At 70.8% G+C, this 114993-nt stretch carries 98 protein-coding genes, 2 tRNA genes and 1 pseudogene (1 of these 101 only partly in view); 60 read left to right on the forward strand and 41 right to left on the reverse strand.

Translation table 11 applies throughout. The features are described from left to right. Window positions 1-159: 159 nt before the first annotated feature. From AB0L71_RS25690 to AB0L71_RS25710, 5 genes and pseudogenes are all read right to left on the reverse strand, one after another. Window positions 160-1245 (reverse strand): dipeptide ABC transporter ATP-binding protein, encoded by a 1086-nt coding sequence (locus AB0L71_RS25690; protein ID WP_365247214.1) that lies wholly within the window; start codon window positions 1243-1245, stop codon window positions 160-162. 26 nt (window positions 1246-1271) lie between these two features. After that, window positions 1272-2297 (reverse strand): ABC transporter ATP-binding protein, encoded by a 1026-nt coding sequence (locus tag AB0L71_RS25695; protein WP_365247216.1) that lies wholly within the window; start codon window positions 2295-2297, stop codon window positions 1272-1274. Between the two features lie 11 nt (window positions 2298-2308). Beyond that, the gene (locus AB0L71_RS25700) at window positions 2309-3289 is read right to left on the reverse strand and encodes an ABC transporter permease (protein WP_365247218.1); all 981 of its coding nucleotides are present in this window, start codon (window positions 3287-3289) and stop codon (window positions 2309-2311) included. A gap of 90 nt (window positions 3290-3379) precedes the next feature. Further along, complete coding sequence (locus tag AB0L71_RS25705) at window positions 3380-5167, reverse strand: ABC transporter substrate-binding protein (protein ID WP_365247220.1); 1788 nt, start codon at window positions 5165-5167, stop codon at window positions 3380-3382. 76 nt (window positions 5168-5243) lie between these two features. Next, a pseudogene (locus AB0L71_RS25710) lies at window positions 5244-6274 on the reverse strand (ABC transporter permease). A 365-nt stretch (window positions 6275-6639) separates the two neighbouring features. Between AB0L71_RS25710 and AB0L71_RS25715 the strand changes: the two are divergent. From AB0L71_RS25715 to AB0L71_RS25740, 6 genes are all read left to right on the forward strand, one after another. After that, the gene (locus AB0L71_RS25715) at window positions 6640-8274 is read left to right on the forward strand and encodes an ABC transporter substrate-binding protein (RefSeq protein WP_365247222.1); all 1635 of its coding nucleotides are present in this window, start codon (window positions 6640-6642) and stop codon (window positions 8272-8274) included. 110 nt (window positions 8275-8384) lie between these two features. Then, window positions 8385-9308 (forward strand): ABC transporter permease, encoded by a 924-nt coding sequence (locus AB0L71_RS25720; protein ID WP_365247224.1) that lies wholly within the window; start codon window positions 8385-8387, stop codon window positions 9306-9308. Next, window positions 9301-10275 carry an ABC transporter permease gene (locus tag AB0L71_RS25725; protein ID WP_365247226.1) on the forward strand — a complete coding sequence of 325 codons (975 nt, stop codon included), beginning with the start codon at window positions 9301-9303 and terminating at the stop codon, window positions 10273-10275. Before AB0L71_RS25720 ends, AB0L71_RS25725 begins: the two co-directional genes overlap by 8 nt. Before the next feature lie 13 nt (window positions 10276-10288). After that, the gene (locus tag AB0L71_RS25730) at window positions 10289-11266 is read left to right on the forward strand and encodes an ABC transporter ATP-binding protein (RefSeq protein WP_365247228.1); all 978 of its coding nucleotides are present in this window, start codon (window positions 10289-10291) and stop codon (window positions 11264-11266) included. After that, window positions 11256-12443: a dipeptide ABC transporter ATP-binding protein gene (locus AB0L71_RS25735; protein ID WP_365247230.1), complete on the forward strand. Its 1188-nt coding sequence runs from the start codon at window positions 11256-11258 to the stop codon at window positions 12441-12443. The genes AB0L71_RS25730 and AB0L71_RS25735 overlap by 11 nt, the downstream gene beginning before the upstream one ends. Window positions 12444-12639: 196 nt before the next feature. After that, entirely contained in the window at window positions 12640-13674 is a 1035-nt protein-coding gene (locus tag AB0L71_RS25740) for a hypothetical protein (RefSeq protein WP_365247232.1), read from the forward strand. Window positions 13675-13714: 40 nt separating this feature from the next. Here AB0L71_RS25740 and AB0L71_RS25745 read toward each other — a convergent pair whose 3' ends face one another. Beyond that, entirely contained in the window at window positions 13715-15847 is a 2133-nt protein-coding gene (locus tag AB0L71_RS25745; protein WP_365247234.1) for a prolyl oligopeptidase family serine peptidase, read from the reverse strand. 239 nt (window positions 15848-16086) lie between these two features. Between AB0L71_RS25745 and AB0L71_RS25750 the strand changes: the two genes are divergently transcribed. From AB0L71_RS25750 to AB0L71_RS25765, 4 genes are all read left to right on the forward strand, one after another. Beyond that, on the forward strand, window positions 16087-16281 hold the full coding sequence (locus AB0L71_RS25750) for a hypothetical protein (RefSeq protein ID WP_365247236.1): 195 nt from the start codon (window positions 16087-16089) through the stop codon (window positions 16279-16281). A gap of 225 nt (window positions 16282-16506) precedes the next feature. Continuing rightward, the gene (gene mshB, locus AB0L71_RS25755; protein ID WP_365247238.1) at window positions 16507-17406 is read left to right on the forward strand and encodes an N-acetyl-1-D-myo-inositol-2-amino-2-deoxy-alpha-D-glucopyranoside deacetylase; all 900 of its coding nucleotides are present in this window, start codon (window positions 16507-16509) and stop codon (window positions 17404-17406) included. After that, window positions 17403-17849, forward strand: a complete 447-nt coding sequence (locus AB0L71_RS25760; RefSeq protein ID WP_365247240.1) for a DUF6113 family protein — start codon at window positions 17403-17405, stop codon at window positions 17847-17849. Before mshB ends, AB0L71_RS25760 begins: the two co-directional genes overlap by 4 nt. A 175-nt stretch (window positions 17850-18024) precedes the next feature. Then, window positions 18025-20076 (forward strand): hypothetical protein, encoded by a 2052-nt coding sequence (locus AB0L71_RS25765; RefSeq protein ID WP_365247242.1) that lies wholly within the window; start codon window positions 18025-18027, stop codon window positions 20074-20076. A 221-nt stretch (window positions 20077-20297) separates the two neighbouring features. On the opposite strand, the gene AB0L71_RS25770 is transcribed toward AB0L71_RS25765, so the two are convergent. Then, on the reverse strand, window positions 20298-21068 hold the full coding sequence (locus AB0L71_RS25770; protein WP_365247244.1) for a class F sortase: 771 nt from the start codon (window positions 21066-21068) through the stop codon (window positions 20298-20300). A 180-nt stretch (window positions 21069-21248) separates the two neighbouring features. Further along, a complete protein-coding gene (locus AB0L71_RS25775; protein WP_365247246.1) occupies window positions 21249-22316 on the reverse strand; it encodes a hypothetical protein in 1068 nt (355 codons plus the stop codon). Window positions 22317-22821: 505 nt separating this feature from the next. On the opposite strand from AB0L71_RS25775, the gene AB0L71_RS25780 reads away from it, so the two are divergent. Beyond that, the gene (locus tag AB0L71_RS25780) at window positions 22822-24840 is read left to right on the forward strand and encodes a translation factor GTPase family protein (RefSeq protein ID WP_365247248.1); all 2019 of its coding nucleotides are present in this window, start codon (window positions 22822-22824) and stop codon (window positions 24838-24840) included. 137 nt (window positions 24841-24977) lie between these two features. Next, window positions 24978-27344 carry an ATP-binding domain-containing protein gene (locus AB0L71_RS25785; RefSeq protein ID WP_365247250.1) on the forward strand — a complete coding sequence of 789 codons (2367 nt, stop codon included), beginning with the start codon at window positions 24978-24980 and terminating at the stop codon, window positions 27342-27344. Between the two features lie 127 nt (window positions 27345-27471). Here AB0L71_RS25785 and AB0L71_RS25790 read toward each other — a convergent pair whose 3' ends face one another. Then, window positions 27472-28329: a transglutaminase-like domain-containing protein gene (locus AB0L71_RS25790; RefSeq protein WP_365247252.1), complete on the reverse strand. Its 858-nt coding sequence runs from the start codon at window positions 28327-28329 to the stop codon at window positions 27472-27474. A gap of 17 nt (window positions 28330-28346) precedes the next feature. Then, window positions 28347-29348 (reverse strand): GNAT family N-acetyltransferase, encoded by a 1002-nt coding sequence (locus AB0L71_RS25795; RefSeq protein WP_365247254.1) that lies wholly within the window; start codon window positions 29346-29348, stop codon window positions 28347-28349. A gap of 117 nt (window positions 29349-29465) precedes the next feature. On the opposite strand from AB0L71_RS25795, the gene fdxA reads away from it, so the two are divergent. Both fdxA and dapC read left to right on the forward strand, forming a co-directional pair. Beyond that, entirely contained in the window at window positions 29466-29786 is a 321-nt protein-coding gene (fdxA, locus tag AB0L71_RS25800) for a ferredoxin (RefSeq protein ID WP_018956287.1), read from the forward strand. Between the two features lie 137 nt (window positions 29787-29923). Further along, window positions 29924-31021 carry a succinyldiaminopimelate transaminase gene (gene dapC, locus AB0L71_RS25805; protein WP_365247256.1) on the forward strand — a complete coding sequence of 366 codons (1098 nt, stop codon included), beginning with the start codon at window positions 29924-29926 and terminating at the stop codon, window positions 31019-31021. A gap of 85 nt (window positions 31022-31106) precedes the next feature. On the opposite strand, the gene AB0L71_RS25810 is transcribed toward dapC, so the two are convergent. Next, window positions 31107-31508, reverse strand: coding sequence for an ATP-binding protein (locus tag AB0L71_RS25810; protein ID WP_365247258.1), 402 nt, complete (start codon window positions 31506-31508; stop codon window positions 31107-31109). A 350-nt stretch (window positions 31509-31858) separates the two neighbouring features. Continuing rightward, a complete protein-coding gene (locus AB0L71_RS25815) occupies window positions 31859-32773 on the reverse strand; it encodes a hypothetical protein (protein ID WP_365247425.1) in 915 nt (304 codons plus the stop codon). 94 nt (window positions 32774-32867) lie between these two features. Here AB0L71_RS25815 and dapE point away from each other — a divergent pair, with 94 nt between their 5' ends. Beyond that, on the forward strand, window positions 32868-33947 hold the full coding sequence (gene dapE / locus AB0L71_RS25820) for a succinyl-diaminopimelate desuccinylase (protein ID WP_365247260.1): 1080 nt from the start codon (window positions 32868-32870) through the stop codon (window positions 33945-33947). Window positions 33948-34033: 86 nt separating this feature from the next. Next, window positions 34034-34783: a TIGR00730 family Rossman fold protein gene (locus AB0L71_RS25825; RefSeq protein ID WP_365247262.1), complete on the forward strand. Its 750-nt coding sequence runs from the start codon at window positions 34034-34036 to the stop codon at window positions 34781-34783. A gap of 58 nt (window positions 34784-34841) precedes the next feature. On the opposite strand, the gene folP is transcribed toward AB0L71_RS25825, so the two are convergent. Next, window positions 34842-35714 carry a dihydropteroate synthase gene (gene folP / locus AB0L71_RS25830; RefSeq protein ID WP_365247264.1) on the reverse strand — a complete coding sequence of 291 codons (873 nt, stop codon included), beginning with the start codon at window positions 35712-35714 and terminating at the stop codon, window positions 34842-34844. 106 nt (window positions 35715-35820) lie between these two features. Between folP and AB0L71_RS25835 the strand changes: the two genes are divergently transcribed. Both AB0L71_RS25835 and AB0L71_RS25840 read left to right on the forward strand, forming a co-directional pair. After that, window positions 35821-36273 carry a DivIVA domain-containing protein gene (locus AB0L71_RS25835; RefSeq protein WP_365247266.1) on the forward strand — a complete coding sequence of 151 codons (453 nt, stop codon included), beginning with the start codon at window positions 35821-35823 and terminating at the stop codon, window positions 36271-36273. Beyond that, on the forward strand, window positions 36273-36878 hold the full coding sequence (locus AB0L71_RS25840) for a DNA-3-methyladenine glycosylase I (protein WP_365247268.1): 606 nt from the start codon (window positions 36273-36275) through the stop codon (window positions 36876-36878). The genes AB0L71_RS25835 and AB0L71_RS25840 overlap by 1 nt, the downstream gene beginning before the upstream one ends. On the opposite strand, the gene AB0L71_RS25845 is transcribed toward AB0L71_RS25840, so the two are convergent. Further along, window positions 36875-37687 carry an enoyl-CoA hydratase-related protein gene (locus AB0L71_RS25845; protein ID WP_365247270.1) on the reverse strand — a complete coding sequence of 271 codons (813 nt, stop codon included), beginning with the start codon at window positions 37685-37687 and terminating at the stop codon, window positions 36875-36877. The two genes, AB0L71_RS25840 and AB0L71_RS25845, sit on opposite strands and share 4 nt — an antisense overlap. Window positions 37688-38000: 313 nt before the next feature. Between AB0L71_RS25845 and AB0L71_RS25850 the strand changes: the two genes are divergently transcribed. Then, window positions 38001-38168 (forward strand): DUF3117 domain-containing protein, encoded by a 168-nt coding sequence (locus tag AB0L71_RS25850; protein ID WP_003966491.1) that lies wholly within the window; start codon window positions 38001-38003, stop codon window positions 38166-38168. 115 nt (window positions 38169-38283) lie between these two features. On the opposite strand, the gene AB0L71_RS25855 is transcribed toward AB0L71_RS25850, so the two are convergent. Next, complete coding sequence (locus AB0L71_RS25855; protein ID WP_365247272.1) at window positions 38284-38949, reverse strand: O-methyltransferase; 666 nt, start codon at window positions 38947-38949, stop codon at window positions 38284-38286. A gap of 179 nt (window positions 38950-39128) precedes the next feature. Here AB0L71_RS25855 and sigE point away from each other — a divergent pair, with 179 nt between their 5' ends. From sigE to AB0L71_RS25880, 5 genes are all read left to right on the forward strand, one after another. Beyond that, the gene (gene sigE, locus AB0L71_RS25860; protein ID WP_365247274.1) at window positions 39129-39887 is read left to right on the forward strand and encodes an RNA polymerase sigma factor SigE; all 759 of its coding nucleotides are present in this window, start codon (window positions 39129-39131) and stop codon (window positions 39885-39887) included. Then, a complete protein-coding gene (locus AB0L71_RS25865) occupies window positions 39884-40879 on the forward strand; it encodes an anti-sigma factor (RefSeq protein WP_365247276.1) in 996 nt (331 codons plus the stop codon). The genes sigE and AB0L71_RS25865 overlap by 4 nt, the downstream gene beginning before the upstream one ends. Window positions 40880-40989: 110 nt before the next feature. Further along, a complete protein-coding gene (locus AB0L71_RS25870; RefSeq protein WP_365247278.1) occupies window positions 40990-42666 on the forward strand; it encodes a trypsin-like peptidase domain-containing protein in 1677 nt (558 codons plus the stop codon). A 99-nt stretch (window positions 42667-42765) separates the two neighbouring features. Beyond that, on the forward strand, window positions 42766-43245 hold the full coding sequence (locus tag AB0L71_RS25875) for a sec-independent translocase (protein WP_365247280.1): 480 nt from the start codon (window positions 42766-42768) through the stop codon (window positions 43243-43245). A 118-nt stretch (window positions 43246-43363) separates the two neighbouring features. Beyond that, window positions 43364-44020, forward strand: coding sequence for a hypothetical protein (locus AB0L71_RS25880; protein ID WP_365247282.1), 657 nt, complete (start codon window positions 43364-43366; stop codon window positions 44018-44020). 101 nt (window positions 44021-44121) lie between these two features. Here AB0L71_RS25880 and AB0L71_RS25885 read toward each other — a convergent pair whose 3' ends face one another. Genes AB0L71_RS25885 through AB0L71_RS25895 form a run of 3 tightly spaced genes read right to left on the reverse strand, consistent with a single transcriptional unit; the run spans window position 44122 to window position 47121 of the window. Then, the gene (locus AB0L71_RS25885) at window positions 44122-45255 is read right to left on the reverse strand and encodes an Mrp/NBP35 family ATP-binding protein (protein ID WP_365247284.1); all 1134 of its coding nucleotides are present in this window, start codon (window positions 45253-45255) and stop codon (window positions 44122-44124) included. Window positions 45256-45299: 44 nt separating this feature from the next. After that, the gene (locus AB0L71_RS25890; RefSeq protein ID WP_365247286.1) at window positions 45300-45857 is read right to left on the reverse strand and encodes a DUF1003 domain-containing protein; all 558 of its coding nucleotides are present in this window, start codon (window positions 45855-45857) and stop codon (window positions 45300-45302) included. Further along, a complete protein-coding gene (locus tag AB0L71_RS25895) occupies window positions 45847-47121 on the reverse strand; it encodes a CBS domain-containing protein (RefSeq protein ID WP_365247288.1) in 1275 nt (424 codons plus the stop codon). Before AB0L71_RS25895 ends, AB0L71_RS25890 begins: the two co-directional genes overlap by 11 nt. A gap of 204 nt (window positions 47122-47325) precedes the next feature. Here AB0L71_RS25895 and AB0L71_RS25900 point away from each other — a divergent pair, with 204 nt between their 5' ends. After that, window positions 47326-48093 carry a hypothetical protein gene (locus AB0L71_RS25900; RefSeq protein ID WP_365247290.1) on the forward strand — a complete coding sequence of 256 codons (768 nt, stop codon included), beginning with the start codon at window positions 47326-47328 and terminating at the stop codon, window positions 48091-48093. Between the two features lie 65 nt (window positions 48094-48158). Here the strand turns inward: AB0L71_RS25900 and AB0L71_RS25905 are convergent, their stop codons facing one another. Beyond that, window positions 48159-48680 (reverse strand): hypothetical protein, encoded by a 522-nt coding sequence (locus tag AB0L71_RS25905; RefSeq protein ID WP_365247291.1) that lies wholly within the window; start codon window positions 48678-48680, stop codon window positions 48159-48161. Between the two features lie 13 nt (window positions 48681-48693). Then, window positions 48694-49809: a magnesium and cobalt transport protein CorA gene (locus AB0L71_RS25910; protein WP_365247293.1), complete on the reverse strand. Its 1116-nt coding sequence runs from the start codon at window positions 49807-49809 to the stop codon at window positions 48694-48696. Window positions 49810-50218: 409 nt separating this feature from the next. Here AB0L71_RS25910 and AB0L71_RS25915 point away from each other — a divergent pair, with 409 nt between their 5' ends. Further along, window positions 50219-50851 carry a suppressor of fused domain protein gene (locus tag AB0L71_RS25915; RefSeq protein ID WP_365247295.1) on the forward strand — a complete coding sequence of 211 codons (633 nt, stop codon included), beginning with the start codon at window positions 50219-50221 and terminating at the stop codon, window positions 50849-50851. A 7-nt stretch (window positions 50852-50858) separates the two neighbouring features. Here AB0L71_RS25915 and AB0L71_RS25920 read toward each other — a convergent pair whose 3' ends face one another. Then, window positions 50859-52094: an MFS transporter gene (locus AB0L71_RS25920; protein ID WP_365247297.1), complete on the reverse strand. Its 1236-nt coding sequence runs from the start codon at window positions 52092-52094 to the stop codon at window positions 50859-50861. Window positions 52095-52252: 158 nt separating this feature from the next. Between AB0L71_RS25920 and AB0L71_RS25925 the strand changes: the two genes are divergently transcribed. The 3 genes from AB0L71_RS25925 (at window position 52253) to AB0L71_RS25935 (ending at window position 54665) form a co-directional block, all read left to right on the forward strand. Beyond that, window positions 52253-52891, forward strand: coding sequence for a DUF6758 family protein (locus AB0L71_RS25925; RefSeq protein WP_365247299.1), 639 nt, complete (start codon window positions 52253-52255; stop codon window positions 52889-52891). A gap of 155 nt (window positions 52892-53046) precedes the next feature. Continuing rightward, entirely contained in the window at window positions 53047-53913 is an 867-nt protein-coding gene (locus tag AB0L71_RS25930; protein WP_365247301.1) for a PHP domain-containing protein, read from the forward strand. Between the two features lie 146 nt (window positions 53914-54059). Then, entirely contained in the window at window positions 54060-54665 is a 606-nt protein-coding gene (locus AB0L71_RS25935) for a MarC family protein (protein WP_365247303.1), read from the forward strand. 97 nt (window positions 54666-54762) lie between these two features. Here the strand turns inward: AB0L71_RS25935 and AB0L71_RS25940 are convergent, their stop codons facing one another. Next, on the reverse strand, window positions 54763-54915 hold the full coding sequence (locus AB0L71_RS25940) for a hypothetical protein (protein WP_015611185.1): 153 nt from the start codon (window positions 54913-54915) through the stop codon (window positions 54763-54765). Window positions 54916-55136: 221 nt separating this feature from the next. Between AB0L71_RS25940 and AB0L71_RS25945 the strand changes: the two genes are divergently transcribed. Next, complete coding sequence (locus AB0L71_RS25945; protein WP_365247305.1) at window positions 55137-56024, forward strand: NYN domain-containing protein; 888 nt, start codon at window positions 55137-55139, stop codon at window positions 56022-56024. A gap of 14 nt (window positions 56025-56038) precedes the next feature. On the opposite strand, the gene AB0L71_RS25950 is transcribed toward AB0L71_RS25945, so the two are convergent. Both AB0L71_RS25950 and AB0L71_RS25955 read right to left on the reverse strand, forming a co-directional pair. Further along, the gene (locus AB0L71_RS25950; protein ID WP_365247307.1) at window positions 56039-56881 is read right to left on the reverse strand and encodes an alpha/beta hydrolase; all 843 of its coding nucleotides are present in this window, start codon (window positions 56879-56881) and stop codon (window positions 56039-56041) included. Between the two features lie 120 nt (window positions 56882-57001). Beyond that, the gene (locus tag AB0L71_RS25955) at window positions 57002-58816 is read right to left on the reverse strand and encodes a DEAD/DEAH box helicase (RefSeq protein ID WP_365247427.1); all 1815 of its coding nucleotides are present in this window, start codon (window positions 58814-58816) and stop codon (window positions 57002-57004) included. Window positions 58817-59300: 484 nt separating this feature from the next. Between AB0L71_RS25955 and AB0L71_RS25960 the strand changes: the two genes are divergently transcribed. After that, a complete protein-coding gene (locus tag AB0L71_RS25960) occupies window positions 59301-60035 on the forward strand; it encodes a ferritin-like fold-containing protein (RefSeq protein ID WP_365247311.1) in 735 nt (244 codons plus the stop codon). Between the two features lie 48 nt (window positions 60036-60083). Here AB0L71_RS25960 and AB0L71_RS25965 read toward each other — a convergent pair whose 3' ends face one another. From AB0L71_RS25965 to AB0L71_RS25980, 4 genes are all read right to left on the reverse strand, one after another. Further along, complete coding sequence (locus tag AB0L71_RS25965; protein ID WP_365247313.1) at window positions 60084-60353, reverse strand: hypothetical protein; 270 nt, start codon at window positions 60351-60353, stop codon at window positions 60084-60086. A 207-nt stretch (window positions 60354-60560) separates the two neighbouring features. Further along, a complete protein-coding gene (locus AB0L71_RS25970; RefSeq protein WP_365247315.1) occupies window positions 60561-60788 on the reverse strand; it encodes a DUF3107 domain-containing protein in 228 nt (75 codons plus the stop codon). A gap of 141 nt (window positions 60789-60929) precedes the next feature. Beyond that, entirely contained in the window at window positions 60930-61571 is a 642-nt protein-coding gene (locus AB0L71_RS25975) for a TetR/AcrR family transcriptional regulator (RefSeq protein ID WP_365247317.1), read from the reverse strand. Window positions 61572-61739: 168 nt separating this feature from the next. After that, window positions 61740-61955, reverse strand: a complete 216-nt coding sequence (locus AB0L71_RS25980) for a hypothetical protein (protein WP_365247429.1) — start codon at window positions 61953-61955, stop codon at window positions 61740-61742. Between the two features lie 368 nt (window positions 61956-62323). On the opposite strand from AB0L71_RS25980, the gene AB0L71_RS25985 reads away from it, so the two are divergent. The 7 genes from AB0L71_RS25985 to moeZ all read left to right on the forward strand — a co-directional run bounded on the left by AB0L71_RS25985 (window position 62324) and on the right by moeZ (window position 71499). Then, window positions 62324-63286: an alpha/beta hydrolase gene (locus AB0L71_RS25985; protein ID WP_365247319.1), complete on the forward strand. Its 963-nt coding sequence runs from the start codon at window positions 62324-62326 to the stop codon at window positions 63284-63286. Beyond that, window positions 63271-64557 (forward strand): DUF3152 domain-containing protein, encoded by a 1287-nt coding sequence (locus AB0L71_RS25990; protein ID WP_365247321.1) that lies wholly within the window; start codon window positions 63271-63273, stop codon window positions 64555-64557. Before AB0L71_RS25985 ends, AB0L71_RS25990 begins: the two co-directional genes overlap by 16 nt. Window positions 64558-64910: 353 nt before the next feature. Next, a complete protein-coding gene (locus tag AB0L71_RS25995) occupies window positions 64911-66704 on the forward strand; it encodes a DUF3492 domain-containing protein (protein WP_365247431.1) in 1794 nt (597 codons plus the stop codon). A gap of 88 nt (window positions 66705-66792) precedes the next feature. Then, window positions 66793-68220, forward strand: coding sequence for a hypothetical protein (locus AB0L71_RS26000; protein ID WP_365247323.1), 1428 nt, complete (start codon window positions 66793-66795; stop codon window positions 68218-68220). Window positions 68221-68403: 183 nt separating this feature from the next. Next, window positions 68404-69369 (forward strand): NAD-dependent epimerase/dehydratase family protein, encoded by a 966-nt coding sequence (locus tag AB0L71_RS26005; protein WP_365247325.1) that lies wholly within the window; start codon window positions 68404-68406, stop codon window positions 69367-69369. After that, complete coding sequence (locus AB0L71_RS26010; RefSeq protein WP_365247327.1) at window positions 69357-70235, forward strand: spherulation-specific family 4 protein; 879 nt, start codon at window positions 69357-69359, stop codon at window positions 70233-70235. The genes AB0L71_RS26005 and AB0L71_RS26010 overlap by 13 nt, the downstream gene beginning before the upstream one ends. 85 nt (window positions 70236-70320) lie before the next feature. Continuing rightward, window positions 70321-71499, forward strand: coding sequence for an adenylyltransferase/sulfurtransferase MoeZ (gene moeZ, locus AB0L71_RS26015; protein WP_365247329.1), 1179 nt, complete (start codon window positions 70321-70323; stop codon window positions 71497-71499). 79 nt (window positions 71500-71578) lie between these two features. Here moeZ and AB0L71_RS26020 read toward each other — a convergent pair whose 3' ends face one another. Beyond that, window positions 71579-73177: an alpha/beta hydrolase gene (locus AB0L71_RS26020; RefSeq protein WP_365247331.1), complete on the reverse strand. Its 1599-nt coding sequence runs from the start codon at window positions 73175-73177 to the stop codon at window positions 71579-71581. Between the two features lie 207 nt (window positions 73178-73384). After that, window positions 73385-76159, reverse strand: a complete 2775-nt coding sequence (locus AB0L71_RS26025; RefSeq protein ID WP_365247333.1) for a lysylphosphatidylglycerol synthase domain-containing protein — start codon at window positions 76157-76159, stop codon at window positions 73385-73387. A 221-nt stretch (window positions 76160-76380) separates the two neighbouring features. On the opposite strand from AB0L71_RS26025, the gene AB0L71_RS26030 reads away from it, so the two are divergent. Then, complete coding sequence (locus AB0L71_RS26030; RefSeq protein WP_365247335.1) at window positions 76381-76794, forward strand: MGMT family protein; 414 nt, start codon at window positions 76381-76383, stop codon at window positions 76792-76794. A gap of 254 nt (window positions 76795-77048) precedes the next feature. Then, window positions 77049-80483, forward strand: a complete 3435-nt coding sequence (locus AB0L71_RS26035; RefSeq protein ID WP_365247337.1) for an ATP-dependent DNA helicase — start codon at window positions 77049-77051, stop codon at window positions 80481-80483. A 41-nt stretch (window positions 80484-80524) separates the two neighbouring features. On the opposite strand, the gene AB0L71_RS26040 is transcribed toward AB0L71_RS26035, so the two are convergent. Further along, window positions 80525-81430, reverse strand: coding sequence for an SAM-dependent methyltransferase (locus AB0L71_RS26040; RefSeq protein ID WP_365247339.1), 906 nt, complete (start codon window positions 81428-81430; stop codon window positions 80525-80527). A gap of 343 nt (window positions 81431-81773) precedes the next feature. Between AB0L71_RS26040 and AB0L71_RS26045 the strand changes: the two genes are divergently transcribed. The 3 genes from AB0L71_RS26045 to nudC are packed head-to-tail and all read left to right on the forward strand — an operon-like array spanning window position 81774 to window position 87679. Then, the gene (locus AB0L71_RS26045; RefSeq protein ID WP_365247341.1) at window positions 81774-85283 is read left to right on the forward strand and encodes a UvrD-helicase domain-containing protein; all 3510 of its coding nucleotides are present in this window, start codon (window positions 81774-81776) and stop codon (window positions 85281-85283) included. A gap of 10 nt (window positions 85284-85293) precedes the next feature. After that, complete coding sequence (locus AB0L71_RS26050; RefSeq protein WP_365247343.1) at window positions 85294-86688, forward strand: dipeptidase; 1395 nt, start codon at window positions 85294-85296, stop codon at window positions 86686-86688. A 43-nt stretch (window positions 86689-86731) separates the two neighbouring features. Continuing rightward, window positions 86732-87679: an NAD(+) diphosphatase gene (gene nudC / locus AB0L71_RS26055; RefSeq protein WP_365247345.1), complete on the forward strand. Its 948-nt coding sequence runs from the start codon at window positions 86732-86734 to the stop codon at window positions 87677-87679. A 207-nt stretch (window positions 87680-87886) separates the two neighbouring features. Here nudC and AB0L71_RS26060 read toward each other — a convergent pair whose 3' ends face one another. Next, window positions 87887-88141: a mycoredoxin gene (locus AB0L71_RS26060; RefSeq protein ID WP_365247347.1), complete on the reverse strand. Its 255-nt coding sequence runs from the start codon at window positions 88139-88141 to the stop codon at window positions 87887-87889. A 228-nt stretch (window positions 88142-88369) separates the two neighbouring features. On the opposite strand from AB0L71_RS26060, the gene AB0L71_RS26065 reads away from it, so the two are divergent. From AB0L71_RS26065 to AB0L71_RS26080, 4 genes are all read left to right on the forward strand, one after another. Next, complete coding sequence (locus AB0L71_RS26065; protein ID WP_365247349.1) at window positions 88370-90625, forward strand: ATP-dependent DNA helicase UvrD2; 2256 nt, start codon at window positions 88370-88372, stop codon at window positions 90623-90625. A gap of 165 nt (window positions 90626-90790) precedes the next feature. Next, complete coding sequence (locus tag AB0L71_RS26070; RefSeq protein WP_365247351.1) at window positions 90791-91123, forward strand: hypothetical protein; 333 nt, start codon at window positions 90791-90793, stop codon at window positions 91121-91123. A gap of 172 nt (window positions 91124-91295) precedes the next feature. Continuing rightward, window positions 91296-91664, forward strand: a complete 369-nt coding sequence (locus tag AB0L71_RS26075; RefSeq protein ID WP_365247353.1) for a WhiB family transcriptional regulator — start codon at window positions 91296-91298, stop codon at window positions 91662-91664. A gap of 32 nt (window positions 91665-91696) precedes the next feature. Continuing rightward, the gene (locus AB0L71_RS26080) at window positions 91697-92020 is read left to right on the forward strand and encodes a hypothetical protein (RefSeq protein WP_365247355.1); all 324 of its coding nucleotides are present in this window, start codon (window positions 91697-91699) and stop codon (window positions 92018-92020) included. A 312-nt stretch (window positions 92021-92332) separates the two neighbouring features. On the opposite strand, the gene AB0L71_RS26085 is transcribed toward AB0L71_RS26080, so the two are convergent. Continuing rightward, window positions 92333-93775 carry an AarF/ABC1/UbiB kinase family protein gene (locus AB0L71_RS26085; RefSeq protein WP_365247357.1) on the reverse strand — a complete coding sequence of 481 codons (1443 nt, stop codon included), beginning with the start codon at window positions 93773-93775 and terminating at the stop codon, window positions 92333-92335. Window positions 93776-93816: 41 nt separating this feature from the next. After that, a complete protein-coding gene (locus tag AB0L71_RS26090; protein WP_365247359.1) occupies window positions 93817-94962 on the reverse strand; it encodes a ThiF family adenylyltransferase in 1146 nt (381 codons plus the stop codon). A 221-nt stretch (window positions 94963-95183) separates the two neighbouring features. Here AB0L71_RS26090 and AB0L71_RS26095 point away from each other — a divergent pair, with 221 nt between their 5' ends. The 4 genes from AB0L71_RS26095 to AB0L71_RS26110 all read left to right on the forward strand — a co-directional run bounded on the left by AB0L71_RS26095 (window position 95184) and on the right by AB0L71_RS26110 (window position 98958). Further along, on the forward strand, window positions 95184-95807 hold the full coding sequence (locus AB0L71_RS26095) for a M48 family metallopeptidase (RefSeq protein WP_365247361.1): 624 nt from the start codon (window positions 95184-95186) through the stop codon (window positions 95805-95807). Between the two features lie 107 nt (window positions 95808-95914). After that, window positions 95915-97492, forward strand: a complete 1578-nt coding sequence (locus AB0L71_RS26100) for a TerD family protein (RefSeq protein ID WP_365247363.1) — start codon at window positions 95915-95917, stop codon at window positions 97490-97492. A gap of 11 nt (window positions 97493-97503) precedes the next feature. Further along, on the forward strand, window positions 97504-98184 hold the full coding sequence (locus tag AB0L71_RS26105; RefSeq protein WP_365247365.1) for an AIM24 family protein: 681 nt from the start codon (window positions 97504-97506) through the stop codon (window positions 98182-98184). Between the two features lie 18 nt (window positions 98185-98202). Further along, window positions 98203-98958 (forward strand): AIM24 family protein, encoded by a 756-nt coding sequence (locus AB0L71_RS26110; RefSeq protein WP_365247367.1) that lies wholly within the window; start codon window positions 98203-98205, stop codon window positions 98956-98958. Between the two features lie 82 nt (window positions 98959-99040). Here the strand turns inward: AB0L71_RS26110 and AB0L71_RS26115 are convergent, their stop codons facing one another. Both AB0L71_RS26115 and AB0L71_RS26120 read right to left on the reverse strand, forming a co-directional pair. After that, a complete protein-coding gene (locus tag AB0L71_RS26115) occupies window positions 99041-99589 on the reverse strand; it encodes an NUDIX hydrolase (protein WP_365247369.1) in 549 nt (182 codons plus the stop codon). After that, on the reverse strand, window positions 99586-101034 hold the full coding sequence (locus AB0L71_RS26120; RefSeq protein ID WP_365247371.1) for a zinc-dependent metalloprotease: 1449 nt from the start codon (window positions 101032-101034) through the stop codon (window positions 99586-99588). Before AB0L71_RS26120 ends, AB0L71_RS26115 begins: the two co-directional genes overlap by 4 nt. Before the next feature lie 191 nt (window positions 101035-101225). Here AB0L71_RS26120 and AB0L71_RS26125 point away from each other — a divergent pair, with 191 nt between their 5' ends. The 4 genes from AB0L71_RS26125 to AB0L71_RS26140 all read left to right on the forward strand — a co-directional run bounded on the left by AB0L71_RS26125 (window position 101226) and on the right by AB0L71_RS26140 (window position 104499). Further along, on the forward strand, window positions 101226-102368 hold the full coding sequence (locus AB0L71_RS26125; protein WP_365247373.1) for an SDR family oxidoreductase: 1143 nt from the start codon (window positions 101226-101228) through the stop codon (window positions 102366-102368). 138 nt (window positions 102369-102506) lie between these two features. Next, window positions 102507-102968, forward strand: coding sequence for a molybdenum cofactor biosynthesis protein MoaE (locus AB0L71_RS26130; RefSeq protein ID WP_365247375.1), 462 nt, complete (start codon window positions 102507-102509; stop codon window positions 102966-102968). Between the two features lie 128 nt (window positions 102969-103096). Next, complete coding sequence (locus AB0L71_RS26135; RefSeq protein WP_365247377.1) at window positions 103097-103267, forward strand: hypothetical protein; 171 nt, start codon at window positions 103097-103099, stop codon at window positions 103265-103267. Window positions 103268-103410: 143 nt separating this feature from the next. Next, complete coding sequence (locus AB0L71_RS26140; RefSeq protein ID WP_365247379.1) at window positions 103411-104499, forward strand: PDZ domain-containing protein; 1089 nt, start codon at window positions 103411-103413, stop codon at window positions 104497-104499. Between the two features lie 28 nt (window positions 104500-104527). On the opposite strand, the gene AB0L71_RS26145 is transcribed toward AB0L71_RS26140, so the two are convergent. Then, entirely contained in the window at window positions 104528-105085 is a 558-nt protein-coding gene (locus AB0L71_RS26145) for a PPA1309 family protein (RefSeq protein ID WP_365247381.1), read from the reverse strand. A gap of 139 nt (window positions 105086-105224) precedes the next feature. On the opposite strand from AB0L71_RS26145, the gene AB0L71_RS26150 reads away from it, so the two are divergent. From AB0L71_RS26150 to AB0L71_RS26165, 4 genes are all read left to right on the forward strand, one after another. After that, complete coding sequence (locus AB0L71_RS26150) at window positions 105225-108152, forward strand: UPF0182 family protein (RefSeq protein WP_365247433.1); 2928 nt, start codon at window positions 105225-105227, stop codon at window positions 108150-108152. A gap of 52 nt (window positions 108153-108204) precedes the next feature. Next, window positions 108205-108278 (forward strand) — tRNA-Met (locus tag AB0L71_RS26155). Window positions 108279-108489: 211 nt separating this feature from the next. Then, a complete protein-coding gene (locus tag AB0L71_RS26160; RefSeq protein ID WP_365247383.1) occupies window positions 108490-110619 on the forward strand; it encodes a sel1 repeat family protein in 2130 nt (709 codons plus the stop codon). A 186-nt stretch (window positions 110620-110805) separates the two neighbouring features. Continuing rightward, a tRNA-Met gene (locus AB0L71_RS26165) sits at window positions 110806-110879 on the forward strand. 55 nt (window positions 110880-110934) lie between these two features. On the opposite strand, the gene AB0L71_RS26170 is transcribed toward AB0L71_RS26165, so the two are convergent. The 4 genes from AB0L71_RS26170 to AB0L71_RS26185 all read right to left on the reverse strand — a co-directional run bounded on the left by AB0L71_RS26170 (window position 110935) and on the right by AB0L71_RS26185 (window position 114471). After that, a complete protein-coding gene (locus tag AB0L71_RS26170) occupies window positions 110935-112080 on the reverse strand; it encodes an ABC transporter substrate-binding protein (protein WP_365247385.1) in 1146 nt (381 codons plus the stop codon). Between the two features lie 89 nt (window positions 112081-112169). After that, entirely contained in the window at window positions 112170-113033 is an 864-nt protein-coding gene (locus AB0L71_RS26175; RefSeq protein WP_365247387.1) for an ABC transporter permease, read from the reverse strand. After that, a complete protein-coding gene (locus tag AB0L71_RS26180; protein WP_365247389.1) occupies window positions 113030-113851 on the reverse strand; it encodes an ABC transporter ATP-binding protein in 822 nt (273 codons plus the stop codon). Before AB0L71_RS26180 ends, AB0L71_RS26175 begins: the two co-directional genes overlap by 4 nt. A gap of 200 nt (window positions 113852-114051) precedes the next feature. Then, window positions 114052-114471: a Fur family transcriptional regulator gene (locus AB0L71_RS26185; RefSeq protein ID WP_365247391.1), complete on the reverse strand. Its 420-nt coding sequence runs from the start codon at window positions 114469-114471 to the stop codon at window positions 114052-114054. Window positions 114472-114637: 166 nt separating this feature from the next. Between AB0L71_RS26185 and AB0L71_RS26190 the strand changes: the two genes are divergently transcribed. Continuing rightward, window positions 114638-114993, forward strand: the 5' portion of a protein-coding gene (locus tag AB0L71_RS26190) for a catalase (RefSeq protein WP_365247393.1). The gene runs 1096 nt beyond the window's last position; only the first 356 of its 1452 coding nucleotides appear in the window; it begins with the start codon at window positions 114638-114640; its stop codon lies beyond the right edge, outside the window.

Consider the following 114993-nt stretch of genomic DNA (forward strand, 5'->3'; position numbering starts at 1 on the left):
GGCGGCCGTGCGGCAGGCGGTCCAGGAGCGGGCCGATCACCGGCGCGAGGAGGGTGAAGGGCGCCATGGTGATCGCGAGGTAGAGGGCGACCCGGGTTCCGGGCCGCCTGCGTCATGACCGGCGCCCGGGAAGACACCTCCGGGGGCCGGGTCAGAGGCTCAGGCCCCGGCCTCGATGTCCCCCGAACCCTGGTCGGACTTCGGCCCGTCCGAGGCCGTACGGACCTTCGGGACGGACGCCACGGACCGGGAGTCCTCGGGGTGGTGGCAGGCCGTCAGATGTCCGTCCCGGCTGCCCTCGACCCGGACCAGCGGCGGTGCCTCGCCGGCGCACAGGTCCGTCGCCTTCCAGCAACGGGTGCGGAAGCGGCAACCGGAGGGCGGATTGACCGGGGAGGGCACATCGCCGGTGAGCAGGATGCGCTCCCGGGGTGTCGCCTCGTCGGCCGTCGCGTCGGGCACGGCGGAGAGCAGCGCCCTGGTGTACGGGTGGCGCGGGTTGCCGTACAGGGCGTCCCGGTCGGCGATCTCCACGATCCGGCCGAGGTACATGACGGCCACGCGCTGCGAGAAGTGGCGGACGACGGCGAGATCGTGCGCGATGAAGAGGAACGCGATACCGAGCTCCTGCTGCAGCTTCTGCAGCAGGTTCACCACCTGGGCCTGGATCGACACGTCGAGCGCCGAGACCGGCTCGTCGGCCACGATCAGCTTCGGCTCCATGGAGAGCGCCCGGGCCACTCCGATACGTTGCCGCTGGCCACCGGAGAACTCGTGCGGGAAGCGGTTGTAGTGCTCCGGGTTGAGCCCGACGATCTCCAGCAGTTCCCGTACGCGTGCCTCGCGGCCCCCCGCCGGGGCGATGCCGTTGATCTCCATCGGAGCGGCGATGATCTTGCCGACGGTCTGCCGCGGGTTCAGCGAGGCGTACGGGTCCTGGAAGATCATCTGGATCTCGGAGCGGACCGGGGCCAACTGCTTGCGGGAGGCGTGGGTGATGTCCTGTCCGCGGTAGGTGATCGTGCCGGCCGTCGGCTCCAGCAGCCGGGTGATCAGCCGGCCGGTCGTCGACTTGCCGCAGCCGGACTCGCCGACCAGGCCCAGGCTCTCGCCCGCGCCCACGGTGAAGTCCAGTCCGTCGACGGCCCGGACCGCGCCGACCGTCCGCCGGATCGGGAAGCCCCCCTTGATCGGGAAGTACTTGGTGAGCCCGGAGACGTCCAGGAGCGGATCGGTGCTGCTCATAGTGGTGAAGTCCCGTCTCTTGTACGTCAGTTGCGCCGGGTGTCGACGAGGCCGGCGAAGAGCGCGGTGCGCTGCTCCGGCGTGAGATGGCAGGCGGCCCCGCGCCCGTCCACCAGCTCCAGCGGCGGCTGGTCGGTCGCACAGCGCCCGCCCCCGACCTGCTCGGTGAACGAACACCGGGGGTGGAAGCGGCAGCCGGTCGGCGGGTTGAGCAGACTCGGCGGGGAGCCGGGGATCGGTGACAGCGGTATGTCGACCGGTCCGTCGAGGCTCGGCATGGACCCCAGCAGACCCCAGGTGTACGGGTGTTGGGGTGCCCGCAGCACCTCCTTCTTGGTGCCGCGTTCCACACACTGGCCGCCGTACATCACGAGCACGTCGTCGGCGATGTCGGCGATGACACCGAGGTCGTGGGTGATGAAGATGATTGCGGTGCCGGTCTCCTGCTGGAGGTCCTTGAGCAGGTCCGTGATCTGGGCCTGCACGGTGACATCCAGCGCGGTCGTCGGCTCGTCCGCGATCAGCAGCTCCGGGTCGCAGACCAGCGCCATGGCGATCATCGCGCGCTGACGCATACCGCCGGAGAACTGGTGCGGATAGTCGTCCACCCGCAGATCGGGCTGCGGTATGCCCACCTTGGTGAGCATCTCGACGGTGCGGGCCCGTGCCTCCCGCTTGGAGGCGCCGGTGTGCTTGCGGTACGTCTCACCGATCTGTCTGCCGATGGTGTGGTACGGCGACAGCGAGGCCAGCGCGTCCTGGAAGATCATGGCCATCTTGTTGCCGCGCAGGCGTTCCAGCTCCCGCTCCGGTGCGGCGAGCAGATCCTGGCCGTCGAGCAGGATCTCGCCGTCGATCTCGGTGTGTTCGGGGTGGTGCAGGCCCAGGATCGTCAGATTGGTGACGGACTTTCCGGAGCCGGACTCGCCGACGATGCCGAGGGTCCTGCCCTTCTCCACGTCGAAGGAGAGGCCGTCGACGGCCCGGACGACGCCGTCCTCGGTGGAGAAGTGCACGCGCAGATCTCGTACGGAGAGGAAGGGGGTGCTCACTGGATCTCTCCCTAGGCGAGGCGGATGCGCGGGTCGATGAGGGCATAGACGGCGTCGACGACGATGTTGAGGATCACGATCGCGGCGGCGGCCACCATCATCACGCCGAGGAGGGTCGGCAGATCATTGGTCGAGACGGCCTTGACCGAGAGCGCGCCGATGCCCTGGAGGCTGAAGGTCTTCTCGGTGATGATCGCGCCGCCGAGAAGTACACCGAGGTCGAGACCGAAGATGGTGACGATCGGGCCCATGGCTCCGCGCCAGGCGAACCGGAAGAAGACGGTCCGGCGGGACAGGCCCTTGGCGCGTGCCGTCCGCACGTAGTCCTCGCTGAGTGACTCCACCAGTTGGGACCGGGCCATGCGGGTGTAGTTGGCGGTGAAGATGACGGAGAGGACCAGCCAGGGCAGCAGCAGCCCGGAGAACCAGGCGCCGGGATCCTCGGTGAACGGTGTGTAGCTGGGCCGGTCCAGCAGGTGCATCTGGTCGGTGAGGAAGTACATGGCGACCACGCCGACGATGTAGATCTGCATCGAGGAGCCGATCAGCGACGCGGAGGAAGCGACCTTGTCGAGAAGCTTGCCCTGCTTGACCGCGGCGAGCATGCCGGTGCCGACGCCGAAGACGACGAAGACGAACGCGCTGCCGATGGAGAGCGAAAGGGTGGTCGGGAAGCGGTCCACGATGGTGCCGAAGACCGGCTCGCGGTTGATGAACGAGTACCCCAGGCAGGGGGCGGGACAGTGTCCGTACGACTCGTATTCGCGGCCGACGAAGATTCCTTGCAGCCAGTGCCAGTACTGCACCGGAACCGGGTCGGCGATCCCCAGGTTGTGCCGTACCAGCGCGAGTGTCTCGGGGGTGCAGATCTTGCCGCAGGCGACTCGGGCGGGGTCGCGCGGGGCGGTGTAGAAGAGGACGAAGACGAGGGCGCTGATGATCAGCAGGATGACCGCGGCGCCGAGGACACGGCGAATGAGGAAGCGCAGCATGGCAGTGGGTATTCCTGACGGATGCCGAGGGGGAGGAGGGGGTGGGCGACCCTGCGGGAGAGTCGCCCGTACCCCCGCGGGGGCCGTTCGTCAGGCCTTGACGTATGTCTTGTAGAGCAGCGTCGCGGAGAGCAGCGGGTCCATCATGGCGCCGCCGACCTTGGACCCGTACAGGTAGAACCGCCGCTGGAAGGTCTCCGGGATGATCGGGACGACCTCGTCCATGATCCGCTTGTCCAGCGCGGCCCAGGCGGCACCGGCCTTCTTCTGGTCGGTGATGACGACGTTCTCCTTGATGGCCGCGTCGATCCAGTCGACCTTGACCTGGGAGACGTTGTTCTGGCCGTTGCCGATGGAGGCGCTGTCGAAGAGCGGCTGGATCATGGTGTACGCCGTCGGCCAGTCCGGAGCCCAGCCGAACCACATGACGTCGAAGCTGTTGTTGATCTGCTGGACCTGGTCGTAGTAGGAGGTCGAGTCCACGGCCTTGATGACGGGCTTGAAACCGGCCTTCTTGAGCGCGTTCTCGACCACTACGGCTGTCTTGTCGTAGGTCGGGCTCTGCGGGTAGGCGTAGACGACCTTCTGGCCGAGTTTGCCGGCCTTCTTGAGGATCGCCTTGGCAGCCTCGGCGTCTCCCTGGGGAGTCTTCAGCTTGCCGTAGAGGTCGAACTCCTCGCGGCCCAGGATGTCCGGGCTGAGGATGGTGGTCGCGTAGTCGCCCGCGGACGGTCCGCCGTAGATCTTTCGGATCTGTTCGAGTGGCCAGGCGGTGTTGAGTGCCTTGCGTACCTCGACGTCCGTGATGCGCTTGCAGTTGATCGCGTAGTAGTACGTGCCGGTGAGCAGGCCGTCGAACGTGCGCTTCTTCAACTCCGGGTCGGTGAGCACCTTCTGTATGCGCTCGGCCGGGATCGACTTGTAGATGGAGACCATCTGCTGGTCCTTGCCCTGGTCCGCGATGAAGCGGTCCGTGGACTCCAGAGAGGTGGGGCCGAACTCGAACTCGAAGCTGTCCGGGTAAGCGTTGCGAATCGGGTCCGTCGCGGGGTCCCAGTGCTTGTTGCGGGTCAGCGTCATCGACTTGTCGATGGCCCGGTGCTTGACGATGTACGGACCGCAGGAGACGGGCTGCTTGTCGTACTTCTCCTTGGTGTCCAGTTTCACCGGCGTGGCCGCGTACGAGCTCATGGCGAGCGTGAAGTTGAAGTCCGGACGGGCTTCCTGCAACGTGAAGGTGATCGTCTTCTTCGCCTTGTCGGTCACGATCGACGCAAGGTGCTTGCCGCCGTACGGGCCTTCGTAACCGTCGCGCCAGTTGCCCTTCCCCGTGAGCGCCTGCTGGACGTAGGCGGCGCCCTCGGTGACGAACGGAGCCCAGGAACGCTCGATGCCGTGGCGGACGTCCTCCACCGTCAGTTCGCTGCCGTCCTCCCACTTGAGCCCGTCCTTCAGCGTGAAGGTCCAGGTCTTGTTGTCGGCGGAGGCGGTGCCCACGTCGGTGGCGAGGTCGCCGACCAGGGTCAGCTTGCCCTTGAGGTCGATCTGGTAACCGGTGAGACCGCGCGCGAACATGAGCGCCGCAGTGGAGTTGAACGCGAAGTAGATGCGCTGTGGGTCGAGGTGGGAGAAGTCGTCCTCGGAGACGCCGTAGATCGTCCCGCCCTTCCGGGCACCGGGGACCTCCGGAGCGGGGCCGGTCGAGTCCTCCTTGGTGCCGATCTTGACGGTGGCGCCGGTGTACTCGGTGGCGCCCACGTGCGGGGTTCCCTTGCCGCCTCCTCCGCCCGCGTCACCGCTGCTGCACGCGGAGAGAACGAGAGAACCGCCCGCCGCGACGGATGTGGCGATGACGAAGTTTCTGCGGGAGAGAGACATGGCAACCTGCCCTGGTCGATGGTGAGGGTCGAAGTGGCCCGGCGGAGCCCGGTCGCTCCGGCCCGGGGCGGAACGGTCAGCGCTTGGTCTTCGGGTCGAGAGCGTCGCGTACCGAGTCGCCGAGGAGATTGAAGGCGAGGACGAAGACCACCATCGATACGCCCGGAAAGAGCATGAAGGTGATGTCGTCCTGGTAGACGTCGGCGCCGCGTTGGAGCATCACGCCCCAGTCGGGCGTCTTCTGGGTCAGTCCGACACCCAGGAAGGCGAGTCCGGCTTCGGCGGTCACGAACATGGGAAGAGCGAGGGTCGCCTGGATGAGGATCGGCGTCCACAGGTTGGGCAGCAGTTCCTTGAAGACGATCCGGGCGGGCGAGGCGCCGGTCACCTTCGCCGCCTCGACGAACTCCCGCTCGCGCAGGGCGAGTACCTCACCGCGCAGAAGCCGGGCGATGGATGCCCATCCGAACGCTGTCATCACCAGGATGAGGCTGGTGACGGTCAGCCAGATCGGAGTGGATTCCTCCGGCGAGACCAGGATCGATATGAGCACCGGCCAGAACGCGATGAAGAACAGCGTCGAGGGGAACGCCAGCAGGATGTCGATGACTCGGCCGATGATGTAGTCGGTCTTGCCGCCCACGTACCCGGCGGTGATGCCGATCACGATGCCGAGGACGGTCACCAGGAGTGTTGTCGCACCGGCGATGAAGAGCGAGTTACGGATGCCGTAGATGAGGAAGGTGAAGAGATCGCGGCCGAGTTGAGGTTCGATGCCGAACCAGAAGTCGCCGCTGATTCCACCGTTGGGCTGGATGGGGAATCCGAAGTCGTTGAGCAAGCCATCCTGGTCCTGACCGTAGGTCGTGTACGGATCCTTGCCGTAGACCTTGGAGATCAGTGGTGCGCAGGCAGCCACCAGAAAGAAGAAGACGACCACATAGGCGGACACGACGCCGGTGCGGTCGCGCCTGAATCGCCGCCAGGCGAGCTGGCCCGGACTCCGTGCGGCGGCGCCTTTGTCGGGGCCTGCGGCCGGGGCTCCTCAACGGCTCCGGTGACGGTGGTGTCCGCCGGGGCGATGGGGGCCGGGGATGGCGTGGTCATCGAGCTCCTGTCCCCGTACGGAGATTGGCCTTCTCCAGCAGGAGGAGCCAAGGGGTTGGAACGGACCCAATCAATCGAGTTGACAACGGTCAATCGGATCTGAAAGTCCGCACGCGATCTTTAGGTTGTTGACCTGAACTTGACAAAAGATGGATGTCCCGTGGATGGACGCCGAGTTCGGGGAGCGGGGCATTCGGGGCGACCCGGGCGGCAGCGTCCGGTCATGGGTGCGTCCACTTCGTTATGCGGGGCACTCGCACGGACCGGTGATACATCCACGCGTACGGGTGAAGACGTGCCGCATGGGTGCTGTTCCGAGGTGATATTTGGCCTTACGTGTGTCGAATACCCCAAGGAGGCGCTCCATGCGCGTAGCCACACAGGCCAGGTGGGCCGCAGCCGCGGTGACCGTCGCTCTTGCGGCGACGGCATGCAGTGGAGGCGGCAGCAGTGGTGCCGGTGGCGGGGGTGCCAACGGGATCGTGAGTTCCTCCTGGGGCGACCCGCAGAACCCGCTGGAGCCCTCGAACACCAACGAGGTGCAGGGCGGCAAGGTCCTCGACATGATCTTCCGGGGGCTCAAGAAGTACGACCCGAAGACCGGCGCGGCCACCGACATGCTCGCCGAGAGGATCGCCACCCAGGACAACCAGAACTTCACGATCACCGTGAAGGACGGCTGGACCTTCAGCAACGGCGAGAAGATCACGGCGAAGTCGTTCGTGGATGCCTGGAACTACGGCGCCCTGCTGAAGAACAACCAGAAGAACGCCTACTTCTTCGGTTACATCGACGGCTACGACAAGGTCCACCCCGAAAGCGGCAGCGCCACCGCCCAGACGCTCAGCGGCCTCAAGCTCGTCGACGACAGAACCTTCACCGTCAAGCTGTCGCAGAAGTTCTCCCTCTGGCCCGACACCCTCGGCTACCCCGCCTTCGCCCCGCTGCCCAGGGCCTTCTTCACCGACCACGCCGCCTGGTTGGCCAAGCCGATCGGCAACGGACCGTACGCCGTCAAGACGTACACCAAGGGCTCGTCGATGCAACTGCGCAAGTGGGACGCGTACCCCGGCGCGGACAAGGCGCAGAACGGGGGCATCGACCTCAATGTCTACACCGACAACAACACCGCCTACACCGACCTGACGGCCGGCAACCTCGACCTCGTGGACGACGTGCCCGCCTCGCAACTGCAGAACGTCCGGGCGGACCTCGGCAACCGGTACATCAACACCCCGGCCGGCATCATCCAGACCCTGGCCTTCCCCTTCTACGACAAGAAGTGGGACACCCCCGGCGGCATCAAGGTCCGTCAGGGCCTGTCGATGGCGATCAACCGTGACCAGATCACCGACCAGATCTTCCGGAAGACCCGCACCCCAGCCTCCGACTGGACCTCCCCGGTCCTCGGCGCGAGCGGCGGCTTCAAGAAGGGACTGTGCGGCGCGCCCTGCCAGTACGACGCGGCGAACGCCAAGAAGCTGATCCAGGAGGGCGGCGGCATCCCGGGCGGCCGGTTCACGATCTCGTACAACGCGGACTCGGGCTCCCACAAGGAGTGGGTCGACGCCGTCTGCAACAGCATCAACAGGGTGCTGGGGAACAACAACGCCTGCGTCGGCGCCCCCATCGGCACCTTCGCCGACTTCCGCAGTCAGGTCTCCCAGCAGAAGCTGACCGGGGCCTGGCGGGCCGGCTGGCAGATGGACTATCCGCTGATCCAGAACTTCCTGCAGCCGGTGTACTACACCGACGCCTCGTCCAACGACGGCAAGTGGAGCAACAGGAAGTTCGACGATCTCGTCAACAAGGCCAACGCCGAGCCCGTCAAGGCGAAGGCGGTCGCCACGTTCCAGGACTCGGAGAAGGTCCTGGTCGAGCAGATGCCCGTCATCCCGCTCTGGTACCAGAACGGCAGCGCCGGCTACTCGGAGCGGATCACCGACGTGGCGCTGAACCAGTTCAGCGTCCCGGTGTACGAGCGGATCAAGGTCAAGTGACCTGGCGGGGACGGGCGGCCGGTGCGTCCCCGGTACCAGGCCGCCGCATCCCGCCGCGCACCGCTCCCTCCGTCCCGCGCCTCTGACCCCCGCGACCCCCGGAGCCCTTCATGGGACGTTATGTGATCCGGCGGCTGCTGCAGATGATCCCGGTCTTCTTCGGCACCACGCTGCTGATCTTCCTCATGGTCAATGTGATGGGTGACCCCATCGCGGGCCTCTGCGGAGAACGCCGGTGCGATCCGGCGACCACGGCCCAGCTCCGCGCGGAGTTCGGCCTCGACAAGCCGCTGTGGCAGCAATACCTCACCTACATGGGCCATGTCTTCACCGGCGACTTCGGCACCGCGTTCAACGGACAGAGGGTCACCGAGCTGATGGCGACCGCCTTCCCCGTCACGATCCGGCTCACCGTCGTCGCGATCGTCTTCGAGATCGTCATCGGCATCAGCCTCGGAGTCGTCACCGGTCTGCGCCGCGGCCGCCCCGTCGACACCACCGTGCTCATCCTGACCCTGGTCGTCATCTCCATCCCGACCTTCGTCACCGGACTGCTGCTGCAACTCCTCCTCGGGGTGCAGTGGGGCGTCATCAGACCCTCCGTCTCGTCCGGGGCTCCGCTCGACGAACTCCTCGTCCCCGGGCTCGTCCTCGCCTCCGTCTCCCTGGCGTACGTCACCCGGCTCACCCGGACCTCGATCGCCGAGAACGCCCGCGCCGACTACGTCCGCACCGCGGTGGCCAAGGGGCTGCCCAGACGACGCGTCGTCGTCCGGCATCTGCTGCGGAACTCGCTGATCCCCGTCGTCACCTTCATCGGTACGGACGTGGGCGCCCTGATGGGCGGTGCCATCGTCACGGAGCGCATCTTCAACATCCACGGCGTCGGCTACCAGCTCTACCAGGGCATCCTGCGCCAGAACTCCCAGACCGTCGTCGGGTTCGTCACCGTTCTGGTCCTCGTCTTCCTGGCGGCGAACCTGATCGTCGACCTGCTGTACGCCGTACTCGACCCGAGGATCCGTTATGCCTGAGAAGACACCGGACGAGGTGATCGCACCGGCCGGGGCAGGAGGCGCGATGGACCTCGCCCTGGAGGAGGGCGCCACCCTCGAAAGGCTCCCGGGCGGCCCCGAAGGCACCGGCCCTGCCGAGAAACCACGCAGCCTGTGGTCCGACGCCTGGCGGGACCTGCGCCGCAACCCGGTCTTCGTCGTCTCGGCCCTGATCATCCTCTTCCTGGTGATCATCTCGCTCTGGCCGTCGCTGATCGCGGACCAGGACCCCCTCAACTGCAACCTGGGCAGGGCCCAGCAGGGCTCGCAGCCAGGCCACCCCTTCGGCTTCGACGGACAGGGCTGCGACGTCTACACCCGCACCGTCTACGGGGCCAGGAACTCGGTCACGGTCGGCATCTGCGCCACCCTGGGCGTCACCCTGCTCGGTGGCCTGCTCGGCGGTCTGGCCGGATTCTTCGGCGGCTGGTGGGACGCGGTCCTCTCCCGCATCACCGACGTCTTCTTCGGAATCCCGGTGGTCCTCGGCGGCCTGGTCTTCCTCTCCGTGGTCACCAGCTCCACCGTCTGGCCGGTGATCGGCTTCATCGTGCTGCTGGGCTGGCCCCAGGTCGCCCGTATCGCCCGGGGTTCCGTGATCACCGTCAAACAGAACGACTACGTACAGGCCGCACGCGCGCTCGGCGCGTCCGACGCGCGGATGCTGCTGCGGCACATCGCCCCGAACGCCGTCGCGCCGGTGATCGTGGTCGCGACCATCGCGCTCGGCACGTACATCTCCCTGGAGGCCACCCTCTCCTTCCTCGGCGTCGGCCTGAAACCCCCGGCCGTCTCCTGGGGCATCGACATCTCCGCCGCGTCCCCGTACATCCGCAACGCCCCGCACATGCTGCTCTGGCCCGCCGGGGCGCTGGCCGTCACGGTGCTCGCTTTCATCATGCTCGGCGACGCGGTGCGCGACGCCCTCGACCCCAAGCTGCGCTGAGGAGTCCGCCGCCATGTTGCTCGAAGTGCGCGATCTGCACGTGGAGTTCGACACCCGCGACGGGGTCGTCAGAGCCGTCAACGGTGTCGGCTACTCGGTGTCCGCGGGGGAGACGCTGGCCGTCCTCGGCGAGTCCGGCTCCGGCAAGTCGGTCACCGCACAGGCGATCATGGGCATTCTCGACATGCCCCCGGGAAGGATCAGCGGCGGCGAGATCCTCTTCAAGGGCCGCGATCTGCTCACGATGAAGAAGGACGAGCGCCGGAGGATCCGCGGCCAGGAGATGGCCATGATCTTCCAGGACGCGCTCTCCTCCCTCAACCCCGTGCTCAGCGTGGGGGAACAGCTCGGTGAGATGTTCGTCGTCCACCGCGGCATGTCCCGCAGGGACGCCCGGGCGAAGGCCGTCGAACTGATGGACCGGGTCCGTATCCCGGCCGCCAGGGAACGCGTCGGGAACTACCCGCACCAGTTCTCCGGCGGTATGCGCCAGCGCATCATGATCGCCATGGCGCTGGCGCTGGAGCCGGACCTGATCATCGCCGACGAACCCACCACCGCGCTCGACGTGACCGTCCAGGCCCAGGTGATGGACCTGCTGGCCGAGCTCCAGCGCGAGCTCGGCATGGGCCTGATCCTGATCACCCACGACCTCGGTGTCGTCGCGGACGTCGCCGACAGGATCGCGGTGATGTACGCGGGCCGGATCGTCGAGACCTCCCCGGTCCACGAGATCTACCAGCGCCCCGCGCACCCCTACACCCAGGGCCTGCTCCGGTCGATCCCGCGCCTGGACCAGAAGGGCCACGCGCTGTACGCGATCAAGGGCCTGCCGCCCAACCTGCTGCGCATCCCGGCCGGTTGCGCCTTCCATCCGCGCTGCCCGTTGGCGCAGGAGATCTGCCGGGGCGAGGTCCCGCCCCTCTTCGAGGTGACGGAGGACCGGGCGAGCGCCTGCTACTTCTGGAAGGAGACGCTCGATGCGCGCTGAACACGGGAGCACCCCCTCAGGCGGCGAACCCCTCCTGGAGGTGCGCGATCTGGTCAAGCACTATCCGCTGACCCGGGGCATCCTCATCAGGAAACAGATCGGTGCCGTCAAGGCGGTCGATGGCGTCTCCTTCGACCTCGCGGCGGGCGAGACGCTCGGCATCGTGGGGGAGTCGGGCTGCGGCAAATCGACCGTGGCCAGGATGCTGGTGCATCTGGAACGGCCGACCGCCGGCGCGATCCGGTACAAGGGCGAGGACATCACCACGCTGTCGGGGCGCGCGCTGAAGGCCGTGCGCCGCAACATCCAGATGGTGTTCCAGGACCCGTACACCTCCCTCAACCCCCGGATGACGGTCGGCGACATCATCGGGGAGCCGTACGAGATCCACCCCGAGGCGGCCCCGAAGGGCGAGCGGCGCAGAAGGGTCCAGGATCTGCTGGACGTGGTGGGACTCGACCCGACGTACGTCAACCGCTATCCGCACCAGTTCTCCGGCGGTCAGCGCCAGCGCATCGGCATCGCCCGCGGCCTCGCCCTGAACCCCGAGATCATCGTCGCCGACGAGCCCGTCTCCGCCCTCGACGTCTCCGTGCAGGCGCAGGTCGTCAACCTGCTGGACCGGCTCCAGGCGGAGTTCGCACTGAGCTACGTCTTCATCGCACACGACCTGTCGATCGTCCGGCACATCTCCGACCGGGTGGCCGTGATGTACCTGGGCCGGATCGTCGAGACGGGCACCGACGAACAGATCTACGAACACCCCACGCATCCGTACACACAGGCGCTGCTGTCCGCCGTCCCGGTGCCGGACCCGACGGCCCGTGAGCACCGGGAGCGGATCATCCTGCACGGTGACGTCCCCTCGCCCGCCAACCCGCCCTCCGGCTGCCGCTTCCGCACCCGCTGCTGGAAGGCGCGGGAGCGGTGCGAACGGGAGGTGCCGCTGCTGGCGGTCCCGGAGGTCTTCCGGCTGCTGGACACCCCGGCCGCCCACGATGCGGCCTGCCACTTCGCGGAGGAGAAGCAGGTGGTGCCGCCGGAGGGACGGCCGGCGACGCCGGGGGAGACGGCGGCGGATGCCGGAGGCGAGGAAGAGGCGCGGGAGCCGGACCGCGGGGACGCCGCGGGTGAGGAGGGCGGGCCGCCGTCCGCCGGAAGCGGTAGGACCGGCTGATCGCGTATTCGTTAACGTGCGGGCAACTCGGCCGTCTCACGTCCGATATACGGACGCGTCAGCATGGTGGGCGTACGGCCGTGCGGGTGCCGTGAACCGGCCGGGGGCCATCAGGTCTTCCCGGCCGGTTGCCCGTTCGCGCACCCCTGGGCCGATTCCCTTGCCCGGTGGGCGGCGGCGGTGGAGTATCGCTCGGGTGGTACTCACTCGGGGGGCAAGGATCACCGGCGCCGTACTCTGCGCCCTGCTCGCGGTGATCGTCGCAGGATGGATCGTCCGGGACCTCACGGTGGTCGGCGGCCCGGTGTATCTGGTGCGGTACTGGGTCGGTTACGACGCGCGGACCTCCAGCATGCCCGTCACCTCGGCCGAGGACGTGACGCTGCTCGTGGTGTACGTCGTCGCCGCCGTCGCGTCCCTGCGGTCCGCGGTGGCCGCCACCGCCCTGGTCGCCACCGGAGCGGTGACGATCGCTGTGCGGCTGCCTGGGATCTGGACCATCGGTGGCTCCGGAATGAGTGCCCGCTTCTCCGACGACCTCCGTACCCGCGCGCTGATCTGCGCCTTCGCGGCCCTGGCAGGAGGCATCGCGCTCTTCATCACCGCGGGGGCCGGACGCAGGCCGTCGCTGGACTTCGCCGAGTCCACCCCGACCCGGCCGGGCACGGGCGTGAGTGTGACCACCTTTCTGCTGCTGGGTGCCTCGGGTGCGGTCACGATCGGCTGGGAGATCCGCCAGTTGGTGAGATTCCCCCGGATCTTTCCGGAGTGGTACGTGGGCGGGACCCAGGTCTTCCAGAGGCTGATCGGCCCGCCGCCGGGCTGGAGCGACCTGCTCATCGTGCTGTTGTGTCTGTTCGTGGCCGTGAGCGCGCTCTTCCGTGCCGTGCACGCGCGGCCGTTCGGTCTGATCGCTGCCGGTCTGCTGGTGACCGGTGGGGTGACGGGAGTGGTCCACAGCGTGCACTACAGGTTGCTCGCCCACTTCGCCGACCTGTCGATCGAGGACCAACTCACGGTGGCGACCTGGTTCTTCCAGTTGGCCGCCAGTGCGACGGTGCTCGTCGTGCTGGCCCAGCGGGGCACCGTCCAATCACCCGGACCGCACCACCCGGGCTTCGGTCCGGGCTTCGGTCCGGGATACGGCCCGGGATACGGCCCTGGATACGGCTATCCGCCGCCCGGTGCCTTCGGTCCGCCGCCCCCGTCCCAGCCACCGCCCGGCTGGTGACGGGAGCCTCGGAACCGACCGCCCGACGGACCCGGCCGGATCACCCGATGAGACCCAACGACCGCTTCAGGAAGTCGACTTGGAGCAGCAGCAGATTCTCCGCCACCTGCTCCTGCGGCGTCATGTGCGTCACCCCGCTGAGCGGCAGCACCTCATGCGGGCGTCCGGCCGCCAGCAGCGCCGACGACAGCCGCAGTGCGTGGGCCACCACCACGTTGTCGTCCACCAGACCGTGAATGATCATCATCGGCCGGGCCTGGTGGGCGGCCTCGGAGAGTCCCTCGTCCGTCAGCACCGAGTTGTGTGCGTACACCTCCGGCTGCTGCGCCGGGTCGCCGAGATAGCGCTCCGTGTAGTGGGTGTCGTACAGCCGCTGGTCGGTGACCGGCGCGCCCACCACCGCCGCATGGAAGACGTCCGGCCGCCGCAGCACCGCCAGCGCCGCCAGATAGCCGCCGAACGACCAGCCCCGGATCGCCACCTTCCCGAGGTCCAGCGGGAACCGTCCGGCCAGTGCGTGCAGCGCCTCGATCTGGTCGTCCACGGTGAGGGCGAGGTCGTTCTTGACGGCCTTCTCCCAGGCCGGCGAACGTCCCGGTGTGCCCCGGCCGTCCGCGACGACCACGGCGAAGCCCTGGTCGGCGAACCACTGGGAGGTCAGATGCGGATTGTGCGCGGCGAGCACCCGTCGGCCGTGCGGGCCGCCGTACGGGTCCATGAGGACCGGAAGGGGGCCGTCCGACTCCTTGTACCCCTCGGGGAGCAGTACGGCGCACGGAATCCGCCGTGCGCCCCCCTCGGTCAGATGTGCCCGTGCCGACAGGACCGGCTCCTGCGCATGGCTCGCGACGGTGGCGATCCGCCGCCCGTCCCGGAGCACGTCGGCACGGGCCCCCGGCCGGTCCGGCACCTGGGAGACCAGCACTGTCACCCCGCCCGCGCGGACAGCCGAATGCACCCCCGCCTCCTCGGAGATCCGCTCGACACCCAGCTCGTTGACCCGGTACACATGGGTCTCGCCGATCTCCGGAAGGGCGGCCTCCTCGCCCGCCGACGCCGCGATCAGGACATCCGACCCACCGATGTCCAGCACCGCCCGGAGCTGCAACTGCGCCCCGGTCAGCAGCCGGTCGCCGACCGCGAGCACCCGCGCCCCGCCCTCGTCCGCGATCCGCACGAGCCGCCCGTCCGGCGCCCAGGCGGGCACGCCGGGGAAGAGGTCCAGCCAGACCGGATCCTCGTCGACATGCACCGTCCGCGTCGCGCCGCTCTCGGTGTCCACCGCGAGATAGAGCTGGCTCTGCTGGTCACGGGCCTGCACGAGCAGCAGCGGAGCCCCGGCCGACGACCAGTGCACCTGCGCCAGATACGGGTGGCGGGCGCGGTCCCACACCACTTCGGTGCGGGCACCGTCCAGGCCCGTCAGGAAGAGCCGCACCTCCGCGTTGGGCGTTCCCGCCGCGGGATACGCGACCTCGGCCGGCCTGCGGTCCGGGTGTGCGGGATCCGCGATCCACCACCGCCGCACCGGGCTGTCGTCGACCCGGGCGACCAGCAGTCGGTCCGACTCCGGCGACCACCAGAAGCCCCGCGAGCGCTGCATCTCCTCGGCCGCGATGAACTCCGCGAGGCCGTAGGAGACGTGTTCGTCCTCCGATTCCGCGAGCGCCCGGTCCCCGTCGCCCTCCGCGCCCACGACGCGCAGCGCCCCCTTCGCGACATAGGCGATGTGGCGCCCGTCGGGCGACGGCCGCGGGTCGATCACCGGACCCGGCACCGGCAGCGCACGCGCCGTACCCGCCCGCAACTCCGCGACGTACACCTTCCCGGAGAGCGCGAAGGCGGCCAACTCGGCCGCCTCGTCGACCGCGTAGCCGACGATCCCGGCGGAACCCTCCCGGCTGCGCTCGCGCCGGGCCCGCTCCTGGGCCGACAGGCGCTCCGCCGAACCGCCCAGCAGGGTCTGCGGATCGGCGACCAGGCGTTCCTTCGGCGCCTCTCCCGGGGGCAGGTCCAGCACCCACAGCCGGCCCGACCGGTCCGTGCCCGAGCCCGACCGCAGGAACACCACGCGCTCCCCGTCGGGTGAAACCGTGAACGCGCGGGGAGCACCGAGGGTGAATCGCATCGTCCTGGCGTGCTGACGGGGAAACGAGATCTTCTGCGAAGTCATGGGCCCGAACCTAGTGCTTTTCGCCTGGATCACACCCGGCTCGCGGGGTCCCCCCTGATCCGGCATGATCCAGACGGAAGATGCCGGCCCCCGACCGCCCGGTCGTGCGCCCCTCGTGCTGCTGTGCCCCGAACAATGCGGTGCGACGGATAGTTATGATCCGTAGCGCTCGGTGGGTATGAACCTGCTGGCTCCATGTGTGCTGACCGTCCCGACCGTACTGATGGAGGTGAACCGCCGTGGCACTCTCGATTTCGGCGGTGGTGCTGCTGGCGATCGTCGTCTTCCTGCTGATCCGGAAAGCCGGACTGAAGGGGGGACATGCGGTGGTCTGCGCGCTGCTCGGTTTCTATCTCGCCAGCTCGTCCATTGCGCCCACCATCTCGGACCTGACCACGAACGTGGCGGGAATGATCGGAAGCATCAAGTTCTGAGCCCCGGTTCGCCGGCGGCCCGTGCAGGGGGCGGCCGGTTCCCCATCGGAGTGCGGCGTCCGACGCGCACGCACGCCGCACGGCCGGAACGTTCCGCGTGCGCCCGGACCACGGCCGGACCCAGGCCGTGCGGGCGCACCCACCGGGCACCGCGCGGCAGCTCTTCGGGCGAGGACGGCAGTCCGGCGGCGCGGTCCGGCCCGTCCGGCTCGTAGGGTGGTCCCCATGACGGACCATCCCGCCCGGCGTCTGCTTCTGGTGCACGCGCACCCGGACGACGAGTCGATCAACAACGGCGCCACCATGGCCAAGTACGCGGCCGAAGGTGCCCAGGTCACCCTGGTGACCTGCACGCTCGGCGAGGAGGGCGAGGTCATCCCGCCCGAGCTCGCCCATCTCGCCGCGGACCGGGACGACGCGCTCGGCCCCTACCGCCAGGGCGAACTCGCCGCCGCCATGAAGGAACTCGGGGTCAGCGACCACCGGCTCCTCGGCGGCCCGGGCCGCTTCCGTGACTCCGGAATGATGGGTGCCGAGCAGAACCGCCGCCCCGGCGCCTTCTGGAGCACGGACGTGGACGAGGCGGCCGGGTACCTCGTGGAGGTGATCCGCTCGGTGCGCCCGCAGGTCCTCGTCACCTACGACCCCGACGGCGGCTACGGGCACCCCGACCACATCCAGGCGCACCGCGTCGCGATGCGTGCGGCGGAGCTCGCCGCCGATCCCGCGTACCGCACCGGAGCGGGCGCGGTGCACACCGTCGACAAGATCTACTGGAACCGCATGCCGCGTTCGGTCGCCGAAGCGGGCTTCGTACGTCTGCGGGACACGGCACCGGACGCCTTCCCGGGGATCGCCACCCTCGACGACGTACCGGGTGTGGTCGACGACACCACGATCACCGCGCAGATCGACGGCTCCGCCCACACGTCGGCCAAGGCCGCGGCGATGCGGGCCCACGCCACGCAGATCTCCGTGGACGGCAGCTTCTTCGCTCTCTCCAACGACCTCGGCCAGCCCCTCTTCACCACCGAGTACTACGAGTTGGTGCACGGCGTCTCCGGGGCGCCTCGAGGGGCGCGCGAGGACGATCTGTTCGCCGGCGTACCGGGAGCGCAGCGATGAGCGGGGGAAAGCAGCGCACACCGCGTCCCGGCGGGCTTTCCGGGAGCGCCGGGCCCACCGGCCTCGCCGCACCTCCCAGCCCCGGGCGGATCGCCGCCTACGTGGGCCTTCTCGTCCTCGGCGCGCTCGTCGGGATCGCCGGGGCGCTCGTCCAAGCCGCATGGTTCCCCGGGGGGTTGCTGCTTGCGCTGATCGCCTGCGCGGGGCTGTTCCACGGCGGGCGCTGCCTCGTCGGCACCCAGCTCGGCGCGCTGGCACCCGCGGCGGGCTGGCTGATTTCGATCGTTCTTCTGCTCGGTGGCCGACCCGAGGGTGACTACATCTTCGGCGACGAACTGGGCCTCACCCTCTTCATGCTGGGCGGAATGGCGATCGCTGTGATCTGTGCCACCATGTCGCGAGCGCCTCAACCCGGCGCCGGCAGCGGCCGATCCGGCAAGTAAAGTGCCACCTCCGATCCCGTAATGCCCCTTCTCCGCTCAGCGGTCCCACCCTCGTCCGCCCCGGTCGCGGGGTACCTGCGGGCGGCGGCCAGTATGGTGGTTCGCGCGCCGAGCCGTCCCCTGGCCTGCGGCATGGGGGAAGTACGGGCGGCGGAGCCAATCGGGAGAACCTGTTTTGAGTCGTGAAACTGACAGTTCGTCCTCCGGGCCCCAGGGGCGCGGAGGAGCCGCGTACCCCTCGGGGACGCCGCCGTACGGATCCCGCCAGTATCCGTCGCTGCATCCTTCGCAGGACGCCCCGGAGGGGGCCCCGGAACCTGCGGACCCGCCCCGGTCCGAGGAGCCGAAGACCGAGACGACGCTGACGACGCGCATCCGGATCAACATTCCGGGCTCGCGTCCCATCCCGCCGGTCGTGATGCGTACGCCCATGGGCGACGCCGACAGCACCGACACCGAGCGCACGGGCAGCATCCCGCGCCCCGGCACGCCCGCGTCGGGCGGTGCGCCGGACACACCGGCCGCCGAGCCGGGCGTGGCTGCCGCGCCCGCGGAACCGGTCGCCGCCAAGCCGGCCAAGGAGAAGAGCGCCAGCGACTGGTTCGCCCCGCGCAAGTCCCCGACGAGCGCCTCGGCCGCCGGCGGCGCGGCCGGTGGAGCCGACGCCCCGAAGGGCGCCGCGCCCACCCCGCCCCGCCCCGACCTGCCGTACTTCTCGGACGCCCCGCAGCGGACGGGCGACCAGGACGCCCCCCGCCCCGGTGCCGGTGTCCCCGACAGCCCCGGCACCCCCGAGCGCCCCACGCCCAACTTCGGGGTGCGCACACCGGGGCCGTCCGGCCCCACCACGGGTCCGGTCACCGGCACCTCGTCCCTCACTCCGGACCTCGGCGGCCCCGGCCCGGTGGGCCCCGGCTCAGGCCCGGCAGGCCCGAGTGGTCCCGCGGCCCCGAAGGGGTCCGGTGTCCCCGGTGGCGCGGTCCCGCGGATGTCCGACGACACGGCGGTGCTCACGCCCCAGTTCGCTGCCCCGGCCTCCGCCGCTCCGGGCGGGAACGTCTCCGGTGACACGCTCACCAGCGGCATCCCCGTCGTTCCGTCGGAGAACCGTGCACCGTCCCTGTTCCCGAAGCCGGGCGGCCCCGCCGGCGGGCGCACCGAGTCGGCGCCCCACGTCCCGGACGGCGTGACGGGCACCGGTCCGGCCGGCCCCGGCGGTCCCGCCCGGCCGGCACCCGCCCCCGCGGACTCCGCCCCGGCACCCGCGCCCGCGAAGAAGAAGGGCCGCTCCAAGCTGGTCCTCCTCGGCGTCGGCGTCGTCGGTCTGCTCGGTGTCGCCTACGGCGCCGGGCTGCTGATGAACCACTCCGACGTCCCCAAGGGCACCACCGTTCTCGGCGTCGACATCGGCGGCGGCACGAAGGAGGAGGGCGTCGCGAAGCTGGAGGCCGCCCTCGGTGAGCGCGCCAAGGCCCCGCTCCAGCTGTCCGTGGACGGCAAGGAGACCGAGCTCGCGCCGGACAAGGCCGGCCTCGGCCTGGACAGTCAGCAGACCGTGCGCTCCGCCGCGGGCAGCGACTACAACCCCGTCTCCGTCATCGGCTCCCTGTTCGGCGGCAAGCGCGTCGTCGACCCGGTCATCCCGGTCGACGAGGAGAAGCTCGGTGTCGCGCTGACGGACCTGGCGGGCGCCTCCGGCTCGGCCAACGACGGCACGATCCGGTTCGAGCCGGGCGAGGTGGTCGCCGTACCCGGGAAGTCGGGCAAGGCGCTGGACGTCGACCAGTCGATGATCTCGGTGCGTGACGCCTACCGGGCTCAGGTGCAGACCGGCCGGAAGACCACCGTCGAACTGCCCGTCACCACCCGCGAACCCACCATCACCCAGGCCGAACTGGACCGGGCGATGAAGGAGTTCGCGCAGCCCGCGATGTCCGGCCTGATCACCATCAAGGCCGGTGCCAAGCAGATCCAGTTCGGCCCGGCGAGGTCGTTGCCGCAGATCCTCACGATGGTGCCGGTCAAGGGCAGGCTCGTCGAGCACTACGACAAGAACGCCATCGACACCCTCTGCGACGGTGTCTTCGACGGCATCATGATCACCAAGGGCGACGGCAAGAAGCACCAGCTCAGTGCGGACGACGTGGCGCACGCCATGCAGACCGCGCTGCTCGGCACGACGCCCGCCGAGCGGACCGTAGTGATCGGCCTGGACGGCAACGGATAGCCGCCCCACCGCGGCGATCCGCACCGCACACCGCCCCCGTCCGGAACCCCGGCCGGGGGCGGCGTCGTTCCGGCGGTCTCCGCTGCTCCGGGGAGCGGCGGTACGTCCGGGCGCAGATGCCGCCGTTCATGGCCGGGTACCACGCGCTGCCGGAGGCAGGAGGTACTGGTCTCCCTCCGCCCCGACTCGTCCCCGGCCCGGGTGCGGCGCCGACCGGGCCGTCAGCCCTCCGTGGGGGAGTCGAGGTGGGCGAAGGCCACCACGTTGTCCTCGTACTCCTTGACGGCCCTGTTGTACGGGCCTCCGCAGGTGATCAGGCGCAACTGTGCGGACGAGGTGTCGGCGTACACCCGCTTGTCCGGGAACTCCGACTTCTTGAACGTCTCGACGGAGTCGACCCTGAAGGTCGCGACCGAGCCGTCGGCACGGGTGATGTCGACCGTGGAGCCGGGCTTGAGGAACCGGAGCTGAAGAAAAACGGCAGGGCCGGTCGTCGTGTCGACATGGCCCGCCACGATCGCGGTACCGAGCTCGCCGGGGGTGGCACCGCCCTTGAACCAACCCACCAGGTTCTTGTCGTTCGGGGGCGGTGCGTTCAGCTGGCCGGTGGGGCCGAGGGACAGGGGGGTGAACGGGGCGTTGACGGCGAGGGACGGAATCTGCAACCGAGTGGGGACGGAACGCGGCATCGTCGGCCCGACGGCGGACGGCGACGGCGAGGGCGACTGCGACGGCGACGGCGACGGGGAGACCGTACGGGGCGTGGCAGGGGAGCCGAGAACCTCGGGTGAGGCGGGTGCGCCAGGTGCGGCGGGCGCGACGGCGGCGGTGGGCGGGACCCGTGGCTTGTTGTCGACCAACGGGTTGATGGAGTTGTAGATGAGAAGTGCGCCGAGCCCTGCTGCCATGGCGGGCCACATCAAGGCGCGGCCTAGCGTGGTTCGGGGGGAAGTACGTGCGGGGGTGGAGCCGGGCAACTGCGGGGCGGCCATGGGAACGCGCCTTTCGGTTGTGCGTGGTCGTGCGTCGGAGGACCGGAGGATCGGAGGGGAGGTGGGAAGAAGCGGCCGGAGGGGAGGAGGGGCCGGGGGCGTAAACGAAGCCGCCGCGGCCGCCGCCCCGAGGGACGACGGCCGCGACACAGGGAACGACCGGTCGGCCGTTGAACCGGGTCAGGCGATCGCGCCACCCGTCGACTGACGACGACGCAGCGTGTACGCACCGGCGCCGAGGCCGCCGAGCAGCAGCGCCGAGCCGGCGGCCAGGCCGCTGCCGCCCGTCATCGCCATTCCGCCGCCACCGGTCTGGACACCGCCCTGAGGCTTGCTGTCCTGGTCTTTGCTCCAGCCGCCCTCGTCGTCGCCGTTGCCGTCTTCGTCGTCACCGTGGTCGCCGGAGATGACGCCGGCCATGGCGCCGCCGCCGGCCGAGACGGCGCCGCTGGGCATGCTGCCGTGCTTGCCCTCGTGCTTGCCCTTGTGCTTGCCCTCCCACTCGTGCTTGCTCCAGCCGCCCTCCTCCTCGTCGTCGTCGTCGTCCTTGCTCCAGCCGCCGTCGTCCTTGCCCTCGTCGTTGCCCCAGTCGTCCTCGTCCTTGCCCTCGTCCTTGCCCTCGTGCTTGCCTTCGTGCTTGCCTTCCTTCTTCTCCTCGTGCTTGCCTTCGTCCTTGCTCCAGTCGTCCTCGTCCTCGTCCTTGCCCTCGTCCTTGCCCTCGTGCTTGCCTTCGTGCTTGCCTTCCTTCTTCTCCTCGTGCTTGCCCTCGTCCTTGCTCCAGTCGTCCTCGTGCTTGCCCTCGTGCTTGCCCTTCTCCTCGTCCTTGCCTTCGTGCTTGCCGTGCTCGTCTTCGTCGTCGCCGGGGCCGCCCTCGGAGGTGAGGACACGGGCCATGAAGCCGCCACCGGTCTGGACGCCGCCCTGAGGCTTGCTGTCCTGGTCCTTGCTCCAGCCGCCCTCGTCGTCGCCGGAACCGCCCTCGTCGTTGCCGGAACCGCGCTCGTCGTCGCCGTTGCCGCCTTCTTCGTCGTCGTAGCCGCCGTGCTCGGACTTCCCGTGCTCGTCGTTCTCGGACTTCCCGTGCTTGTGGTCGTTCTCGGACTTCCCGTGCTCGTCGCCCTGCGTCGACGAGGAAGCGTTCACGGGTCCCGAGACCGCAGCCGAGGCCAGGGCGTAGGCGGAGGGACCAGTGAGGGCGAGGACGGCTGTGACGGCAGCCGTAGCGAACAGTGTGCGGGCAGAGCGCATCTGAACACATTCCTTCCGCCGCTCGCTGCGAAGAGCGACTGGTTGTCGACTCAATGTGGCGCAGTCGCGGCATGATTCACCGTTAGCCGAAATTCGGGCGGGAGCTATCCGGCAATGCCGCATTGGAGCTATGCGGTGAGGCTCTTCGGGTGGCGAAATGCAGATAATCACCCGTTGGTACGCACCGAGGTGCGGCGTGAGGTTTGGATGGCGGGCCTCCGCCCGTTTGCCGGGTTTTGCGTCCAGTGGCGTGAGTGTTGCCGCGCACCGGAGTGGCTCTTCACTGAACAGCAACGTCTTCCGCCGGGCGGGGAGTTGAGGAAGGGGCCCGGACACTCCCGCCGAGCCGCGTGTGTGCCGTGGCCGACGGTAATTCGGTTGCCGTGTGCGGTGGGCGCCTGCTGGAATGCCCGCAGCACTCGATCGTCGGAGGAGAAGATCATGCGCGGAACTCTCATGTTCATTCAGACGGAAATTGTCACCGATCTCGAAAACATGGAGTTTCGTGCACACGCTGAATCTGGGAATTCTGGCGCATATCGACGCCGGTAAGACGAGCCTGACCGAGCGGCTGCTTTACACAGCCGGTGTCATCGACGAAATCGGCAGCGTCGACGACGGCAGTACCCGGACCGATTCCCTGGCGCTGGAGCGGCAACGCGGCATCACGATCAAGTCCGCAGTCGTCTCGTTCGCCCTCGACGACATCACGGTCAATCTGATCGACACACCCGGCCACCCGGATTTCATCGCCGAGGTGGAACGGGTGCTGAACGTGCTCGACGGCGCCGTGCTGGTCGTCTCCGCCGTGGAGGGCGTGCAGGCGCAGACCCGTGTGCTGATGCGGACGCTGCAACGCCTGCGCATTCCGACGCTCATTTTCGTGAACAAGGTCGATCGCGGCGGTGCGCGGGACGAATCCGTGCTGCGAGGGATTTCCGAGAGGCTGACCCCGGCGGTGCTCGCCATGGGATCGGTCTACGGGCCCGGTGGACAGGACGCCCGCTGCACGCCGTACACCGGTGGCGACACGGACTTCACGGACCGGCTGACCGAGCTGCTCGCCGACCACGACGACACGCTGCTCGCCGCGTACGTCGAGAACGCGGAACCGCTCCCGTACAGCAGGCTGCGCGAAGAGCTGGCGGTGCAGACCGGGCGGGCCCTGGTGCATCCGGTGTTCTTCGGCTCGGCGATCACCGGGGCCGGGGTGGACGCTCTGATCCGCGGGATCAAGGAGCTGCTGCCGGCGGACGAGGGCGACGTCGACGGTCCTGTCTCGGGCACCGTCTTCAAGGTGGAGCGGGGTCCGGGCGGCGAGAAGACCGCGTACGTCCGGATGCTCTCGGGCACGGTACGGACCCGCGACCGGCTGCCGTTCGGCCGGGGCGAGGAGCGCGCCGAGGGGAAGGTGACCGCGATCAGTGTCTTCGATCGGGGCTCCGACAGGCCCGCGGCAGCGGTCGGTGCGGGCCGGATCGCGAAGCTCCGGGGCCTGGGCGGCATCCGGATCGGCGACCCGGTCGGCGCAGCGGACGCGACCGCCCCGGGCCGTTGGTTCGCCCCGCCGACGCTGGAATCGGTCGTGGTCCCCTGCGCTCCGGCGAGCCGTCGCGAGCTGCATGCGGCGCTGGCGCAACTCGCCGAACAGGACCCCCTCATCAACCTCCGACAGGACGGCATCCGGAAGGACGTGTCCGTCTCGCTCTACGGCGAGGTGCAGAAGGAAGTCATCCAGGCGACACTCGCCGACGAATTCGGCATCGACGTCACCTTCCGCAGGACCACGACCATCTGCCTGGAACGGCCGAACGGGACCGGTGCGGCGTACGAGGTGGGTGATCAGGATCCGAATCCCTTCCTCGCCACCATCGGCCTCCGCGTCGACCCCGCCCCGGTCGGCAGCGGTATCGGCTACCGGCGCGAGGTGGAGCTCGGATCGATGCCGTTCTCCCTGATGAGAGCCGTGGAGGAGACGGTCGTGGAGGCCCTGGGGCAGGGACTGCACGGCTGGCAGGTCACCGATTGCGTCGTCACCATGACGCACTCCGGCTACTGGCCCCGGCAGAGCCATTCCCATGCCGCTTTCGACAAGAGCATGTCGAGCACCGCCGGGGACTTCCGCAATCTGACCCCGCTCGTCCTGATGGGCGCGCTGAAGGAGGCCGGTACCACGGTGTACGAGCCGATGCACCGCTTCCGCCTGGAGTTCCCGGCGGACCTGCTCGGCCCGGTCCTGCCCGTACTCGCGCAGCTGCGCGCCGCCCCCGGGGCCCCGACCGTGAACGGTGCGAGCGGTGTGCTGGAAGGTGAGATCCCGGCGGCGCGGGTCCACGAACTGCAGCAGCGGCTCCCGGGCCTGTCGCGCGGCGAAGGGGTCCTGGAGACCGACTTCGACTCCTACCGGGCGGTCGTCGGCACGCCGCCGGACCGGCCGCGCACCGACCGCAATCCGCTCAACCGCAAGGAGTACCTGCTGCACACCGTGCGCCGGATCGCCGGACGGGGGGAGGACGCGCGCTGACGGCTCCCGACCCGCCGGGGGAGGACGCGCGCTGTCGACCCCGGCGCAGGTGCCCGGACCTGCGCAGCTCCCGTTTCGCCCCGATGTAAGGCACCCTTGGCTGCCCCCCCCCAACGCCCGCAGGGAGCTGGTTCACGTTGTCCAGAGTCGAGATCGCCCACGAACAGAACCATGTCGACACCCTCCACGCCCGCCTGGAGGACCTGCGCGAGCTCGCCGGGCGGCAACTGGCGGGTGCGCTCCGGGAGAGCGGCGGCACCCGGCAGGGGCGGCTGGAGCGGGAGGCCGCCGCCGCCCGCTACGCCGGGCAGATCGCGCGGTACGACGCCGCCGGGAACGGACTCTGCTTCGGGCGGCTCGACCTGCGTGACGGGGAGCGGTACTACATCGGCCGGATCGGACTGCCCGCGGAGTGCGCCGACGACGACCCACTGCTGCTCGACTGGCGCGCCCCGGCCTCCCGGCCCTTCTACGTCGCCACGCCCGCGGCCCCGCACGGGGTGCGCCGACGCCGCCACCTCACCACCCGGGGCCGCACGGTCGTCCGGCTGGACGACGAGGTGCTCGACCGGGAGGGTGTGCCGGACAGCGAACTGACCGGCGAGGCCGCCCTGCTCGCCTCCCTCGACACCGCGCGCACCGGCCGTATGCACGACATCGTCGCCACGCTCCAGGCCGAGCAGGACGCGATCATCCGCTCCGACCACCGCGGTGTCCTCGTGGTCCAGGGCGGCCCCGGCACCGGCAAGACCGCGGTCGCCCTGCACCGGGCCGCCTATCTGCTCTACACCCATCAGCAACTGGCCTCCCGCGGGGTGCTGGTCGTCGGGCCGAACCCCACCTTCATCGGGTACATCGGCCAGGTGCTGCCCGGCCTCGGCGAGAACAACGTGCTGCTGTCGACGGTCGGCGAGCTGTTCCCGGGGGTCCGTGCCGAGCGGGCCGAACCGGCAGAGACCGCCGAGCTCAAGGGGCGTACGGAGATGGCGGCCGTGATGGCCGCCGCGGTACGGGACCGCCAGGTGCCGTCCGGGACCGGGCTCGAGGTCGAGGTCGACGGGGACGTCGTCCACCTCGACCACGAGGAGTGCGTACGCGCCGCCGACACCGCCCGTGCGACGCGGCTGCCGCACAACCTGGCCGCGCCCGTCTTCCGGTCGGAGATCGTGGCCGAGCTCGCCCGGCGGTCGGTGGAGGCCACCCGTGCGCTCGCCGACCGGCTGGAGGCGGACGTCGTCGAGGTCCTGGGCGAGGCCGGTTTCGACCGTGCCGTGCGCGCCGACCTGGACTCCCTGCCGGAGCTGCTCGACGACGAATCGGCCACCGCACGGGAACGCACCGAGGCGCAGGACATCGACGACCTCCGGCGCCTGCTCCGTGCCGACCCCGACGTGCGGACCGCGCTCGACGCCCTGTGGCCGCCCCTCACCCCGCAGCAGCTCCTCACCGACCTGTACGAACAGCCCGCCCTCCTGGCCTCCGCGGCACCCGGGCTCACGGACGCGGAAAGGGAGTTGCTGTACCGGCTGCCGGACCGTGGCGGCTGGAGCGCCGCCGACGTACCGCTGCTCGACGAGGCCGCCGAACTGCTCGGCCGGGACGACCGGGCGGCCGAGGCCGCCGCCGCGCGGGAGCGGGCCGAGTCGCTCGCCTACGCGCAAGGTGTCCTCGACCTCGCGGCGGGCGACGGCCAGGACGAGGAGGACGGCCTCACCGGACTGGTCGACGCGCAGACCCTCGCCGACCGCCACGAGGAGCGCACCGCCCGTACGGTCGCCGAACGGGCCTTCGCCGACCGGAGCTGGGCCTTCGGGCACATCGTCGTCGACGAAGCACAGGAACTCTCCCAGATGGCCTGGCGGTTGCTGATGCGGCGCTGCCCCACCCGTTCCATGACGCTGGTCGGCGATGTGGCCCAGACCGGCGACGCCGCCGGGGCCTCCTCGTGGGCGTCCGCGCTCGCTCCGCACGTCGGCGACCGGTGGCGGCAGGCGACGCTCACGGTCAACTACCGCACCCCCGCCGAGATCATGGCGTCCACCGCGGATGTGCTCTCCGCACTCGGCCCCGGTCTCGAACCGCCGCGCTCGGTACGGGAGACGGGCGTCGCGCCCTGGCGGCTGCACACCGACGACATCGCCCGCACCGTTGCCGAGCTCGCCGCGCGGGAGGCCGCGGCGCTGGACGAGGGCAGGCTCGCCGTGATCGTCCCCGACGCGCGACGCGACGAACTCGGGGCCGCCGTGGCGAGGGCGGTACCGGAGGCGGTGTACGGGGACGCACCCGACCTGGAGAGCCGGGTCGTGGTCCTGGGCGTGCGTCAGACCAAGGGGCTGGAGTTCGACGCGGTGCTGCTGGCCGATCCCGCGGCCGTGCTCGACCGGTCGGTGCGGGGCCTGAACGACCTGTACGTGGCTCTGACCCGGGCGACCCAGCGGCTGGGCATCGTGCACGAGGGGACGGTGCCCGCGGTACTGGCGGCGGCGGTGGCCGAACGGCCCTGAGCCGAGGACGGGCGGGGCGGCCGGGCGCGACCGGGCCCGCCCTGCCGGTCCCGGCGGCCCCCGGCCCGGACGGTTGGCCAACGCCCCTGGGTGCAGCACTGGTTGGGCAAGTCCCGGCACGAACAGGTCAGTTCATCAGTGCCCTGGCCTCCCGCGCCTTCCGCCGGATCGTCTCCGCGGCCTCGGGATCGATCCCGAGGACGACGTCCGCGTACTCCTCCATCTCCGCCGCCCCGCGCAGGAACTGTCCGCTCTGGACCAGCAGTTGCGCCCGCTCGTAGCGCAGTGCGGCCGGATGAGAGGGCAGCAGCAGCGACAGGTCCACCGCCCACAGTGCGACATCCGTCCGCTCCGGACGGACCGCCGCCCAGGCCCTGATGTTGTTCAGGATCCGCAGCACGATCTCCAGGGGCCGTGCGGGCACCAGCATCGACTCGTCCAGCGGCTGCCCCGTCGCCCCCGCAACCAGCAGTTCCGCGTCCTGTCCGGTCATCGGCCGTCCGCCGTCGAACGGGTCGGCCAGCACCCGCTCCGCGGGATCGCCGAACCCGACGACGAAATGACCGGGCAGGGCCACCCCGTACACCGGAGCGCCCGCCCGCCGGGCGACCTCGATCCACACCACGGACAGCAGGATCGGCAGCCCGCGCCGCCGCCTCAGCACCTCGTGCAGCAGCGACGACTCCAGCCGCTGGTAGTCCGATGCCGCGCCGGCGAAGCCGCACCGTTCGCCGAGCAGTTCGGCCAGGGCCGAGGCCCAGGCCCGGCTGCCCCGCACCCCGTAGGGGAGCCGGCCCGCCAGCTCGTCCAGGGTGATCTGCGCCGCGTCGATCCCGTTCGTGTCCAGCGCCGGATCGGCCACCGCGCCCAGCAGCAGACAGAGCAGCGCGAGGTCCGGTCGCTCGGCGCGCACCTCCTCGGCGAACCGCCGACGCAGGTCGTCCGGGTCCGGACGTCCGGACCCCTCGGGTCGGTCAGGACTCATCGGGCCGCCCGTCCCCGTCACGCCGGCCGGAAGTGGTGGTACAGGTGATGGACCACGAACCCCATGCCCTCGTACAGCGCCTGCGCCCCCTCGTTGTCGGTCTCCACCTGGAGCCACGCCGCCGAGGCACCCTCGTCCAGCGCCTTGCGGGCCAGCGCGGCCATCACGGCGGTGGCGAGCCCCCGGCGCCGGTGCGCGGGGTCGACCTCGACGGCCATGAAACCCGCCCACCGTCCGTCCACCACGCACCGTCCGATCGCCGCGGGCGCCGCGCCCTCGGTGTCACCGGGCACCGAGGCGAACCACACCGAGGGACCGGCGCGGAGCACCTCCAGGACGTGTGGGCCCGGTGTCTCCATGCGCTGGTAGCGGGAGAGCCAGGCCTCGTCGAGATCCCGGCTCAGCCGCACCCGGGACACGTCCACGTCCAGATCAGCGATCGGCGCCGCCGCCGCGATCCGCACCTGCGCCGTCACCTCACGCCGCCAGCCGCGCTGCTCCAGCTCCGCGCAGAGCCACTCCTGGGTGCCCTCGGCGCCGGTCGAGGTCTGGATGTACGCGGGCAGGTCCCGCGCCCCGTACCACTCCCGTACCCGCCGGAGCGCCTCGTCGAGCGGCATGCCGGGGTCACCGAGGGGCAGCACGGAGTTGGCGCGCCGGGTGAACCCCCGCGCGGCGCGCAGCCGCCAGTCGCCCAGCGGTTCGCTCTCCACCGGCTGCCAGGCACGGGCACAGACCGGCGCGAGCTCTTCGAAGGAGGCCGCGGGGCCGCGCCGCCGGGCCGGGGCCGTGGGCACGGTCTTGCCCGCCACCAGCGTCGATTCCGCGATACGGACGCTCTCGCCGCTCTTCGTTGTGATCGACAGCACACCGTTGTCCCATGATGTGAGAACGCCGACCGTATCGGTGAACTTCGGTCCGTGCGGGTCTTGCTGGCACGTGCGCCGTACTGATACCCGTTTGCCCACGTCAGCCGGTGTAATTCGGACTTCGAGTTGTCCGCCGACGGTGAATTCCACAGCTCCGTCCGCCCCTCCTGTTCGGTTAGTGCCCGGGAACGGAGATACTAGGGGCGGGCATCGACGACGCCGCGCTCCCGCGCGAGAGCCAACGCCCTACCGAGGAGGAACGACAGCGTGACCTACGTCATCGCGCAGCCTTGTGTCGACGTCAAGGACAAGGCCTGCATCGAAGAGTGCCCCGTCGACTGCATCTACGAGGGCCAGCGGTCCTTGTACATCCACCCGGACGAATGCGTCGACTGTGGAGCCTGTGAGCCGGTGTGCCCGGTCGAGGCGATCTTCTACGAGGACGACACCCCGGAGGAGTGGAAGGACTACTACAAGGCGAACGTCGAGTTCTTCGACGACCTCGGGTCGCCCGGTGGCGCCTCCAAGCTGGGCCTGATCGAGCGCGACCACGCGTTCATCGCCGCGCTGCCGCCGCAGAACCAGTAGTCGGCCAGCGGTCGCACGTGCGTCGCCCCGGCCCCGTACGGCTCGTCACCGTACGGGGCCGGGGCGTTTGTGCCGCCCGGCCCGCCCCACCCTCGTGACCGCGTGCGAGCAGCCCTCGCGCGAGAAAGCAGAGATCCGTGTCCGCAGTCTCCTCTCGTCTCCCGGTCTTCCCCTGGGACCGGCTCACGCCCTACAAGGCGACCGCCGCCGCCCACCCGGACGGCATCGTGGACCTGTCCGTCGGCACGCCCGTCGACCCGGTGCCCGAGCTGATCCAGCAGGCGCTCGTCGCCGCCGCGGACAGCCCCGGCTATCCGACGGTGTGGGGGACCACGGAGCTGCGTGACGCGATCACCGGCTGGCTGGAGCGGCGCCTCGGCGCGGTCGGGGTGGCGCACGAGAACGTCCTGCCGGTCGTCGGCTCCAAGGAGCTGGTGGCCTGGCTGCCGACGCAGCTCGGTCTCGGGGCGGGCGACAAGGTGGCGTACCCCCGTCTCGCCTACCCGACGTACGAGGTGGGAGCCCGGCTCTGCGGCGCCGAGCCCGTCGTCTACGACGACCCGACGGAGCTGGACCCGGCGGGGCTCAAGCTGCTCTGGCTGAACTCGCCGTCCAACCCGACGGGCCACGTCCTGCCCAAGGACGAGCTGATCCGGATCGTCGCCTGGGCCCGCGAGCACGAGGTCCTGGTCTTCAGCGACGAGTGCTACCTGGAGCTGGGCTGGGAGGCGGAGCCGGTCTCCGTACTGCACCCGGACGTCTGCGGCGGCAGCTACGAGGGTCTGGTCGCCGTCCACTCGCTCTCCAAGCGCTCCAACCTGGCCGGCTACCGCGCCGCCTTCATCGCGGGCGACGCGGCCGTGCTCGGCGAGCTGCTGCAGATCCGCAAGCACGGCGGAATGATGACGGCGGCGCCGGTCCAGGCGGCGACCGTCGCGGCACTCGGCGACGACGAGCACGTCGCCGAGCAGCGGACCCGGTACGCGAACCGGCGTGCGGCCCTGCGCGCGGCGCTGGAGGCGCACGGCTTCCGGGTCGAGCACAGTGAAGCGAGCCTCTACCTGTGGGTGACGCGCGACGAGCCGTGCTGGGAGACCGTGGCGTACCTGGCGGAGCTCGGCATTCTGGTGGCGCCGGGCGACTTCTACGGGCCGGCCGGTGACCGCTTCGTGCGCGTGGCGTTCACGGCGACGGACGAACGGGTGGCCGCCGCGGTCAAGCGGCTCGCCCGCTGACGGACACCGCCGGACGGCACACGCGAGGGGCCTCGGGAGCACGCGCTCCCGAGGCCCCTCGCGGTGAGTGGACCGACGGGCCGGGTCAGCCGACCGGCAGGCCCTGCACGGGCAGGGCGCCCCGGGCCGCAGTACCGGCGGCACCGCCGAGGACCCCGCCCGCTGCGGGGCCCGCGACACCGCCCGCGGCCTCCCGCACCACGGGAGCGGCCTGGGCGCCCGCCGTGCGGACGGTCCGGTGCGCGGCCGGGAGGGCCGTACCCACGATCCTGCCGCCGGTCTCGCTCGCCGCCGCGGCGCCCTGCCGGGACGCGCCGTCGACCGTGCTGCCGAGGCCGGCCCCGTCGACGGTGGTCAGGCCGCCGAGCTCCGGGGCGTGCGGGAGCTCCGCGGCACCGGCGGCACCGGCCGCACCGACCACCGGCGCTGCGCCCGCGGCGACCAGCAGCGCGGCACGCGTGATACGGCGGGTCAGGGAGAGGGACATGATGCTCCTTCGACGGCGTGAGGAATTCGTCCGTCCGTTGATCGGACGCCCTGACAACCGTCATGAGGGCGGGGGAGGTTGCGGTGGGCCGAGGTAAAGAGTCGGTAACACGTCACATAATCCACAACGGAGGAATGCGGACGCACATCGCATTCCGGAACGGTCCGATGGACCGCCACACCCGGTGAACCGCAAGGTGAACGGCGAGGAAAACCGTCCCGGGGCGAGGGGCGCTGGACGTCTCGGGGTCGTGTCGCTGCGGATCGGCCCGATCATGCTGCCGGGCGATCCTTCGTACTGGTGCTCCGACGGGCCGGGGCCGCCTGTCGAGGGAGCCGCGAGAGCGCGCCCTAGTGCACGAGGCGCAGCCGGACCTGGGGGGTGGCCGATTCCTTGCCGTCCGTCCGCCAGCCCACCCCGGCCTCCCATACCCGGCCCGCGTACGCGACCTCCTGCAGGCCGAGCTTCTCCGACTGGGCGACCGCCCAGTGCGCGAGCTCCCAGCCGCGTCGCGCCGCATCGTCGTCCCCGGCGGCGTCCGCCGCCCGTACCGGTATCGAGACCACGCCCGTCGCCGGTGCTCCGGCCGCGCCCTTCCCGTCCTCGGCCGACGACTCCTGAGCGGGCAGCACGTCCTTGCCGAAGGCGCGCACCAGCTCCGCCCGCACCGTGGCCGGATCGGCCTTCACCGCGGTCGTCCGCGGCGGCGTGCAGTTCAGCGAGGTGGGCGACCGGCCCGTCAGTGCGGCCGACAGGAGCGCCGCATCCGGCTCGTGCTTCGCGTAGGCCTGCGGGAAACCGCTGCGCTGGACGCGCTGCGCGGCGACCGTGAGCGGCAGCCGGGAGTAGCCGGGCACCTTGGCCAGGTGCCGGTAGAACTCCCCCGCGGAGTAGACCGGGTCCAGGATCTGCTCCTCCGTGCCCCAGCCCTGCGAAGGACGCTGCTGGAACAGCCCCAGGGAATCCCGGTCGCCGTGCTCGATGTTGCGCAGCCCGGACTCCTGCAGGGCGGTCGCCAGCGCGATCGTCACCGCCCGTTCCGGCAGCCCCCGCGCGGTGCCCACGGCGGAGATCGTCGCGGCGTTCGAAGCCTGCTCCGTACTCATCCGATACGTCCGGCCCTTGCCCGAAGAACCGTCGGCGGACGTCACGGTGCACCCTTCGGCGACCGTACGGCCCGTTATGTACTGCACCATCAGATAGCCGGCCAGTGCGGCGAGCACGACAAGAGCGGAGACGACACGGAAGAGGCGGCTGCGGCCCATGTGTCGGCGGGCGGGGGAGACGGTCCGGGGCACGGAGCCACCGTACTGGAGTGCCCGGCCGAGGCCGAGGGCCCAGTCCCTTAGGGTCGTTTCCATGCCAGAAAGCAGCCTTGACCTCACCCTCGACGGCCCGGCGCTCACCGCCCGGCTCGTCGACTTCCCGTCGGTCAGCGGTCAGGAGAAGGAGCTCGCCGACGCGATCGAGTCGGCGCTGCGCACCCTCCCGCACCTGACCGTGGACCGGTACGGCAACAACGTCGTGGCCCGGACGCACCTGGGCCGGGCCGAGCGGGTCGTACTCGCCGGACACATCGACACCGTGCCGATCGCCGACAACGTGCCCTCCCGGCTCGACGAGAACGGCGTGCTCTGGGGATGCGGCAGCTCGGACATGAAGTCCGGCGTCGCCGTCCAGCTGCGGATCGCCGCCACGGTGCCCGACCCCAACCGCGACCTCACCTTCGTCTTCTACGACAACGAAGAGGTCGCCGCACACCTCAACGGGCTCGGCCACGTCGCCGACGCCCACCCGGACTGGCTGGCCGGCGACTTCGCCGTCCTCCTCGAAGGGTCCGACGCCGAGGTCGAGGGCGGCTGCCAGGGCACCCTGCGGGTCTTCCTCCGTACCGAGGGGGAGCGATCCCACTCCGCACGCAGCTGGATGGGCTCCAACGCCATCCACGCCGCGGCCCCGATCCTCGCCCGCCTCGCCGCCTACGAACCGCGCCGGCCGGTCATCGACGGGCTCGAATACCGCGAAGGGCTGAACGCGGTCCGGATCGAGGGCGGCGTGGCCAACAACGTCATCCCCGACACCTGCACCGTCGTCGTCAACTACCGGTACGCCCCCGACCGCAGCCCGGAGGAGGCGGTGGCCCACGTGCACGAGGTCTTCGCCGACTGCGGCGTCGTCGAATTCATCGTGGACGACCACTCGGGCGCGGCCATGCCCGGCCTCAGCCACCCCGCTGCCCAGGCGTTCATGGCGGCGGTCGGCGGCACCGCCCGGCCCAAGTTCGGCTGGACCGACGTCTCCCGCTTCGGCTCCCTCGGCATCCCCGCGGTGAACTACGGCCCCGGTGACCCGCTCCTGGCGCACAAGCGCGACGAGCACGTCGTGGTCGACCGGATCACCCACTGCGAGGAGCGCCTCCGCTCCTGGCTCACCGGCTGACCCGCGGCATTCTCCTGTCCGTAACCCCGCCGATCTACTCTGACCTGACACGGATGGTCATCGATCGTCGTCGGAGGGAGCAGGTCATGGGCAACCCCGAGGGAGCGCACGTCCCCGAGGAGCAGCGGCAGGGGCCGGTGCTGCGTCGCAGGGACCAGGTGCAGCCCGGCACCACCGACCAGCGGCTGCTGGACACCGAGGGCGACTCCGAGTGGGTGCACACCGACCCGTGGCGGGTGATGCGCATCCAGTCGGAGTTCGTCGAAGGCTTCGGCGCGCTGGCCGAGCTCCCGAGCGCCATCAGCGTCTTCGGCTCGGCCCGCAGCGTGCCCGGCGGGCCGGACTACGAGGCGGGGGTGCGCATCGGCAAGGCCCTGGTGGAAGCCGGCTTCGCGGTGATCACCGGAGGCGGGCCCGGGGCGATGGAGGCGGCGAACAAGGGGGCACGGGAGGCCAGCGGCGTCTCGGTCGGCCTCGGCATCGAGCTGCCCTTCGAGTCGGGCCTCAACCCGCACGTCGACATCGGTGTCAACTTCCGGTACTTCTTCGTCCGCAAGACGATGTTCGTGAAGTACGCCCAGGGCTTCGTCGTGCTGCCCGGTGGCCTCGGCACCCTGGACGAACTGTTCGAGGCCCTCACCCTCGTCCAGACGGGCAAGGTGACCCGCTTCCCGATCGTGCTGTTCGGCACCGCGTACTGGAGCGGGCTGGTGGACTGGCTGCGGGACACGGTGGTGGCCCAGGGCAAGGCGTCCGAACACGACCTGCTGCTGTTCCACGTCACGGACGACGTGGAGGAGGCGGTCGACCTCGTCACGAAGGAGGTCGGCCGGTAGTCGGGCCCCGGCCGGGCCCCGGTTCCGGAAGGAGCCGGAGCCGGGCCCTCGGCCGGTTCTAGGCCAGCCCCCTCCGCGCCACCGCCGGCTCCCGGTGCCCGGCGATCGACGCCACCATGTCCAGCACCTGCCGGGTCTCCGCGACCTCGTGCACCCGGTACACCTGCGCCCCCAGCCAGGCCGACACGGCCGTCGTCGCCAGGGTCCCGATCACGCGTTCCTTCACCGGCCGGTCGAGTGTCTCCCCGACGAAGTCCTTGTTGGACAGCGACACGAGGACCGGCCAGCCGGTCTCCGTCATCTCGCCGAGCCGGCGGGTGGCCTCCAGGGAGTGCCGGGTGTTCTTCCCGAAGTCGTGACCGGGGTCGATCATGATGCCGTCCGGCCGCACCCCGAGTCCGACCGCGCGCTCGGCCAGGCCCACCGTCACCCGCAGGATGTCGGCCATCACGTCGTCGTACTGGACCCGGTGCGGCCGGGTCCGCGGTTCGGCGCCGCCCGCGTGCGTGCACACCAGACCGGCGCCGTACCGTGCGGCGACCTCCGCGAGCTTCGGGTCGACGCCGCCCCACGCGTCGTTCAGCAGATCCGCGCCGGCCTCGCAGACCGCCTCGCCGACGTCATGGCGCCAGGTGTCGACGCTGATCACCACATCCGGGTGGCGGCGGCGCACCTCCGCGACGAACCCCACCGTGCGACGGGCCTCCTCCTCGGCGGTCACCTCTTCCCCCGGCCCTGCCTTCACCCCGCCGATGTCCACGATCGCGGCGCCGTCCGCGATCGCCTGCTCGACCCGGGCCAGCGCCGGCTCGTCGCGGAACGTCGCGCCCTGGTCGTAGAAGGAGTCCGGGGTACGGTTCACGATCGCCATGATCACCGGCTCGTGTGCGCCGAATTCACGCCGCCCCAGCCTGAGCGCACCGCTTCGCATCCCGTGTTCCACCTCTGGTAGATCGTTCCGTCGGTCGCCTGCGACCCTAACGGTCGCTGCCGCATGGCACGATCGGACCCGGACAGGTTTCCGCTTCCCCTGGGAGATGCCCGTGTTCTGGTTCTTGCTGCTGGCGATGGTGGTGGTCGTGGCCGCGGTCACGCTCGCGGTGGTCGGCGGGGGGAGAAGCCACGTCCTGCAGGACGTGGCGCCCGAGCAACTGACCGACCCGCTGCCCGTGACGCGCCCGGTGGGCCGGGAGGACATCGAGGCGCTGCGGCTGCCGGTGGCCGTGCGCGGCTATCGCATGATCGATGTCGACGAGGCGCTCGACCGGCTCGGCGCCGAGCTCGCCGAGCGGGATGCCCGGATCACCGAACTGGAGACGGCGCTGGCCGGCGTGTCGGCCGGCGGTGACCGGCTGCTCAAGGGACCCCAGGACCGGCCGCAGCGGACGGGGGAGCGGCCCGAGGACCGTCCGAGCCCGTGGGAGGCGCCCCGGAACGACTCCGGACAGGAGCCGCCGCAGGCACCCCGGCCCGGAGAGGAGTCGCAGTGATGGACGGCGGCACGGTGACGGCCGCGGACGGCGGCCCGCGCTGCCCGTGGGGACTGTCCACCGAGGACTACCTCGCGTACCACGACACCGAATGGGGCCGCCCCGTCCACGGCGACGACGCCCTGTTCGAACGGCTTTGCCTGGAGGCGTTCCAGTCCGGACTCTCCTGGCTGACGATCCTGCGCCGCCGGGAGGGCTTCCGTTCCGCCTTCGCCGGGTTCAAGATCTCCGCCGTGGCGGACTTCACCGACGCCGACAAGGAGCGCCTCCTCGCCGACGCCGGCATCATCCGCAACCGGGCGAAGATCGAGGCGACGCTCGCCAACGCCCGGGTGCTCGCCGGCTGGCGCGCCGGAGAGCTGGACGAACTGATCTGGTCGTACGCACCCGACCCGGCCGGCCGCCCGGCCCCGCGCACCGTCGAGGACGTGCCCGCGGTCACACCGGAGTCCACGGCGCTGGCCAAGGACCTCAAGAAGCGCGGTCTGCGGTTCGTCGGCCCCACGACGGCCTACGCCCTGATGCAGGCCTGTGGCCTCGTCGACGACCACCTGGCCGACTGCGTGGCGCGTGGCACCGGGGCGCAGACCCGAAACGCGTCCTAACGGCCGACGTACTTCGGCCGCTCCTTGTCCAGGAAGGCCTGCACCGCGATCGCGTGGTCCTCCGAGATCCCCGCCTTCGTCTGGAGCTCGTCCTCCTTCTCCAGGGCCTCCTGAAGCGTGTGGGCGGCGCTGTAGGCCAGCGACTCCTTGAGCGCCGCGTACGCCACCGTGGGGCCGGACGCCAGGGCGCGGGCCACGGCGGTGGCCTCCGCGGCCAGGTCGGCGGCCGGCACCAGCCTGTTCACGATGCCCAGCTCAGAGGCGTCCTGCGCGGAGATCGAACGCGGGAAGAGCAGCAGGTCGGCGGCGCGGCTCTGCCCGATGAGGCGGGGCAGCGTCCAGGAGACGCCCGAATCGGCGGTGAGAGCCACCCCGGCGAAGGACGTGTTGAACGCGGCGGTGTCGGCGACCACCCGGTAGTCGCAGGCGAGCGCGAGGCCGAAACCGGCGCCGGCCGCGACACCGTTCACCCCGGCGACGACCGGCTTGGGCATCTCGGTGAGGGCCCGCACGATCGGGTTGTAGTGCTCCTTGACGGTGCTCAGGGCGTTGCCGCTGCCGGACTCGCGGGCCTCGGTCAGCTTGCCGAGGTGCTCCTTCAGATCCTGGCCGACACAGAAGGCGGGCCCGGTCGCGGTCAGCAGAACAGCGCGTACGGCGCTGTCGGCCGCCGCGGACCGCAGAGCGTCACGGAGTGCGACTTTTATCTCGGTGTTCAGAGCGTTTCTCGCGTCGGGACGGTTGAGCGTGATCGTCGCGAGTCCGTCACTCACCTCGTGGAGTACACAGTCCGTCACCTGGTCTGCCATACCGCTGTCCCCTCTTGTGCCTTGGCCGTGCCTTGTCCAGGCAAGCATGGCCGAACCGGGCCGCGGGGAACATGTGACCTGCGTCTAACATTTGCGCCCCGACGGAGGGGTGCAGAGAGCGGAGTATCGCAGCTGGATCGCCGAATTGGGGGGTTTTGACTGAGCGCGTTGCGCAAGCGATGCCGAGCGATGTTGGTCATTGGGGCCGGTGATGCGGGATAATGGCCTGGAAGCAATGTGTTCGATGCCGGTGACAGAGCACCTGGACGGGGCCGCCGGTTGTTATGAGCTGGTTTCAGGAAGGGGAACGAGCATGGCGGCCATGAAGCCGCGGACGGGCGACGGCCCGCTCGAGGTGACCAAGGAGGGGCGGGGCATCGTCATGCGCGTTCCGCTCGAAGGCGGCGGTCGGCTTGTCGTGGAGCTGACTCCGGACGAGGCCGATGCCCTCGGTGACGCTCTCAAGAAGGTCGTCGGCTGAGCAGAGGCGCCCACACTTCACACCACCCCGATACGGTCCCCGTGCCGGGGTGGTGTTGCGTTCGTCGCCGAACGTGTCCGGCCCTGGTCCGCGGTACGGCGCGCCGGCCCCGCGGTCAGCCCCGCCGTACCGCGCACAGCAGGCCGTCGCCCACCGGCAGCAGGGTCGCCGTCAGCTCCTGGCTCTCCCGCACCGTGCGCAGCAGCTCCCGCAGCCGCAGCACCTCGGCGGGCTGCGCCGCCGAGTCGACCGTACGGCCGTCCGCGAAGACGCCCTCGAAGCAGACCAGCCCGCCCGGCCGCAGCAGGCGCAACGATTCAGCGAGGCACTCCAGGCTCTCCAGCCGGTCGCCGTCGCAGAACACGAGGTCGTATCCGCCGTCCGCGAGGCGCGGCAGCACATCCAGGGCGCGACCGGGAATGAAACGGGCCCGATTGGCGGCGAACCCCGCGGCCCGGAACGCCTCACGGGCGAACTGCTGGCATTCCGGCTCCGGGTCGACCGTGGTCAGTACGCCGTCGGGCCGCATGCCGTGCAGCAGATAGAGCCCCGACACGCCGGTCCCGGTGCCGATCTCGGCCACCGCCTTGGCGTCCGTCGTGGCAGCGAGCAGGCGCAGCGCGGCGCCGGTACCTGGCGACACCGAGCGGAGCCCTGTCTCCCGGGCCCGGTCCCGGGCCCAGTGCACGGCTTCGTCCTCGGCGACGAACGCGTCGGCGAAAGCCCAGCTCGTCTGCCGGTTGGCGGTAATGGCCCTCTCCTGTCCCCTTAGTTGGCGCAACGGTGACTGTATCCGCTGCACTCGGGAACCCGCAGATGGGACCGGGCGTTAGGAAGAGGCAGGGGAAAGCTCGTGGAACCGGCCCCCGGACCGGGTCCGGCAGCCACGGGCGGCGACGCCGGGTGTTTCCCGGCCCCAGCAGGAAAAAGGCTTATCCGGAGCTAACGGGCGAGGTGGCTATGGTAGGGGCTCCACTGGACACCACCAGAGCCGACAGGGGAGGTGCGGCTGCGCCTGTGGATCGGAGAGGTGCGCTGCGGCGGCTTCTCAGGTCGGCGGGTGAGCCGAAATCCGTGACCGACATCGCTGACCGTTCTTCCACCGAATCCGTACCGACCGCGACCTTCGCCTCGGACGCGGACTCCCAGGCGTGGACGCCGCCCTCATGGGAAGAGATCGTCAGCACGCACAGCGGCCGCGTCTACCGCCTTGCCTACCGGCTGACGGGCAACCAGCACGATGCGGAGGACCTCACCCAGGAGGTCTTCGTGCGCGTGTTCCGGTCGCTGTCGACCTATACCCCGGGCACCTTCGAGGGCTGGCTGCACCGCATCACGACCAACCTGTTCCTGGACATGGTCCGTCGCAAGCAGCGGATCCGCTTCGACTCCCTCGGCGACGACGCCGCCGAGCGGCTGCCGAGCCGTGAGCCGTCCCCCCAGCAGGTTTTCAACGACGCCCACTTCGACGCGGACGTGCAGCAGGCGCTGGACACCCTCGCGCCCGAATTCCGTGCCGCCGTGGTGCTCTGTGACATCGAGGGCCTCTCGTACGAGGAGATCGCCGCGACGCTGGGCGTGAAGCTCGGCACCGTGCGCAGCCGTATCCACCGCGGTCGCTCGCATCTGCGCAAGGCCTTGCAGCACCGTTCGCCCGAGGCCCGTGCCGAGCGCTCGCTGGCGGGCGCGATCCTGGCAGGGGAGGGCGGACCGGCGTGAGTGGCACACGCCCGACCCCGGCGGAACAGCACCTGGGGGACCGGCTCGCCGCGCTTGTCGACGGCGAGCTGAAACACGATGCCCGCGAGCGGGTGCTCGCCCACCTTGCGACCTGTGCCAAGTGCAAGGCCGAGGCTGCCGCCCAGCGGCGTCTGAAAAGCGTCTTCGCGCAGTCGGCCCCGCCTTCCCCCTCCGCGGGGCTCCTTGCCCGGTTGCAGGGCCTTCCTGGCGGACCGGGGGGTGACGACGACAACCCGGGGAGACCATTCGGCGGCTCCGGGCGCTTCGCCGATGGGTTCTTCCCGGTGATCCAGCCGTCCGGCAGCCGCACGGAATCGCCGGTGAACGCCCCGCTGGAGGGCTTCGGCTTCCTCCCGGCCCCGCACGGCCCGACCGGAGCGCTGCCGGGCGGTCCGGGCCGTTCCGGCTTTCCGGGCCGTTCCGGCTTCCGGATCCATGAGGTGGGACGCGAGGCGGACCGGTCGCCCTGGCGCGGCCGGAGGTTCGCCTTCGCCGCCGCCAGCGCCGTGTCCCTCGCGGCCATCGCCCTGGGCGGTGCCCTGCCGACGAGTACGGGGCCGGGTTCCGCGGCCCGCGCCGCGGGCGGCGGAAACGCGGTGAACCCGCTTGACACCTCCTCCCGCGGCGAGAGCGGCAGCTCGGCGAGCCGTCGCGGCGGCAGCCAGGGCGCCCCCGGTGCGACGGAGGTGGCCACCGCCGCTGCCCCACCTCCCGTCTCCCTGGCGGCGTCCGCCGCCTCCGCTCCGGCACTGCTCGCGGCGGACAAGCTCGCGGGGAACCCGCTCGCCGTCCAGACCCTGACCAATGTGCCCACGCTGCCGCTGATACGTCCGAACGGCACCACCCCGCTCTTCTCCCGGATGCTCGTCCAGTCCCCGGAGCCCTCCGCGCAACCGCCCTCGGTTCCCCCGTCCACCTCGGCCCTGCCCAGCCCCGTCGACCGCGGCCTGCCGCTCTCCGCCCGGCGCTGACCGGAGCCTGCGCGGACAGGCGCAGACCTGGTTGAATTCTGGGAGGAATTCCGGGAGCGGCGCCCCGGTCGGGGCGTGCAGAGTCCAGTCGCGGCAGTTGCGGGGAGAGCATGGAAGACGGGAAGTCCACCGGACCGAAGGCGAAGTGGTGGAGCCGGCCCGCGCCGGAGAACGCCACCCGCACAGCGCCGGACGGGCCGTCCCCCGCCGAGGACGCGGTGCCCACGTCCCACGTCATGGACGCACCGGCCGATGCGACGGGTGCGGACGCGCTCGCGGCGGCCGGCCCGGCCCGGCCGTCGGTACCCGAGCCGGCCGTGCCCGAGCCCGCGCACCGGCCCGAGGTGTCCGTACCGGCCGGCCGGCCTCCGACCCCCCTGCACGACCCCGACCCGTACAGCACCCCGCCCTATGGCGGCCCCGGCCCCTGGGCTCCCGCGCCCCCCGTGCAGCGACCGGTGCCGACCCCGGCCCACGGCACACACATCCCTCCGCAGTACGCGGGGACGAACGGCGCGGGCATCCCCGCCGCGCCCGCCCCCGGCTGTGCGCCCCCGCCGCACGTGCCTCAGCAGACGCAGCCGCAACAGCAGTGGCTTCAGTACGACCCCTGGGGTGCGCCCCGGCAGCCGCTGACCGCCCCGAGCCCGGTGCCCGGGGCCGACACCGGCCGCAGGAAGAACCGCCGCGGCTCCCTCCTCGTCGGTGCGGTCCTGCTCGCGCTGGTGGCGGGCGGTATCGGCGGCGGCGTCGGCGCCTACATCGAGCGCAACGGCGGCCTCACCCAGGTCGAGCTCCAGCAGACCGGCCGCGCCGGCGGAGGCCGTGCGCCCGACAGCGTCGCGGGCATCGCCGCGAGCGCCCTGCCCAGCGTGGTCACCCTCCATGTCAGCGGCAGCACCGAGTCCGGCACGGGCACCGGCTTCGTTCTCGACAAGTCGGGTCATATCCTCACCAACAATCACGTCGTCGCCCCGGCCGGTTCCTCCGGCGACATCACCGTGACGTTCAGCGGCGGCGAGACCGCGCGTGCCGAGGTCGTCGGCAAGGACAGCGGCTACGACCTGGCTGTGGTCAAGGTCTCCGGCGTCTCCGGCCTCACCCCGCTGCCCCTGGGCAATTCCGACAATGTGCAGGTCGGCGACCCCGTGGTGGCCATCGGCGCCCCCTTCGACCTGTCCAACACGGTGACCTCCGGCATCATCAGCGCCAAGGACCGGCCGATCACCGCGGGCGGAGAGAAGGGTGACGGCAGCGACATCAGCTACGTCGACGCCCTGCAGACCGACGCCCCGATCAACCCGGGCAACTCCGGCGGCCCGCTCGTCGACACCGATGCCCGTGTCATAGGCATCAACAGCGCCATCCGTGCCGCCGGCAGCGATTCGAGCAGTGAGAGCGGGCAGGCGGGGTCCATCGGTCTCGGCTTCGCCATCCCGATCAACCAGGGCAAGCGGGTCGCCGAGGAGCTGATCAACACGGGGAAGGCCACCCACCCGGTGATCGGCGTCAGCCTGGACATGGAGTACACCGGGGACGGCGCCAAGGTCAGCGCGAAGGGCGCGGACGGCAAGCCCGCGGTGACGCCCGACGGCCCCGGGGCCAAGGCCGGGATCAAGCCGGGGGACGTCATCACCGAGGTCGACGGCAAGCGGGTGCACAGTGGCGAGGAACTCATCGTGAAGATCCGCTCCCACCGGCCCGGCGACCGTCTGGCCCTCGGCCTGACACGCGGGGGTAAAGACCTGTCCATCTCTTTGACGCTCGGCTCGGCAACCGGCACGTGAGAGGCTCGGCACGCTACCGCGCGCACAGTCCCGACCGGTACCGTGGGCCGGGTCCGGACCACAACCGACCTGGTCGCGGAGAACACGAGGAGCAACAAGGTGTTCAATGACATAGGCCCACTCGAGCTGGTGACGCTCGTGATCCTGGGCGTGCTGGTCTTCGGTCCGGACAAGCTGCCCAAGGTCATCCAGGATGCCTCGCGCTTCATCCGCAAGATCCGTGAGTTCTCGGAGAGCGCCAAGGAGGACATCCGTACGGAGCTCGGCCCGGAGTTCAAGGACTTCGAGTTCGAGGACCTCAACCCCAAGACCTTCGTCCGCAAGCAGCTCATGGACGGCAAGGACGATCTGGGGCTGAAGGAGATCCGCGAGAGCTTCGACCTGCGCAAGGACCTGAACGAGGTCGCCGACGCGGTGAACGGCCGGGAGAGCGCTGCCGTGGAGCCGGCGGGGAGCGGCGTGTCGAGCGGCTCGGCGATCTCGGCCGCCAACGGCAGCGCCGGTGCTCCGGACCTGCTCAAGAAGCGGGACCGGCCCGGCACGGACGACCGCCCGCCGTTCGACGCAGACGCCACCTGAGGCTTGTCAATCCCGACTCGTCCGGACGGGATGGCTATTCTCCATCTGTCCGGTTGTGAGGACGCCCGTGGGGGGCGGGCCGCTCCGGACCCAACGGATCGAGGAGGCGGCCGGGCATATGGGGACGACGAGTCGGGTGGGCGCGGAGGATGCGCCGAGCACAGCCACCGCAGAGGCGAGGCCGGCGGCCCGGCGTACCGTCGACGGATTTCTGGCGGCCCCGTTTCCCTGGTACGGCCTGGACGAAGCATTCGGCGGACCGCGCCGGCTGGTGCAGGTGGGCACCGCGGCGGACGGCACGGTGCAGCACGGCTCCATCGGGCACGGTGACGAGCCGTCGGTACGGGCCGACACAGGTGTCGAGAAGCAGCGGTTCGCCGTCGTCGTGACGGTGGCCAGCAGCCCGGTGCGGCACAGCGGCGACGGCACGGGAGTGCTGGACGCCACCACGGTCTCCTCCGCGGCCTGGCTGGCCGGGTCCGGTCTGCTCGCCTGCACGTGGCCCCCGCAGCTGGATCACACCCTGCGGGACGACTGGCTGAACCAGCAGACGGAGACGGCGTTCGAGCTCGCCGACGACCTGGACGGCCCGGCATGGTCGACGTTGTCACTGCCGGTGGACGGTGTCCCGGTGCCGTTCCACTACCGCGAGTCCGAGTTCGGCTGGGTGCTCGCCGGGTCGGCCCGTGAGGTGCACATCGGGGCGTACGGGCGGGGGATGAGCGCGTACGGGCTGGGGTTCTCGGTGGTCGGCGACATCGCGTCGTACGCCTGACGTGGCCGGCCGGTGACCGGCCGCCGCAGCCACCCGGCCGGGGACGCGCCTCGGCATCGCCGCACGGGCCCCGAGGCCGGGCCCGTGCGGCGATGCCCCGCTCAGAACTTGTTGCGCGGGGTGATGCCCAGCGACATGCCCGACAGGCCGCGCTGACGGCCTCCGAGCTTGTCCGCGATGGTGCGCAGCGCCTTGCCCGCCGGGGAGTCCGGGTCGGACAGGACGACCGGCTTGCCGTCGTCGCCGCCCTCGCGCAGCCGTACGTCGATCGGGATGGAGCCGAGCACCGGCACCTCCGCGCCGACCGTCCTCGTCAGGCCCTCGGCGACCTTCTGGCCACCGCCGGTACCGAACACATCGACCATCTCGCCGCAGTGCGGGCACGGCAGCCCGGACATGTTCTCGACCACACCGACGATCTTCTGGTGGGTCTGCACGGCGATCGAACCGGCCCGCTCGGCCACCTCGGCCGCCGCCTGCTGCGGGGTCGTGACGACCAGGATCTCGGCGTTCGGCACGAGCTGCGCCACCGAGATCGCGATGTCACCGGTGCCCGGCGGCAGGTCGAGCAGCAGGACGTCCAGGTCGCCCCAGTACACATCGGCGAGGAACTGCTGAAGCGCGCGGTGCAGCATCGGTCCGCGCCACACCACCGGGGCGTTGCCCGGGGTGAACATCCCGATGGAGATGACCTTCACGCCGTGCGCCGACGGCGGCATGATCATGTTCTCGACCTGGGTCGGCCTGCCGTCCGCGCCGAGCATCCGCGGCACGCTGTGCCCGTAGATGTCCGCGTCCACGACACCGACCTTGAGGCCGTCGGCTGCCATCGCGGCCGCCAGGTTCACCGTCACCGACGACTTGCCGACGCCGCCCTTGCCGGACGCGACGGCGTAGACCCGGGTCAGCGAGCCGGGGCGGGCGAACGGTACCTCGCGCTCCGCCGTGCCGCCGCGCAGTGAGGCGGCGAGGTCCTTGCGCTGTTCGTCGCTCATGACGTCGAGCGAGACATCGACCCGCGAGACACCCTCGACGCGGGCGACCGCGTCGGTCACGCTCTTGGTGATCGTCTCGCGCATCGGGCAGCCCGAGACCGTGAGATAGACCGTGACAGCGACTGCACCGTCAGCGCCGATCTCGACCGATTTCACCATGCCGAGCTCGGTGATCGGACGGTGGATCTCCGGGTCGTTCACTGTCGCCAGCGCCTCAAGCACCGCGTCTTCCGTAGCCATACCGACGATGTTACGGCGCCCGCTGCTACGCGTGAGTAGTCATGTCAGCGGTCTTCGTCACTCTCGGCCGCCGACGGGGTGCGCCGGTCGTCCAGATCCCTCACGAGGTCCTGCAGTTCGTTGCGGATCCAGTCGCGGGTGGCGACCTCGCCGAGGCCCATCCGCAGCGAGGCGATCTCCCGCGTGAGGTACTCGGTGTCCGCGATGGAGCGCTCGTTCTGCTTGCGGTCCTGTTCGTAGGTGACCCGGTCGCGGTCGGTCTGCCGGTTCTGCGCGAGCAGGATCAGCGGGGCCGCGTACGAGGCCTGGAGCGACAGCATCAGCGTCAGGAAGATGAACGGGTACCCGTCGAACCGCCACCCCACGGGCCCGAAGGCGTTCCACACCACCCAGACGATGATGAAGATCGTCATCCAGGCGATGAAGCGCCAGGTCCCCAGGAACCGTGCGATCCGCTCGGACAGCCGGCCGAACGCCTCGGGGTCGTACTCGGGCAGCACCCGCCGCCGCGGGGTCTTCGGCTGGTCCAGCCGGGAACGGGGTGGGCGTGCGACGGCGGAGGCGCCCGTGGGTGCACCCTTCGCGCGGTCCTCACCGGCCACGGGCGATCTCCTCCTCACCGTGGAAGTCGGTCTCCCGCCAGTCCTCGGGCAGCAGGTGGTCGAGGACGTCGTCGACGGTCACCGCGCCGAGCAGTGATCCGCTCTCGTCCACGACCGGTACCGAGACCAGGTTGTACGCGGCCAGGTAGCTCGTCACGGTCGGCAGCGGCGTGTCCGGCGCGAGCGGGACGAGATCGCTGTCGACGATCGAGCTGACCAGGGCGTACGGCGGATCCCGCAGCAGCCGCTGGAAGTGCACGGTGCCCAGGTACTTGCCGGTCGGTGTCTCGTCGGGGGAACGGCACACGTACACCTGGGCGGCGAGGGCCGGGGACAGATCGGACTGCCGGACCCGTGCGAGCGCGTCGGCGACCGTCGCGTCCGGCCGCAGAATGATCGGCTCGGTGGTCATCAGGCCGCCCGCGGTCCGCTCCTCGTACGACATGAGGCGTCGCACATCCGCCGCGTCGCCCGGCCGCATCAGGGTCAGCAGCCGTTCCTTGTCCTCCTCGGGGAGACCGGACAGCAGGTCGGCGGCGTCATCCGGGTCCATGGCCTCCAGGACGTGGGCGGCACGTTCCTCCTGGAGCTTGCCGATGATCTCCACCTGGTCGTCCTCGGGCAGCTCCTCCAGGACATCGGCGAGCCGGTCGTCGTCGAGCGCCGCCGCGACCTCGGCCCGCCGCTTCGGCGACAGGTGGTGCACCGCGTTGGCCACGTCGGTCGGCCGCAGCTGTTCGAACGTGGCGACCAGCGATTCGGTGCCCTGACCGTCCTCCTCCAGCGTGAAACCGCTGACCGAGGACCACTCGACCGTCAGGGTCTGGCCCTTGCGCCGCAGCGCCCCGCCCTTGCCCTTGCGCACGAAGTACTTGTCGATCTCCCAGTCGCGGCGTGCCGGGAGCTGCTGGATGGAGACATCCAGGATGGTGACCTCCTCGCCGGTCTCCACGAGACGGACCCGACGGTCGAGGAACTCCCCGAGCACCAGGCGTTCGGTGGGCCGCTGCTCGAAGCGCCGCATGTTGACGACGCCGGTGGTGATGACCTGACCGGACTCGATGCCGGTCACCCGGGTCATCGGGACGAAGATGCGCCGACGGCTGAGCACCTCGACGACCAGGCCCAGCAGCCGGGGCGGCCGGCCGCCGACCCGCAGCATCGCGACCAGGTCGCGGACCCGGCCCACCTGGTCGCCGGTGGGGTCGAAGACCGGGACGCCGGCGAGGTGCGAGACGAAGATCCGGGGGGCGCCGGCCACCATGGTGCGCCTCCTTCTTCCGGGTACGACTTCTCCGACCGGCCTGTTGTGCGGCTAATGGGCCGTTATGACGAGATCAGGCTAGCCCGTACCGCTGCGGGCCGCTCCGGCGGACCGGTACGGACGGCTCACCGAGGGCAGCGGCAGACGGCACCGGTACGCTGCCGTCTGCCACCCCGCACCACGCCGAATGAGAGGCCGTGACCAGTGACTTCTGCCGTCCTGTCCGTCCGGGCCCGAAGCCGCCGGACCGCGCTCGCCGTCGTGCTCTGCGCGGGACTGGCCACCGCGCTCACGGCGTGCGGGAGCGAGGATCCGGACAAGGGGACCAACGGGGTCGGCAAGCTCACCGCCACCCAGATCGAGAAGAAGGCCCAGACCGCGGCGGACTCCGCCGACGCGGTGCGCCTGGCCGGGACGCTGGTCAGCAAGGGCGGCACGTACACGCTCAACATGCGGCTCAGAGACACCGGAGGCAGGGGTTCCGTCGTCTCGAAGGACAGCACCTTCGAACTGCTGCGCATCGGTGATGAGCTCTATCTGAAGGCGGACGCCGGGTTCTGGAGCCACGCCGAGGAGTCCGACACCGGGAGCGAGGCGGGCGAAGCGGCTGCGGACAAGCTCCGGAACAAGTACGTGAAGGTGCCCGAGGGCGACCCCGCGTACCAGCAGTTGCGCGGTTTCACGGACAAGGAGGTCCTGCTCGACGGCTTGCTCACGCTGCACGGCACCCTCACCAAGGGCGGCCGGGAGAAGGTGGACACGACCCGGACCGTCCAGATCACGGGCGGCGAGGGCGAGGGCGGCACCCTCGACGTCTCACTGGAGGGCACCCCCTATCCGCTGCGATTCGCCCGCGGCGGCGGCGGGGGAACCGTGACGCTGTCGGACTGGGGCCACGACTTCGCGCTGGAGGCCCCGGCGAAGACCGACACGGTCGACTACGGGAAGCAGCTGCCCCGGACGTCTTCCTGAGAGCCCGGCCGGCCGGGCGGGCGCGCTGCCCGGCACCAGGACGAGCGTGTCCCGGCCCGCGCCGGTCAGCTCCGGCGTTTCCGCTTCAGCAGCCGCGGTAGTGCGGCCGGTACCGGCCGCCGTGTGGTGGCCGTCGTGGGCAGGGGCGCGGCGGCCAGCGAACCGTCCGGCGACGAGGTACGGACCTCGCCGGGGGTCAGCCGCAGCACTCGGCACTCGCGCGCCCACCGCTCCGTCATCTGTTCGGCGTCCGGTGCGTTCAGCCGCTTGCCCTTCAGCTCGGCGACGGCGGCCTCCCACTCCGGGGAGTGCGGTGCCAGCTCCGTCACGGCCGCGGTCCAGGCGACCAGCCGGCCGCCCTTGTCCTTGCTGCGCACGGTCACCTCGGCGGCCGAGCCGTCGTCGAGACCCGCCGGGAGCGGCTGCTCGCCGGGGCCGTCGCCGACCAGATGCGCCGCGCCGTCGTGCCATACGTGCCACAGCCCCCGTGCGGGTCCGGTGCCCCGCACCCAGATGAGGCCGGACTTCTTGGTGGCCTCCTCGACGAGGGCCCGGCCCAACGACGCGTCAGCGGCAGCAGCAGTCATGTCCGGAACTCTATTAGAGCCAGCCGTTGCGCTTGAGGGTGCGGTGGATGGAGAAACAGACCACCCCGATGACGCCCAGCACCAACGGGTAGCCGTACCGCCAGCCCAGCTCGGGCATGTGCTTGAAGTTCATGCCGTAGACGCCGCAGATCATCGTCGGTACGGCGACGATGGCCGCCCAGGACGTGATCTTGCGCATGTCCTCGTTCTGGGCGACGGTCGCCTGCGCCAGGCTGGCCTGGAGGATCGAGTTCAGCAGTTCGTCGAAGCCGATGACCTCTTCGTGCACCCGTGCCAGGTGGTCGGCGACGTCACGGAAGTACTTCTGGATGTCGGGGTCGATCAGCCGCATCGGCCGCTCGCTGAGCAGCTGCATCGGGCGCAGCAGGGGTGAGACAGCCCGCTTGAACTCCAGGACCTCACGCTTGAGCTGGTAGATCCGGCCGGCGTCCGAGCCGCTCGGGCTGCCCTTCGCGGGGGTGGAGAAGACCCCGATCTCCACCTCGTCGATGTCGTCCTGAACGGCGCCCGCCACCGCGATGTAGCCGTCGACGACATGGTCGGCGAGGGAGTGCAGGACGGCGGAGGGGCCCTTGGCGAGCAGCTCGGGGTCGTCCTGCAGTCGGTGCCGCAGCGCGCGCAGCGAGCCGTGGCCGCCGTGCCGGACGGTGATCACGAAGTCCCGGCCGGTGAAGCACATCACCTCGCCGGTCTCGACCACCTCGCTGGTCGCGGTGAGCTCGGCGTGCTCGACGTAGTGGATGGTCTTGAAGACGGTGAACAGCGTGTCGTCGTACCGCTCCAGCTTGGGCCGCTGGTGGGCGTGGACGGCGTCCTCGACGGCGAGCGGGTGCAGGCCGAACTCCCCGGCGATGACCGCGAATTCCTCCTCGGTCGGCTCGTGCAGGCCGATCCAGGCGAAGCCGCCCTCCCGCCGCACCTGGAGCATCGCCTCGCGCGGCGAGCGGCAGGCGGCGCTCTCCACGCGCCGTCCGTCGCGGTAGACCGCGCAGTCGACGACCGCGCTGGAGGCGGACGGGTCCCGGGTGGTGTCGTAACTGCTGTGCAGAGGATTGCTCTTGCGCAGGGAAGGGCGCACGGCGGCGCGCAGGTCGCGGATCATCGACATGGCTGGCTCCTTCACGGAGGGCCGTCGTCGGGCGCGTGGAACAGCCCGGAATGAGGACGTGCGCTCACGTCCGCAAAGCGGGCGGCACCGCGGCGGCGCGATGACGGCGTTCGCTACAGACAGGCAAAAAAGGAGTGCTCTTCCGTCATGCGCAATGCCACGGGCCCTGATCGGGAAGGTCTCAGACCACCGGGGAGAGATGAGGGGCGGAAGAGCGGTTGGTACTGCACGGTCGACTTCGATCCATGGCAGCCCCACCTCCTCCAGCCGGTCCCCCGTGGGGGATGACGTGTCGTCGGGGCTGAGAGCGACGCTTCTGCGTGCTGCCCCGACCAGCGGCCAAGCCTATCAGCCGACAGAGGGCCAATCCTTTACTTTGCCCGTTCCATACGCGTCCTATGCTCGCGGGATGGGAGAAATTCTTGCTCTGGTCGAGGCCCGGCTGCGGACGGCCCTCGGGGAACCGGATGCCCGGGCCGCGGTGACGTTCGTCGGGACGGACCGCATCGAGGTGCTCCGCTTCGTCGACGGCGACGTGGTGCGCTACGCCACGCTCGGCATGTCCGCACAGCCGATGGCCGATCCGACCGCGGTCCTGGCAGATCCGGTGAAGGGCCCGCGCGCCGAGCTGATCCTCTCCGTGCGCGCCGGACTCGCGGACACCGACAAGGTGCTCCGCCCGCTGGCCGTGCTGGCGGCCACCCCGCAGGTCGAAGGGCTGATCGTGGCGCCCGGTGCCTCGCTGGACCTCGGTGAGCCGCTGTGGCCCGGGGCGCCGTTCAGCTCCGTCCTGGTCGCCGAGCCGGGCGGGCTCGTGGAGGACCTGGAGCTGAACGACGGGCCGCACCACGGTCCTGCGGCCGGTGGTCACCGGGAGGCGGGCGCGACGATGGATCCGGTGCGGTTCCTTCCGCTGCTGCCGATGACGCCGAACGAGGCCGCGTGGAAGCGGGTCCACGGCGCGCAGGAACTCCAGGAGCGATGGCTCTCGCGCGGCACGGACCTGCGCGATCCGCTGCGCCGTTCCGTGCCGCTGGACTGAACCGCGCTCAGTCGGCGAGGGCGGCGACGCCTCCCTCGTCGCCCACGGGCTTCGCCGCCCGTTGCTCCGCCTCGTGCGTCAGCGCCGTACGCCGGACCCCGATCACGCCCGCGCCCACGACGGCCGCGAGGGCCGCGGCCACGAACGGCATGTGGACGTCGCTCCACTCCTCGATCTTCGGGGCGAGGTACGGGGCGGCTGCCGCGGCGAACCAGCGGACGAAGTTGTAGCCCGCGCTCGCCACCGGTCGGGGCGCGTCCGACACGCCGAGCGCCAGTTCCGTGTACACGGTGTTGTTCACGCCGATGAAGGCGCCGGAGACGATCGTGCAGACGATGGCGGTGGTGTGGTTGCCGTATCCCAGGACCAGGACGTCCACGGCGAGCAGTACGAGTGATCCGCCGAGCACCTTCAGCGAGCCGAAGCGCTTCTGCAGCCGCGGGGCGACGATCACCGAGAAGACCGCGAGCAGCAGACCCCAGCCGAAGAAGACCGCGCCCGACCTGTACGGCGACATGTCCAGCACGAACGGGGTGAACGCCAGGATCGTGAAGAACGCGTAGTTGTAGAAGAAGGCCGAGGCGGCGACGGAGGCCAGACCGCCGTGACCGAGTGCCCTGACCGGGTCGAGCAGCGATGTCCTCCTGGCCGGCCTGGGCTGTTCCTTCAGGAACGCCGTGATGCAGAGGAAGCCGATCGCCATCAGTGCGGCCGTGCCGAAGAACGGGTAGCGCCAGCTGGCGTCGCCGAGCAGGGCGCCCAGCAGCGGCCCGCAGGCCATGCCGAGGCCGAGCGCCGACTCGTAGAGCAGGATCGCCGCCGCGCTGCCGCCCGCCGCCGCACCGACGATCACCGCGAGCGCGGTCGAGACGAAGAGGGCGTTGCCCAGCCCCCAGCCGGCCCGGAAGCCGACGAGTTCGGCGACGGACGACGAGGTACCGGCCAGTGCGGCGAAGACGACGACGAGCGCGAGGCCGGTCAGCAGCGTCTTGCGGCCACCGATCCGGCTGGACACGAAGCCGGTGACCAGCATGGCCACGGCCGTGATCAGGAAGTACGAGGTGAAGAGCAGCGACACCTGGCTCGGTGTCGCCTCCAGGCCCTGGGCGATGGACGGGAGAATCGGGTCCACCAGGCCGATTCCCATGAACGCGACAACGGAAGCGCCCGCCGTGGCCCAGACGGCCTTCGGCTGGCGCAGGATGCTTCCCGCTCCCTGATCGAGCGGTTCCTCTCCCTGCATGGGGTTCCTCACTCTCCGGACGGATCGGTGCGTCGCGCAGAGAATAAGTTAGGTCGCCTAACAAGTGCAAGATACATCTAACGCTTTTCCGGGGCCCCCGGCCTCGGACGGGTGATCATGCTTGACGCGGCGGGAGTCCTGGAGGACCGTTGGTCGCTATGAGGGGCGAACCCAGTTGCCCGAAGTGCGGAGGCCGGGTGAGGGCGCCTGGTCTCTTCGCAGACACCTGGCAGTGTGCAGTGCACGGCAGCGTGCAGCCGCTGCAGCCGGTCGTCCCGCCGAGCGTCGAGGCGCTGGGCGTCGTGGTGCAGCGGGCCCAGGTGCCGGTGTGGATGCCCTGGCCGCTGCCGGTGGGGTGGCTCTTCACGGGCGTGGCGAGCGCGGGTGACGACCGCAGTGGCGGACGCGCCACCGTCGTGGCCTGTTCCGGACCCGGTCCGGTCGGCGGTATCGGCGAGCTGCTGCTCGTCACCGAGGAACTCGGCGTCGGACTCGGAGCGCGCTATGCCGGGGTCGACGGCCTCGACCCCGGTCCCTACCTGGACGTCGACGGGCCGCCGGACGTCAAGATGCTCGCCGCCGGACGCCCCACCCCGCTGTGGCATGTCAAGGGCGCCCCGGAGGACCGGGCGGTCTTCGCGGGCGAGGCGCGCGGACTCTGGCTCTGGGCGATCGTCTGGCCCGAGCAGTCGGGTCTCCTGATGTACGACGAGCTGGTGCTCGCCGATCTGCGGGAGGCCGGGGAGGAGATGGACCTCGTGCCGTGCGGGGCGCTCTCCCCGCGCCTGCTCGGTTAGGGCCTCTCGCCGGTCGGGCCCTCTCGTCCGGATCATGCCGGGCTCGCCCGGTCCCGGGGCGCCCCAGGGCTCCGGCGCCCGGCCGGGGGCACTTCGGATGCCGGTTATCCTTGAACGTCCCCCTTGTCCGGCCCGGAAGTACTGGAGTACGCGTCGTGCGCATCGACCTGCACACCCACTCCACCGCGTCGGACGGTACGGACACCCCCGCCGAGCTGGTGCGCAACGCCGCCGCCGCGGGCCTCGACGTCGTCGCGCTCACCGACCACGACACCGTGCGCGGGCATGCCGAGGCGATCGCCGCCCTTCCCGAAGGGCTCACTCTCGTCACCGGCGCCGAGCTCTCCTGTCGGATCGACGGTGTGAGCCTGCACATGCTGGCGTACCTCTTCGACCCCGACGAGCCCGAGCTGGCACGCGAACGCGAGCTGGTGCGGGACGACCGGGTGCCGCGGGCCCGGACGATGGTGGCCAAACTCCGGGCGCTCGGCGTCCCGATCGAGTGGGAGCAGGTCGCGCGGATCGCCGGGGACGGATCGGTCGGCCGGCCGCACATCGCCGCCGCGCTCGTCGAGCTCGGCGTCGTCGGGACCGTCTCCGACGCCTTCACTCCCGAATGGCTCGCGAATGGCGGACGCGCGTACGCCGAGAAGCACGAACTCGACCCCTTCGACGCGATCCGGCTGGTCAAGGCCGCCGGTGGGGTCACCGTCTTCGCCCACCCGCTCGCCGTCAAGCGCGGCGAGGTGGTGCCCGAGTCGTCGATCGCGAAGCTCGCCGCAGCCGGCCTCGACGGCATCGAGGTCGACCACATGGACCACGACGAGCCGACCAGGGCGAGGCTGCGCGGGCTCGCCCGGGAGCTGGGTCTGCTGACGACCGGCTCCAGCGACTACCACGGCAGTCGCAAGTCCGTCGGGCTCGGTGAGTACACCACCGACCCCGAGATCTACGGCGAGATCACCCGGCGCGCGACGGGAGCCTTCCCGGTGCCGGGCGCCGGCGGAACCTGCCCCGCCTGACGCCGCACGCGCCGCCGCGCGCGTACCGCCGCTCGTCCCCCTGCCCGTGTCCTCCCTCTTCCGCGCCCCGGTCGGCAGACCGCCCGGCCGTGGCGCCGGGGTGCCCTCCCCAGCTGTTGCTCACCCTCTTCCTGCAAGGCTTCACTGTGTTCGACGTCGCTGTCTTCGGATCCCTGTTTCTCACGCTTTTTGTGATTATGGATCCGCCCGGAATCACTCCGATCTTCCTCGCCCTCACCGCGGGTCGCCCCGCCAGGCTGCAGCGCAGGATGGCCTTGCAGGCGGTGGCCGTCGCCTTCGGTGTGATCGTCGTCTTCGGTGTGCTCGGACAGCAGATCCTCGACTACCTGCATGTCTCCGTACCGGCCCTGATGATCGCGGGTGGTCTGCTCCTGCTGCTGATCGCGCTCGATCTGCTGACCGGCAAGACCGACGAGCCGACCCAGACCAAGGACGTCAATGTGGCGCTGGTGCCGCTGGGCATGCCGCTGCTGGCGGGACCCGGGGCGATCGTGTCGGTGATTCTCGCGGTGCAGCACGCCGACAGCGTGGGACGCCAGATATCGGTCTGGTCGGCGATCGTCGCCATGCACATCGTGCTCTGGTTCACCATGCGCTACTCGCTGCTGATCATCCGGATCATCAAGGACGGCGGCGTCGTGCTGGTGACCAGGCTCGCCGGAATGATGCTTTCCGCCATCGCCGTGCAGCAGATCATCAACGGCGTCACCCAGGTCATCCAGAGTTCCTGACAGCACACGAGAGCTCCTGACAGAACCCGTGGACACCACAGCGCCCCCGTACCGGACCTTCGGTACGGGGGCGCCTCGTCTCAGGCGTCCTTGCGTGTTACGAGGCCGAACTTTCGGCCGGGCGGATATAGATGCGCTGGCCCATCGCTGCGGCCTGCTGCACGATCCGGTTGACGGAGGCGGCGTCCACGACAGTGCTGTCCACGGCGGTACCGTCGACATCGTCGAGTCGCATGATCTCGAAGCGCACAGGGCTTCCCTTCGTCTGATCCTCCTGTTGGAGAACTACTGGGAGGACGGGCGACCCGTCCGTGAGGATGAGAGCGCCCGACACCTGTGTCCTGCGCTCCCTCGGGTGTAGAACGGCTTGTCGGCTGCAAACATTCCCTACGCTAAGGAAATTTTTTGGATGTCTAAGTATTCGCAGGTCACCGCAGACGAACCGGCGACGAGGTCCACGACGAGGCCCGAATGAACGAGGCAGAGATCAGCGAGCGCCTGGACCGCACCAACGAACTGCTCCAGCGCATGCTCGCGGAGGTGTCGAAGACCCCCTCGACCCACGCGATCTTCGTGGACGCGGGCTATGTGTACGCCGCGGCCGGACTGCTCGTCACCGGCACCGAGGACCGCCGCTCCTTCGACCTCGACGCGGAGGGCCTGATCGAGGCCTTCATCGACAAGGCCCGCACCATCTTCGCGGACAGCCGCCTGCTGCGGGTGTACTGGTACGACGGAGCCCGGCGGCGCATCCACACCGCCGAGCAGCAGTCCATCGCCGAACTCCCGGACGTCAAGGTCAGACTCGGCAACCTCAACGCCAACAACCAGCAGAAGGGCGTCGATTCGCTCATCCGCAGCGACCTCGAATCGCTCGCCCGGCACCGCGCCATCAGCGATGCCGCACTGGTCGGCGGGGACGAGGACCTGGTGTCCGCAGTCGAGGCCGCACAGGGGTACGGGGCTCGGGTCCATCTGTGGGGCATCGAGGCGGCGGACGGGCGCAACCAGGCCGAACCGCTGCTCTGGGAGGTCGACAGCCAGCGCACCTTCGACCTCGACTTCTGTCGGCCGTACGTGACCAGACGCCCCGTCACCACGTACGAGGACGACACCCCCGCGCCCTCCCGGGCGGACGTCCACTTCGTCGGAGCGCAGATCGCCGCGGCCTGGCTGGCCGCCCGGGGCCGTGAGTCGCTGGCCGATCTGCTGCCCGGACACCCGTATCTGCCGGGCTCGGTCGACCAGGACCTGCTGGTCGAGGCCGAGCGGCTGCTGCAGCATTCGCTGCGCGGTCACGCCCATCTGCGGCGCGCGCTGCGCGACGGCTTCTGGCAGCACCTCAAGGCGCAGTACTGAACCGCGGTGCCGGTCTACAGGCTGTCCCAGAAGGAGATGAGCGCGGCCGCCGTCCGCTCAGGACGGTCCGTGTTGGGGGAGTGCTCGGCGCCCTCGATCCGGGTGCGGCGTGCGCCCAGCCGCTGGGCCATCTCGTCGAGCAGCGGAACCGGCCAGGTGTCGTCGCGCTCGCCGGAGAGCACATGGAGAGGCAGCCCGGCCGCGGCCAGTTCGGCCACCCGGTCCGGTTCGGTCGCCAGCTGACGGCCGGTGGCGATGAGCTGGGCGGGCTGGGTGCGCAGCCAGCGTCGGCGCAGCGCCTCGCCGTCCGTCGTCGCGTCCTCGGGCGGGTCGAGGGCCCGCATCGCCTCCCACGCCTCGGCCATGCTCAGGGTCGCCAGCGCGTCGCCGAGCATCTTCACCTTGAGCTGCTGGGCCTCGGCGACCTGGGCGGGGCCCGAGGACATCAGTGTCAGTGAACGGAACGGCGAGGCGTCGAGGAGCACGGCGGCGCGGGCGATCTGACCGCCGAGCGAGTGCCCGACGAGATGCACGGTGTCGCCGTTGCCGACAGCGGCCGCCTGCGCCAGCACGTCACGGGCCAACTCGCTCTGTGCGTACGTCTCCTGACGGGGCGTTCCCTCGGTCTCGTACTGCCCGCGGCCGTCCACGGCGACGGTCCGGTACCCGGCGGCGCAGAGCGGTTCGAGGAGCGCGATGAAGTCCTCCTTGCTGCCGGTGTAACCGGGCAGCAGAAGGGCCGTGCCGCGCACCTCTCCGTGCGGTACGGCGTCCAGCACGGCGAAGTCGCCGCGCGTGGTACGGAGCCGGCGGGACTGGGCGCAGGAGGGCGGGGTGAAGGTGGGAGGTCGACTCATGACACGAGGTTATGTCCCCGAACGGCGGATGGCCGGAAGCGAAGCGCCCGGAACGCCGGACGGGCCCGAGGATGTCCTCGGGCCCGTCCGGCACCTGCTGGGTCGATCGGTGTGGCGCGCTCAGCCCTCGGCCTTGGCGGCAGCCGCACGCGGGGCCCGCCGCCTGCGGGGCTTCGCCTCGCCCTCGGCGGCCACGGCCTCGGCCGGGGCGACGGCCTCGGTCTTCGGCTTGGCGGGGGAGCGGCGGCGACGCGGCTTGGTCGCCGGAGCGGGTTCGGAGATGGGCGCGATCTGGAAGTCGACCTCGTCCTCGGCCGGCGTGATGACGCGGGGGCGACGACGCGGCTTGGTCACCGCCTTCGCCTCCGGCACCGGTTCGGCGATGGGGGCGATCTGGAAGTCGACCTCCTCCACGACCGGCTTCACGACGGTCCGGGTGCGGCGGCGCGGCTTGGTCGCGGGCTCGGCCTCGGCCTTCGCCACGACGGCGACGGGAGCCTCCGCCCTGCTCGCCGTGGCCTCGGCCGCGACATCCGGGGCCCCGGCGCGGGTACGGCGACGGCGGCGCGGGGTACGCGGCAGGGACGCGGCGTCGTCCGCCTCGGCGGACGGGGCCGGCACCGTGGAGGCGGGGGCGGCTTCCGTGACCGCGGCACCGCCCCGGGTACGACGACGCTGACGCGGCGTGCGCGGCGCACGCTCCTCACGGGTGGTGTGCCCGGAGGACTTGCGGCCGCGGCCGCCCGTCTCGCCGAGGTCCTCGATCTCCTCGGCCCGCAGACCCGCACGGGTCCGCTCGGCACGCGGCAGTATGCCCTTGGTGCCGGCCGGGATGTCGAGCTCCTCGAAGAGGTGCGGCGAGGTGGAGTACGTCTCGACCGGGTCGTGGAAGTTCAGGTCCAGCGCCTTGTTGATCAGCTGCCAGCGCGGGATGTCGTCCCAGTCGACCAGCGTGATCGCAATGCCCTTGGCGCCGGCGCGGCCGGTCCGGCCGATGCGGTGGAGGTAGGTCTTCTCGTCCTCCGGCGACTGGTAGTTGATGACGTGGGTCACACCCTCGACATCGATACCGCGGGCCGCCACGTCGGTGCAGACGAGGACGTCCACCTTGCCGTTGCGGAACGCGCGCAGCGCCTGCTCGCGGGCGCCCTGGCCCAGGTCGCCGTGGACCGCGCCGGACGCGAAACCGCGCCTCTCCAGCTGCTCGGCGATGTCGGCGGCCGTGCGCTTCGTACGGCAGAAGATCATCGCGAGACCGCGGCCGTTGGCCTGCAGGATGCGGGAGACCATCTCCGGCTTGTCCATCGAGTGGGCCCGGAAGACATGCTGCGAGATGTTCGCGACGGTCGCGCCCTCGTCGTCGGGCGAGGTGGCGCGGATGTGGGTCGGATGCGACATGTAGCGCCGCGCGAGGCCGATGACGGCGCCCGGCATGGTCGCCGAGAACAGCATCGTCTGCCGCTTCGACGGAAGCATGGTGATGATCTTCTCGACGTCGGGCAGGAAGCCCAGGTCGAGCATCTCGTCGGCCTCGTCGAGCACCAGCACGCGGACGTGCGAGAGGTCGAGCTTGCGCTGTCCGGCCAGGTCGAGCAGTCGGCCGGGGGTGCCGACGACCACGTCGACGCCCTTCTTCAGAGCCTCGACCTGCGGTTCGTAGGCGCGGCCGCCGTAGATCGCGAGAACGCGCACATTGCGCACCTTGCCCGCGGTGAGCAGGTCGTTGGTGACCTGCTGGCAGAGCTCACGGGTGGGGACGACGACCAGGGCCTGCGGCGCCTCGGTCAACTGCTCGGGCGCGGCCCGGCCCGCCTCGACGTCCGCGGGGACGGTGACCCGCTCCAGAAGCGGAAGACCGAAACCGAGCGTCTTGCCGGTGCCGGTCTTGGCCTGGCCGATGACGTCGGAACCAGAGAGTGCGACGGGGAGCGTCATCTCCTGGATGGGGAACGGGGACACGATGCCGACTGCCTCAAGGGCCTCGGCCGTCTCGGGAAGAATCCCGAGTTCTCGGAACGTAGTCAGGGTGCTGCCTCTTCTGTGAGACGCGGTCCGAGGCGAACGCTGGGGGTCGTACCGTGCCGGGTTGGTCATCCGGCCGCGGATGGGCCGGGTGGCGCGGGACCACTGCCGTCGCTCGAGCGCTCGTGCCGCTGAGGGGGCCCCTCATCTGCGGTCGTACGGGGCGTACGACCCGCGCGGAGGGCTGTCGGGTCGGAGCCGATCGGGCCACCGACCGGGCATCCTCGTTTTCACGTCACGCCGTACATGCCATACAAAAATCCAAAATACTCAGTAGGCGCAATACCACTGTACCCCGGATTCGTGCATATGTGTTGGGTGAATTCATCGGAACGGCATGGCGCCGCTGGCGGACCGCGCCCCTCGGTGCCTTGCCGGGCGGGCTATTCTGCGCTCCATGGAGACGCCTGACAACGCCAATGAAGCTCCCGCACCCACCGGTATCGCCGCCCAGGACTGGGCCACCGCATCGGTGGAACCGCAGTACCGGGCCGCGGTCGTGGACCTGCTGGGAGCCCTCGCGTACGGGGAGCTGGCGGCCTTCGAGCGCCTTGCCGAGGACGCCAAGCTTGCGCCGACCCTGGCGGACAAGGCGGAGCTGGCGAAGATGGCCTCCGCGGAATTCCACCACTTCGAGCGGCTGACGGACCGGCTGACCGCGATCGAGGTGGAGCCGACGGCAGCGATGGAGCCGTTCGCCAAGGCGCTCGACGACTTCCACCGCCTGACCGCGCCGTCGGACTGGCTGGAGGGCCTGGTCAAGGCGTACGTCGGCGACTCGATCGCCAGCGACTTCTACCGTGAGGTCGCCATCCGGCTCGACTCGGACACCCGCTCCCTCGTCCTTGCCGTGCTCGACGACACGGGCCACGGCAACTTCGCCGTCGAGAAGGTGCGCGCCGCGATCGAGGCCGACCCGCGTCTCGGCGGACGGCTCGCGCTGTGGGCGCGCCGGCTGATGGGCGAGGCGCTCTCCCAGGCACAGCGGGTGGTGGCCGACCGCGACGCGCTGTCGACGATGCTGGTGGGCGGCGTGGCCGACGGGTTCGACCTGGCGGAGGTCGGACGGATGTTCTCGCGGATCACCGAGGCGCACACCAAGCGGATGGCCGCGCTCGGTCTGGCGGCATAGCCGCCGCCGGAACTGTCCGGAAGCCCGTCCCCCCCGGGCCGTACGTCCTCAGGCCGCCGCTGACCGGCTCAGACGGCGGCTCCGGGGGCGGACCAGCAGCGAGAGCGTCACGGCCCCGATCAGCGCCGCGCCGACGAGCGTGGCCACGACGTGGTCCGGCTCCAGCACCGAGCGCATCAGGAACGTGCCGAACAGGGCCCCCAGGGTGCCCGTGGCGAAGACGGCCGGGCGGGACGGGAGCCGGTGCGGCAGGGCGCGCAACGCTGCCCAGGCGAGTGCCAGTCCGAGCACGACGGAGCCGAGGGGTTCCAGGATCACAGACGATCACCTCGCGAGTTGCGGGGCGGGCAGAACGGTCGTCAGCCGTACTACCCGAGGGGTGCGGAACGCAACCCTCCTCGCCCAGGACTCACCCGGAAATCCCCCGTCCGCCGTACGGCGGACCAGGGAGAACAGCCCAGATGGATCAGCGGCCCGGCGGGACATCCCACCGGGCCGCTGCCACGGTCACTGCGTCGAGCGTGCCTACAGAGCGCCGAACCCCACGCGGCGCGTGCTGGGCTCGCCGATCTCCACGTACGCGATCCGGTCGGCCGGCACCAGGACCTTGCGGCCCTTCTCGTCCGTGAGGCTGAGCAGCTGCGCCTTGCCGCTGAGAGCCTCGGCGACGGTGCTCTCGACCTCTGCGGCGGAAAGCCCGCTCTCCAGAACGATCTCGCGGGGCGTGTGCTGCACCCCGATCTTGACCTCCACGGCTATGTCCCTCCGACGGTCAGTCCCTGCGCGGTGAACCGCGCCGTACGCAGCACACATTAGCCCGCTGGGGCGAGCCGTCCGTGTCGGTGGGGCCACGCCCGCAGCGAACAAAGATGCCGATCGCACCCGCCGCTCGGATCAGTGCTGATCGATGCCGTGCAGGGGGAAGCCCGCGATACCCCGCCAGGCCAGTGAGGTGAGCAGCTGCACCGCCGTGTTCCGCGGAATGCCGGACTGGCTGGAGAGCCAGTAACGGGCGACCACCTGGGAGACGCCGCCCAGACCGACCGCGAGCAGCATGGACTCGTCCTTGGACAGCCCGGTGTCGCCGGCGATGACGTCGGAGATGGCTTCCGCGCACTGGAGCGAGACCCGGTCGACGCGCTCGCGCACCGCGGGCTCGTTGGTCAGGTCGGACTCGAAGACCAGCCGGAAGGCGCCGCCTTCGTCCTCGACGTACGCGAAGTAGGCGTCCATCGTCGCGGCGACACGCAACTTGTTGTCGGTCGTCGACGCCAGGGCCGTACGGACCGCGAGGAGAAGCGCCTCGCAGTGCTGGTCGAGCAGAGCCAGATAGAGATCCAGCTTGCCCGGGAAGTGCTGGTAGAGCACCGGTTTGCTGACCCCGGCCCGCTCGGCGATGTCGTCCATCGCGGCAGAGTGGTACCCCTGCGCCACGAATACTTCCTGCGCGGCGCCCAGCAGTTGATTGCGTCGGGCGCGGCGAGGCAGTCGAGTGCCTCGCGGGCGCGCCGCCTCGGTCTGCTCGATGGCTGTCACGCCGCCTCCCATATGTGTGATTGGACACAGCCCTTCTGTGCATGCTGCGCCGTACAGCCATCGTACTTTTGAGTAACCCGGGTGCGCGCGGCGCGGACGCAGAATTTCACGGACCGGACAGCTGCGGTAGCCGCAGATGCGATGGCCGGTGCGGCAAAGCGGGACGTACTAGCGGTAATCGTCCTCATCCTGTGTGACCACGCGAGCCTGCTCCACCGCATCCGCCACATTGGCACTGTTCCGGTCGATGTCGGTGAGCGGTTCGTCACGCTGCTGCTGGAGATCGGCACGCTGCTCGGCGGCGTCCGTCCGCGGCGTCTCCTGGTCCGGTTCGTCCGGCTGGACGTCCTCGAAGGTCTCCGGGTCACTGGGGTCGACCGTCATGGTGATTCCCTTCCTCGCTTCGAGCCCGGGGGCTGCCCCGTACTCCATGGGCGGGCGCACGACGACGGCTACGGCACCCAGTACCCCTCCCGGCAGGCCCTGCCCGTCGCGCCGTCCGGCGCGCACGCGCACACCGGAGGGCGCTCCTGGCGGACATGGCCGGGCACGGCACTGGCCGCGTTGTCGGAACGCTCGGATACAGCCAGTATGCGGACGTCTCTCCGCCCCGCAATGTGCCGCATCCGGCGCTGCCCGCCGATCCGCCGGGGAGAACCGGGCAGCCTCCGAGGATCCACTCCTCGGGTCGCCGCCCGGCCTGTGACCGCGAACACATGAACCGTGGCGTGATCGTCTCGTAACATTGCCGCATGTCTTCGACCGACCTGCCGGGAGTCCCCGTCGCCGCCGCGGTGACCCCCAAGGCGAGCACCGTCAGAGTCGCGGAGGGGGAGGAGCTGCGCTCCGTCGCACTGCCCGGACTGACGCTGACCGTCCGGTCCCGGCCGCCGGAGCGGGCCGGGCTGCCGCCCGCGCTCTTCGTGCACGGCCTCGGCGGCTCCTCGCAGAACTGGTCGGCCCTGATGCCCCTGCTCCAGGACCGGGTGGCCGGGGCGGCGGTCGACCTGCCCGGTTTCGGTGACTCGCCGCCGCCGGACGACGGCAACTACTCGGTGACCGGCCACGCCCGCGCCGTGATCCGGCTCCTCGACGCCCAGGAGCGCGGACCCGTCCACCTGTTCGGTAATTCGCTCGGTGGTGCCGTGGCCACCCGGGTTGCCGCGGTCCGCCCCGATCTGGTGCGTACGCTCACCCTCGTCTCGCCCGCGCTCCCCGAGCTCCGGGTGCAGCGGACCGCCCTGCCGACCGGGCTGCTCGCGCTGCCGGGCGTGGTGACGCTGTTCGCCCGGATGACCCGGGAATGGACCGCCGAGGAGCGCACCCGCGGTGCCATGGCCCTCTGCTACGGCGATCCGGCGCGCGTCTCCGAGGCCGGCTTCCGTGAAGCGGTGGCCGAGATGGAGCGCCGGCTGGAGCTGCCGTATTTCTGGGACGCGATGGCGCGCTCGGCGCGCGGCATCGTCGACGCGTACACCCTGGGCGGCCAGCACGGACTGTGGCGTCAGGCCGAGCGGGTGCTCGCGCCGACCCAGCTGGTGTACGGCGGACGGGACCAGCTGGTCTCGTACCGGATGGCACGCAAGGCCGCCCGGGCCTTCCGTGACGCGCGGCTGCTGACGCTGCCCGACGCGGGGCACGTGGCGATGATGGAGTATCCGGAGGCGGTCGCCCAGGCGTTCCGGGAACTGCTCGACGAATGCGGCGGGAGCTGATCCGGGGCGTGGGACGACATAGCCGAAAGGGCCCCGCACCCGAGGAGGCCGCCGCCGGGGCCGCGCCCGTGGACGCGGACGGCACCGGCCGGGGCACCGTGCCCGGCCCGGGCAGCGGGCGGCGCCGCAGGGCGGCCGGTGCGCCGGCCGGAGCGGACGGCCACGGCCCGTCCTGGCAGGCCGGTCACGTACGCGGCGGCCACCCCGAACAGCGTGAGCCGGGCGGCGGCTGGGGGACCGGTACGCGGCAGGCGGTGGCCCGGCCCCGGGAGCAGGCCGCTGCCCGGGCGCCGATACCCGGACCGCGGCGCGAGTTCGTCGAGGCGTTCGACGCGCCGCCCACGGCCCCGGCGCCGCCCGTGGCCCCCGCACCGCGCAGGCCCTCCGCCCCGCCGGCCGATCCGTACAGCTCGGTCGGCGGGTGGGACGCGGAGCCGCCGAGCGGGGGTGGTGCGAGCCAGGCGCCCGCCAGGGGCACCAGGGGACGCACCCTCACCGGGGTCGCCGCGGCGGCGGTGACCACCGTGCTCGCGGTGGTCGTGGCCGGGCAGGTCCACGACAGCGGCGGGACCAATGCCGCACAGTCCGCGGGCGTCGACCGGGACACCGCCGACGGCGCCTCCCGCTCGGACGACCGGCCGAGCTCGAAGGTGGCGCAGACCGCTCCCCTCTCGTACGCGCAGAAGATGGCCAAGGCCTACCCGCTGGCCCCGGATCTCGCGGGACCGGGGACGTTCGACGCGGTCGCGGGATCGGCGAAGGCTCCGGGCAAGGGCCGTACGTACCGCTACCGGGTCGATGTCGAGAAGGGCCTCGGCCTCGACGCCTCGCTCTTCGCGCAGGCGGTCCAGGAGACCCTCAACGACGGCCGCAGCTGGGCACACAACGGGGCTATGACCTTCGAGCGGATCTCCTCCGGTGATCCCGATTTCGTGATCACCCTGGCCAGCCCCGGCACCACGGCGGAGTGGTGCCGCAAGTCGGGTCTGGACACGACCCAGGACAACGTCTCCTGCGACTCCGCGGCGACCGAGCGCGTGATGATCAACGCCTACCGCTGGGCCCAGGGGTCGTCGACCTTCGGTCCGGACCTGCTCTTCGCCTACCGCCGGATGCTGATCAACCACGAGGTGGGTCACCGGCTGGGGCACAACCACGTGAGCTGCCGCACGGCGGGAGCCCTCGCTCCGGTGATGCAGCAGCAGACCAAGTCGCTGAACATCGACGGCATCAAGTGTCGGCCCAACGCCTGGGTGTATCCGGCCAGTTGAACCGAGCGGGCGGACCGGGGCGGATCCGGGACCGCCCCGCGGCCCGGGCGGGTTCCCGGGGTCGGGGGTGCGTCGTCCACCGGCGGTGCGCCCGCGTTCCGCACTCGGCCGGGCGCCCGCTGCGGCACGTCGCGCAGCGCGACAGGAAGCGGCCGCAACCTCACCGAGTGTGAGTGGCGCCTCTCCTAGCGCGACAGAACGCCGTTGAGGTGGGAAAGTTACGGCGGTTCACCCCTTTCGGTGGCGCGACGGACAACCGTCCGTCGTGCCACCGGTGTATCCGCTTACGGTCGTCCCGCTGTGAGCCGCCGTTCCAACGGCGGCCGCCCACAAGGGAGATCGGGGGTGTGCTCGTGCGGATCGGACTCCTCACCCATGGCGGTTATCCGTATGCGACCGGTGAGTCCAGACTCTGGTGCGACCGGCTGGTGCGCGGACTCACGCAGCACGAGTTCGATCTCTACGCACTCAGCCGTTCCGCCGCACAGGAGGCGCGGGGCCGGGTCCAACTCCCGCCCCAGGTCGCCCGGGTACGGACGGCGCCGTTGTGGACGGCCGACGCGCAGGCCCAGGGCCCCCGCACCTCCGGGGGGCTGCTCACCCGGATCGTGACGGGCGGCAACGGGCGGGCGTACGGACGGCGCGAACGACAGCGCTTCACGGCGCACCTCACCGCCCTCGCCACCTCCCTCTGCACGGCGGGCGCGACGAACGGCGAGGCGGACGCGGAGTTCACGGAGGGCCTGTACGGGCTCGCCGAACTGGCCCGGGAGCACGGAGGGTTACCTTCCGCGCTCCGCTCCGAGACCGCCGTACGCCTGCTCGAAGCCGCCTGCCGGGCACCGGGCACCGGGCGCAGCGTCCACATCCCCACCCTCCCCGACCTGCTCGCCTTCGCCCGGGAGCTCGACCGGGTGCTGCGCCCGCTCTCCCTCGACTGGTACGACGAGGAGAGCCTCGGCGCGGTCGACCTCTGCCACGCCACCTCCGGGGGCGCCGCGGCACTGCCGGGACTGCTGGCCGCCCGCTTCTTCGGGGTTCCGCTGCTGGTGACCGAGCACGGTGCGCAGCTGCGGGCGCACCACCTCGCCGCGACCGGCTCACCGCTGAGCGCGCCGGTCCGTTCCCTGCTCGCAGGCCTCCACGCACGGCTCGCCACCGAGGTGTACCGGCAGGCCGCGGTCATCACCTCCGGCAACAGCCTCGCCCGCCGCTGGCAGGAACGGTGCGGTGCCGCGCGCGAGAAGCTGCGCACCATCCACCCCGGCATGGAGCCCGGCCGGTTCACCGCGCTGGGGGAGAGCGGGGACCGCGGTCCCGACGGCACGCTGGTCTGGGTCGGCCGGATCGAGCCCGCCAAGGACCTGATCGCGCTGCTGCACGCCTTCTCGTACGTGTGGAAGGCCGAACCGGGCGCCCGGCTGCGGATCGTCGGCACACCGGCGCCGGGCCCGGAAGGCGCCGCCTACCTCGCGCACTGCCGGGCGCTCGCCACCCAGCTGTTCTCCGACGAGCTGTCCTGCGACCAGTTGTCCTGCGACGGGGCCGTGGACGCGCACGCCGCCGACGACGCCCCGGTCTCCTTCGACGACACCGGTGGAGCCGCGGTCCCGGACCTGCTGGAGGCCTATGCGGCGGGCGGGGTCGTCGTCCTGTCCAGCTCGGTCGAAGGCTTCCCGATCAGCCTCGTCGAGGCGATGTTCTGCGGACGGGCCACGGTGTCGACGGATGTCGGCGCGGTGGCCGAAGTCATAGGCGGTACCGGGCTCGTGGTGCCTCCGCGGAACCCGCGGGCGCTCGCGGACGCCTGCCTCGCGCTGTTGCGCGACCCCGAGCACCGTGCGCGGCTCGGAGCGGCAGCGCGCGCCCGCGCACTGGAACTCTTCACGGTCGAACAGAACCTCGCGGCCTTTCACGGCATCTACCGGGAGCTGGTCCCGCACGCCGCGATGCGCAGGACGGCCGACACGGTGTACGGCGACGGCCCGCCGCGCCCCTTCGACACGCCGCCCGAGGCCCATGTCCTGGACCTGGGGACGGCCCCGGACCCCGCCCCGGCGAACGCGGCCGACCGCGCACCCCGCTGGGCCACGGAGCCCCGGGCCGTCTGTGCGGGATCGCGTGGGGCGGGTGACGGCGATGGGTGAACAGACAAGCGACGCGGCAGATCCGGGCCGCAGCGCCGGACCGCCCCGGTCCGGCAGCGTCGGCGGAATCGATCACGGAGGAATCACCATGGGCCGCCCGAACGGGGTGTCCGACGCACCCGTCACGCCGACCACCGGCGAAAGCCAGGACCCGGGCCCGCGCGGCACCGAGGCCGAGGACGGACCGGCCGGGGCCCCTCGCGTCACGGCCGAGGAGGCCGGACCCGCGCCGGAATCCGCCGGTGGGACGGCCGCCACCCAGTGGGCGCACCGCGAGCGGGACCACCGGGACACGGCCGCCGAAGAGCAGAGCACCACCCGGAGCGCCGCCCGGGAGCAGGGCGCTTCGGGCCGGGCCCCGGATCGCGCGGCGCCCCGCGCCCCCGAGATCGCGGGTGCCGTGCCGGCACGCAGGCCCGGCGCGTCGAGCCGCGGTCCCGCCGATCCCGTGAAACCGCTGATGCACCGACATCGCGAGCTCTGCGAGCGGGCCATAGATCCACTGGAGATCGCCGCCGGGCTGGAGGCCCATGGCGTCACCGACCGTGCCGCCGCGCGCTACCGGCACCGCGACGTCTTCGCACTCGCGGAGGAGCTCTTCGCCCGTGTGCCCGCCGTGGTGAGTGAGCCCCCGGCGGGGACCCGCGCGCCGGAGCGTGACACGGAGACGCGCGCCGCCTGGTCCCTCCGCGCGTTGGTGCCGGGCGCCGCCTGCATGGCGACCCTCGGAGCGCTGAGACTCACCGAGGGCCTCGGCGGCCAGGGCCGCCTGGCGATCGCCCTCACCGGAACACTCGTCGCCACCGCCGGGCTCGCCGTCTGCCTGAACAGCGGCCCCCTGCGCGCCGAAGGCCGGTCACCGGGCATCGTCCGGCTGTACGGCTGCTGGCTGATCGGCTACGTCCTGTACGGCGAGGCGCTGCTCGACCAGGTGCTCAGCGGTGGCCCCGAGGGCCCGTGGACGCTGACCCCGGCCCCGCTGCTGGGGCTGGCCCTCTCCGTCGCCCCGGCCGCCTGGTGCACGCACCTCTTCTCCGTACACGCGCACCGCAAACTCATGGGCAGCCGCACACTGGACGAGTTCGCCGCCGGCGTGCGCCCCCTCCTGTTCGGAGCCGTCGCACTCCACCTCTGCGTCCTCGCCGTACTTCTGTACCTCGCGCATCTGGGATACGGGGGCGGCGGCGCCTTCGTCGGGGCCGCCGCGCTCGGTGTCCTGCTCCTGCTGGCCCGACTGCTCACCGTGCACGGCTTCACGGGACCGGCCGCCGCCGGTCTCGCCACCGCCTGCGCACTCGAAGCGCTCGCACCCGCCCTGGTCCTGGCCGGGCGGCTGCCCGGTCTGCACGTCCTCGCCCGTCCCGTCGACACCCTGGTCGTGGCGGCCGGCACCGGCGCCGTGTCCGCCGTCGCCTGCGGAGCGGCCGCGCTCGGGCTGCTGATCACGGCCACGGTCGCCCTCTCCCGGGCCGCCGCCCACGTCCGACCCGCGGCCGAGGACCGGACCGACGGGTGACCCCTGCGACCGGGGCCGGACCGGAAAGCTCCCCGGCCGCCCGGACGAACCACCGCCCCGCCCCGCGGAGCCGACGCCGCGGGTTCTTCTTCCGTACCGCACCAACTTCCCCAAGGAGACACCGGACATGAACCCCCAATCCACTCCCGCACCGGCAGTCCGCCGGCGCCAAGGGGGCACACGATGAGGGTGCTGCTGCTCGGAGCCAACGGATTCCTCGGACGGTTCGTGGCCGACCGCCTGCTCGCCGACCCGGCGGTGCACCTCACGGCGCTCGGCCGCGGCGACGACGCCGACGTACGGTTCGACCTCGCCGGCGGCAGCCCCGGCGCACTGACCCGCTTCCTGGACGCCGTCCACCCCGGAGTCGTCGTCAACTGCGCGGGCGCCACCCGGGGCGGAGCCCGGGAGCTGACCCGCCACAACACCGTCGCCGTGGCCACCGTCTGCGAGGCGATGCGGCGCAGCGGTTGCACGGCTCGGCTCGTCCAGGTCGGGTGCGCGTCGGAGTACGGTCCCTCGCAGCCCGGCTCGTCGACCGCGGAGGATGCGATTCCGCGCCCCGGCGGTCCGTACGGCGTCAGCAAGCTCGCGGCCACCGAACTCGTCCTCAACTCCGGCCTCGACGCGGTCGTGCTGAGGGTCTTCTCCCCGGTCGGCCCCGGTACCCCGGCCGGTTCACCGCTCGGCAGGCTCGCCGAGGCGATGCGCCGGGCCATGCAGTCCGGCGACAATGAGCTGAAGCTCAGCGGCCTCGGCGTCCAGCGCGACTTCGTCGACGTACGCGATGTCGCGCGCGCCGTGCACGCGGCCTCGCTCTCCGCCGCGCAGGGCATCGTCAACATCGGCACCGGCCGCGCCGTGCGCCTGAGGGACGCGGCCTCCGTCCTCGCCAGGGTCGCGGGATACAGCGGCGCACTCCACGAGCTCGACGCGCCCCCGCCCCGGCTGCCCATCGGCGCCCCGCGCTCCTCCACCGAATCGGTCGTCGAGCACCTCTCGGCGACCCCGTCCCCCTACCCGGACGGCTGCGGCGCCTGGCAGCAGGCCGACGTGCGCACCGCCAGGGACCGGCTCGGCTGGCGCCCCCGGATCAATCTGGAGGAGTCCCTCGCCGACATCTGGATGGAGGCGGCATGCCGTATCTGACCCCCACCGGCACCGCCCGCCGTACCGGCGGCGCCGAACAGCTCGGCTTCGGCGTGCCCGGCTACGCGCATCCGCTGCTCGCCCCCACCGAGTGGGCCGAGCTCACCCGTCCCGGAACCCCCCTGCACTGGGCGGTTCTCGACATCGACAACGGTCCGGGCATCCGTCCCGACCCGCACGGTCTGGAGGCCGCGGGCCGACTCCGCAACGCACGGGAGAGGGCCCTGCACGGCGGGGCCCCGCAGGACTCCGTCCGGGCCGCGGGCGGCCGACTGCTCGGCCATCTCGATCTGGCCTTCGGCAGCCGGGCCTACGGCGAGCTGATCGCCGACGCGCAGTCCTTCCTCGACTGGTACCGGGTCGACGGCTTCTACCTCGCCCGGTGCCCGGCCGGGCGGGTCGATCTCCCGGCGGTCCGCCGTCTCACCGCCACCCTCGCCACGCTCCTCGACCACGGCGGCCGCGGGAGAAGAGGCGGCCGGCTGGTGCTGGCGCCGGGCACCCATCCGCATCCGGGCTACGCCGAGGTCGCCGACCAGGTGGTCACCTTCTGCGGGCCCTGGACCGACTACCGCTGGTCCCAGGTGGCGGAGTGGACCGCCGCCCACCCTCCGGAGCGGTTCGCGCACTTCGTCCACGGCGTTCCGCGCACCCACCTGGACGAGGCCATGCGCATCGCCCGCTGGCAGGGCGCGGGCACCATCTTCTTCACGGACCGGGGCGGCCGGTACGGGCAGGACGGCCGGCGCGGACAGGGCCGTCAGCACGGACAGGTGCACGAACACGGCCACATGGGGCCATTTGCCTCGCTGCCCGGGTACTGGGACGAAATCGTCTCGCGGATCGGACCGGGTATCTCGGAATGAGGAGGAGCGTGGCAGTGTTACGGCAAGAACAACCGTACGTAGATGAAGTACGTAGAAACCGACCACCTGCATTGTTGAGGTTCCTGTGTCGCTGCCACCCCTGGTCGAGCCAGCTGCTGAGCTCACCGTCGACGAGGTCCGCAGGTACTCCCGCCACCTGATCATCCCGGATGTCGGGATGGAAGGTCAGAAGCGGCTGAAGAACGCGAAGGTGCTCTGTGTCGGCGCGGGCGGTCTCGGTTCGCCGGCCCTGATGTATCTGGCCGCCGCCGGTGTCGGCACCCTCGGCATCGTGGAGTTCGACGAGGTCGACGAGTCGAACCTGCAGCGCCAGATCATCCACAGCCAGTCCGACATCGGCCGTTCCAAGGCCGAGTCCGCCAAGGACTCGGTGCTCGGCATCAACCCGTACGTGAACGTGATCCTTCACGAGGAGCGGCTCGAAGCCGACAACGTGATGGACATCTTCGCCCAGTACGACCTGATCGTGGACGGCACGGACAACTTCGCCACCCGCTATCTGGTCAACGATGCAGCCGTCCTGCTGAACAAGCCGTACATCTGGGGCTCGATCTACCGGTTCGACGGCCAGGCGTCCGTCTTCTGGTCCGAGCACGGCCCCTGCTACCGCTGCCTCTACCCGGAGCCGCCCCCGCCGGGCATGGTTCCGTCCTGCGCCGAGGGCGGCGTGCTCGGGGTGCTCTGCGCCTCGGTCGGCTCCATCCAGGTCACGGAGGCCATCAAGCTGCTCGCCGGCATCGGCGACCCGCTGGTCGGCCGACTGATGATCTACGACGCCCTGGAGATGCAGTACCGCCAGGTCAAGGTCCGCAAGGACCCCGACTGCGCGGTCTGCGGCACGAACCCGACCGTCACCGAACTCATCGACTACGAGGCCTTCTGCGGCGTCGTGTCCGAGGAGGCCCAGGAGGCGGCGCTCGGCTCGACGATCACTCCCAAGCAGCTCAAGGAGTGGATCGACGCGGACGAGAAGATCGAGATCATCGACGTCCGTGAGCCGAACGAGTTCGAGATCGTCTCGATCCCCGGCGCCCGGCTGATCCCGAAGAACGAGTTCCTGATGGGCAACGCCCTCCAGGACCTCCCGCAGGACAAGCGCATCGTCCTGCACTGCAAGACCGGTGTCCGCAGCGCCGAGGTCCTCGCGGTCCTCAAGTCGGCGGGCTTCGCCGACGCGGTGCACGTGGGCGGTGGCGTGATCGGCTGGGTCAACCAGATCGAGCCCGAGAAGCCGGTGTACTGAACACTCAGCACTGCCGAAGGGGCCGGTCCGCTGCGCGCGGACCGGCCCCTTCGGCCTTCACACGTTGCCTGCCACGGCACTAGCTGCAGACGGTCCCGGCCGCCGGAACCCTGCCGTCCAGCAGGTAGCCGTCCACGGCCTTCTGCACACACGCGTCGCCGCTGTTGTACGCGCCGTGTCCCTGCCCCTTGTACGTCAGCTCCACGCCGACGCCCTTGCCCAGCGCCTGGGCCATCGCCTGCGCTCCCTTGTACGGGGTGGCCGGGTCGCCGGTGTTGCCGATCACGAGGATGGGGGCGGCGCCCGGGGCGCTGACGTCCGGGGTGTCCCAGGCGCCCGCCACCGGCCAGCCGGTGCAGGTCAGCAGGCCCCAGCCCAGGTAGTCGCCGAAGACCGGCGAGACGGACTGGAATTGCGGGAGCCTCGCCTGGACCTGGTTCACGGTGAAACGCTGCCGGGAGTCGGCGCAGCTGATGGCGGTGTTGGCGGCCAGCGAGTTGTCGTAGTGGCCGTTGTCCGAGCGGCCGTTCAGTGAGTCGGCGAGGGCGAGGAGCAGGGCTCCGTTGCCGCCGTCGGCCTCGTCCACTCCCTCTTCCAGCAGCGGCCAGGTCTCCTTGGAGTAGAGGGCGGCGGCGATGCCGGTGATGGCCAGGCTCTGCGTCAGCTGTCGGTTGCCGAGTCCTGCGATCGGTTTCTGCCCCAGGCGGTCGAGGAGGCCGACGATCCCCTGCTCGACCTCCTTCCGGTCGGTTCCGGGGAGCTTGCACGCGGCGCCGCGGTCCACGCAGTCCTGGGCGAAGTTGTCCAGCGCCAGCTGGAACCCCTGGGCCTGGCGGAGCGAGGTCTGCTCGTAGTTCAGGGTGGGGTCGACGACCGCGTCCAGGACCGCCCTGCCGACGTTCTTCGGGAACAGGTTGGCGTAGACACCGCCCAGTTGGGTTCCGTACGAGATGCCGAAGTAGTACAGCTTCTTGTCACCGAGCACCTGGCGCATCAGATCCATGTCACGGGCGGCGTTGGTGGTGCCGACATACGGGAGTTCCCTGCCGGAGTGCTTCTCGCAGGCCGCCACGAACCTCTTGTTGATCTCGAGGAGGGCGTTCGCCTCGTCGCTGCTGTCGGGAGTGCTGTCGGCCCCCAGACGCGCGTCGAGCTGCTGGTCGGTCTCGCACTTCACGCCCGCGCTGCTGCCGACCCCGCGTGGATCGAAGCTGACCAGGTCGAAGCGGGGGCGGAGCCTGTCGTAGAGGGTTCCGAAGGCGGGCAGGGTGGCGACCCCGGAGGATCCGGGACCGCCGAAGTTGAAGACGAGGGAGCCGATCCGGTTGGCCGGGTTCTTGGTCCTGGCCCGGATGAGTGCCAGGTCGATCGTCTCTCCGCCGGGCTTCGCGTAGTCGAGCGGCACCTTCATGGTGGAGCAGTCCCACGGGGTCCCGTCGGGCAGCGGCGACGGGGCCGCTCCGCCACCCTGTGCCACGGACGGGGCCGGGCAGGGCTTCCACGTCAGCTTCTGGCCGGCCAGGACGGCCAGGCTGCTCGCCTCGTCGGCATGGGCGGCGACCGCGGAGCGACGCGGCCCGTCCGGATCGTCCATGTGCCTGCTCTCGGAGCAGGCGGAGAGGGGGAGGAGCACGGTGGCGGTGAGCGCGGCGGTGCGCAGGGCGGCGGAGGTCCTCATGGGCTCATCGTGCGGGGAGGTCCCTGCCGCTGCACGAGCACCGGTCCAAGCGGGTGGCCGAGGGACCGCCCGCTCGCCCGATCGCCTGACGGGCCGTGCGTCAGGCGCGTTCCGCAGCTGAGGAACCGTCAGGGGCCGCCGTCGCGGGCCGGGGCCCGCCCGCACGGCGGAGTCCGTCCGGAGGGCGGGCGCTCCGGCCTGCCGGGGTCAGAGTTCACCCCTGCGGGTCAGGTGGTTGAAGCAGAGCCAGCCGGGGAGCACCGGCAGCCACAGGGTCAGCAGGCGGTACAGGAGTACGGCCGGTGCAGCGACCTCCTTGGGCAGGCCGAAGGCGATCAGCCCCAGCGTCAGGGCACCCTCGACCGCTCCCATGCCGCCCGGTGTGGGAGCGGCCGATCCCAGCGCGTTGCCGGCCAGGAAGACCACCGCGATGCTCGCGTAGCTGAGCCGCGGTACGTCCGGACCGCTGAAGGCCCGCACCGACGCGTCCAGGCACATCACGAACATGCCGGTCAGCAGCAGCATTCCGCCGATGCCCGTCAGCAGCTTCTGCGGCCGCTGCACCACGTCGAGCATGCGCGGTACGACTCCGGCGAAGAGCGACCGCACCCGTGTCACCACGAACTTCCGCAGGAACGGAACCGCCGTCACCACCAGCACCAGCACCGCGACCGTGAGCAGCCCGGCGATCACGGTCCTGGACGGGGTGAGCGAGGAGGGGGTCTTCTCCGTACCGGTCAGATAACCGAACGCCGCCAGCAGCAGGATGTGGCAGCCGAGACCGAACAACTGCGAGGCGCCGACACTCGCCACGGCGAGCCCCGGACGGACCCCGGCACGCTGGAGGAAGCGGGTGTTCAGCGCCACTCCGCCGACCGCGGCCGGGGCGACGATCTTCACGAAGGATCCGGCGACCTGCGCCAGCACGGTCTTGCCGAACGGCACCCGCTCCGGCACGAAGCCCAGCAGGCTCATCGAAGCGGCGACGTAGCTGAGGGCGGAGAAGCCGACCGCGGCCGCCACCCACCCCCACTCCGCCTGCTCGACGACCGCGCCGAAGTCGGCCTGGGTGACCTGCGAGATGAGGAAGTACGCGGCGATCACGCCGGCGATACAGCTGACCAGGGTGCGCGCCTTGATGCGCTCCAGCCGTACCGGCTCGACCGCTGCCTGGGGCCGGATCCGCAGCACCTGCTGTCGCATCTGGGCGAGCAGGTCCTCCTCGCGCGCCTCCTCCAGCGCGTCGTCCAGGGCCCGTTTCTCGGCCTGTTTCTGGTTGCGCAGCGACTTGCGCGCGGCCTTGCGGTCGGGGACCGTGCCGGCGGAGGCCGCCGCCCCGTGTTCGAGCGCCCTGGCACGTTTGGCCGCGTCCGAGGCTTCGAGCACGGCCTCGCGCTCCCGCTGCGCGCGCTCGCGGGCGAGCCGCCGCAGGGCGGCACGCGTGGAACGGCTCAGCGCGATCGGCTGGAGCAGCGGCAGACAGTTCGCCACGGCATCCGGACCGAGCACCTCCAGGGCTCCGGCGACGGCCCGCTCGGCACCCACCCGCAGGCCGGTGGTGGTGAGCAGCTGGGCGATGTCCATCCGCAGGACCAGATCACCGGCCGCGATCTCCCCGCCGCGCAGATCGGTGACGAACACCTTGCCCGAACGGTCCACCAGGATGGCGTCACCGGTGAGTCTGCGGTGCGCGATCCGCCGCGACTGGAGCGCCTTCACCTGGCGCCAGGCGCCGTGCAGCAGCTCGTCGGTGATCTCGGAGTCCTCCAGCGCGTCCAGGGAGCGGCCGCCGATGTGCTCGTACACCAGCATGACGGCGTCGGGTCCGAGCTCGGAGGTGGCGATCAGCTTGGGCGCGTTGGCCCCGGCGGCGATCGCCGCGTAGGCGAGCAGCGCCTCCTGTTCCAGCGCCTGACGCAGCGACTGGATGGAGCGGCGCTGGGTGAAGCCGCGCAGGGTGAGCCTGCGCCAGACCCGGTAGAAGAAGCCCTGGGCCTGTTGTTCGCGGTCGACGACCGTCACGTCGAGCGGAGGGCCGTCCTCCAGGGTGACCAGATAGCGGCGCCCGCGGTCGTTCTGGTCCCCGGAGTCGGGGGTGTCCTCGGCGCGCATCGCGGTGACCGGATGGAAGCCGACATGCCGCAGGCCGGCCATCAGGTGCTGACCGGTCGGCCGCACGTTCGGCGAGCCGACCGCGTACAGCGTGCCGTAGGCCACGGTCCAGCCGATCAGTACGGTCAGGATGATCGAGAACGGGGTCGTGTAGCCGCCGACCAGCATGGCGAACGCGTCGAGCAGCAGCACCACCCACAGCACGACCCGCCAGCGCGGCCGTCTCGCCATACCGACCGCCGTCATATAGGCGATCACGGGGGCGAGATAGCCGTGCACGGGATCGGTGAGCGAGTCACCGGGCTGTGGCTGGGTCAGGGCGTCCTGGATGGAGCCGGGGGCGGACTTGGCCACCCAGAGGTCGGCGGCGAGTGTGACGCCGTGCGCCAGCACGGCGGCGAGCACACCGTCCGCGATCCGCAGCCCGTCACGTTTGATCAGCCGCTCGATGGCGAAGGCGACCGGAACGAGCAGCACGGCGATGCTGGAGACCAGGCCGGCCAGCTTGATCAGGATGTCGGGTGCCTGTCCGGTGCCCTTGTTGATGTCCTGTTCCAGACCGGTGGTCGTGCCGTGGGCGAACGCGGCGATGGAGAACAGGACGACGATCGCCAGCACCCCGACGAGGACCCGCAGAAGGTCGGAGGGACGGTGCACCCGGGCCGGGAGCAGCGGTTCGTCCCCCGAGACACGCTCGGCCCGTTCCGCCGCGACGGTCGAGAGCGTCGAGCCGACCAGGTGCTCGGGCGCCTCTTCCTGCCCCGGACCGGGCTCCGCCTGCCCGGCACGGGGCGTTCCCTGCTGCGGGCCCGGCTTCTCGGCGGGTCCGTTCGAAGCGTCCGGGGCGTCCGCCGCCTTCGGTGGCTGCACGCCCTGCTCCTTCGTCGCCTCGGAATGGTCTTCGCTGTCTCGTATCACCGGTCACCGCCTGCACGATGGTGGCACGGCCCGGCGACACGGGAAGGCATCAGGGTGTACTGCTCGGACACGCGAAGCGCAACATACGCCCCCGCGCCCCTGTGTGCACACCCGGTGAGGGGGCGCACACGGAGAGACCCGGGCTGTCGGTGCCGTACGGCAGGATGGGGCGGATGAGCCATCACCGAACGAGCAGCGGCCCGACCAGCGTCGACCGCGCGGTCGACGAGCTGCCGGAGTACGCGGAGCGGGTGCTCGATGTCGCCGAGCTGATTCCGCCCGGCCGCGTCATGACGTACGGCGATGTCGCCGAGTGGCTGGGCGACGGCGGCCCGCGCCAGGTCGGTCGCGTCATGACGCTGTACGGGGCCGCGGTGCCGTGGTGGCGCGTGGTCCGCGCCGACGGGAGGCTGCTGCCGGGTCATGAACTGCGGGCGCTGGACCACTACCGCGAGGAGAACACTCCGCTGCGTGAGGCGTCGCGCAGCGCCGAGGGCCATCTGCCGCGACTCGACATGAGGCGGGCGCGGTGGGACGGCGTCACCGGTGACGCGGACAGGGACGAGGGCGGAGGTGCTCACATCTGACAGCTTCGGCCATTCGAGGGCGCAACGGGTGGCGCCGGGCCAGGCGCGTGATGCGGAACACGAAGTGACTCCCGGCGGCACCCGTGCCGCCGACCACGACGGGCCACGGGGCGGCCCCCCTCCGTACCGCGCGGAACGTGACGAGGCACGCAGCGCACTCGACCCGTATCGCGCCTTTGCTGGCGTAGCGTCGACAGTTCGCGGCATGCTCCGCACCCTCATCACCCGTACACCCACCAGGACCGGCGATCCACGTGAGTTCCTCCTTCACCCGGAACAGTCCGCACCGTCAGGCACGGCAGCGGACCGCGGGCGCGTACCGACTGGTGCGCACTCCGCCGGGCGCCGTGGCCTCCCCTGACCTGGACGCGGCGCAACGCGCCGTGGTTGATCACCCCGGTGGCCCGCTCCTGGTGCTCGCCGGACCCGGCACGGGCAAGACGACCACGCTCGTCGAGGCGGTCGCCGCACGGGTCGCACGCGGCGGCGACCCGGCCCGCATCCTGGTGCTCACCTTCAGCCGCAAGGCCGCCGTGGAACTGCGCGACCGGATGGCCGCCCGGCTGGGCGCCGCCCGGGGGCCGCAGGCCACCACCTTCCACTCCTTCTGCTACGCACTGGTCCGTGCCCATCAGGACGCCGACCTGTTCGCCGAACCGATGCGGCTGCTCTCCGGCCCGGAGCAGGACGTCACCGTCCGCGATCTCCTCGCCGGCCAGCTCGAACTGGAGCGGGACGGCCTCGCCCACATCCGCTGGCCCGACGAGCTGCGGGCCTGCCTGACCACGCGTGGCTTCGCCGACGAGGTACGGGCGGTCCTCGCCCGCAGCCGTGAGCTGGGCCTCGGCCCGGACGCCCTGGCCGCCTTCGCCCGCCGCACCGGCCGGCCGGACTGGGACGCCGCAGCCGGGTTCCTCGCCGAGTACCTGGACGTGCTGGACGCGCAGGGGGTGCTGGACTACGCGGAACTGGTGCACCGGGCCGTGCTGCTCACCGAGCGCCCCGAGGTGTCGGCGGTGCTGGCCGGACAGTACGACGCGGTGTTCGTGGACGAGTACCAGGACACGGACCCGGCGCAGGTGCGGTTGCTGCGTGCGCTGGCCGGCAACCGCGGGAGCGCCCCGGGTGCCGGGGGCGGGCGGGACCTGATCGCCTTCGGCGACCCCGACCAGTCGATCTACGCGTTCCGGGGGGCCGATGTGAACGGCATCCTGGACTTCCCGGAGATGTTCCGGCGGGCGGACGGCGCCCCGGCCCCCGTCGCGGTCCTCACCACCTCGCGCCGCTCCGGCGGAGAGCTGCTGGCCGCGACCCGGCTGCTCACCCGCCGGATGCCGCTGACCCGGCTGCCCTCGGCGAAGGTCCGCGCCCACCGGGAACTCGTCGCGGTCCGCGAGGGCGGCGGCGTCGAGGCGTACACCTACCCGACCGCTTCCGCCGAGCTCGACAACGTCGCCGACCTGCTGCGGCGGGCGCATCTGGAGGACGGCGTCCCGTGGAACGAGATGGCGGTGCTGGTACGGGCCGGCGGCCGCACGATCCCCTCCCTGCGCAGGGCACTGACCACGGCGGGCGTCCCGCTGGAGGTGGACGGCGACGACCTCCCGCTGCGCCACGAACCGGCGGTGGCCCCGCTCCTGACGGCCCTGCGCGCGGTCGCCGCGGCGGCCCTGCGCCCGGGTGCGGAGGCGGTGGTCCCGGTGGCGTCGGAGGTTTCCGTCGCGGAGGCCGCTGCCCCGGAGGCTTCCGTTCCGCCCGGTCGGGAACCCGCCGGGCCCACCGGCGAAGGCGAACCGACCGCCTCCCCGGCGTCCTCCTGGCTCGACACGGAGACCGCCCTCGCGCTCCTCGCCTCTCCGCTCGGTTCCATGGACGCCGCCGACCTGCGACGGCTGGGCCGGGCCCTGCGCGACGAGGAGCGGGCCGCCGGGAATCACGTACCGCCGCCCTCCGACGTCCTGCTGGCACGGGCGCTCGCCGAACCCGAACGGCTCGTCACGCACGATCCGGCGTACGCCCGCGGAGCCCAGCGCCTCGGCGCGCTCCTGCGCAAGGCGCGTGAGCTCCTCGAAGGCGGCGGTACCGCGGAGGAGGCCCTCTGGGAGCTCTGGGCAGGCACCCCCTGGCCGGGACGGCTGGAGCGGGCCGCGCTGCGCGGCGGTGCGGGCGGCCGCAACGCCGATCGCGACCTCGACGCGGTCTGCGCGCTCTTCGAGACCGCGGCCCGCGCCGAGGAGCGCACCGGCGGGCGCGGCGCGCTCAACTTCCTGGAGGAGGTCGACGCCCAGGACATCGCCGCCGACACCCTCTCCAGGCGGGCGGCGCGCCCCGACGCCGTACGGCTGATGACCGCGCACCGGTCCAAGGGCCTGGAGTGGCGCCTCGTCGTCGTCGCGGGCGTCCAGGAGGGGCTCTGGCCGGACCTGCGCCGCCGCGGTTCGCTGCTCGAAGCGGACCGGATCGGCCGCGACGGCCTGGCCGAACCACTCCCCCCCGGCGCGCTCCTCGCGGAGGAGCGCCGGCTCTTCTACGTGGCCGCGACCCGTGCCCGCGAACGCCTGGTCGTCACCGCGGTCAAGGCGCCCGCCGACGACGGGGACCAGCCCTCGCGCTTTCTCGCCGAACTCGGCGTCGAACCGCGCGATGTCACCGGACGGCCCCGCCGCCCGCTCGCCGTCGCCGCGCTCGTCGCCGAACTCCGCGCCACCACCGTCGACCCCGATGCCTCCGAAGCCCTGCGCGAGGAGGCCGCCCACCGCCTCGCCCGACTGGCCTCCCTCACCGACGACGAGGGCCGGCCGCTCGTGCCCTCGGCCCACCCCTACCGGTGGTGGGGCCTGTACGAGCCGACCCGCTCGGCCGTCCCGCTGCGCGACCGGGACCAGCCCGTCACCCTCTCCGGCAGCGCCCTCGACCAGCTTGCGAACACCTGCGCCCTCCAGTGGTTCCTGGGCCGCGAGGTGAAGGCGGACTCCCCGGCGACCGCGGCCCAGGGCTTCGGCAACGTCGTCCACGTCCTGGCCGACGAGGTCGCCTCCGGCCGCACGCCCGCCGATCTGGCCGTCCTCATGGAACGGCTCGACTCGGTCTGGGACGGGCTGGTCTTCGATGCCCCCTGGAAGTCCCGGCAGGAGAAGCAGCAGGCGCGCATCGCCCTCGAACGCTTCCTGCACTGGCACGTCATGGACCGCACCGGCCGCACCCCGGCCGCCAGCGAGCACGACTTCGACGTGACGCTGGAGGCGGGGGAGTACCAGGTGCGCATCCGCGGTTCGATGGACCGCGTCGAACGCGACGCCGAGGGCCGGGCCTATGTCGTCGATTTCAAGACCGGCAAGCAGTCCCCGACGAAGGACGAGGTCGCCCGCCACCCCCAGCTCGCCGTGTATCAGCTCGCCGTCAGGGAAGGAGCGGTCGACGAGGTCTTCGACGGCACCCGCCCGGAGTCGGGGGGTGCCGAACTCGTACAGCTTCGTCAGCCCGCCCCCAGGAAGGAGGGCGGCGACGCCGTCCCCAAGGTGCAGGCGCAGGAGCCGCCGGAGACCGGGTGGGTCTCCGATCTCCTGGCGACGGCTGCGGGCCGGGTCCTGGACGAACGGTTCACCCCCACGACCGGCCAGCACTGCACCCACTGCACCTTCAGGGCCTCGTGCAGTGCGCAGCCGGAGGGACGGCATGTCGTGGAGTGAGCCGGGCCCGTCGTGGAGTGAGCCGGCCCGCGGGTTCCGCGTCAGGGTTTGCGCGCCATCACTCCGTACACGCTGACGTCCGCGTCGGTGACATCGTTGATTCGCTGGTACCGCGTGCGGTCCAGCTCGTCCAGCCCCGCCACGAACTCCGGATCCGGGTCCTGGGCCTCGGGAAGATCGACGACCCGCTCGGGACGCCAGCGGTGCACCGGGACGACACCCGGGTCGAGCATCTCCAGGCCGTTGTCCGTCACGAAACGCTCCACCTGCGCGTGCGAGCGCCGGACCATGGCGAAACCGCGCTCCTTGAACGCCTTCGTCACCTGGCCGACCTGCTCGGGGTTGAGGTCGGAACTCACGTTGCTCAGGACGAGAACGCTGCCGGGCGCCAGCGCGCCGAGGAGCTGCTCGACAATGGGATAGGCCTCGTTGTCCTCGATGAAGTGGAGGACGGCGGCGAGGACGAGGGCGACCGGCTGGTCGAGGTCGAGGGTGCGGCGGGCGGCTTCGAGGATCTTGGCCGGGTCGCGCAGGTCCGCCTCGATGTAGTCGGTGCGACCCTCGGGGCTGCTGGTGAGCAGGGCCCGTGCGTGGACGAGGACGACCGGGTCGTTGTCGACGTACACCACCCGTGCGTCGGGGGCGATCGCCTGGGCGATCTGGTGCACGTTCTGCTGGGTCGGCAGCCCGGTGCCGATGTCCAGGAACTGCCGGATGCCGTCCTTCGTGGCGAGCGTCACGGCCCGCCGCATGAAGTCCCGGTTGTGCCGCACGGTGAGGTACCCGCGCGGACTGGCTGCCAGGGCCATGGCCGCAGCCTCGCGGTCGGCCGGGTAGTTGTCCTTGCCGCCGAGGAAGACGTCGTATACCCGTGCGGGGTGCGCCTTCGTCGTGTCGATGCGCTTCCTGAGCTCGGCGGCGTCAGGGGCGGGGGCGTTGGCGCTCATATGGCCTTCCTCGTAAGGCTGTTGATGCGACAAGCAGTCAATCTAGACGGTCTCTCGCGCCATGCGCGCCACTGGGGCAGGGATATTCGGCACCCCCTTCGGCCGCCGTGAGGATGCCCCCGCGCCACTCCGGTTCGGATCGTCCGGTTCATCCGGTTCATCTGGTGTATCTGGTTCGTTCGGGCCTGCCCGCATCGGCGCGGGTGCCGACGGGAGGCATGTCCTGGGCCCACGGGGCGTGGTTCCGCGAGGGCCGGAGGCGGGGCGGGGTCCGGTGAGGGCCGGGTCGGGCGTACTTCCACGGTTTCTCGGGTTGTCGGTGCCTCCGGTTAGCCTCTGTGGAGTGTCCCCGCGTATCACCGATCCCGAGCAGCTCAAGGAGCTCCTCGGCATCCCCTTCACCCCGGAGCAGACGGCGTGCATCATCGCGCCGCCCGCCCCGCAGGTGATCGTCGCAGGAGCCGGTTCGGGGAAGACCACGGTGATGGCGGCCCGGGTGGTGTGGCTGGTCGGGACCGGTCAGGTCGCGCCCGAGCAGGTCCTGGGGCTCACCTTCACCAACAAGGCGGCGGGCGAGCTCGCCGAGCGCGTCCGCAAGGCCCTGATCGCCGCCGGGGTCACCGACCCGGACACCATCGACCCGGACAACCCCCCGGGCGAACCCGTCATCTCCACGTACCACGCCTTCGCCGGCCGGCTCCTCACGGAGCACGGGCTGCGGATAGGGCTCGAACCCGCCACCCGCCTCCTCGCCGACGCCACCCGCTACCAGCTCGCCGCCCGTGTCCTGCGCGAGGCCCCCGGCCCCTATCCCGCCCTGACCAGGTCGTTCCCCACCCTCGTCAGCGATCTGCTGGCGCTCGACGCCGAGCTCGCCGAACATCTCGTACGTCCCGAGCAGCTCGCGGCGTACGACACCGAGCTGCTCCGAACGCTGGAGACCGTCAAGCTCAGCAATGCCGAACTCCGCAAGATCCCCGGGACCGCCGAGGCCCGCCGCGAGCTGCTCCAGCTGACCCGGCGCTACCGGGAGGCGAAGCGGAGCCGCGACCTCCTCGACTTCGGCGACCAGATCGCGCTCTCCGCCGAGCTCGCCCTCACCCGCCCCGAGGTCGGTGCGATCCTGCGCGAGGAGTACCGGGTCGTCCTGCTCGACGAGTACCAGGACACCTCCGTCGCCCAGCGCCTCCTGCTCTCCGCCCTCTTCGGCAACGGCCCCGACGGCGCCGCCTCCGGGCACGCGGTCACCGCGGTCGGAGACCCCTGCCAGGCCATCTACGGCTGGCGCGGCGCCTCCGTCGCCAACCTTGACGACTTCCCGAGCCACTTCCCGCACGCCGACGGCACCCCGGCCGCCCGCTACTCCCTCAGCGAGAACCGCCGCAGCGGCGGCCGCCTCCTCCATCTCGCCAACGGCCTCGCCGCACCCCTGCGCGCCATGCACGAGGGCGTCGAGGCCCTGCGCCCCGCCCCCGGCGCCGAACGCGACGGCCTCGTCCGCTGCGCCCTGCTGCGCACCCACACCGAGGAGATCGACTGGCTCGCGGACTCGATCGCCCACCTCGTACGCACCGGCAGGGCACCGGGCGAGATCGCCGTGCTGTGCCGTACCGCCGGTGACTTCCCCGAGATCCAGGCCGCGCTGGTCGCCCGCGACATCCCGGTCGAGGTCGTCGGTCTCTCCGGACTGCTGCACCTGCCCGAGGTCGCCGATCTCGTCGCCGTCTGCGAAGTCCTCCAGGACCCGGGTGCCAACGCCTCTCTGGTCCGGCTCCTCACCGGCCCCCGCTGGCGGATCGGACCCCGTGACCTGGCTCTGCTCGGCCGCCGTGCCCGCCTCCTCGTGCACCGCGCAGCCCACGGCGACGACGGGGAGTCCGACCCCGACCGCCGGCTCGCCGAGGCCGTCGAAGGCACCGACCCGGCCGAGGTGATCTCCCTCGCCGACGCCCTGGACACCTTCCTCGATTCCGGCGGCGAACAGGACGACCGCCTTCCGTTCTCCACCGAGGCACGCATCCGCTTCGCCCGCCTCGCCGCCGAACTGCGCGAACTGCGCCGCTCGCTCGCCGACCCGCTGATGGACGTGCTGCACCGGGTCCTCGCCACCACCGGTCTGGAGGTCGAGCTCTCGGCCTCGCCCCAGGCCCTGGCCGCCCGCCGCCGTGAGACCCTCGCCAACTTCCTCGACGTCGCGGCCCGCTTCGCCGCCGCCGACGGTGAGGCCACCCTCCTCGCCTTCCTGGGCTTCCTGCGCACCGCCGTCCAGTACGAGAAGGGCCTGGACAATGCCCTGCCCGGCGGCGAGAACACCGTCAAGGTGCTGACCGCCCACAAGTCCAAGGGCCTGGAGTGGGACGTCGTCGCGGTGCCCGGCCTGGTCGCCGGCCAGTTCCCCAGCAGCCAGTCCCGTGACGCCTGGACCTCCCAGCCCCAGGTCCTTCCGCACGCCCTGCGCGGCGACACGGACACGCTGCCCGTCCTCCACTCCTACGACGCCAAGGGGCTCAAGGGCTTCAAGGAGGAGATGAAGGAGCACCAGCACACCGAGGAGCTCCGCCTCGGCTACGTCACCTTCACCCGGCCCCGCACCCTGCTGCTCGGCTCGGGCCACTGGTGGGGCCCGAGCCAGAAGAAGCCGCGCGGCCCGTCCGCCTTCCTGCACGCCCTCCACGAGCACTGCGTGGCCGGGCACGGCGAGATCGAGGCATGGGCGGACGAGCCGGCTGAGGACGAGGAGAACCCGGCCCTCGCCGAGGCCGCGGCAGGTCACGCCTGGCCGCTGCCGCTGGACGACACCGCGCTCGCCCGCCGCCGGGCCGCCGCGGACACGGTGCTGGCCCACCTGGAGGCCCTGGCCGCGGCGGGTCCGGCAGCGGACGTGTACGCGACGGGGCAGTCGACTCCGCCGGACGGTCCCTCCTTCCCGACGGACGGTCCCTCCTTCGACGACGGGGCCTTCGCGGACGACGAGCCGTTCCTGGACGAGGAACTGTTCCCCGAGGACGACCCCTTCCTGGACGAGGCCCCCTTCCCCGAGGACGGGCCCTTCCCGGAGGACGCCCCCTTCCCCGAAGAGGCCCCTTTCCCGGACGACGCCCCGGCCCCGCACGTCCCGGCGGCCCGCGTCCCCGAGCGGGTGCCTGCGCGGCTCACCCCCGAGGAGTCCCGCACCCTCGCCTCCTGGGACCGGGACCTCGACGCCCTCACCGGCGAGCTGCGCCGCGCCCGCGCCACCGTGCGCGACGTCCTCGTGCCCGCCGCCCTCTCCGCCACCCAGCTGCTCCGTCTCGCCGAGGACCCCGACGGCTTCGCCCAGGAGCTGGCCCGTCCCATGCCGCGGCCCCCGCAGCCCGCGGCCCGACGGGGCACCCGTTTCCACGCCTGGGTGGAGTCCCGCTTCGAAGAGCTGCCGCTGCCCATGCTCGGACCCGACGAGCTGCCCGGCGGCGACGAGAGCGATGCCGAGATCGAGGACGAGCGCGATCTCGCCGCACTCAAGGAAGCCTTCGAGCGCACCCCGTACGCCCGGCGCACCCCGTACCGGGTGGAGACACCGATCCAGATCACCCTGGCCGGCCGCGTGATCAGGGGCCGTATCGACGCGGTGTACCGCACCGGGGACACGTACGAGATCGTCGACTGGAAGACCACCCGCGCCCGTACCGCCGACCCCTTGCAGCTCGCCGTCTACCGCCTGGCCTGGGCCGAACTGCACGACGTGCCGCTCGCCGATGTCACCGCCACGTTCCTGTACGTACGCAGCGGGGAGACCGTCCGTCCCACCCGCCTCCCGGGCCGGGAGGAGCTGGAACGACTTCTGCTGGACGAGCCACCTCCCATGGGCGGATAGGCTCAGGAGCATGAGCGAGACCCCGGACAGCGTCGTCCGTACGTACACCGAACAGCACCGCACAGCCTTCCTCGACGACCTCGCCGCGTGGCTGCGCATCCCGTCCGTATCCGCCCAGCCGGAGCACGACGGGGACGTACGGCGCAGCGCCGAGTGGCTGTCCGCCAAGCTCGGGGAGACCGGCTTCCCGGTCACCGAGATCTGGGAGACCCCCGGCGCTCCCGCGGTCTTCGCCGAGTGGCCGTCCCACGACCCGGACGCTCCGACCGTCCTCGTCTACGGACACCATGACGTGCAGCCCGCCGCCCGCGAGGACGGCTGGGACACCGACCCGTTCGAGCCGGTGATCCGCGACGGCCGCATGTACGGCCGGGGCGCCGCCGACGACAAGGGACAGGTGTTCTTCCACACCCTCGGAGTCCGGGCCCACCTCGCCGCCACCGGCCGCACCGCCCCCGCCGTCAACCTCAAGCTGCTGATCGAGGGTGAGGAGGAGTCCGGATCGCCGCACTTCCGCGCCCTGGTCGAGGAGCGGTGCGCCCGGCTCACCACCGACGCCGTGATCGTCTCCGACACCGGCATGTGGGACGAGACGACCCCCACGGTCTGCACGGGCATGCGCGGCCTCGCCGAATGCGAGATCGAGCTGTACGGCCCCGAGCAGGACATCCACTCCGGTTCCTTCGGCGGCGCGGTCCCCAACCCGGCGACCGCCCTCGCCCGGCTCGTCGCCGCGCTGCACGACGCGGACGGCCGGGTCGCGATCCCCGGCTTCTACGACGGCGTCACGGACCTCACCGACACCGAGCGCCGGCTCTTCGCCGAGCTGCCCTTCGACGAGGCCACCTGGCTCCGTACCGCCAAGTCGCGAGCGGCGTCCGGCGAGGCCGGCTACTCCACGCTGGAACGCGTCTGGGCCCGTCCCACCGCCGAGGTCAACGGCATCGGGGGCGGCTACCAGGGCGCCGGAAGCAAGACGATCATCCCGTCCTCCGCCCTGGTGAAGATCAGCTTCCGACTGGTCGCGGGCCAGGATCCCGACCATGTCCAGCAGGCCGTCCGGAACTGGGTCGAGACGCAGGTCCCCGCCGGTGTCCGGTACCGGATCGCCTTCTCTCCCGCCACCCGCCCCTGTCTGACCCCGCTGGACCACCCCGCTCTGCAGGCCGTGACGCGCGCCATGGGACGGGCCTTCGGCCGGAAGATCCTCTTCACCCGCGAGGGAGGCTCCGGACCCGCCGCAGACCTGCAGGACGTGCTCGGCGCACCCGTCCTCTTCCTGGGCATCTCCGTACCGTCCGACGGCTGGCACGCCCCCAACGAGAAGGTCGAACTCGACCTCCTGCTCAAGGGCGTGGAGACATCCGCACACCTCTGGGGCGAACTGGCCGCCGCCCTCCGCTGAATCCTCTGAACACCCGACCGCCCCGGGGGAGTAGGAAGCACCTGTGAGCACCTTCGACAACGCCACCGCAGACCGGCCCATCGGCCTCACCGCGCCCAGCGGCATCGACCGCGCGGCGCACCACCGCCTCGACGAGCCATGGTTGTCCGCCGCGTGGAGCCACCCGACCACCCGCGTGTTCGTCGTCTCCGGCGGGCAGGTGCTGATCGACGACACGGCCGACGGCGGTACGGAGATCGTCATGACCCCGGCCTTCGAGGCCCCGGTCACCGAGACCCACCGCTACTTCCTCGGCACCGACGAGGACGGCGTCAGCTACTTCGCGCTCCAGAAGGACTCGCTGCCGGGCCGGATGGACCAGCCGGCCCGTCCCGCCGGGCTGCGCGAGGCCGGGCTGCTGCTCGGCCCCCGCGACGCGGGCCTCATGGTGCACGCGGTGGCCCTGGAGAACTGGCAGCGTCTGCACCGCTACTGCTCGCGCTGCGGCGAGCGCACGGTCATCGCCGCGGCCGGCCACATCCGCCGCTGCCCCGCCTGCGGAGCCGAGCACTACCCGCGTACCGACCCCGCGGTCATCATGCTGGTGACGGACGACCAGGACCGCGCCCTGCTGGGCCGCCAGGTGCACTGGCCCGAGGGCCGCTTCTCCACGCTGGCCGGATTCGTCGAGCCGGGGGAGTCCATCGAGCAGTCCGTGGTCCGCGAGGTGTTCGAGGAAGCAGGCGTCACGGTCGGCGAGGTCGAGTACGTCGCCAGCCAGCCCTGGCCGTTCCCGTCGAGCCTGATGCTCGGCTTCATGGCACGCGCGACATCGCCGGAGATCCATGTGGACGGCGAGGAGATCGAGGAGGCCCGCTGGTTCTCCCGCGAGGAGCTGACGGCGGCGTTCGAGTCGGGCGAGGTCATGCCCCCGTTCGGCATCTCGATCGCGGCCCGCCTGATCGAGCTCTGGTACGGCAAGCCGCTCCCGAGGCCGGGCACCGTCGGTTGACACACCGTCCCGTGCGGGGCGTGGCGCGGCGACGTCCCCGCACGGGGGGCGCGGTGCGGCGCCCGGGACACATCCGGAACCATGGCGCCCGGGAGACATGCGGTGCGGGATCCGGCGCAGCGCCCGCCCACGCGTACGAGCACGAACGCGTACAGGAACGCACCCTCGTACAAGGGGCGTTCCTGTACGCGTTGGGTGAGCCGTGGATCAGGCGGCGAGCGCCTGCTTCACCTGGGCCAGGGACGGGTTCGTCATGACGGCCTCGACCCCCGTGGAGCCGACGACCAGGACGGTGGGAACGGTCTGGTTGCCGCCGTTGGCCTTCTCGACGAAGGCCGCGGACTCCGGGTCCTGCTCGATGTTGATCTCGTTGTACGCGATGCCTTCGCGGTCCATCTGGCTCTTGAGCCGACGGCAGTAGCCGCACCACGTGGTGCTGTACATCGTCACAGTGCCCGTCATGTCTTCGCGCTCCTCTGTCTCGTCGGTTCTGTCTCGTCGGTCCTGTCGGACCCGTCGGTCGTCCCGGTCTCTTCCGTCACCCCGGTCTCTTCCGTCACACGGAGAAGACCGGGAGGTGCGTCGCCGCACGGAGGAGCAACGTCACGGGGCCGACCGCCATTCCCCGCCACCTCGCGTCCGTTCGTCCTCCGCCACCCCCTGCCCGCCGGTGAACATCTCATACGACAGATGCGGCCCCCCTGTGGACAACCTCCGCGCCCGCCTCCCCCGACCTGGCAGCATGGCGGGGTGACAGCAGCAACGCATTCCACCCTTTTCCCGCAGGTCCCCGAGTCGGCCGACGCCGTGCTCGACGGCCTGGACCCCGAGCAGCGCGAGGTCGCCACGGCCCTGCACGGCCCGGTGTGTGTGCTGGCCGGAGCCGGCACGGGCAAGACGCGTGCGATCACCCACCGCATCGCCTACGGGGTGCGTGCCGGAATACTCCAGCCGGCGAGTGTGCTCGCCGTCACGTTCACCAACCGGGCCGCCGGGGAGATGCGGGGACGGCTGCGCCAGCTCGGCGCGGGCGGGGTCCAGGCGCGGACGTTCCACTCCGCCGCCCTGCGTCAGCTCCAGTACTTCTGGCCGAGAGCGGTCGGCGGCGATCTCCCCCGGCTGCTGGAGCGCAAGGTCCAACTGGTCGCCGAGGCCGCTGCCCGCTGCGGCATCCGGCTCGACCGCACCGAGCTGCGCGACGTCACCAGCGAGATCGAGTGGGCCAAGGTCACCCAGACCGTGCCCGCCGACTATCCGGCCGTGGTCGCCAAGGCCCAGCGGGACGCCCCGCGCGATCCGGCCGAGATCGCCCAGATCTATGCGACGTACGAGCAGCTCAAGCGCGACCGCTCGGTGATCGACTTCGAGGATGTCCTGCTTCTCACCGTCGCCATCCTCCAGGACCGCCACGACATCGCGGACCATGTCCGCCGTCAGTACCAGCACTTCGTCGTCGACGAGTACCAGGACGTCAGTCCGCTCCAGCAGAGGCTGCTCGATCTCTGGCTCGGCGACCGGGACACCCTGTGCGTCGTCGGTGACGCCGGCCAGACGATCTACTCCTTCACCGGAGCCACCCCCGACCACCTGCTGAACTTCCGCACCCGCCACCCCAACGCGACGGTGGTCAAACTGGTCCGGGACTACCGCTCCACCCCCCAGGTCGTCCACCTCGCCAACGGGCTGCTCGGCCAGGCCCGCGGCCGCGCCGCCGAGCACCGACTGGAACTGCTCTCGCAGCGCGAGCCGGGCCCCGAGCCCGGCTACACGGAATACGCGGACGAGCCCACCGAGGCCGAGGGCACGGCCCGCCGTATCCGTGAGCTGATCGCGGCGGGTGTCCCGGCCGGTGAGATCGCCGTGCTCTACCGGGTCAACTCCCAGTCCGAGGTCTACGAGCAGGCCCTGGCCGACGCGGGCGTCCCGTATCAGCTGCGGGGCGCGGAACGCTTCTTCGAACGCGCCGAGGTGCGGGAGGCGGGCGTCGCCCTGCGCGGAGCGGCCCGCGCAGGGAGCAACGACTCCTTGCTCGACGACGCGGAAGGCCTGCCGGCCGAGGTGCGTGCGGTGCTCTCCACCAAGGGATGGACCACCGAGCCGCCCGCAGGCTCCGGAGCGGTGCGCGACCGCTGGGAGTCCCTGGCCGCACTGGTCAGGCTCGCCGAGGACTTCGAACGGGCCAGGCCGGGGGCGACGCTCTCGGATCTGGTGGCGGAACTCGACGAGCGCGCGGCCGCCCAGCACGCGCCCACGGTCCAGGGCGTCACCCTGGCCTCGCTGCACTCGGCGAAGGGCCTGGAGTGGGACGCCGTGTTCCTGGTCGGGCTGACCGAGGGCATGATGCCGATCACCTACGCCAAGACCGACGAGCAGATCGAGGAGGAGCGCCGGCTCCTGTATGTCGGCGTCACCCGTGCGCGCGTCCATCTGTCGTTGTCGTGGTCGCTGTCCCGCTCACCCGGCGGCCGTGCCGGACGACGCCCCAGCCGGTTCCTGAACGGACTGCGTCCTGGCTCGGTGGCCATCGGTACGCGCGGCACAGTCGGAGGCGGCGGTGTCGAACGGGGCCCCGGACCGGTCGTCGCCAAGCGCGGCCGCCGCGGTCCTGCCCGGTGCCGGGTCTGCGGCAGGACGCTCACCGACGCGGGCGAGATGAAGCTGATGCGCTGCGACGAATGCCCCTCCGACATGGACGAGGCACTGTACGAACGGCTGCGCGACTGGAGGGCAGTCCGGGCGAAGGAGATCGGCCAGCCCGCGTACTGCGTGTTCACGGACAAGACGCTGATGGCGATTGCCGAGGCGGTGCCGGGCAGCGCGGGCGAACTGGCCGTGATCTCCGGGGTCGGCGCGCGGAAGCTGGACCGGTTCGGGACCGCGGTCCTGGCCATTTGTGCAGGTGAGACGGTGGAGGACGGGCTCGGGGACGGTCTCGATGAGGTGTGAGGAAAACTCGTCGGAAAAATAGTTTGCGCCCGCCCCAGTCGTCACCATAGGTTCTTAACCACGGGAACAGCGACTTCTCTGAAGCCCTGATCCTGTGCTGTACTTATCCGAATACGCAGGATCGGCCCGCCGGTCCACCCGAGACGCCGAGAGGAGGCGATTGAAGTGATCAGCATCATCGAGACCAACAAAATGACCGATCTTTCGGTCGTCTCCGCCTGCTCGCTCGGCCTCGCCCGCTCTGCGGCGTCCTCGCTGCGTGGCACCGGTCTGTCCGGCATTTCCGCCGTCAGCCCGCTGTCCCTGTCCGGTCTTCCCGTGCGGGAGCGCAATGAGCGACCGACCCAGGCACCGGCAGCAGCAGTAGCGAAGGGACAGGCTCAGGCCTATGCCTTTGCGGCCGTCGGTGCAGGAGCGGAATTCGGCACCAAGAAGCAGACGATGCATCACACGATGTGGGCCTTCCGTGGGCCTGAACCCTGGAGTGATCCAGCCTGATTCAGGATCAGGCCGGCGCCTTCAGGGCCGCGGAACCCCACTCGGGATCCGCGGCCCTTTTGTTTTGTCCGAACGGACGAGACAGCACGAAGGGGCCTCGGGACATGCAACACCCGGTACCAGCCGCCCCCGGCCGACAGGCCGGAACGACCAGACGAGGACACCACCCACCGTGCAACTCGAAGCGCACGCCCCGTCCGTACCGCCTTCCGAAACGATCCCGCCGCCCGGCCTCACGGAGGACTCTTCCTTGATCCCCCTCACTGCGCTCACCGCGCTCGACGACGCCATCGAGAACCTCGGTGTGCCCGTCCCCTGCCGTTCCTACGACCCGGAGGTCTTCTTCGCCGAGTCGCCGGCCGACGTCGAGTACGCCAAGTCCCTCTGCCGCACCTGCCCGCTCGTCGAGGCCTGCCTCGCAGGCGCCAAGGAGCGTCGCGAGCCGTGGGGCGTCTGGGGTGGTGAGCTCTTCATCCAGGGCGTTGTCGTTGCCCGCAAGCGGCCTCGTGGCCGTCCGCGCAAGAACCCCGTCGCGGCGTGATCGCCGGCCTGGGGAGCACGTCCCCCAAACCCATGAAGCGCATCGGAACCATCGATCGCCCCCGCACCCACGATCCCCGAAATCAGGCAGCAATGTCCGTCCCCGCGAACGAGCCCGTCGGCTCCGCAACACCGAACGTCACGATTGTCGGCGCGAACGACTCGCGTCAGAACAGGAACCGCGAAATGCAACTCATCCCAGAAGCCCTGGCTCGTGCTCATATGCACGACCGTGTGCGGGAGGCCGAGGCGCAACGCCACGCCGTGCGCCTCGTTGCCGCGCGTCGGATGCAGCGCCGGGCAGAGCGCGCTTCGATGCGTGCCCGCCGCGCGTTGGCCATGGCCGTCATGCACTAGTGCCCCCACAGGTCACGTTCGACTCTGTTCGACGTCGAACGTGGTCTCCGGGGCGCCGTCCGGGGCGAACGGTCGGCAGCATCCGCTGCCGGGCAGCCGCTCCGCCCGGCAGCGATCCGTACCGCTGACCAGTGATTCTCCCTGGTCAGCGCCGCCTCCGCGGGGCCGGTCCGAACGGACCCGCCCCGCGGTCGTGCTGTGTCACCGTCGGCAGCGAGAGTGCATCGCCGGCCTGGATCTGCGCCGTGAGGACCGGCGGCGGGTGCCGCACGACGGGCGCGTGCGTGACACCCTCGGGGGCCGGAGCCCGCCCTACGCGCCGACCGCCGCCTCACCCGCCAACGTGGCTGCTGTGGCCTCCTGCCCGTCCTCGGCCACGGCCGCCTGCTTGTGGTCGGCCACAGTCTCCTGCTCGTCCTCCACCAGGAATCCCGGTACCCAGGATTCGAGTTCCTCGCGAAGCCGGACCGTTGCACCCAACTGGCACAGCACCCCGATCGTGCTCAGCGTCACCCGATGTATCAGCAGATACGCAGGCGGCAGATTCAGTTGCTTGCCCAGCTGGTGGGCGGGCGACCTGGGGTCCGCGATCCGGGCCGCCTGCTGTCGCATCCAGCTCCGCGTGAAGGTGAACTCGTCCACCTGCGCGGGCTCGATGACCGGGAGGAGGTAGTCGAGCACCGCGTCCGGGGCGAGGCCGATCGAGCCCTTGACGAAACCTTCCGCACACAGCAGGTCGTACACCGCGTCCGCATCACCCGCCAGGGCCAGTCGCAAGGAGTCACCGATGGGCTGTGGCAGGCCGCCCGGCAGTCGGTCCACCGTGCCGAAGTCGAGGACTCCGAGCCGCCACTGCCCCGCATCATCGGTCCCGTCCACGGGCGGCACCAACCGGAAGTTGCCCGGATGCGGGTCCGCGTGCAGCAGCCCGGTGCGTCCGGGGCCCGAGAAGAGGAAACGGGCCAGCAACTGACCGGCCCGGTCCCGTTGCTCCGGTGTGCCCTCCGCGATCACGTCGGCCAGCGGAAGACCGTCCATCCACTCCGTCACCAGCACCTGATCGGACCCGTGCACCACACCTGGGACCACCACGTCCGGGTCGGCCGCGAATTCCTCGGCATGGTCCTGTTGCGACCGTGCCTCCTGCACGTAGTCCAGCTCCTCCGAGACCCGGTCGCGGAGCTCCGCGATGAGTGGCTTGATGTCCATTCCCGGGACCAGCGGACCGAGTAGCCGGGCGAATCTGCCGAGTTGGGCCAGATCCGAGAGGAGTGCCTGCCCGGCACCCGGATACTGCACCTTCACCGCGACGTCCCGGCCGTCGTGCCACACCGCCCGGTGCACCTGACCGATCGACGCGGCGGCCGACGGCTTGTCCTCGAACGAGAGGAACAGCGCCCGCCACTCCTCGCCGAGTTGTTCCTCCAGCACCGCGTGCACCGTGCCGCTGGGCATGGGAGGGGCGGCTTCCTGCAGTTTCGTGAGTGCGGCTCTGTACGGTCCGGCGACTTCCTCGGGCAATGCCGACTCGAAGACGGACAGGGCCTGACCCAGCTTCATCGCCCCGCCCTTCAGCTCGCCCAAGACCTTGAAGAGCTGGTCCGCGGTGCGCTGCTGGACTTCCTTGGCGACCAGCTCCGCGGACTTCCCGCCGATCCGCTTGCCCAGGCCCCACGTGGCGCGGCCGGCGAACCCCAGTGGCAGAGCGGCCAACTTCGCGGTGCGGGTGACCGCTTTCCGGGGAAGATCAGACATGCGCCCCTCCAATTCCCAGACTGCCGTACCGCGTGCGGCGGTTACCCGGCCATTGTGTCGTGCGCTGCTTCGGCCCCGGGGGCACGTTCCCTCACAGTGTGCCCAGCCGCTCCGCATGAACAATCGGGACGGGCCCCGATCCGCTCGCACCGCCAGTCCAACAGCGGCAGGGCGGCCTCCCACCGCGTCCCCGTGCTGGCGGGCAGCTCCCCGTCGAGGAAGGACAGCGCATGGGCGGCTGCCATACCGGCCACCGCCGTCGCCAGCCCCAGATCACATGCCTGCACGGCGGTACGGCGTCCCGACTGCCACTGGGAGAGCATCCTCGGCCATTGCTCGTCACGATCCGCACGCTCCAGCGCCAGACACCCCGCGCACGCCGTACCCCCGGGCAGAACCAGAGGCCCGACCACGCCCGTTGCCTCCAGCACACCGGCATAGAGATGAGGAGTGCCCGAGGCGATCCACGGCTCGGCCGGACGCGGGTCCGGGACGTACACCGCGAGGCCGTCGCGAGGGGCGACCACGATCAGCGACACCCCCGGCTCGCCGCACGCCGGGGAACCCGTCGCCTCCGACCTCCGGGGAGCCGGCCCCGGGGCGGACCTGCGCACCAACTGCCGGGCGGCGACGTCCCGGCGCTCCCCGACCGCTGCCGCGGGGAGCCCGCCCGGTGAGACGTCGCACAGTTCGGCGCGCCCGCCGTCCAGAACCTCCACCCGGCCCACCCCGGACCCGGACAGCACCGCCGCGATCGCGGCACCGACCCGACCGGCGCCCCGGACCTGGACGCGCATGGACCGGCGGGCCGCCAGCCGGCGCATCCCGCCGCCCGGCTCGGGATGGACGACGGAGAGCGAGGCCAGATCGGGGCGGTTCCGCTCCAGGGCGCCGGTCCGGTTCCGTAATGCGTCGCCCTCCGGTCCGGCGGCCCGCACGTCGTCGATCAGACCCGCGTCCGTCAAACGACCTACCAACGTGTCGACTTGATGCTCCGAGAGATCCAGGGCCCGAGCCTCCTCGCGCAACAGAGGAAGGCCGCGCGTGCCGTCGAGCAGTTCCAGAAAACAGCCCGTGGCCATATCCATCGGACCGAGCTTCACCGCATGAGCGGGAGTCACCCCGAATTGCACGGTGCCCCGGCCGCGCCAAGCGCGACGCAGTGCGGGTTTCAACATCGGATACATGACGTTCCCCCGGTCCGTGTTACGTGATCTCTGTGTGCGGGCTGTGATCCCGGATCTCCGTGAGATCCGTTGTCAGAATGCAGGCCGGCGTCGAGGTCTGCAGAAAGTTGTCCACAGGCATGGGGTATTAGTCGTTCAAATGGTGCACGCCGTGAAGCGGATCGGACGCGAACTGTTCCGGAGGCAGGACTTCCCCCGCTGACACCGGGTAACGTCATGGCGTGCCCGCCGACCCGTCATCCGGACTCGCCGGGGAGACCCCCGTGCGCAGTCCTGGAACCCAGCAGCGCAGTGCGCCGGAACGTCCGCCCCGCGCCTCGGCAACGAGCGCGGTCGAGGTCCGCCGGAGTTCCCGTCGCAGCAGAACGGTCTCCGCGTACCGGGAAGGGGACCGCACCGTCGTGCTCATCCCGGCCCGGATGTCGGCGGCCGAGGAACGGCGCTGGGTGGGTGTGATGCTCGACAAGCTCGCCGCCCAGGAGAGCAAGCGCATCCTCGGTGACGGCGAACTCGCCGAGCGGGCCGAGCGCTTGTCCGCCCAGTATCTCGAAGGCCGTGCCAGGCCCGCGTCGGTGCGGTGGGTGACCAATCAGAACACCCGATGGGGCTCCTGCACCCCGGCGGAGGGCAGCATCCGGCTGTCGCACCGGTTGCAGGGCATGCCCGAGTACGTCCTCGACTACGTACTGGTCCATGAACTGGCCCATCTGCTCGTCCCCGGCCACGGGCCGAGCTTCTGGCAGCTACTGGAGGCGTATCCCCGCACCGAGCGGGCCCGCGGGTACCTCGAGGGCGTGGTGGCGGCCGACCGGCTGCCGCATCTGCCCGCGGCGCGCGGTGAGTGACGCTCGGCGATTCTGTACCGGGCGTGTACCGACTTCGCTCAATGTCGGAGTTTGCCGTTAGCCTGACGCGAGGCATTCATCTTCGGGATGGGGGACGGTCGTTACGCATGGCCAGGGAATTCCAGCGCGGCCACAAGGCCAAGATCAGTGATCTGACGCCAGGGACAGATCTGTACGTAGGCGTGCAGATCGCCGGTCCGGGACTGACCTTCGACATCAGCTGCTTCGGCCTCGATGCCAGTGAACGGCTCTCCGACGACCGGTACTTCATCTTCTTCAATCAGCCCAAATCACCCGAGGAGTCGATTCAGCTCCTCGGAGCCCAGGCCGGTGACACCGAGTCGTTCCGCGTCACCCTGGACCGCGTTCCGGCGCACATCCAGAAGTTGTCGTTCACGGCGACGGTCGACGGCGCCGGGCAGATGTCCCAGGTCGGCCCCGGCTACATCCGGGTTGTCGCGGGCGGTGAAGAGGTCGTCAGGTACGCCTTCACCGGTTCGGAGTTCACCACCGAGCGTGCGGTGATGCTGGGCGACTTCTACCTCAAGGACGTGTGGCGCTTCGCCGCCGTCGGCCAGGGTTTCGACGGCGGCCTCGAAGCGCTGCTGAAGAACTTCGGCGGTGAGGTCGCCGAGGAGGAGCCCGCGTCACCTGAGCCTCAGGCCGCTGCGCCGGCGTTCGCCCCGCCGCCGTTCGCTCCGCCTGCCCAGGCGGCCGCGCCGGCTCCCGCCCCCTCCTTCGGCGCCCCGGCCGCGCCGGCACCGCCCCCCGTGCCGTCGCAGCAGCAGATGCACGCCGCACCGACGATGGTGGCCCCGCTGGCGCCGCACGGAGGGACGGTGCCGCCGCCCGCCCCCGCTCCGGCCCCCTTCGGGCAGCCGGGCCAACCGCCCCAGCAGCCGCAGTTCGGGCAGGTGCCCGGCCCGCCGCCGGCCGCCCCCTATGGTCAACCCGCTCCGGCCCCGTACGGTCAGCAGCCGCCCGGTATGCCCCCAGGGGTGCCGCTTGGTGCGCCGCAGCAGGGCGCCGGTCTGCTGGCCGCGCTCCAGCCGTACAAGGAGACCGCCACCGGGCAGCGCTGGACCCCGCAGAACCAGAAACTCATGCGCGTCGACCTCACCAAGGGCGGTACCCCCGTACTCGCCCGCCAGGGCAGCATGGTGATGTACCAGGGCAAGGTCGACTTCAGCTACAAGGGCGCCGGGTTCGCCGGCCGTATCGTCGGCAATGCCACCGGCCAGGAAATGCAGCTGATGCGCTGCACCGGCAACGGACAGGTCTTCCTCGCAGAGGAGGCCTCCCATCTGCACGCCATCGAACTGCAGGGCGACGGCATCTGCGTCTCGGCGGAGAACGTTCTCGCCTTCGACGAGTCGTTGCAGTACGAGGTCCGCAGGATCGAGGGCCACGGCATCCCCGGTGGCGCCCTGTTCACCATGCAGTTCCAGGGCACCGGTACGGTCGTCGTCAAGACTCACGGCACCCCCGTCGTCCTGCCCGTCACGCCGACGACCTTCGCCGACTGCAACGCCGTCGTGGCCTGGTCCTCCGCCTCCCAGGTGATCATCTCCAGCCAGGTCCGGCTGCGCCGCAACGCCTACCCGGGGCACAGCGGAGAGACCGTGAACCTTCAGTTCCGGGGCGCTCCCGGCAACTTCGTCGTCGTCCAGCCCTACGAGGTCTGAGGGAGCCCGTCATGAACCAGCAACTCGCGGGCTACGCCCCGACCCCCGTCACGGCCCGTATGGAGAACCACGGCAGCACGATGCTCAAGGTCGCCATGGCCACCGGCCAGGACCTCTACGCACGTACCGGCTCCATGGTCGCCTACGAGGGCTTCATCCAGTACGAGCCCAACCCGCCCGCCGTCCGGCAGATCGCCTCCCAATGGATCACCGGCGAGGGCGCACCGATCATGAAGTGCTCCGGCGACGGACTGCTCTACCTCGCCGACTACGGCGCCGACGTGGTCATCATCAACCTCAACAACGACGCCCTCTCGGTCAACGGCACCAACGTCCTCGCCTTCGACAGCCACCTCACCTGGGGTGTGGAGCGGGTCAAGGGCCTGGCCAAGTTCGCCGGCCAGGGCCTGTGGAACGTCTGCATCTCGGGCACCGGCTGGGTCGCCATCACCTCGCGCGGCACCCCGATCGTCGTCGACTGCGGGCGCGGGGAGGACGAGACCTACGTCGACCCGGACGCCCTCGTGGCGTGGTCCCCGAACCTCAAGGTGAAGGGCAAGCGCAGCTTCAAGGCTGCCTCGCTCATCGGGCGGGGCAGCGGCGAGGCCTACCAGATGGCTTTCTCCGGCGAGGGGATCGTTGTCGTCCAGCCGAGCGAGGACAGTACCGACCGCCTGCGGATCCGGCACTGAGGGGGAGGGAGACACAGCATGCAGAGTCCGCTTTTCAACTGCACCGAACAGCAGTCCCAGGACCGGTACACCGTCCAGAACCCGCAGCTCCTGCGGGTCCTGCTGACCGGCCAGGACGATGTCCTCGCCCGCAAGGGCGCCATGGTCGCGTACCAGGGCCTGATGGAGTTCGACGGCGAGTACCAGTCGCACGCGCAGCGTCGCGCCCGGGCGAGCAGCGGTGAGGGGCTCGACCTGATGCGCTGCACCGGGCAGGGCACTATCTATTTCGCCAACCTCGCGCAGTACATCCATGTCGTGGACGTCGATCACGACGGCCTCACGGTGGACAGCGCCTACGTCCTGGCGCTCGACTCCTCGCTGCACACCGAGGTCATCGCGGTGGACAGCCAGTACGGCATCTCGGGCACCGGCAAGTACCAGCTCAACATCTCCGGCACCGGGAAGGTCGCCCTGATGACCTCGGGGCAGCCGCTGATGCTGCAGGTCACACCGGACAAGTACGTCAACGCCGACGCCGACGCGATCGTCGCCTGGTCCAGCTCGCTGCGCGTCCAGATGCAGGCCCAGACACATTCCTCGGGCGTCTGGCGGCGGCGCGGCAACACCGGCGAGGGCTGGGAGCTGAGCTTCCTGGGCCAGGGCTTCGCCCTGGTGCAGCCGAGCGAGGTGCTGCCTCCGCAGAACCACGAGATCGGCCAGGGCATCCGGGCACAGTACGGAATGGGCCAGTACGGTGCCCACGGCCAGAACCAGAACAACGCCTGGAACTGAGCCGCAGCACACCGGCACGGACCATGGATCGAGGGGCGGTCTCCCGCGGGACCGCCCCTCGACCCATGCCCTGCGTGGTGTCCTACCCGCGCTGTTCCAGCGCGGCCCGTACGCGTGTCATCAGCCGTACGACGGAGGCGTCGGCGACCGATGCCACCTCGTCGTACCCGAACCAGCGCAGGTCCAGTGACTCGTCGCTGATCGACTCCGTCGCACCCGGCGGAGTCAGCGCCGCGTACTGCACGTCGAGATGCCAGTGGCAGGGCGCGGGGATCGGATGGCGGTCCAGTGTCACCGGGCCGCCCCCGAGCAGCGTCAGGCCGCTGATGCCGGACTCCTCGGTGGCCTCCCGCAGTGCCGCCGCGGCCAGCGTGCTGTCCTGCGGTTCGCAGTGACCGCCCATCTGGAGCCACATCCGCAGCTTGCGGTGCAGGGTGAGCAGGACCTTGCCGCGCTCCGGATCGATGACCAGTGCGCTGGCCGTCAGGTGGCCTGCCTCGCAGGCCTTCCACATACCGTCGGGATGTCGGGCCAGATGGTCCAGATAGACCTGGCGCAGCTCCTCCTGGACCGGATCTCCCGGGGTCTCGTACTCCTTGAGTACGAGAAGGGCGTCGTCGTGCAGGCTCACTGGTCGGTGTCGTCCTTGCCGTCGCTCTTCCGGTCGGTTCCTTCGGAGCCCGGCTCGTCGGCTTCGGCCCCGGGCTTCTGCGTGCCCTTGGCGGCCTCGCCGAGCATCTTGTCCAGCTCGGAGAAGTCCAGCTGCTCGTGGTGCACGAAGCCGTCCGGATCGTCCAGGTCCTGGGCGGTCGGCAGCATGTCGGGGTGCTCCCACAGGGCGTCGCGGCCGTCGAGACCGCGGGCGTCCGTCAGCGACGCCCACAGGCGCGAGGCGTCACGCAGCCGGCGCGGACGCAGCTGGAGACCGATGAGCGTGGCGAACGTCTGCTCGGCGGGACCACCCGAGGCACGGCGCCTGCGCATCGTCTCGCGCAGTGCGTCCGCCGAGGTCAGACGAGGCTTCGCGGCCTCGTGCACCACCGCGTCCACCCAGCCCTCGACCAGCGCGAGCGCCGTCTCCAGCCGGGCCAGGGCGGCCTTCTGCTCCGGCGTGTCCTCAGGTTGGAACATGCCCTGCTGAAGGGCCTCCTGCAACTGTTCGGGATGCGACGGGTCGAACTGGCCGACCACGTCCTCCAGCTTGCCGGTGTCGACCTTGATGCCGCGCGCGTATCCCTCGACGGCTCCGAACAGATGCGTGCGCAGCCACGGGACGTGGGCGAAGAGCCGCTGATGGGCGGCCTCGCGCAGGGCGAGGTACAGCCGTACCTCCTCGAGCGGGACGCCGAGGTCCTTGCCGAACCTCTCGATGTTCAGTGGCAGGAGAGCGGCCTTGCCCGCCGGGCCCAGCGGCAGCCCGATATCGGTCGAACCGACCACCTCGCCCGCCAGCACACCGATGGCCTGCCCGATCTGCTGTCCGAACATCGCGCCGCCCATCGACCGCATCATGCCGATCAGCGGGCCCGCCATGGCCTGCATCTCCTCGGGCAGCACATCGCCCATGGCCAGACCGACGCGCTCGGCCACCGGGTCGACCAGCTTCTGCCAGGCGGGAAGGGACGCCTCGACCCACTCCGCACGGCTCCAGGCCACGGTGGAGACCGAACCGGAGGGCAGCGAGGTCACACCGTCCAGCCAGAGGTCGGCGAGCCGCAGCGCCTCGTCGACCGCGGACCGGTCCGACGGGCCGACGCTCACGTCCTTGCTGCCGTCGGGCGTGCCCTGCGAGACCGTCTGGCGGGCGATCTGCTTGGCCATGTCCCAGTTCACCGGACCGCCCTCGTAGCTCAGCATCTGGCCGAGCTGCTGGAAGGCCGCACCGAGGTCGCTGGGGTTCATCGTGCCGAACATCGCCGCGAACGGGTTGTCCCCGCCTGCTCCGGGCCCGAAGCCGAACGGGTTCGCCGGCCCGCCGGAACCCTGCCCACCTCCGGTGGGGTCCTTCTTCTTGCCCTCGTCGCCGTTCTCCGGCTCCTCCGGCGGAAGGCCGAATCCGAATGGGGTGTCACTCACGGGTTTCCTCGGCTCGTAGGGCCGCCGGCTCGAACCGACGGCGACTGCCCGACATCACCATCCAGCGTAGACACCAAAAGTCCCCTGGGGCCTCAGTGCTACGCCTGCTCCCGGCCTGCGGCAGGATGGACGCCACCTGGTACGTACGCGTCATTCGGGTACGTACTGAAGACAACCGCTGGAGACGCCCGGTGAGTTCCCCAGATCCGCAGGTTCGCGCAGCGCGAAACCTGTCCGACCCCTCGACCGAGAAAAAGCCTGCACAGAGCCGCTCCAGGAATCGTGGCCCCGTCGTCGCGGTCACCGGTGCCGCGGGGGGCGTCGGTGAGCTGCTCACCGCACGCCTCGCGGCGTCCGAGGAGATCAAGCAGGTCATTGCCATCGATGAACGCCGCGGAGAGGTCTCCGAAGCGGTCTGGCACATTCTCGACGTACGCGACCCCGCCATCGCGGAGAAGCTGCGCGGTGCCGATGTCGTCGTACATCTGGCGATCGATCTCGACCTGGAGACCGATGCCGCCGCCCGCACCGCCTACAACGTGCGCGGCACCCAGACCGTGCTGACCGCCGCCGCGGCCGCCGGGGTCCACCGCGTCGTGCTGTGCACGTCGGCGATGGTCTACGGAGCACTGCCCGACAACGACATCCCGCTCGCCGAGGACGCCGAACTGCGCGCCACGGCCGAGGCCACCGGCGTCGGAGACCTCCTGGAGATCGAACGGCTCGGCCGCCGCGCACCCCGCGCCCATCCCGGACTGCACGTGACCGTGGTCCGGCCCACCGTCCTGGTCGGCGGCACCGACACCGCGCTGACCCGTTATTTCGAGTCACCGCGCCTCCTGGTCGTCGCCGGATCGCGTCCGACCTGGCAGTTCTGCCACGTCGACGACCTGGTCACGGCCCTGGAGTACGCCGCGCTGGAGAAGATCGACGGCGAGTTCGCGGTCGGCTGCGACGGCTGGCTGGAACAGGAAGAGGTCGAGGAGATCAGCGGCGTCCGCCGGATGGAGCTGCCCTCCGCCGTGGCACTCGGCGCCGCCGCCAGGCTGCACCGGATCGGTCTGACCCCGTCCCCGGCGGGCGACCTGGCCTACACGATGCACCCCTGGGTGGTCAGCGTGAGCCGGCTGCACGACGCGGGCTGGCGCCCGAGCTGGACCAATGAGGAGGTGCTCGCAGCGCTCCTCGAGGAGGTCGAGGGCCGGCACACCGTCGCCGGACGCCGTCTGGGCCGCAAGGACGCCACCGCGGCAGGTGCTGCCGGTGCGACCGTGGCGTTGCTCGGTACCGCCGCTCTGGTCCGCCGCGCCCGCAAGGCCCGCCGCCGGATCTAGCGTTTGCCCCGACGCGGCACCACGGAGCACAGCCCGGAAGGACGACGGTGGGCCTTGCAGGAGACTCCGGAGCACGGAACGGCCCGCCGGTGGAGAGTGTTGTTCCGCCATGCCGGTGCGGTGCGGCACGATGGCACCATGGCTCCCACTCATGATCACCCCGGCGAGCGGGCGGCAGCCGACCCCGTCCGGCTGCTGGCGATTCGCGACACACCGTTGTCGGTCGACGAGGTCTTCAAGGCGGTCGGGGACGACGCCGCGGGCGGTACGGCGCTCTTCGTCGGCACCGTGCGCAACCACGACGGCGGTCAGGACGTCGGTGGGCTCGGGTACTCCTGTCATCCCTCCGCACACGACGTACTGCGCCAGGTGGCCGAGAAAGTCGCGGCCGAATTCCCGGTCCGGGCGCTGGCCGCCGTCCACCGGGTGGGGGATCTGCGCGTGGGCGACATCGCCGTGGTCGTCGCGGTCTCCTGCCCTCACCGCGCCGAGGCGTTCGAGGCGTGCCGCAAGCTGATCGACGACCTCAAGCACGAGGTCCCGATCTGGAAGCACCAGCGCTTCTCGGACGGCACCGAGGAGTGGGTCGGTGCCTGCTGAACGTAAGCCGACCGAGTGATCGCCCGCCCCGATTTGCGTAATCGCCCCCTTGCCGTGAGCGTTGGTCCTGCAGATGGTTAATCTGCTGATCAGGTAGTTGCGGTCGCTCATGGGGTAGGGAGGTCGTCATGGCGGCGCTTGCATGGCTGCTGATTCCGCTTTTCGCTGCGCTTGGCGCTGCGATATGGGGTAGCTGGGCCACCCGTGATCGCACAACCGGGGATGTTTCCGAGCTCGCCGGGTATGCCCGGTTCCGTGAAGCGATGGAGAAATCGCATTCCGGTTCCGATATTGCCTGACCTGCCTACGGCATACGCACTCGCCAATCCACTCCGTGGCTCCGGTCGCAGGTGCCCTTCCGGTACGGCGCCAGGCCTGGATTCCTTCTCCTGTGGACCGGCCCGGACGGTGCACTGACAGACGCTTCCCGTACTGTCGTTCCATGCCACGCCGCACCGCGACGATGCTCGCCTCCACGCTGATCCTCATCGCGCTGCTCTGCGCAGGCGTGCTGATCAGAGTGCCGTATTCGGAGATGTCTCCCGGGCCGACCGTGAACACCCTCGGCAAGGTCGACGGCGAACCGGTCCTCCAGATCTCCGGACACAAGACGTACCCGACGTCCGGCAACCTGAACATGACCACGGTCAGGGTCACCGGCGCCGACTACCACATGAACCTCGTCGAAGCCGTCTACGGCTGGCTGGCCCACGACAATGTGGTCGTGCCGCACGACACGCTCTACCCCGACGGCAAGACCGAGCAGGAGTCGACGCAGGAGAACGCCGAGGAGTTCAGCCAGTCCCAGGAGAGCGCCAAGGTCGCCGCCCTGACCGAGCTGGGCATCCCGGTGTCGTCGCGTGTCGTGGTCTCCACGGTCGTCAAGGGCAGCCCCGCCCAGGGCAAGTTGCACGCAGGGGACGTGATCAAGCAGGTCGACGGCACCGCGGTCAAGCAGCCCGAGGACGTCGCCAAGCTCGTCACCCGCCACAAGCCCGGCGAGGACGTCACGTTCACGATTGTCCCGGCGAAGACGGCTCAGGCGGCCGAGAAGGCCGGCAAGGAGCCCGAGGGCAGCCGGAAGATCGTCATCACCACGACGAAGGCCGCCAAGGAGAATCGCGCGATCGTCGGCATCCAGGCGGGGACGGACCACACGTTTCCGTTCCGGATCGACATCAAGCTCGCCGATGTCGGCGGTCCCAGCGCCGGTCTGATGTTCTCCCTGGGCCTCATCGACAAGCTGACGCCCGGCAAGCTCACGGGCGGCAGGTTCATCGCGGGCACCGGCACGATCGACGACTCGGGCAAGGTCGGCCCGATCGGCGGCATCACCATGAAACTGGTCGGCGCCCGTGACGCGGGGGCGCGGTACTTCCTGACGCCGGCGGACAACTGCAAGGCCGCCGCCTCCGACACCCCGAGCGGACTCAAGCTGGTGAAGGTCAAGACGATCGACGACGCCAAGAAGTCGCTGGAGAAGATCCAGGCGGGGGACACGGCCGGCCTGCCGAGCTGCTCGGCAGGCTGATCGCGCCCCCCGACGGGGCACGGCCCGGTCAGTCCTCGAAGGTCGCGGCCAGCGCGTCGGCCAGTCCCGGCACCAGACCGGCACCGGTCCGCACCTCGCTGGGGGAGTCCTTCTCGCGCAGCCGTACGGCCGACTCGCGCGTTCCGTCCCGGAGGACGGCCACGGTCATCCGCACCTCCTGGCGGTCGGGGTGGCTCGCGACCCACTCGGTCAGCTGGGCATTGCTCAGGCCCTTCGGTACGGAGGCCTCGGCGGACGGCGGCAGCATCAGCCGTTCCACCGTCATCGCGCAACCGGCCACCGCGTCCGGCCAGGCGATCGTGGCGAGGAACTCGTCCAGGGCGGTGCCGGGCGGAAGCTCCTCCTGTTCGATCGGGGTGAGTGAGGCGGTCGATTCGGAGCTGTCGAGACCGAGCTGCGCGGCGAGACCGGGCTCCTGGGTACGCAACCGTGCGGTGTCGACGAGAGCGAAGAGCCGGGCCGGCTGGTCCCAGCCGAGGCCGGAGATGTACTCGTCGATCTCGAGCACGGCGACGGTGAGGGGGCTGGAGGCCATCGGAGGACCTGAGGGGGAAACGTTGGGCATGGCCAATATCCTGCCTCCTTCCGCCCCGGGAACGGGAACTAGGTAAAGCCTCAGTAAGTTGCATAGGTGGGCTCTACCATCGGCTGGGCCCGTCTTCACTCGACCCGCGAACTTCGAGGTGCGCACGTTGGCTTTCCAGATGCCGGACCGTGGCGGAGGCCCGACCGGGCCACGTATCAGAGTCGGCCGCCCGTCCCGGCGCGCCCGTACCCTGCTCATGACACTGGGCGTCCTGGCGGTTCTCGCCATGGCGTTCGTCATGTTCGCCGGGTTCTGGACGGACTGGCTCTGGTACCGGTCGGTCGCGTATTCGTCCGTCTTCACCACGACCCTGTGGACCAAGATCGGACTGTTCCTCGTTTTCGGACTGCTGATGGCGGTCGTCGTCGGGCTGAACATCTGGCTCGCGCACCGGCTCCGGCCGCCGCTGAGCGCGATGTCGCTGGAGCAGCAGAGCCTGGACCGCTACCGGATGGGCCTCGCTCCGTACAAGAAGTGGGTCCTGCTCGCGATCACCGCGCTCGTCGGGCTGATCGCCGGAGCGTCTGCTTCCGGTCAGTGGCGCACCTGGCTGATGTACGTGAACGGTGTGGCGTTCGGGCAGAAGGACCCCCAGTTCCACCTGGACGTGTCCTTCTACGCCTTCGACCTGCCCTGGTACCGCTTCCTCCTGGGCTTCGGCTTCGCGGCCACGGTGCTCTCGCTGATCGCCGCCGCGCTGACCCACTATCTGTACGGCGGCCTCCGCCTCACCAGTCCCGGCGCGCGGGCCACCGGCGCGGCCACCGGCCACCTGTCGGTGCTGCTCGGTGTCTTCGTCTCGCTGAAGGCCGTGGCGTACTGGCTCGACCGGTACGGCCTGGCCGTGAAGTCCAGCGACTTCAAGGCCACGGACAACTGGACCGGTCTGCGGTACGTCGACGCCAACGCCTACCTTCCGGCGAAGACCATCCTGTTCTGCATCGCCGCGATCTGTGCCGTGCTGTTCTTCGCGACGCTCTGGCGCCGCACCTGGCAGCTTCCGGTGATCGGCTTCGGCCTGATGGTGCTCTCGGCGATCCTGATCGGCGGGCTCTACCCGGCCATCGTGCAGAAGTTCCAGGTCCAGCCGAACGAGCAGGCCAAGGAAGCGCCGTTCATCCAGAAGAACATCGAAGCGACGCGTGACGCCTACGGCATCGACGACGCACAGGTCGACGACTACGCGGGCAAGAGCACCACGGACGACGACACGAAGCTGCGGGCGAGTGCGAACGATGCCGCCAGTTACCGGGTGATGGACCCCAACGTCGTCTCCCCGGCTTTCCAGCAGCTCCAGCAGAAGAGGAACTACTACCAGTTCCCCAAGACCCTGGACGTCGACCGCTACAAGGACGCCACCGGCAAGGACCAGGACACGGTCATCGGTCTGCGCGAGCTCAACCTCGACGGCATCCCCAAGCGCAACTGGATAAACGACCACTTCACCTACACCCATGGCTACGGCGCCATCGCGGCCCGGGGCACGACGACCGGCAAGAACCCGAAGGGGTCGCCGGACTTCACCGAGTCCGGTCTGCCGACCACGGGCGAACTGGGGACGTACCAGCAGGAGATCTACTACGGCGAGAAGACCGAGCAGTACTCCATCGTCGGCGGGCCCCAGAAGGAGCTCGACTACGAGGAGGACGGCGAGAAGACCACCAGCTACCAGGGCAACAGCGGGGTCAGTCTCTCCAACGCCTTCAACCGCGCCGCGTACGCGGTGGCGTTCAGCGAGCCGCAGATCCTCTACTCGGGGGCCATCGGCGAGGGTTCGCGGATTCTCTACAACCGCACGCCCAAGGAGCGCGTCGAGGCCGTCGCCCCGTGGCTGACCATCGACGGCGACGCCTACCCGGCCGTGGTGAACAACCGCATCCAGTGGGTCGTCGACGCGTACACCACCACCAACGGCTACCCGTACGCCTCCCGTACGACGCTCGGTGACACCACGGCCGACTCGCTGACCACCAACCAGCGCGCGGTCGTCGCCCAGCAGAACCAGGTCAACTACATCCGCAACTCGGTGAAGGCCACCGTCGACGCGTACGACGGAACGGTCAAGCTGTACGAGTGGGACACCAAGGACCCGGTCCTCAAGACCTGGCGCAAGGCGTTCCCGGGGACGGTGGAGTCGCGGTCGGACATCCCGAAGGACCTGATGGACCACCTTCGGTACCCGCAGGACCTGTTCAAGGTGCAGCGCGAGCTGCTCACCCGCTACCACGTCACGGACCCCGCGCAGTTCTACAGCGGCAGTGACGCCTGGCAGGTCCCGGACGACCCGACCCAGAAGGAGTCCGGCGCCGTCCCGCCGTACTACCTGAGCATAAAGATGCCGGACCAGTCGGCCCAGAAGTTCTCGCTGACGACCACGTTCACTCCGAAGGGGCGGCCCGACCTCGGGGCGTTCATGGCGGTGGACGCGGACGCGGCCAGCAAGGACTACGGCACGATACGGCTGTTGAGAGTCACCAGCACGGTGAAGGGTCCCGGCCAGGTACAGAGCGAGCTCAACGGCAACGACGATGTCGCCGAGTTCGTGAGGAACCTCAAGGGGACCGACTCCGACATCGAGTACGGCAATCTTCTGACCGTGCCGCTCGAAGGGGGCTTCCTCTACATCGAGCCGGTGTACACGCGCGGTGGCACGCAGAACTACCCGCTGCTGCGCAAGGTAGCCGCCTCGTACGGATCGAAGACCGTCTTCGAGAACAGCCTCGGTGAGGCGCTCAACGCGGTCTTCGGAGTGACGGAGTCCGGCACCACCCAGCCCGAGGAGACCACCCCGCCGGGTGAGACCACGCAACCGCCGGCCACCGGCGATGCGGCGCTCAAGAAGGCGATCGCGGATGCCCAGAAGGCCTATGCGGAAGGCGAGGCAGCCCTGAAGAAGCAGGACTGGACCGCCTACGGCAAGGCCCAGACGGATCTGCAGGACGCATTGCAGCGCGCGGCGGCCGCCCAGCCCGCGTCGGGCAGCACCAATAACACCGACAAAGCGGGCGATTCAGACAAGGCGGCCAGTTCTGGCGGCGATGGCTGAGTAACTCGGTAAAGGCTCGTCCTCGCGTCGTGGTACGGTTTCCATGCAACGGCGCGGGGTGGAGCAGCTCGGTAGCTCGCTGGGCTCATAACCCAGAGGTCGTAGGTTCAAATCCTGCCCCCGCTACTGAAACGAAGGTCCGGATCCTTTCAAGGATCCGGACCTTCGTCGTGCTGTGGTGACTTTCTTGTGCGGTGGGAGTGAACGGCGGTTCGCGGGGCGCGAGTTGAGTCCGGACGTGTTTGACTTGTCTCTCTGTGGGCATGTCGACAAAACGCCGAAGTGACCTCACTGGCCGCGATATACCAGGTGTACGCGGGTTGTAGGTGGTGCGACGATGGTATTTATGGGGGACAGGGCAACTCTGTTGGAGACGGGGCGGTTTATGCAGCGTCGCGTTCATCATGCGGATAGCGTGACGAACACGGCTTTTGGTGTCGCCGCCCGGGAGAACGACGAGACCACCGGGACGACCGAGACCGCCGGGACTGTGGGGTGTGCTGCGACCGTCGAGAGCACGGAGAGTGCAGAGGGTACGGAGAACGCCGAGCGCGCTGAAGGTACGGAGCGCGCTGAGCCCCGTGCGCCTGCCGGGACCATGGACACCGGCGTGAGCCCCGAGGCCGGGGAGAGCCCGGAGAGTGCCGAGAGCGAGGCCCGCCACCGCCGCGCCGCCGATGCCGGGGACACCACCTCGATGAGCGTCCTCGGCGCCCTGCTGCTGCGCCGAGGCGATCTGGACGGTGCCGAACCCTATCTGCGAGGGGCCACCGCCGACGGCGACCGGGCCGCGGCCAACAACCTCGGTGTCCTCCTCCACCAGCGCGGATACACCGACGACGCGGCCGGCTGGTGGCGTATCGCCGCCGTCGCGGGTTCCGCCGCTGCCGCGCATGCCCTGGGCCGCCACTACCGCGAGCGCGGCGACGAGCCCGGCGCCGAGTACTGGCTGCGGCAGTCCGCCGAGCAGGGGCATGCGCTCGGCGCGTACGCCCTCGCCGACCTGCTGGAACACCGCAGCGATGTCGGAGCCGAGCGCTGGTTGCGCGCTGCCGCCGAGCAGGGGCACCGGGAAGCCGCGTACCGCCTGGCGCGCATGCTGGACCGCAAGGCCGCCGGCGATCGGCACGACGCCTTCGGCCGGCCGGGCCTGGCCCCTGCGCCCGGCTCCGGTCCGGATACCGCCGACCGTCCGGGCGCCGCCACTCGTCCAGCCACGCGCAGGGACGGCGGCCCCGTCACCGGCACGGGGACCGGGCGCGCGAACGAGGCCGAGCAGTGGTACCGGCAGGCCGCGGCACGCGGCCACAGCCGTGCCGCCCTGCACCTCGGCGCCATCCTCGAACAGCGGGGAGAGCCGAAGGAGGCCGGTCGCTGGTACCTCATCTCCGCGAAGGCCGGCGAGGTCCGGGCCGCGTGCGCGCTCGGATTCCTGCTGCGTGACGCGGGCGACGAGGAGAGTGCGGCCGTGTGGTGGCTGCGTGCCGCCCAGGACGGGGACGGGAACGCCGCCAACGCCCTGGGCGCCCTGCACGCGGCCCGCGGCGAGCAGCAGACCGCCGAGCGCTGGTACCGCGCCGCCATGGACGCGGGCGACGTCAACGGCGCCTACAACCTGGGGCTGCTCTGCGCGGCCCAGGACCGTACGCCGCAGGCCGAGCAGTGGTATCGCCGCGCCGCGTACGCGGGCCACCGGGAGGCGGCCAACGCGCTGGCCGTGCTCCTGCTCCAGGCAGGCGACGCGACCGGCGCCGAGCCCTGGTTCTCCAAGGCGGCCGAGGCGGGCAGCGTCGACGCGGCCTTCAACCTCGGCATCCTGCACGCGGGTCGTGACGAGGAGCGCACGGCACTGGTCTGGTACGAGCGTGCCGCGGCGGCGGGCCACACCGAGGCCGCCCTCCAGGTCGGCATGGCCCTGCTGCACCAGGGCGAGGAGCAGGAGGCCGAGCGCCATCTGCGGTGCGCGGCGGGCGGCGGCAGCGCCGAGGCCGCCTTCCGGCTGGCCGGGGTGCTCGACTCGCGACAGCCGCCGCCCGGACCTCCCGTGCTCGGCGAGCCGATGCCGGAGAAGACCGAGTGCGAGGAGTGGTACGAGCGTGCCGCCGAGCTGGGGCACCGCCGCGCCCAGGTCCGGGTGGGCATGCTCGCGGCGGCCCGTGGGGACGTGGACAGCGCGGCGCGCTGGTACCGCGAGGCCGCCGAGTCGGGCAGCCGCAACGGCGCGTTCAACCTCGGGCTGCTGCTGGCCCGCGAGGGGAGCGAGCGCGAGGCCGCGCTGTGGTGGAGCCGCGCGGCGAACGACGGGCACGGGCGGGCCGCCCTCCGCCTCGCCCTGCTGGCCGCGCGTCGCGGGGAACTCACCGAGGGGCAGCGCTGGTGCGCGCGGGCCGTCGAGCTGGGCCCGGCCGAGGTGGCCGAGCGGGCCGCCCGGCTGCGTGAGGCACTGCTCCAGGAACTCAGCGCGTAGGGCACTCGCGCCGGGACGCCGCGGCCGGCGCCCCGGCGCCAGGCGTGCCCGGTGTGCGGGGCCCGCGGGCTTCCCTCTGCTGCGACACGGAGGCCGGATCTCCCCGCGCTTCCGGCACGCGCCCGCGGGGAGACGAAAGCGATTTGCGCTGGTCCGGAGCGGTGACGTACTGTGGGACCACAACGACGCGGGGTGGAGCAGCTCGGTAGCTCGCTGGGCTCATAACCCAGAGGTCGCAGGTTCAAATCCTGTCCCCGCTACTGAATGCCGAAGGCCGGATCCTCAGGGATCCGGCCTTCGGCACATCTGTGCACATCAGCCTCTGTGGCCCACCGCCTCCGCGTACATAGCCCGGTCCACGGCCTTCGACTCCGGCACCGGGGCCCCCTTCGAGACGCCCGCATCGGCGTAGGCCTTCTGCAGACGGTCCGTCGTGCCCTTCCGTATCTCCCAGTCCATGCGCATCGACGGCGTCGACCGCAGCGTGGCCTCGTCGGCCTTCAGGAGCTTCGACAGCTCGGCCACGAACGCGGGATCCGATTTGTAGTCGCCGGCGAAATAGGTGTTCACCGTCCGGATGTAGGCACGGAGGAAGGCGACCCCGGCGTCCGGGTCCTGGTTCAGCAACGTCGGCCCGAAGAGCAGACCGCCGAGCGGTTCTCCGACCGGCTGGCCACCCAGGAACGCGTACTTCGGGTCCCCGTCCACCTTCCGCCAGACCGGATCGAGCAACCAGGCCGAGTCCACGCCCCCGTTCTGCAGCGCGGTGAGCACGTCGGCGGAGCCGAGCTGCTGGAAGCTGATCCTGTCGAGGCCGCCGCCGTGCTTCTTCAGGGAGATGTCCATCGGGTAGGCGATGACCGAACCCTTGCCGATCATGGTGCCCATCTTCCGGCCCGCCATCTCGACCCGGTCGGCGGTCTCACCGTCCTTGAGCCGCACCCACAGACCGCTCTTGGAGGTGGGGTCGGGGGAGAAGTTCCCCGCCACCCACTTGATGTCGAAGCCGCCGTCGATGCCGTTCATCACGGCCGCTTCGGGGGCCGCCCACTGGGCGTCCACCTCGCCCTTGGCGAGGAGCGGCAGGGCGTCCGGGGTGGGCAGCACCTTCAGTTCGACGTCCAGCCCTTCCTTGGCGAACTCGCCCTTCGCCACCGCGACCTGGAGCGGAGCAACGTACTCCGCGCTCAGGGTGCCCGTGGCGACGGTGATCTTCCGCTTCTTCGTCAGGGGCTGGGCGGCCGGTGCACCGCTGTCGCAGCGGGCCGGTTTCCGGTCGGGGGCGAGGTCCGCCGGGTCGGTCCAGCTGCCGGAGCCACAACCCGCGACGGGTGTGACGGCGCGCCGCGCGGTGGTGGTGCCGCTGTTGCCGGTGGAGTCGTTCCCGCCGCAGCCCGCCGCTCCGAGCAGCGATGCTGTGACGAGTGCGACGGTGCAGGTGAAGGGGGTACGTGTACGCACAGTGCCTCCGTACGAAGAACGGGGGGAGCCGGTGGCGAGCTTGTGGGGACGCCGAGGGGAGTGCGGTGGGGGCGCGGCGGGACAACTGTTCAGGATCGGCCGCGGTCGCGCGGGGCCCATGGGGTGAGCAGACGCCCGACGATGCGCACCGCTTCGGAGAAGACGACACCGAGGACCGCCACACACACGATGCCGACGAACATCACGTCGTTCTGGAACAGGGCCCGGGAGTCGAAGATCAGATGCCCCAGGCCGTCGGCCGCCGCGATCTGTTCGGACGCGACGATGACGAGTACGGCCACCCCCGCCGCGATGCGTGCCCCGACCAGGACCGCGGGGAGCGAAGCGGGCAGCAGCACATGGCGGAACATCTGCCAGGGCGAGGCGCCGAAGACCTGACCGGCGTCCCGGTGGCCGGCCGGGACGGAGAGCACGGCCGCCATGGTGGAGATCCAGACGAAGAAGAAGACGGTCGTGGCGACCAGGGCGATCTGCGGTCCTTCGCCGAGACCGAACATGTTGAGGAAGACCGGCAGGAGCGCCAGCTTCGGTACGACGTACAGGGCGTCGAGCAACGGTTCCAGGGCCGCCCGCACGAGGGGAAGTGTTCCCATCAGCAGTCCCAGCGCGTACCCCGTGACGGTGCCGACCGCATAGCCGCCGAGGACCCGCTTGAGCGTCGCCCACACATCCGGCCACAGCTCACCGGCGCCCGCCCGGTCCCAGCCGTCCGCCAGGATGGTGGAGGGTGCGGGGTAGACCCGGTCGTCGATCCAGGACTGTGCCGCGGCCAGTTGCCAGAGCAGCACGAGGAACAGGGGTACGGCGACGGCGAGCGCGAGTTCCAGAGTGCGGCGCCTGCGGTGGGTGCGCCCCGGGTGCAGTTCCTGCGGGCCGGGCCTGCGGATCAGGACACCGTCGTCGGATGCCGTGGTGTTCGAGGTGAGGGTCATGCCGGGACCGCCTCCCTGCGCACCTCGCCGCGCAGGAGTTCCCACAACTCGCTCTTGAGCGCGGTGAATTCGGGTGCGGACCGGACCTCGCCGGTGCGCGGCCGGTGGAACGGGGGACGGCGCTCGGCGATGATCCGTCCCGGCCCGGCGGACATCACCAGGACTCTGTCGCCGAGCACGATCGCCTCTTCGAGGCTGTGGGTGATGAACAGAGTGGTGGTACGGGTGGTCTGGGTGAGGTCGAGCAACTCGTCCTGGAGGATGGTGCGCAGCTGGGCGTCGAGTGCCGCGAAGGGCTCGTCCATCAGCAGGATCTCGGGCTCCACGGCGAGTGCGCGGGCGATCGCGACCCGCTGCCGCATCCCGCCGGAGAGCGTGGCCGGATACGCGCCCGCGACGTCGAGGAGCCCCATCCGGGCCAGCCAGTCGCGGGCCCTGGCATCGGCCTTCTTGCGCGGTACCCGCTGGACGTCGAGGCCGAACCGGACGTTGGCGAGCACGGTCTTCCAGTCGTAGATCCCGTAGTCCTGGAAGATCATCGCTGCCGGACGGGGCGAGGCCGTGCGGATGGACAGCTCGCCGGAGCTGGGGCGGAGCAGTCCGGCGGCGATCCTGAGCAGGGTGGACTTGCCGCAGCCGGACGGGCCGACGATGCAGACGAACTCGCCCGGTGCGAGGGAGAGATCGAGCGGGCCGAGAGCGAAGCGGGTCCTGGTGCCGCGCCCGAAGGAGCGGGTGAGGGCTTCGGCCCGGAGTTTGGGACGGGCGGTGGGGGCGGCGGCTGTCGGCGTGGCTGGTGTCGGGTGCGGATCTCCCACGGGTCTCTCCTCGCGCATATCGAGGTGCGGATCCGCCGCGGGGCGGACGTGATCGCCGCTGACGATATGACGGCCCGTCAGATTCGGGAAGGGGGTGCGCACGTAGTGGGGGAGCGGCGCGGGCTGCCCGCTGCGGGCCCGCATGCACAAGGTCCCGGCGCGCATCGTGCGCGCCGGGACCTTGTGTGGCAGGGCTCGGCTCAGGTCGTCGCGGCGCAGCTCGGGCAGAGGCCGCGGTAGGTCACCTCGACGTCGGAGATCGTGAAGCCGAAGCGCTCGCCGCTCGGCAGGTCCGCCAGCGGGTCTCCCGCCGGGTGCACGTCGCGGATGGTGCCGCAGTGTGCGCAGACGAGGTGGTGGTGGGGGCGGTGCGCGTTCGGGTCGTACCGCTTGGCGCGGCGGTCCGTGGAGACCTCGATGACCTCACCCAGCGTCACCATCTCGCCAAGGGTGTTGTAGACGGTGGCGCGGGAGATCTCGGGCAGCTTGGCGACGGCCCGTGCGTGCACCTCGTCGGCTGTCAGGTGCATGTGGTCCCCGTCGAGGACCTCGGCCACGACGCGCCGCTGAGCGGTCATGCGCCAGCCGCGTCCGCGAAGTCGTTCCAGGAGGTCACTCATGAGAACAAGCCTAACAGTGGAAATCCCGATCCCGAACAAGTGTGACATTGGACGTCCACTTGACTTGGACTTTGTCCATTGTAGGATCAGTATCGGAATTGGTCATGGGGTAAACAGACTGCGCAGTCCATGACGGCAGGCGCGGAATCGACAGCAGGAGGCGTACGTGACGCAGGGGCCGCTCACCACGGAGGCCGGCGCGCCGGTCGCCGACAACCAGAACAGCGAGACCGCGGGCATCGGCGGACCGGTCCTGGTGCAGGACCAGTCGCTACTGGAGAAGCTCGCACACTTCAACCGGGAGCGCATCCCGGAGCGCGTCGTGCATGCCCGTGGCGCCGGCGCCTACGGCACGTTCACGCTGACGCGTGACGTCTCGCAGTGGACGCGGGCGAAGTTCCTCTCCGAGGTCGGCAAGCAGACCGAGACCTTCCTGCGCTTCTCGACCGTCGCCGGCAACCTCGGTTCGGCCGACGCGGTGCGCGACCCCCGCGGTTTCGCGCTGAAGTTCTACACCGAAGA

The organism is Streptomyces sp. NPDC052052, assembly GCF_040680455.1.
GTDB lineage: Bacteria > Actinomycetota > Actinomycetes > Streptomycetales > Streptomycetaceae > Streptomyces.

Excerpts from the sequence above, each read along its gene's own strand:
- AB0L71_RS25990 (WP_365247321.1), top strand. The coding sequence starts at position 63,271 with ATGCGGCGGGAGCTGATCCGGGGCGTGGGACGACATAGCCGAAAGGGC.
- AB0L71_RS25730 (WP_365247228.1), top strand. The coding sequence starts at position 10,289 with ATGTTGCTCGAAGTGCGCGATCTGCACGTGGAGTTCGACACCCGCGAC.
- AB0L71_RS25910 (WP_365247293.1), bottom strand. The coding sequence starts at position 49,809 with ATGTCGATGATCCGCGACCTGCGCGCCGCCGTGCGCCCTTCCCTGCGC.
- AB0L71_RS25775 (WP_365247246.1), bottom strand. The coding sequence starts at position 22,316 with ATGCGCTCTGCCCGCACACTGTTCGCTACGGCTGCCGTCACAGCCGTC.
- AB0L71_RS25690 (WP_365247214.1), bottom strand. The coding sequence starts at position 1,245 with ATGAGCAGCACCGATCCGCTCCTGGACGTCTCCGGGCTCACCAAGTAC.
- AB0L71_RS25770 (WP_365247244.1), bottom strand. The coding sequence starts at position 21,068 with ATGGCCGCCCCGCAGTTGCCCGGCTCCACCCCCGCACGTACTTCCCCC.
- AB0L71_RS26175 (WP_365247387.1), bottom strand. The coding sequence starts at position 113,033 with ATGACCCTCACCTCGAACACCACGGCATCCGACGACGGTGTCCTGATC.
- AB0L71_RS25880 (WP_365247282.1), top strand. The coding sequence starts at position 43,364 with ATGGGGACGACGAGTCGGGTGGGCGCGGAGGATGCGCCGAGCACAGCC.
- AB0L71_RS26060 (WP_365247347.1), bottom strand. The coding sequence starts at position 88,141 with ATGACGGGCACTGTGACGATGTACAGCACCACGTGGTGCGGCTACTGC.
- AB0L71_RS25925 (WP_365247299.1), top strand. The coding sequence starts at position 52,253 with ATGAGGGGCGAACCCAGTTGCCCGAAGTGCGGAGGCCGGGTGAGGGCG.
- AB0L71_RS26005 (WP_365247325.1), top strand. The coding sequence starts at position 68,404 with ATGAGGGTGCTGCTGCTCGGAGCCAACGGATTCCTCGGACGGTTCGTG.
- AB0L71_RS26135 (WP_365247377.1), top strand. The coding sequence starts at position 103,097 with ATGGCGGCGCTTGCATGGCTGCTGATTCCGCTTTTCGCTGCGCTTGGC.
- AB0L71_RS26040 (WP_365247339.1), bottom strand. The coding sequence starts at position 81,430 with ATGAGCGCCAACGCCCCCGCCCCTGACGCCGCCGAGCTCAGGAAGCGC.
- AB0L71_RS25815 (WP_365247425.1), bottom strand. The coding sequence starts at position 32,773 with ATGGGCCGCAGCCGCCTCTTCCGTGTCGTCTCCGCTCTTGTCGTGCTC.
- AB0L71_RS25840 (WP_365247268.1), top strand. The coding sequence starts at position 36,273 with ATGGACGGCGGCACGGTGACGGCCGCGGACGGCGGCCCGCGCTGCCCG.
- AB0L71_RS25980 (WP_365247429.1), bottom strand. The coding sequence starts at position 61,955 with ATGACGGTCGACCCCAGTGACCCGGAGACCTTCGAGGACGTCCAGCCG.
- AB0L71_RS25760 (WP_365247240.1), top strand. The coding sequence starts at position 17,403 with ATGAGCGGGGGAAAGCAGCGCACACCGCGTCCCGGCGGGCTTTCCGGG.
- AB0L71_RS25735 (WP_365247230.1), top strand. The coding sequence starts at position 11,256 with ATGCGCGCTGAACACGGGAGCACCCCCTCAGGCGGCGAACCCCTCCTG.
- AB0L71_RS26130 (WP_365247375.1), top strand. The coding sequence starts at position 102,507 with ATGGCTCCCACTCATGATCACCCCGGCGAGCGGGCGGCAGCCGACCCC.
- AB0L71_RS26085 (WP_365247357.1), bottom strand. The coding sequence starts at position 93,775 with ATGTCTGATCTTCCCCGGAAAGCGGTCACCCGCACCGCGAAGTTGGCC.
- AB0L71_RS26050 (WP_365247343.1), top strand. The coding sequence starts at position 85,294 with ATGAGCGAGACCCCGGACAGCGTCGTCCGTACGTACACCGAACAGCAC.
- AB0L71_RS26100 (WP_365247363.1), top strand. The coding sequence starts at position 95,915 with ATGGCCAGGGAATTCCAGCGCGGCCACAAGGCCAAGATCAGTGATCTG.
- AB0L71_RS25885 (WP_365247284.1), bottom strand. The coding sequence starts at position 45,255 with ATGGCTACGGAAGACGCGGTGCTTGAGGCGCTGGCGACAGTGAACGAC.
- AB0L71_RS25835 (WP_365247266.1), top strand. The coding sequence starts at position 35,821 with ATGCCCGTGTTCTGGTTCTTGCTGCTGGCGATGGTGGTGGTCGTGGCC.
- AB0L71_RS25920 (WP_365247297.1), bottom strand. The coding sequence starts at position 52,094 with ATGCAGGGAGAGGAACCGCTCGATCAGGGAGCGGGAAGCATCCTGCGC.
- AB0L71_RS25715 (WP_365247222.1), top strand. The coding sequence starts at position 6,640 with ATGCGCGTAGCCACACAGGCCAGGTGGGCCGCAGCCGCGGTGACCGTC.
- mshB (WP_365247238.1), top strand. The coding sequence starts at position 16,507 with ATGACGGACCATCCCGCCCGGCGTCTGCTTCTGGTGCACGCGCACCCG.
- AB0L71_RS25790 (WP_365247252.1), bottom strand. The coding sequence starts at position 28,329 with ATGAGTCCTGACCGACCCGAGGGGTCCGGACGTCCGGACCCGGACGAC.
- AB0L71_RS26185 (WP_365247391.1), bottom strand. The coding sequence starts at position 114,471 with ATGAGTGACCTCCTGGAACGACTTCGCGGACGCGGCTGGCGCATGACC.
- AB0L71_RS25700 (WP_365247218.1), bottom strand. The coding sequence starts at position 3,289 with ATGCTGCGCTTCCTCATTCGCCGTGTCCTCGGCGCCGCGGTCATCCTG.
- AB0L71_RS26080 (WP_365247355.1), top strand. The coding sequence starts at position 91,697 with ATGAAGCGCATCGGAACCATCGATCGCCCCCGCACCCACGATCCCCGA.
- AB0L71_RS25705 (WP_365247220.1), bottom strand. The coding sequence starts at position 5,167 with ATGTCTCTCTCCCGCAGAAACTTCGTCATCGCCACATCCGTCGCGGCG.
- AB0L71_RS25955 (WP_365247427.1), bottom strand. The coding sequence starts at position 58,816 with ATGACGCTCCCCGTCGCACTCTCTGGTTCCGACGTCATCGGCCAGGCC.
- AB0L71_RS25850 (WP_003966491.1), top strand. The coding sequence starts at position 38,001 with ATGGCGGCCATGAAGCCGCGGACGGGCGACGGCCCGCTCGAGGTGACC.
- AB0L71_RS26000 (WP_365247323.1), top strand. The coding sequence starts at position 66,793 with ATGGGCCGCCCGAACGGGGTGTCCGACGCACCCGTCACGCCGACCACC.
- AB0L71_RS25905 (WP_365247291.1), bottom strand. The coding sequence starts at position 48,680 with ATGACTGCTGCTGCCGCTGACGCGTCGTTGGGCCGGGCCCTCGTCGAG.
- AB0L71_RS25725 (WP_365247226.1), top strand. The coding sequence starts at position 9,301 with ATGCCTGAGAAGACACCGGACGAGGTGATCGCACCGGCCGGGGCAGGA.
- AB0L71_RS25870 (WP_365247278.1), top strand. The coding sequence starts at position 40,990 with ATGGAAGACGGGAAGTCCACCGGACCGAAGGCGAAGTGGTGGAGCCGG.
- AB0L71_RS26065 (WP_365247349.1), top strand. The coding sequence starts at position 88,370 with ATGCGGCCCCCCTGTGGACAACCTCCGCGCCCGCCTCCCCCGACCTGG.
- AB0L71_RS25745 (WP_365247234.1), bottom strand. The coding sequence starts at position 15,847 with ATGACTTCGCAGAAGATCTCGTTTCCCCGTCAGCACGCCAGGACGATG.
- AB0L71_RS25985 (WP_365247319.1), top strand. The coding sequence starts at position 62,324 with ATGTCTTCGACCGACCTGCCGGGAGTCCCCGTCGCCGCCGCGGTGACC.
- AB0L71_RS26105 (WP_365247365.1), top strand. The coding sequence starts at position 97,504 with ATGAACCAGCAACTCGCGGGCTACGCCCCGACCCCCGTCACGGCCCGT.
- AB0L71_RS25845 (WP_365247270.1), bottom strand. The coding sequence starts at position 37,687 with ATGGCAGACCAGGTGACGGACTGTGTACTCCACGAGGTGAGTGACGGA.
- sigE (WP_365247274.1), top strand. The coding sequence starts at position 39,129 with ATGGTAGGGGCTCCACTGGACACCACCAGAGCCGACAGGGGAGGTGCG.
- folP (WP_365247264.1), bottom strand. The coding sequence starts at position 35,714 with ATGCGAAGCGGTGCGCTCAGGCTGGGGCGGCGTGAATTCGGCGCACAC.
- AB0L71_RS26010 (WP_365247327.1), top strand. The coding sequence starts at position 69,357 with ATGCCGTATCTGACCCCCACCGGCACCGCCCGCCGTACCGGCGGCGCC.
- AB0L71_RS25945 (WP_365247305.1), top strand. The coding sequence starts at position 55,137 with ATGAACGAGGCAGAGATCAGCGAGCGCCTGGACCGCACCAACGAACTG.
- AB0L71_RS26140 (WP_365247379.1), top strand. The coding sequence starts at position 103,411 with ATGCCACGCCGCACCGCGACGATGCTCGCCTCCACGCTGATCCTCATC.
- AB0L71_RS26160 (WP_365247383.1), top strand. The coding sequence starts at position 108,490 with ATGGTATTTATGGGGGACAGGGCAACTCTGTTGGAGACGGGGCGGTTT.
- AB0L71_RS25895 (WP_365247288.1), bottom strand. The coding sequence starts at position 47,121 with ATGGTGGCCGGCGCCCCCCGGATCTTCGTCTCGCACCTCGCCGGCGTC.
- AB0L71_RS26030 (WP_365247335.1), top strand. The coding sequence starts at position 76,381 with ATGAGCCATCACCGAACGAGCAGCGGCCCGACCAGCGTCGACCGCGCG.
- AB0L71_RS26145 (WP_365247381.1), bottom strand. The coding sequence starts at position 105,085 with ATGCCCAACGTTTCCCCCTCAGGTCCTCCGATGGCCTCCAGCCCCCTC.
- AB0L71_RS25950 (WP_365247307.1), bottom strand. The coding sequence starts at position 56,881 with ATGAGTCGACCTCCCACCTTCACCCCGCCCTCCTGCGCCCAGTCCCGC.
- AB0L71_RS25720 (WP_365247224.1), top strand. The coding sequence starts at position 8,385 with ATGGGACGTTATGTGATCCGGCGGCTGCTGCAGATGATCCCGGTCTTC.
- AB0L71_RS26150 (WP_365247433.1), top strand. The coding sequence starts at position 105,225 with ATGCCGGACCGTGGCGGAGGCCCGACCGGGCCACGTATCAGAGTCGGC.
- AB0L71_RS25810 (WP_365247258.1), bottom strand. The coding sequence starts at position 31,508 with ATGTCCCTCTCCCTGACCCGCCGTATCACGCGTGCCGCGCTGCTGGTC.
- AB0L71_RS26020 (WP_365247331.1), bottom strand. The coding sequence starts at position 73,177 with ATGAGGACCTCCGCCGCCCTGCGCACCGCCGCGCTCACCGCCACCGTG.
- AB0L71_RS25915 (WP_365247295.1), top strand. The coding sequence starts at position 50,219 with ATGGGAGAAATTCTTGCTCTGGTCGAGGCCCGGCTGCGGACGGCCCTC.
- AB0L71_RS25960 (WP_365247311.1), top strand. The coding sequence starts at position 59,301 with ATGGAGACGCCTGACAACGCCAATGAAGCTCCCGCACCCACCGGTATC.
- dapE (WP_365247260.1), top strand. The coding sequence starts at position 32,868 with ATGCCAGAAAGCAGCCTTGACCTCACCCTCGACGGCCCGGCGCTCACC.
- AB0L71_RS26110 (WP_365247367.1), top strand. The coding sequence starts at position 98,203 with ATGCAGAGTCCGCTTTTCAACTGCACCGAACAGCAGTCCCAGGACCGG.
- AB0L71_RS25825 (WP_365247262.1), top strand. The coding sequence starts at position 34,034 with ATGGGCAACCCCGAGGGAGCGCACGTCCCCGAGGAGCAGCGGCAGGGG.
- AB0L71_RS26090 (WP_365247359.1), bottom strand. The coding sequence starts at position 94,962 with ATGTATCCGATGTTGAAACCCGCACTGCGTCGCGCTTGGCGCGGCCGG.